At 62.0% G+C, this 103,146-nt stretch carries 113 protein-coding genes and 1 pseudogene; 84 read left to right on the forward strand and 30 right to left on the reverse strand.

Annotated elements, in window-relative coordinates:
- From NKI35_RS23260 to rplQ, 28 genes are all read left to right on the forward strand, one after another.
- On the forward strand, positions 1-84 hold an 84-nt coding region (locus NKI35_RS23260; protein ID WP_455749504.1), incomplete at its 5' end, for an EF-Tu C-terminal domain-related protein.
- Positions 85-153: 69 nt separating this feature from the next.
- Positions 154-462, forward strand: coding sequence for a 30S ribosomal protein S10 (gene rpsJ, locus NKI35_RS23265; RefSeq protein ID WP_010909272.1), 309 nt, complete (start codon positions 154-156; stop codon positions 460-462).
- A gap of 61 nt (positions 463-523) precedes the next feature.
- The gene (gene rplC / locus NKI35_RS23270; RefSeq protein ID WP_023682606.1) at positions 524-1,252 is read left to right on the forward strand and encodes a 50S ribosomal protein L3; all 729 of its coding nucleotides are present in this window, start codon (positions 524-526) and stop codon (positions 1,250-1,252) included.
- Entirely contained in the window at positions 1,252-1,872 is a 621-nt protein-coding gene (gene rplD, locus NKI35_RS23275; RefSeq protein ID WP_023672750.1) for a 50S ribosomal protein L4, read from the forward strand. Before rplC ends, rplD begins: the two co-directional genes overlap by 1 nt.
- The gene (locus tag NKI35_RS23280) at positions 1,869-2,162 is read left to right on the forward strand and encodes a 50S ribosomal protein L23 (RefSeq protein ID WP_023672751.1); all 294 of its coding nucleotides are present in this window, start codon (positions 1,869-1,871) and stop codon (positions 2,160-2,162) included. The genes rplD and NKI35_RS23280 overlap by 4 nt, the downstream gene beginning before the upstream one ends.
- Positions 2,163-2,185: 23 nt before the next feature.
- Complete coding sequence (gene rplB, locus NKI35_RS23285; protein WP_023706515.1) at positions 2,186-3,019, forward strand: 50S ribosomal protein L2; 834 nt, start codon at positions 2,186-2,188, stop codon at positions 3,017-3,019.
- 16 nt (positions 3,020-3,035) lie between these two features.
- Positions 3,036-3,314 (forward strand): 30S ribosomal protein S19, encoded by a 279-nt coding sequence (gene rpsS, locus NKI35_RS23290; protein ID WP_006205463.1) that lies wholly within the window; start codon positions 3,036-3,038, stop codon positions 3,312-3,314.
- A 2-nt stretch (positions 3,315-3,316) separates the two neighbouring features.
- Positions 3,317-3,706 (forward strand): 50S ribosomal protein L22, encoded by a 390-nt coding sequence (gene rplV, locus NKI35_RS23295; RefSeq protein WP_006205462.1) that lies wholly within the window; start codon positions 3,317-3,319, stop codon positions 3,704-3,706.
- Positions 3,706-4,431, forward strand: coding sequence for a 30S ribosomal protein S3 (gene rpsC / locus NKI35_RS23300; protein ID WP_023672753.1), 726 nt, complete (start codon positions 3,706-3,708; stop codon positions 4,429-4,431). Before rplV ends, rpsC begins: the two co-directional genes overlap by 1 nt.
- A 26-nt stretch (positions 4,432-4,457) precedes the next feature.
- Positions 4,458-4,871: a 50S ribosomal protein L16 gene (gene rplP, locus NKI35_RS23305; RefSeq protein WP_006205460.1), complete on the forward strand. Its 414-nt coding sequence runs from the start codon at positions 4,458-4,460 to the stop codon at positions 4,869-4,871.
- 13 nt (positions 4,872-4,884) lie between these two features.
- Positions 4,885-5,085 carry a 50S ribosomal protein L29 gene (gene rpmC, locus NKI35_RS23310; RefSeq protein WP_006205459.1) on the forward strand — a complete coding sequence of 67 codons (201 nt, stop codon included), beginning with the start codon at positions 4,885-4,887 and terminating at the stop codon, positions 5,083-5,085.
- Between the two features lie 11 nt (positions 5,086-5,096).
- Positions 5,097-5,336: a 30S ribosomal protein S17 gene (gene rpsQ / locus NKI35_RS23315; RefSeq protein ID WP_010909280.1), complete on the forward strand. Its 240-nt coding sequence runs from the start codon at positions 5,097-5,099 to the stop codon at positions 5,334-5,336.
- A gap of 72 nt (positions 5,337-5,408) precedes the next feature.
- Entirely contained in the window at positions 5,409-5,777 is a 369-nt protein-coding gene (gene rplN, locus NKI35_RS23320; RefSeq protein WP_006205457.1) for a 50S ribosomal protein L14, read from the forward strand.
- Positions 5,778-5,789: 12 nt separating this feature from the next.
- On the forward strand, positions 5,790-6,104 hold the full coding sequence (rplX, locus tag NKI35_RS23325; RefSeq protein WP_023691245.1) for a 50S ribosomal protein L24: 315 nt from the start codon (positions 5,790-5,792) through the stop codon (positions 6,102-6,104).
- The gene (gene rplE / locus NKI35_RS23330; RefSeq protein WP_023672755.1) at positions 6,097-6,696 is read left to right on the forward strand and encodes a 50S ribosomal protein L5; all 600 of its coding nucleotides are present in this window, start codon (positions 6,097-6,099) and stop codon (positions 6,694-6,696) included. The genes rplX and rplE overlap by 8 nt, the downstream gene beginning before the upstream one ends.
- 27 nt (positions 6,697-6,723) lie before the next feature.
- Positions 6,724-7,029, forward strand: coding sequence for a 30S ribosomal protein S14 (rpsN, locus tag NKI35_RS23335; RefSeq protein WP_010909282.1), 306 nt, complete (start codon positions 6,724-6,726; stop codon positions 7,027-7,029).
- A 12-nt stretch (positions 7,030-7,041) separates the two neighbouring features.
- A complete protein-coding gene (gene rpsH, locus NKI35_RS23340; protein WP_006205453.1) occupies positions 7,042-7,440 on the forward strand; it encodes a 30S ribosomal protein S8 in 399 nt (132 codons plus the stop codon).
- Positions 7,441-7,481: 41 nt separating this feature from the next.
- On the forward strand, positions 7,482-8,015 hold the full coding sequence (gene rplF, locus NKI35_RS23345; protein WP_023682603.1) for a 50S ribosomal protein L6: 534 nt from the start codon (positions 7,482-7,484) through the stop codon (positions 8,013-8,015).
- Positions 8,016-8,155: 140 nt separating this feature from the next.
- The gene (gene rplR / locus NKI35_RS23350) at positions 8,156-8,515 is read left to right on the forward strand and encodes a 50S ribosomal protein L18 (RefSeq protein ID WP_352671751.1); all 360 of its coding nucleotides are present in this window, start codon (positions 8,156-8,158) and stop codon (positions 8,513-8,515) included.
- Between the two features lie 153 nt (positions 8,516-8,668).
- Positions 8,669-9,232 carry a 30S ribosomal protein S5 gene (rpsE, locus tag NKI35_RS23355; RefSeq protein ID WP_006333394.1) on the forward strand — a complete coding sequence of 188 codons (564 nt, stop codon included), beginning with the start codon at positions 8,669-8,671 and terminating at the stop codon, positions 9,230-9,232.
- A gap of 24 nt (positions 9,233-9,256) precedes the next feature.
- Entirely contained in the window at positions 9,257-9,454 is a 198-nt protein-coding gene (gene rpmD, locus NKI35_RS23360) for a 50S ribosomal protein L30 (RefSeq protein WP_006205449.1), read from the forward strand.
- Between the two features lie 22 nt (positions 9,455-9,476).
- Positions 9,477-9,947 (forward strand): 50S ribosomal protein L15, encoded by a 471-nt coding sequence (gene rplO, locus NKI35_RS23365; protein ID WP_023672760.1) that lies wholly within the window; start codon positions 9,477-9,479, stop codon positions 9,945-9,947.
- A gap of 257 nt (positions 9,948-10,204) precedes the next feature.
- Positions 10,205-11,545, forward strand: coding sequence for a preprotein translocase subunit SecY (gene secY / locus NKI35_RS23370; RefSeq protein WP_023672761.1), 1,341 nt, complete (start codon positions 10,205-10,207; stop codon positions 11,543-11,545).
- Positions 11,542-12,150 (forward strand): adenylate kinase, encoded by a 609-nt coding sequence (locus tag NKI35_RS23375; RefSeq protein ID WP_023714162.1) that lies wholly within the window; start codon positions 11,542-11,544, stop codon positions 12,148-12,150. The genes secY and NKI35_RS23375 overlap by 4 nt, the downstream gene beginning before the upstream one ends.
- 211 nt (positions 12,151-12,361) lie before the next feature.
- Positions 12,362-12,730, forward strand: a complete 369-nt coding sequence (rpsM, locus tag NKI35_RS23380) for a 30S ribosomal protein S13 (protein WP_006205445.1) — start codon at positions 12,362-12,364, stop codon at positions 12,728-12,730.
- A 127-nt stretch (positions 12,731-12,857) separates the two neighbouring features.
- Positions 12,858-13,247: a 30S ribosomal protein S11 gene (gene rpsK / locus NKI35_RS23385; protein WP_006205444.1), complete on the forward strand. Its 390-nt coding sequence runs from the start codon at positions 12,858-12,860 to the stop codon at positions 13,245-13,247.
- Positions 13,248-13,349: 102 nt separating this feature from the next.
- The gene (locus NKI35_RS23390; RefSeq protein ID WP_023682599.1) at positions 13,350-14,360 is read left to right on the forward strand and encodes a DNA-directed RNA polymerase subunit alpha; all 1,011 of its coding nucleotides are present in this window, start codon (positions 13,350-13,352) and stop codon (positions 14,358-14,360) included.
- A 105-nt stretch (positions 14,361-14,465) separates the two neighbouring features.
- A complete protein-coding gene (gene rplQ, locus NKI35_RS23395; RefSeq protein ID WP_352741570.1) occupies positions 14,466-14,897 on the forward strand; it encodes a 50S ribosomal protein L17 in 432 nt (143 codons plus the stop codon).
- Positions 14,898-14,979: 82 nt separating this feature from the next.
- On the opposite strand, the gene NKI35_RS23400 is transcribed toward rplQ, so the two are convergent.
- Positions 14,980-15,606 (reverse strand): hypothetical protein, encoded by a 627-nt coding sequence (locus NKI35_RS23400; protein ID WP_352741571.1) that lies wholly within the window; start codon positions 15,604-15,606, stop codon positions 14,980-14,982.
- A gap of 140 nt (positions 15,607-15,746) precedes the next feature.
- Here NKI35_RS23400 and NKI35_RS23405 point away from each other — a divergent pair, with 140 nt between their 5' ends.
- From NKI35_RS23405 to NKI35_RS23440, 8 genes are all read left to right on the forward strand, one after another.
- Positions 15,747-17,234, forward strand: a complete 1,488-nt coding sequence (locus NKI35_RS23405; protein WP_352741572.1) for a DegQ family serine endoprotease — start codon at positions 15,747-15,749, stop codon at positions 17,232-17,234.
- Between the two features lie 47 nt (positions 17,235-17,281).
- Positions 17,282-18,592 (forward strand): replication-associated recombination protein A, encoded by a 1,311-nt coding sequence (locus NKI35_RS23410; RefSeq protein WP_352741573.1) that lies wholly within the window; start codon positions 17,282-17,284, stop codon positions 18,590-18,592.
- Positions 18,593-18,774: 182 nt separating this feature from the next.
- Positions 18,775-19,605: an aspartyl/asparaginyl beta-hydroxylase domain-containing protein gene (locus tag NKI35_RS23415; RefSeq protein WP_352741574.1), complete on the forward strand. Its 831-nt coding sequence runs from the start codon at positions 18,775-18,777 to the stop codon at positions 19,603-19,605.
- A 53-nt stretch (positions 19,606-19,658) separates the two neighbouring features.
- A complete protein-coding gene (crcB, locus tag NKI35_RS23420; protein WP_023672768.1) occupies positions 19,659-20,033 on the forward strand; it encodes a fluoride efflux transporter CrcB in 375 nt (124 codons plus the stop codon).
- Between the two features lie 133 nt (positions 20,034-20,166).
- Entirely contained in the window at positions 20,167-21,147 is a 981-nt protein-coding gene (locus NKI35_RS23425) for an RluA family pseudouridine synthase (RefSeq protein ID WP_023691252.1), read from the forward strand.
- Positions 21,148-21,209: 62 nt separating this feature from the next.
- Positions 21,210-22,067 carry a DMT family transporter gene (locus NKI35_RS23430; RefSeq protein ID WP_502897167.1) on the forward strand — a complete coding sequence of 286 codons (858 nt, stop codon included), beginning with the start codon at positions 21,210-21,212 and terminating at the stop codon, positions 22,065-22,067.
- 11 nt (positions 22,068-22,078) lie between these two features.
- The gene (locus tag NKI35_RS23435; RefSeq protein WP_352741576.1) at positions 22,079-22,870 is read left to right on the forward strand and encodes an ATP12 family chaperone protein; all 792 of its coding nucleotides are present in this window, start codon (positions 22,079-22,081) and stop codon (positions 22,868-22,870) included.
- Between the two features lie 178 nt (positions 22,871-23,048).
- Positions 23,049-24,935, forward strand: coding sequence for an MFS transporter (locus NKI35_RS23440; RefSeq protein ID WP_023743043.1), 1,887 nt, complete (start codon positions 23,049-23,051; stop codon positions 24,933-24,935).
- A 94-nt stretch (positions 24,936-25,029) separates the two neighbouring features.
- Here the strand turns inward: NKI35_RS23440 and NKI35_RS23445 are convergent, their stop codons facing one another.
- Positions 25,030-25,227, reverse strand: a complete 198-nt coding sequence (locus tag NKI35_RS23445; RefSeq protein ID WP_023743042.1) for a DUF2735 domain-containing protein — start codon at positions 25,225-25,227, stop codon at positions 25,030-25,032.
- 316 nt (positions 25,228-25,543) lie between these two features.
- On the opposite strand from NKI35_RS23445, the gene NKI35_RS23450 reads away from it, so the two are divergent.
- Complete coding sequence (locus NKI35_RS23450) at positions 25,544-26,584, forward strand: glutamine synthetase beta-grasp domain-containing protein (protein WP_352741577.1); 1,041 nt, start codon at positions 25,544-25,546, stop codon at positions 26,582-26,584.
- Between the two features lie 136 nt (positions 26,585-26,720).
- Here the strand turns inward: NKI35_RS23450 and glnA are convergent, their stop codons facing one another.
- Together glnA and NKI35_RS23460 are read right to left on the reverse strand one after the other, a co-directional pair.
- Positions 26,721-28,130 carry a type I glutamate--ammonia ligase gene (glnA, locus tag NKI35_RS23455; protein ID WP_023672775.1) on the reverse strand — a complete coding sequence of 470 codons (1,410 nt, stop codon included), beginning with the start codon at positions 28,128-28,130 and terminating at the stop codon, positions 26,721-26,723.
- A gap of 58 nt (positions 28,131-28,188) precedes the next feature.
- Positions 28,189-28,527, reverse strand: coding sequence for a P-II family nitrogen regulator (locus NKI35_RS23460; RefSeq protein WP_006205430.1), 339 nt, complete (start codon positions 28,525-28,527; stop codon positions 28,189-28,191).
- A gap of 384 nt (positions 28,528-28,911) precedes the next feature.
- On the opposite strand from NKI35_RS23460, the gene NKI35_RS23465 reads away from it, so the two are divergent.
- Complete coding sequence (locus tag NKI35_RS23465; protein ID WP_023691258.1) at positions 28,912-30,465, forward strand: bifunctional ADP-dependent NAD(P)H-hydrate dehydratase/NAD(P)H-hydrate epimerase; 1,554 nt, start codon at positions 28,912-28,914, stop codon at positions 30,463-30,465.
- Positions 30,462-32,462, forward strand: coding sequence for a hypothetical protein (locus tag NKI35_RS23470; RefSeq protein ID WP_352741578.1), 2,001 nt, complete (start codon positions 30,462-30,464; stop codon positions 32,460-32,462). The genes NKI35_RS23465 and NKI35_RS23470 overlap by 4 nt, the downstream gene beginning before the upstream one ends.
- 25 nt (positions 32,463-32,487) lie before the next feature.
- On the opposite strand, the gene NKI35_RS23475 is transcribed toward NKI35_RS23470, so the two are convergent.
- Both NKI35_RS23475 and NKI35_RS23480 read right to left on the reverse strand, forming a co-directional pair.
- Positions 32,488-33,558, reverse strand: a complete 1,071-nt coding sequence (locus NKI35_RS23475; protein ID WP_352741579.1) for a M48 family metallopeptidase — start codon at positions 33,556-33,558, stop codon at positions 32,488-32,490.
- Positions 33,559-33,564: 6 nt separating this feature from the next.
- Positions 33,565-35,097, reverse strand: coding sequence for an acyl-CoA carboxylase subunit beta (locus NKI35_RS23480; protein WP_352741580.1), 1,533 nt, complete (start codon positions 35,095-35,097; stop codon positions 33,565-33,567).
- A gap of 407 nt (positions 35,098-35,504) precedes the next feature.
- Here NKI35_RS23480 and NKI35_RS23485 point away from each other — a divergent pair, with 407 nt between their 5' ends.
- Complete coding sequence (locus NKI35_RS23485) at positions 35,505-36,941, forward strand: DEAD/DEAH box helicase (protein ID WP_023672782.1); 1,437 nt, start codon at positions 35,505-35,507, stop codon at positions 36,939-36,941.
- 94 nt (positions 36,942-37,035) lie between these two features.
- Here the strand turns inward: NKI35_RS23485 and NKI35_RS23490 are convergent, their stop codons facing one another.
- Both NKI35_RS23490 and NKI35_RS23495 read right to left on the reverse strand, forming a co-directional pair.
- Positions 37,036-38,016, reverse strand: coding sequence for an alpha/beta hydrolase (locus NKI35_RS23490; protein WP_023743036.1), 981 nt, complete (start codon positions 38,014-38,016; stop codon positions 37,036-37,038).
- Between the two features lie 69 nt (positions 38,017-38,085).
- On the reverse strand, positions 38,086-38,907 hold the full coding sequence (locus NKI35_RS23495; protein WP_023743035.1) for an SDR family oxidoreductase: 822 nt from the start codon (positions 38,905-38,907) through the stop codon (positions 38,086-38,088).
- 214 nt (positions 38,908-39,121) lie between these two features.
- On the opposite strand from NKI35_RS23495, the gene NKI35_RS23500 reads away from it, so the two are divergent.
- The gene (locus NKI35_RS23500) at positions 39,122-40,156 is read left to right on the forward strand and encodes a cysteine synthase A (RefSeq protein ID WP_023672785.1); all 1,035 of its coding nucleotides are present in this window, start codon (positions 39,122-39,124) and stop codon (positions 40,154-40,156) included.
- The gene (locus tag NKI35_RS23505; RefSeq protein ID WP_352519455.1) at positions 40,156-40,899 is read left to right on the forward strand and encodes an alanyl-tRNA editing protein; all 744 of its coding nucleotides are present in this window, start codon (positions 40,156-40,158) and stop codon (positions 40,897-40,899) included. The genes NKI35_RS23500 and NKI35_RS23505 overlap by 1 nt, the downstream gene beginning before the upstream one ends.
- Positions 40,900-40,952: 53 nt before the next feature.
- Here NKI35_RS23505 and NKI35_RS23510 read toward each other — a convergent pair whose 3' ends face one another.
- A complete protein-coding gene (locus NKI35_RS23510; RefSeq protein WP_023682579.1) occupies positions 40,953-41,810 on the reverse strand; it encodes an alpha/beta fold hydrolase in 858 nt (285 codons plus the stop codon).
- 51 nt (positions 41,811-41,861) lie between these two features.
- A complete protein-coding gene (locus NKI35_RS23515) occupies positions 41,862-42,788 on the reverse strand; it encodes an Lpg1974 family pore-forming outer membrane protein (RefSeq protein ID WP_352741581.1) in 927 nt (308 codons plus the stop codon).
- A 219-nt stretch (positions 42,789-43,007) separates the two neighbouring features.
- Here NKI35_RS23515 and NKI35_RS23520 point away from each other — a divergent pair, with 219 nt between their 5' ends.
- The gene (locus tag NKI35_RS23520; protein ID WP_023714170.1) at positions 43,008-44,210 is read left to right on the forward strand and encodes a cytochrome P450; all 1,203 of its coding nucleotides are present in this window, start codon (positions 43,008-43,010) and stop codon (positions 44,208-44,210) included.
- A gap of 9 nt (positions 44,211-44,219) precedes the next feature.
- Here the strand turns inward: NKI35_RS23520 and NKI35_RS23525 are convergent, their stop codons facing one another.
- From NKI35_RS23525 to NKI35_RS23535, 3 genes are read right to left on the reverse strand one after another with little or no spacing between them, the layout of a single operon-like run.
- On the reverse strand, positions 44,220-45,008 hold the full coding sequence (locus tag NKI35_RS23525; RefSeq protein WP_023706529.1) for a Stf0 family sulfotransferase: 789 nt from the start codon (positions 45,006-45,008) through the stop codon (positions 44,220-44,222).
- A 32-nt stretch (positions 45,009-45,040) separates the two neighbouring features.
- On the reverse strand, positions 45,041-45,907 hold the full coding sequence (locus NKI35_RS23530) for an alpha/beta hydrolase (RefSeq protein WP_352741582.1): 867 nt from the start codon (positions 45,905-45,907) through the stop codon (positions 45,041-45,043).
- Positions 45,907-46,338, reverse strand: a complete 432-nt coding sequence (locus tag NKI35_RS23535) for a hypothetical protein (protein WP_023672793.1) — start codon at positions 46,336-46,338, stop codon at positions 45,907-45,909. Before NKI35_RS23535 ends, NKI35_RS23530 begins: the two co-directional genes overlap by 1 nt.
- 206 nt (positions 46,339-46,544) lie before the next feature.
- Between NKI35_RS23535 and sseA the strand changes: the two genes are divergently transcribed.
- The 3 genes from sseA (at position 46,545) to NKI35_RS23550 (ending at position 48,605) form a co-directional block, all read left to right on the forward strand.
- Positions 46,545-47,396 (forward strand): 3-mercaptopyruvate sulfurtransferase, encoded by an 852-nt coding sequence (gene sseA, locus NKI35_RS23540; RefSeq protein ID WP_352741583.1) that lies wholly within the window; start codon positions 46,545-46,547, stop codon positions 47,394-47,396.
- Between the two features lie 5 nt (positions 47,397-47,401).
- Positions 47,402-47,965: a GNAT family N-acetyltransferase gene (locus NKI35_RS23545; protein WP_023682574.1), complete on the forward strand. Its 564-nt coding sequence runs from the start codon at positions 47,402-47,404 to the stop codon at positions 47,963-47,965.
- A gap of 172 nt (positions 47,966-48,137) precedes the next feature.
- Positions 48,138-48,605, forward strand: coding sequence for a DUF1203 domain-containing protein (locus NKI35_RS23550; RefSeq protein WP_023706533.1), 468 nt, complete (start codon positions 48,138-48,140; stop codon positions 48,603-48,605).
- A gap of 383 nt (positions 48,606-48,988) precedes the next feature.
- Here the strand turns inward: NKI35_RS23550 and ald are convergent, their stop codons facing one another.
- On the reverse strand, positions 48,989-50,104 hold the full coding sequence (ald, locus tag NKI35_RS23555) for an alanine dehydrogenase (protein WP_352741584.1): 1,116 nt from the start codon (positions 50,102-50,104) through the stop codon (positions 48,989-48,991).
- A gap of 155 nt (positions 50,105-50,259) precedes the next feature.
- Here ald and NKI35_RS23560 point away from each other — a divergent pair, with 155 nt between their 5' ends.
- Positions 50,260-50,733 (forward strand): Lrp/AsnC family transcriptional regulator, encoded by a 474-nt coding sequence (locus tag NKI35_RS23560; protein ID WP_023668897.1) that lies wholly within the window; start codon positions 50,260-50,262, stop codon positions 50,731-50,733.
- Here the strand turns inward: NKI35_RS23560 and NKI35_RS23565 are convergent.
- On the reverse strand, positions 50,730-51,395 hold the full coding sequence (locus NKI35_RS23565; RefSeq protein ID WP_352741585.1) for a 5-formyltetrahydrofolate cyclo-ligase: 666 nt from the start codon (positions 51,393-51,395) through the stop codon (positions 50,730-50,732). The genes NKI35_RS23560 and NKI35_RS23565 overlap by 4 nt on opposite strands.
- 178 nt (positions 51,396-51,573) lie before the next feature.
- Here NKI35_RS23565 and NKI35_RS23570 point away from each other — a divergent pair, with 178 nt between their 5' ends.
- Complete coding sequence (locus tag NKI35_RS23570) at positions 51,574-52,839, forward strand: NAD(P)/FAD-dependent oxidoreductase (protein ID WP_352741586.1); 1,266 nt, start codon at positions 51,574-51,576, stop codon at positions 52,837-52,839.
- Between the two features lie 141 nt (positions 52,840-52,980).
- Positions 52,981-54,958: pseudogene (locus tag NKI35_RS23575) on the forward strand (bifunctional 2',3'-cyclic-nucleotide 2'-phosphodiesterase/3'-nucleotidase).
- A gap of 60 nt (positions 54,959-55,018) precedes the next feature.
- Here NKI35_RS23575 and NKI35_RS23580 read toward each other — a convergent pair.
- On the reverse strand, positions 55,019-56,269 hold the full coding sequence (locus tag NKI35_RS23580; protein ID WP_352741587.1) for a class I SAM-dependent methyltransferase: 1,251 nt from the start codon (positions 56,267-56,269) through the stop codon (positions 55,019-55,021).
- Between the two features lie 259 nt (positions 56,270-56,528).
- Between NKI35_RS23580 and NKI35_RS23585 the strand changes: the two genes are divergently transcribed.
- From NKI35_RS23585 to NKI35_RS23610, 6 genes are all read left to right on the forward strand, one after another.
- The gene (locus NKI35_RS23585; RefSeq protein ID WP_023688440.1) at positions 56,529-56,663 is read left to right on the forward strand and encodes a hypothetical protein; all 135 of its coding nucleotides are present in this window, start codon (positions 56,529-56,531) and stop codon (positions 56,661-56,663) included.
- 114 nt (positions 56,664-56,777) lie between these two features.
- Positions 56,778-57,068: a Dabb family protein gene (locus NKI35_RS23590; protein WP_023696086.1), complete on the forward strand. Its 291-nt coding sequence runs from the start codon at positions 56,778-56,780 to the stop codon at positions 57,066-57,068.
- A 55-nt stretch (positions 57,069-57,123) separates the two neighbouring features.
- Positions 57,124-57,996, forward strand: coding sequence for a VOC family protein (locus NKI35_RS23595; protein WP_352741588.1), 873 nt, complete (start codon positions 57,124-57,126; stop codon positions 57,994-57,996).
- A complete protein-coding gene (gene kdsA, locus NKI35_RS23600; protein WP_352741589.1) occupies positions 57,993-58,871 on the forward strand; it encodes a 3-deoxy-8-phosphooctulonate synthase in 879 nt (292 codons plus the stop codon). The genes NKI35_RS23595 and kdsA overlap by 4 nt, the downstream gene beginning before the upstream one ends.
- Positions 58,872-58,968: 97 nt before the next feature.
- Positions 58,969-59,172: a dodecin family protein gene (locus NKI35_RS23605; protein WP_023668908.1), complete on the forward strand. Its 204-nt coding sequence runs from the start codon at positions 58,969-58,971 to the stop codon at positions 59,170-59,172.
- Between the two features lie 83 nt (positions 59,173-59,255).
- On the forward strand, positions 59,256-59,621 hold the full coding sequence (locus NKI35_RS23610) for a PRC-barrel domain-containing protein (protein WP_023668909.1): 366 nt from the start codon (positions 59,256-59,258) through the stop codon (positions 59,619-59,621).
- 82 nt (positions 59,622-59,703) lie between these two features.
- Here the strand turns inward: NKI35_RS23610 and NKI35_RS23615 are convergent, their stop codons facing one another.
- Both NKI35_RS23615 and NKI35_RS23620 read right to left on the reverse strand, forming a co-directional pair.
- On the reverse strand, positions 59,704-59,826 hold the full coding sequence (locus NKI35_RS23615) for a hypothetical protein (RefSeq protein WP_023682563.1): 123 nt from the start codon (positions 59,824-59,826) through the stop codon (positions 59,704-59,706).
- A 109-nt stretch (positions 59,827-59,935) separates the two neighbouring features.
- Entirely contained in the window at positions 59,936-61,303 is a 1,368-nt protein-coding gene (locus NKI35_RS23620; RefSeq protein WP_352741590.1) for a glycoside hydrolase family 19 protein, read from the reverse strand.
- A 320-nt stretch (positions 61,304-61,623) separates the two neighbouring features.
- Between NKI35_RS23620 and eno the strand changes: the two genes are divergently transcribed.
- From eno to NKI35_RS23680, 12 genes are all read left to right on the forward strand, one after another.
- Complete coding sequence (gene eno / locus NKI35_RS23625; protein ID WP_023688446.1) at positions 61,624-62,898, forward strand: phosphopyruvate hydratase; 1,275 nt, start codon at positions 61,624-61,626, stop codon at positions 62,896-62,898.
- A 137-nt stretch (positions 62,899-63,035) separates the two neighbouring features.
- Positions 63,036-63,359, forward strand: a complete 324-nt coding sequence (locus NKI35_RS23630) for an FtsB family cell division protein (protein WP_023748672.1) — start codon at positions 63,036-63,038, stop codon at positions 63,357-63,359.
- Between the two features lie 195 nt (positions 63,360-63,554).
- Positions 63,555-64,601, forward strand: coding sequence for a pyruvate dehydrogenase (acetyl-transferring) E1 component subunit alpha (pdhA, locus tag NKI35_RS23635; protein ID WP_023682559.1), 1,047 nt, complete (start codon positions 63,555-63,557; stop codon positions 64,599-64,601).
- A gap of 15 nt (positions 64,602-64,616) precedes the next feature.
- Positions 64,617-66,038: a pyruvate dehydrogenase complex E1 component subunit beta gene (locus NKI35_RS23640; protein WP_352741591.1), complete on the forward strand. Its 1,422-nt coding sequence runs from the start codon at positions 64,617-64,619 to the stop codon at positions 66,036-66,038.
- Positions 66,039-66,056: 18 nt separating this feature from the next.
- Positions 66,057-67,475 carry a pyruvate dehydrogenase complex dihydrolipoamide acetyltransferase gene (locus tag NKI35_RS23645; protein WP_352741592.1) on the forward strand — a complete coding sequence of 473 codons (1,419 nt, stop codon included), beginning with the start codon at positions 66,057-66,059 and terminating at the stop codon, positions 67,473-67,475.
- Positions 67,476-67,489: 14 nt separating this feature from the next.
- Positions 67,490-67,909, forward strand: coding sequence for a hypothetical protein (locus NKI35_RS23650; RefSeq protein WP_023818872.1), 420 nt, complete (start codon positions 67,490-67,492; stop codon positions 67,907-67,909).
- Positions 67,906-68,550 carry an SGNH/GDSL hydrolase family protein gene (locus NKI35_RS23655; RefSeq protein ID WP_023818873.1) on the forward strand — a complete coding sequence of 215 codons (645 nt, stop codon included), beginning with the start codon at positions 67,906-67,908 and terminating at the stop codon, positions 68,548-68,550. The genes NKI35_RS23650 and NKI35_RS23655 overlap by 4 nt, the downstream gene beginning before the upstream one ends.
- Positions 68,551-68,553: 3 nt before the next feature.
- Positions 68,554-69,519, forward strand: a complete 966-nt coding sequence (locus NKI35_RS23660) for a TIR domain-containing protein (RefSeq protein ID WP_155924209.1) — start codon at positions 68,554-68,556, stop codon at positions 69,517-69,519.
- Entirely contained in the window at positions 69,516-70,964 is a 1,449-nt protein-coding gene (gene lpdA, locus NKI35_RS23665) for a dihydrolipoyl dehydrogenase (RefSeq protein WP_352741593.1), read from the forward strand. The genes NKI35_RS23660 and lpdA overlap by 4 nt, the downstream gene beginning before the upstream one ends.
- A gap of 102 nt (positions 70,965-71,066) precedes the next feature.
- Positions 71,067-71,324: a GlsB/YeaQ/YmgE family stress response membrane protein gene (locus NKI35_RS23670; RefSeq protein WP_023668920.1), complete on the forward strand. Its 258-nt coding sequence runs from the start codon at positions 71,067-71,069 to the stop codon at positions 71,322-71,324.
- Between the two features lie 208 nt (positions 71,325-71,532).
- Positions 71,533-72,498, forward strand: a complete 966-nt coding sequence (gene lipA / locus NKI35_RS23675; protein WP_023688453.1) for a lipoyl synthase — start codon at positions 71,533-71,535, stop codon at positions 72,496-72,498.
- 12 nt (positions 72,499-72,510) lie between these two features.
- On the forward strand, positions 72,511-72,972 hold the full coding sequence (locus NKI35_RS23680) for a type II toxin-antitoxin system RatA family toxin (RefSeq protein ID WP_023710532.1): 462 nt from the start codon (positions 72,511-72,513) through the stop codon (positions 72,970-72,972).
- Here the strand turns inward: NKI35_RS23680 and NKI35_RS23685 are convergent.
- Entirely contained in the window at positions 72,948-73,457 is a 510-nt protein-coding gene (locus tag NKI35_RS23685; RefSeq protein WP_352534931.1) for a CinA family protein, read from the reverse strand. The two genes, NKI35_RS23680 and NKI35_RS23685, sit on opposite strands and share 25 nt — an antisense overlap.
- On the reverse strand, positions 73,454-74,677 hold the full coding sequence (locus NKI35_RS23690; protein ID WP_352741594.1) for a bifunctional 2-C-methyl-D-erythritol 4-phosphate cytidylyltransferase/2-C-methyl-D-erythritol 2,4-cyclodiphosphate synthase: 1,224 nt from the start codon (positions 74,675-74,677) through the stop codon (positions 73,454-73,456). The genes NKI35_RS23685 and NKI35_RS23690 overlap by 4 nt, the downstream gene beginning before the upstream one ends.
- 139 nt (positions 74,678-74,816) lie before the next feature.
- Between NKI35_RS23690 and dusB the strand changes: the two genes are divergently transcribed.
- From dusB to hflX, 8 genes are all read left to right on the forward strand, one after another.
- On the forward strand, positions 74,817-75,839 hold the full coding sequence (gene dusB / locus NKI35_RS23695; protein WP_352741595.1) for a tRNA dihydrouridine synthase DusB: 1,023 nt from the start codon (positions 74,817-74,819) through the stop codon (positions 75,837-75,839).
- Positions 75,836-76,981 carry a two-component system sensor histidine kinase NtrB gene (locus NKI35_RS23700; protein WP_352741596.1) on the forward strand — a complete coding sequence of 382 codons (1,146 nt, stop codon included), beginning with the start codon at positions 75,836-75,838 and terminating at the stop codon, positions 76,979-76,981. The genes dusB and NKI35_RS23700 overlap by 4 nt, the downstream gene beginning before the upstream one ends.
- Positions 76,978-78,435, forward strand: a complete 1,458-nt coding sequence (ntrC, locus tag NKI35_RS23705; RefSeq protein WP_023691281.1) for a nitrogen regulation protein NR(I) — start codon at positions 76,978-76,980, stop codon at positions 78,433-78,435. Before NKI35_RS23700 ends, ntrC begins: the two co-directional genes overlap by 4 nt.
- 144 nt (positions 78,436-78,579) lie before the next feature.
- Entirely contained in the window at positions 78,580-80,868 is a 2,289-nt protein-coding gene (locus NKI35_RS23710) for a sensor histidine kinase NtrY-like (protein WP_352741597.1), read from the forward strand.
- Complete coding sequence (gene ntrX, locus NKI35_RS23715; protein ID WP_023668929.1) at positions 80,858-82,219, forward strand: nitrogen assimilation response regulator NtrX; 1,362 nt, start codon at positions 80,858-80,860, stop codon at positions 82,217-82,219. Before NKI35_RS23710 ends, ntrX begins: the two co-directional genes overlap by 11 nt.
- Before the next feature lie 102 nt (positions 82,220-82,321).
- Positions 82,322-83,182, forward strand: coding sequence for a D-amino-acid transaminase (locus NKI35_RS23720; protein ID WP_352741598.1), 861 nt, complete (start codon positions 82,322-82,324; stop codon positions 83,180-83,182).
- Positions 83,183-83,327: 145 nt separating this feature from the next.
- A complete protein-coding gene (hfq, locus tag NKI35_RS23725; RefSeq protein WP_006202172.1) occupies positions 83,328-83,573 on the forward strand; it encodes an RNA chaperone Hfq in 246 nt (81 codons plus the stop codon).
- Positions 83,574-84,965 (forward strand): GTPase HflX, encoded by a 1,392-nt coding sequence (gene hflX / locus NKI35_RS23730; RefSeq protein ID WP_352741599.1) that lies wholly within the window; start codon positions 83,574-83,576, stop codon positions 84,963-84,965. It abuts the gene before it with no gap.
- 6 nt (positions 84,966-84,971) lie between these two features.
- On the opposite strand, the gene mazG is transcribed toward hflX, so the two are convergent.
- The 3 genes from mazG to NKI35_RS23745 form a co-directional block, all read right to left on the reverse strand.
- Positions 84,972-85,796: a nucleoside triphosphate pyrophosphohydrolase gene (gene mazG / locus NKI35_RS23735; protein WP_352741600.1), complete on the reverse strand. Its 825-nt coding sequence runs from the start codon at positions 85,794-85,796 to the stop codon at positions 84,972-84,974.
- An 80-nt stretch (positions 85,797-85,876) separates the two neighbouring features.
- Positions 85,877-87,061, reverse strand: coding sequence for an amino acid aminotransferase (locus tag NKI35_RS23740; RefSeq protein WP_352741601.1), 1,185 nt, complete (start codon positions 87,059-87,061; stop codon positions 85,877-85,879).
- Positions 87,062-87,190: 129 nt separating this feature from the next.
- Positions 87,191-87,628: a DUF3592 domain-containing protein gene (locus NKI35_RS23745; RefSeq protein WP_352741602.1), complete on the reverse strand. Its 438-nt coding sequence runs from the start codon at positions 87,626-87,628 to the stop codon at positions 87,191-87,193.
- 175 nt (positions 87,629-87,803) lie between these two features.
- On the opposite strand from NKI35_RS23745, the gene NKI35_RS23750 reads away from it, so the two are divergent.
- From NKI35_RS23750 to NKI35_RS23790, 9 genes are all read left to right on the forward strand, one after another.
- Complete coding sequence (locus tag NKI35_RS23750; RefSeq protein WP_502897166.1) at positions 87,804-88,337, forward strand: sigma-70 family RNA polymerase sigma factor; 534 nt, start codon at positions 87,804-87,806, stop codon at positions 88,335-88,337.
- Positions 88,334-89,110, forward strand: a complete 777-nt coding sequence (locus NKI35_RS23755; RefSeq protein ID WP_352651863.1) for an anti-sigma factor family protein — start codon at positions 88,334-88,336, stop codon at positions 89,108-89,110. The genes NKI35_RS23750 and NKI35_RS23755 overlap by 4 nt, the downstream gene beginning before the upstream one ends.
- A gap of 38 nt (positions 89,111-89,148) precedes the next feature.
- Positions 89,149-89,865 carry a Bax inhibitor-1/YccA family protein gene (locus tag NKI35_RS23760; protein WP_023710521.1) on the forward strand — a complete coding sequence of 239 codons (717 nt, stop codon included), beginning with the start codon at positions 89,149-89,151 and terminating at the stop codon, positions 89,863-89,865.
- Between the two features lie 175 nt (positions 89,866-90,040).
- Positions 90,041-90,919, forward strand: a complete 879-nt coding sequence (locus NKI35_RS23765) for an aldose 1-epimerase family protein (RefSeq protein WP_352741604.1) — start codon at positions 90,041-90,043, stop codon at positions 90,917-90,919.
- A 23-nt stretch (positions 90,920-90,942) separates the two neighbouring features.
- Positions 90,943-91,719 (forward strand): pyrroline-5-carboxylate reductase, encoded by a 777-nt coding sequence (locus tag NKI35_RS23770; protein ID WP_352741605.1) that lies wholly within the window; start codon positions 90,943-90,945, stop codon positions 91,717-91,719.
- Between the two features lie 107 nt (positions 91,720-91,826).
- On the forward strand, positions 91,827-92,603 hold the full coding sequence (locus NKI35_RS23775) for a DUF8605 domain-containing protein (protein WP_352512113.1): 777 nt from the start codon (positions 91,827-91,829) through the stop codon (positions 92,601-92,603).
- Positions 92,604-92,673: 70 nt separating this feature from the next.
- Positions 92,674-93,576 (forward strand): alpha/beta fold hydrolase, encoded by a 903-nt coding sequence (locus NKI35_RS23780; RefSeq protein WP_352741606.1) that lies wholly within the window; start codon positions 92,674-92,676, stop codon positions 93,574-93,576.
- Positions 93,577-93,766: 190 nt separating this feature from the next.
- Positions 93,767-94,096 (forward strand): hypothetical protein, encoded by a 330-nt coding sequence (locus NKI35_RS23785; RefSeq protein WP_352741607.1) that lies wholly within the window; start codon positions 93,767-93,769, stop codon positions 94,094-94,096.
- 377 nt (positions 94,097-94,473) lie between these two features.
- Positions 94,474-95,190, forward strand: coding sequence for a GNAT family N-acetyltransferase (locus tag NKI35_RS23790; protein ID WP_352741608.1), 717 nt, complete (start codon positions 94,474-94,476; stop codon positions 95,188-95,190).
- A 23-nt stretch (positions 95,191-95,213) separates the two neighbouring features.
- Here the strand turns inward: NKI35_RS23790 and NKI35_RS23795 are convergent, their stop codons facing one another.
- The 7 genes from NKI35_RS23795 to NKI35_RS23825 form a co-directional block, all read right to left on the reverse strand.
- Complete coding sequence (locus NKI35_RS23795) at positions 95,214-96,023, reverse strand: MBL fold metallo-hydrolase (protein ID WP_023682541.1); 810 nt, start codon at positions 96,021-96,023, stop codon at positions 95,214-95,216.
- A 3-nt stretch (positions 96,024-96,026) separates the two neighbouring features.
- Positions 96,027-96,815 carry a TatD family hydrolase gene (locus NKI35_RS23800; RefSeq protein ID WP_023734018.1) on the reverse strand — a complete coding sequence of 263 codons (789 nt, stop codon included), beginning with the start codon at positions 96,813-96,815 and terminating at the stop codon, positions 96,027-96,029.
- Entirely contained in the window at positions 96,815-98,365 is a 1,551-nt protein-coding gene (gene metG / locus NKI35_RS23805; RefSeq protein WP_023668947.1) for a methionine--tRNA ligase, read from the reverse strand. The genes NKI35_RS23800 and metG overlap by 1 nt, the downstream gene beginning before the upstream one ends.
- Positions 98,366-98,456: 91 nt before the next feature.
- A complete protein-coding gene (locus NKI35_RS23810; protein ID WP_023668948.1) occupies positions 98,457-99,512 on the reverse strand; it encodes a DNA polymerase III subunit delta' in 1,056 nt (351 codons plus the stop codon).
- Positions 99,509-100,183 carry a dTMP kinase gene (tmk, locus tag NKI35_RS23815; RefSeq protein ID WP_023668949.1) on the reverse strand — a complete coding sequence of 225 codons (675 nt, stop codon included), beginning with the start codon at positions 100,181-100,183 and terminating at the stop codon, positions 99,509-99,511. The genes NKI35_RS23810 and tmk overlap by 4 nt, the downstream gene beginning before the upstream one ends.
- A gap of 72 nt (positions 100,184-100,255) precedes the next feature.
- Positions 100,256-101,422, reverse strand: a complete 1,167-nt coding sequence (locus tag NKI35_RS23820) for a D-alanyl-D-alanine carboxypeptidase family protein (protein WP_352741609.1) — start codon at positions 101,420-101,422, stop codon at positions 100,256-100,258.
- Positions 101,423-101,525: 103 nt separating this feature from the next.
- Entirely contained in the window at positions 101,526-102,734 is a 1,209-nt protein-coding gene (locus NKI35_RS23825) for a septal ring lytic transglycosylase RlpA family protein (RefSeq protein ID WP_031243576.1), read from the reverse strand.
- Positions 102,735-103,146: the final 412 nt, after the last annotated feature.

Below are 103,146 nucleotides of genomic sequence, written 5' to 3' on the forward strand. Positions count from 1 at the left end.
GCCATGGAAGAGAAGCTGCGCTTCGCCATCCGTGAAGGCGGCCGCACCGTCGGTGCCGGCATCGTCGTCACCATCAAAGAGTAATTTAGACTTAAACCGATCTGTCGCGGGCGCAGGATTTGCCCGCGCCGCGCCAGAACAAGGAAGTGACGCATGAACGGACAGAATATCCGCATCCGCCTGAAGGCGTTTGATCACCGCGTGCTTGACGCCTCGACGAAAGAAATCGTGTCGACGGCCAAGCGCACCGGAGCAAACGTCCGCGGCCCCATTCCGCTGCCGACGCGGATCGAAAAGTTCACGGTCAACCGGTCGCCTCACGTCGACAAGAAGAGCCGCGAGCAGTTCGAGATGCGCACGCACAAGCGTCTGCTCGACATCGTCGATCCGACCCCGCAGACGGTCGATGCTTTGATGAAGCTCGATCTGGCCGCCGGTGTCGACGTCGAGATCAAGCTCTAAGGGAATGAGAGCGCGGTAAGGGGCGGTGCCCCTGGCCCGGAACTCTAAAGGAATTGAACCGATGCGTTCAGGTGTGATTGCAAAGAAGGTGGGAATGACCCGCATCTATAATGATGCCGGGGAACATGTTCCCGTCACCGTTCTCCAGATGGAGAACTGCCAGGTCGTGGCTCAGCGCACGCAGGAGAAGAACGGCTATACGGCCGTCCAGCTCGGCGTTGGCCTTGCCAAGGTGAAGAACACGTCGAAGGCGATGCGCGGCCATTTCGCGACCGCTTCCGTCGAGCCGAAGGCGAAGGTCGCCGAGTTCCGCGTCTCCGCCGACAACATGATCGATGTCGGCGCCGAGATCACCGTCGAGCACTTCGTCGCCGGCCAGAAGGTCGATGTGACGGGCACGACGATCGGCAAGGGTTTCCAGGGCGTCATCAAGCGCCATCACATGGGTGGTGGCCGCGCGACGCACGGTAACTCGGTTTCGCACCGTACGCACGGTTCGACCGGCCAGCGTCAGGACCCGGGCAAAGTGTTCAAGGGCAAGCATATGGCTGGCCACATGGGCGACACCCGCGTCACCACACAGAATGTCGAGATCGTTTCGACCGACGCCGATCGCGGCCTGATCCTGATCCGCGGTGCGGTTCCCGGATCGAAGGGCGCCTGGATCCTGGTCCGCGATGCGGCCAAGGTGGCACTGCCGGCCAATGCGCCGAAGCCTGCCGCGATCCGCGCCGTTGCTGCCGAGAGTGGCGCCAAGAACGAGGCTCCGGCCGCAGAGGGAGCAGAATAATGGATCTCAAGATCACAACGCTTGGCGGCAAGGACGCCGGCAAGGTGAAACTCTCCGAGGAGATTTTCGGCCTTGATCCGCGCGAGGACATCCTGCAGCGCGTCGTGCGCTGGCAGCTGGCCAAGCGCCAGCAGGGCACGCACAAGGCCAAGGGACGCGCCGAAATCGCGCGCACCGGCGCTAAGATGTACAAGCAGAAGGGTACGGGCCGCGCCCGTCACCATTCGGCACGCGCTCCGCAGTTCCGCGGCGGCGGCAAGGCCCACGGCCCGGTCGTTCGCAGCCACGAGCACGATCTGCCGAAGAAGGTGCGCGCTCTGGGCTTGCGGCATGCTCTCTCGGCCAAGGCCAAGAGCGCGTCGATCATCATCATCGACGAGCTGAAGCTGACCGAGGCCAAGACGAAGGCGCTGATCGCGAATTTCGCGACACTGGGCCTGACCAACGCCTTGGTGATCGGCGGTGCCGAGCTTGACCAGAACTTCAAGCTGGCGGCGACCAACATCCCGAACATCGACGTGCTGCCCATCCAGGGCATCAACGTCTACGACATTCTGCGCCGCGGCACGCTGGTCCTTTCGAAGGCCGCCGTCGAGGCTCTCGAGGAGCGCTTTAAATGACCGACCTCCGTCATTACGACGTGATCGTCTCGCCGGCGATCACCGAAAAGTCGACCATGGCTTCCGAGAACAACCAGGTTGTTTTCAACGTCGCCAAGAAGGCGTCGAAGCCGGAAATCAAGGCCGCTGTCGAAGCGCTGTTTGGCGTCAAGGTTACGGCCGTGAACACGCTTGTCCGCAAGGGCAAGATCAAGCGCTTCCGCGGCACGATCGGCCGCCAGAGCGACGTCAAGAAGGCGATTGTGACACTGGCCGACGGCCAGTCGATCGACGTCGCGACGGGTCTCTGAGCTAGGCCGCGAGGACAACAAACATGGCACTTAAAAAATTCAACCCGGTAACGCCGAGCACCCGCCAGTTGGTCATCGTCGACCGCTCGGGCCTCTACAAGGGCAAGCCCGTCAAGGGACTGACCGAAGGCCTGACCAAGTCGGGCGGCCGCAACAATCACGGCCGCATCACGGCCCGCTTCATCGGCGGCGGTCATAAGCGTTCGTACCGCATCATCGACTTCAAGCGCCGCAAGTTCGACGTCGTCGGCACGGTCGAGCGCATTGAATACGATCCGAACCGCACCGCCTTCATCGCGCTGATCAAGTATGACGATGGCGAGCTGTCCTACATCATCGCTCCGCAGCGCCTTGCCGCCGGCGACAAGATCGTGGCCGGTGAATCGGTCGACGTGAAGCCAGGCAATGCGATGCCGCTGGCCTCGATGCCGGTCGGCACGATCGTCCATAACATCGAGCTGAAGCCGGGCAAGGGCGCCCAGGTTGCCCGCTCGGCAGGTGGCTACGGACAGCTGGTCGGTCGCGACCAGGGCATGGCGATCCTGCGCCTCAACTCGGGCGAGCAGCGGGTCGTTCACGGCTCCTGCATGGCCACCGTCGGCGCCGTGTCGAACCCCGACCACGGCAACATCAACGACGGCAAGGCCGGCCGCACGGTCTGGCGCGGCAAGCGCCCGCACAATCGCGGCGTGACCATGAACCCGGTCGACCATCCGCATGGCGGTGGTGAAGGCCGCACCTCCGGTGGCCGTCATCCGGTCAGCCCGTGGGGAAAGCCGACCAAGGGCAAGAAGACGCGGTCCAACAAGGCGACCGACAAGTTCATCCTGCGCTCGCGCCATCAGCGCAAGAGCTAAGAAGAGGTAACGCCAAGTGACTCGTTCTATTTGGAAAGGCCCCTTCATCGACGGCTACCTTCTCAAGAAGGTGGACAAGGTTCGTGAAGGTGGTCGCAATGAGGTGATCAAGATGTGGAGCCGTCGCTCCACCATCCTGCCGCAGTTCGTCGGCTTCACCTTCGGTGTCTACAACGGCCAGAAGCATGTTCCCGTCTCGGTGAACGAGGACATGGTCGGTCACAAGTTCGGTGAATTCGCTCCGACCCGGACCTATTACGGTCACGGCGCGGATAAGAAGGCGAAGAGGAAATAATCATGGGCAAGGCCAAAGCTCCGCGCAGGCTTGCTGACAACGAAGCGCGCGCCGTTCTGCGCACGATCCGTATCAGCCCGCAGAAGCTGAACCTGGTTGCCGCGCTGATCCGCGGCAAGAAGGTCGCGACAGCGCTTTCCGATCTCGAATTCTCGGCCAAGCGGATTTCCGGCACGGTCAAGAAGACGCTGGAATCGGCGATCGCCAACGCGGAAAACAACCACGACCTCGACGTCGATGCACTGATCGTGGCGGAAGCCTATGTCGGCAAGTCGATCGTCATGAAGCGGTTCCATGCTCGTGGCCGCGGTCGCGCCAGCCGTATAGAAAAGCCGTTCTCGCACCTCACGATCGTCGTTCGTGAAGTCGAAGAAAAAGGGGAGGCCGCATAATGGGTCAGAAAGTCAATCCGATCGGTCTGCGCCTCGGCATCAACCGCACCTGGGATTCGCGCTGGTTCGCGAACACCGGCGAGTACGGCAAGCTGCTGCATGAGGACATCAAGATCCGCAAATATCTTGAAAAGGAACTCAAGCAGGCTGCGATTTCCAAGGTCGTGATCGAGCGCCCGCACAAGAAGTGCCGCGTCACCATCCATGCGGCGCGCCCGGGCCTGATCATCGGCAAGAAGGGCGCCGACATCGAAAAGCTTCGCAAGAAGCTGATGGAGATGACGAAGTCCGAGACGCACTTGAACATCGTTGAAGTGCGCAAGCCGGAAATCGACGCAACCCTGGTCGCCCAGTCGATCGCCCAGCAGCTCGAGCGTCGTATCGCGTTCCGCCGCGCCATGAAGCGCGCCGTTCAGTCGGCGATGCGCCTGGGCGCCGAAGGCATCCGCATCAACTGCGCCGGCCGTCTCGGCGGCGCAGAGATTGCACGCATGGAATGGTACCGCGAAGGCCGCGTGCCGCTGCATACGCTGCGCGCCGATGTCGACTATGGCACGGCCGAAGCGCATACGGCTTACGGCATCTGCGGCGTCAAGGTCTGGGTGTTCAAGGGCGAAATCCTCGAGCACGATCCGATGGCTTCGGAGCGTCGCGCGACCGAGGGTGATGCTGCGCATGGCGGTGGTGGTGATCGCGAACGCGGTCGTCGTCGCGAAAACGCCTGATTATTTAGGAATTTGGAGTTAGAACGATGCTGCAGCCAAAGCGCACAAAGTTCCGCAAGCAGTTCAAGGGCCGTATCCATGGTACCGCAAAGGGCGGCACCAACCTGGATTTCGGTGGTTTCGGGCTGAAGGCGCTTGAGCCGAACCGCGTCACCGCGCGTGAGATCGAGGCGGCCCGCCGCGCGATCACTCGTGAGATGAAGCGTGCCGGCCGCGTGTGGATCCGTATTTTCCCTGATGTGCCGGTGACGTCGAAGCCGACTGAAGTGCGCATGGGCAAGGGCAAGGGCGCTGTCGATTACTGGGCGGCGCGCGTAAAGCCGGGCCGCATCATGTTCGAGATCGACGGCGTCAACGAAGAAACCGCCCGTGAGGCGCTGCGTCTCGGCGCGGCCAAGCTCTCGGTCAGGACGCGCTTCGTACAGCGCATCGCAGAATAAGGACGGGCTGATCATGAAAGCCGAAGACATCCGGACCAAGACCCAGGACCAGCTGACCGACGATCTGGCCAGCCTGAAGAAGGAGCAGTTCAACCTGCGCTTCCAGAAGGCCACCGGCCAGCTCGAGAAGACCGCGCGCGTGCGGCAGGTTCGCAAGGACATTGCGCGTATCAAGACCATCGCTGCGGAAAAGTCCGCGGCCAAGAAGGCTTAAGGACGAAAATCATGCCAAAGCGCATTCTGCAGGGCACTGTCGTCAGCGACAAGAACGAGAAGACGGTAGTCGTCAAGGTCGAACGGCGCTTCACGCATCCCGTGATGAAGAAGACCGTGCGCATGACCAAGAAGTACAAGGCGCACGACGAGAACAACGCCCACAAGGTCGGCGATCAGGTGTTCATCCAGGAATCGAAGCCGATTTCCAAGGACAAGCGCTGGATCGTCGTGTCTTCGGACCAGGCGTAACAAACCGAATTTTGGACAGACCGGGGAGGGGCTTTGAGCCCGTCCCGTTAGAAGAGAAGAAGGCGGCCAGTCATGATTCAGATGCAAACAAACCTCGACGTCGCGGATAATTCCGGCGCCCGTCGTGTCATGTGCATCAAGGTGCTGGGCGGCTCGAAGCGGAAATACGCTTCCGTAGGCGACATCATCGTGGTGTCGATCAAGGAAGCCATTCCGCGCGGCCGCGTTAAGAAGGGCGATGTGATGAAGGCGGTCGTGGTTCGCACGGCCAAGGACATCCGCCGCCCGGACGGCAGCGTGATCCGTTTCGACAAGAACGCGGCCGTTCTCGTCGACAACAAGAAAGAGCCGATCGGCACGCGTATCTTCGGACCGGTTCCGCGCGAACTCCGCGCCAAGAACCACATGAAGATCATCTCGCTCGCGCCTGAAGTGCTGTAAGGAGCCGGACCAATGCAAAAGATTAGAAAAGGCGACAAGGTCGTCGTGCTGGCCGGCAAGGACAAGGGCCGTTCGGGCGAAGTCCTCTCGGTTCAGCCGAAGGAAGACACCGCGCTGGTGCGCGGCGTCAACATGATCCGTCGTCACCAGAAGCAGTCCCAGTCCCAAGAGGGCGGGATCATCACCAAGGAAGCGCCGATCCAGCTGTCGAACATCGCGCTCGCCGACCCCAAGGATGGCAGGCCGACCCGCGTCGGCTTCATCTTCCAGAAGGACGGCAAGAAGGTGCGCGTCGCCAAGCGCTCGGGAGAAGTCATCAATGGCTAAGGCTCAAACCACGAAGCCCAAGGCTGAAAGCAAACAGTCCAAGGCCCAGAACACGCCGCGCCTCAAGCAGGTCTACAACGAGACCATCCGCAAGGCGCTGCAGGAGCAGTTCGGCTACGAGAACGAGATGCAGGTTCCGCGCATCGACAAGATCGTGCTGAACATGGGCGTCGGCGAAGCGACCGCGGATTCGAAGAAGCCTTCGATCGCGGCCGAAGACCTGGCGATGATCGCCGGCCAGAAGGCCGTCGTCACCCGCGCCCGTAATTCGATCGCCGGCTTCAAGGTCCGCGAGAAGATGCCGATCGGCGCCAAGGTCACGCTGCGCAAGGAACGCATGTACGAGTTCCTCGACCGTCTCGTGAACATCGCACTGCCGCGCGTCCGCGACTTTCGCGGACTGAATCCGAAGAGCTTCGATGGCCGTGGCAACTACGCCATGGGCATCAAGGAACACATCGTGTTCCCGGAGATCAACTACGACAAGGTTGATCAGATCTGGGGCATGGACGTCATCGTTTGTACGACTGCGAAGACGGACGACGAAGCCAGGGCATTGCTCAAGGCCTTCAACTTCCCCTTCCGCCAGTAACGGCAGCGAGAAAAGGAAAAATCTGAAATGGCAAAGACCAGCTCAGTCGAGAAGAACAACAGGCGCCGCAAGCTTGCCGACCAGTACGGTCCCAAGCGCGCAGCGCTCAAGGCGATCATCATGGACCAGTCCAAGCCGATGGAAGAGCGTTTCCGCGCTCAGCTGAAGCTTGCTGCCCTGCCGCGCAACTCGGCCAAGATCCGCATCCGCAACCGCTGCGAAGTTACCGGCCGTCCGCGCGCCTATTATCGCAAGCTCAAAGTATCGCGCATCGCGCTTCGTGATCTCGGCAATAACGGCCAGATCCCGGGCCTGGTCAAGTCGAGCTGGTAAGGAGGACATAACATGTCATTGAGCGATCCTCTCGGCGATATGCTGACCCGCATCCGCAACGCGTATGGCCGTAAGAAGTCGAGCGTTTCGACGCCGGCGTCGCGCCTGCGTACCCGCGTCCTCGACGTGCTGAAGGCTGAAGGCTATATCCGCGACTACAGCCAGACCGACTTCGACAACGGCAAGTCCGAAATCGAAATCGAGCTGAAGTATTTCGACGGTGCTCCGGTCGTGCGCGAAATCGCCCGCGTCTCGAAGCCTGGCCGCCGCGTTTACGTTTCGGCCAAGTCGATCCCGCACGTCGCCAACGGCCTCGGCATCGCCATCCTTTCGACGCCGAAGGGCGTGATGGCCGATCACGAAGCACGCGAACAGAATGTCGGCGGCGAAATCCTCTGCCAGATTTTCTAATTCGGCAGACCTGAAACAAGAGAAGTGACGAGGACAACCAAATGTCTCGTATTGGAAAGAAACCCGTTTCGCTGCCGCAGGGCGTGACCGCGACCGTCAACGGCCAGACCGTGACGGCGAAGGGCCCCAAGGGCGAGCTGAAGTTCGTGGTGAACGACGAAGTGCTGGTCAAGATGGAAGGCAGCGAAATCGCTGTCCAGCCGCGCGACCAGACCAAGACCGCCCGCTCCAAGTGGGGCATGTCGCGCACGCAGATCGTCAACATCCTGCAGGGCGTCAAGGACGGTTTCGAGAAGAAGCTCGAGATCACCGGCGTCGGCTATCGCGCGGCACTTCAGGGCAAGAACCTGCAGCTGGCGCTTGGCTTCAGCCACGACGTCGTTTACGAGACGCCGGCCGGCATCACGATCACTGTGCCGAAGCCGACGGAAATCACCGTGACCGGCATCGACAAGCAGCAGGTCGGCCAGGTTGCAGCCGAGATCCGCGAGTATCGCGGTCCCGAGCCCTACAAGGGCAAGGGTGTCCGCTATGCCGGCGAGAAGATCGTCCGCAAGGAAGGCAAGAAGAAGTAGTAGGCCTGGTCCCGAAAAGTTGCAGACTTTTCGGAAAAGGCCAAGCCAAAGAAGTGCAACGCCGCGGGGAGCGGTCGCGGGAGGCGCTTTCGCCTACCGCACATGGCGGCCCCCGTTTTTTGAAGGCAAGGAAGATTATCATGGCTACCAAGGAATCCATCCAGCGCCGCGCGCAGCGCGTCCGCCGCCAGATCAAGAAGGTCGCCGGCGAACGTCCGCGTCTCTCGGTCCACCGCACGTCGAAGAACATTTACGTGCAGGTCATCGACGACGCCAAGGGCCACACCATCGCGGCTGCATCGACGCTCGAGAAGGACATCAAGGGTTCGCTCAAGACCGGCGCCGACACCGAGGCAGCAGCCGCTGTTGGCAAGCTGATCGCCGAGCGTGCTTCGAAGGCCGGCGTCAAGGAAGTCGTCTTCGACCGCGGCGCCTACATCTATCACGGCCGCGTCAAGGCGCTGGCCGAGGCTGCCCGTGAAGGCGGTCTGAGCTTCTAATTGCCTGTTCCCGAACCGAAGGTCAGCGCAGCAAAAAGTTGCAGACTTTCGGACAAGATCATGCAAGGAAAAATAATTCGCCCCCGGTGACCCAAAGAGGCGCACCGGATCTTATCAGCAACCGTGCTTCCGGAAAAAAACAAGGAACAGGATATGGCACAGGAACGTAGGGATGGCGGCCGCGGCCGCGATCGTGAAGAACGCGATGACGGCATGGTGGACAAGCTCGTCCACATCAACCGTGTCGCCAAGGTCGTCAAGGGCGGCCGTCGCTTCGGTTTTGCAGCACTCGTCGTCGTCGGCGACCAGAAGGGCCGCGTCGGCTTCGGTCACGGCAAGGCGCGCGAAGTGCCGGAAGCGATCCGCAAGGCAACCGAGTCGGCCAAGCGCGACATGATTTTCGTGCCGCTGCGCTCGGGCCGCACGCTGCACCACGACGTCGAAGGACGCTGGGGCGCCGGACGCGTGCTGCTGCGCGCTGCCAAGCAGGGTACCGGCATCATCGCCGGCGGCCCGATGCGCGCTGTCTTCGAGACGCTCGGCATGCATGACGTGGTCGCCAAGTCGATGGGTTCGTCGAACCCCTACAACATGGTTCGCGCCACATTCGACGCGCTGAAGAGCCAGATGCATCCCAAGGATGTGGCTGCTGCGCGCGGCATCAAATATTCGACCCTTCAGGCCCGCCGCGGCACCGCCGTTGCGGCTGAAGAATAGTCGATCTGACCAGGGATTTTGACCATGGCCAAGAAAGCAACCAAGACCATCACCGTTGAGCAGATCGGTTCGCCGATCCGCCGCCCGAAGGAACAGCGCGCAACGCTGGTCGGCCTCGGCCTCAACAAGATGCACAAGCAGCGCACGCTGGAGGACACTCCCTCGGTGCGCGGCATGATCGCTGCCGTCCAGCATCTCGTCCGCGTCGTGGACGAGGGCTGAGCAAAAGCGCAGGAGAACCCAGATGAAACTCAACGATCTGCGTGACAAGGACGGCGCGACGCACTCCAAGAAGCGTCTCGGCCGTGGCATCGGCTCCGGCTCCGGCAAGACCGGCGGTCGCGGCGTCAAGGGCCAGAAGGCGCGCTCCGGCGTTGCCATCAACGGCTTCGAGGGCGGCCAGATGCCGCTCTATCGGCGCCTGCCGAAGCGTGGCTTCAATAACATCTTCGCCAAGAGCTTTGTCGTCGTGTCGCTGGCTCGTATCCAGACGGCGCTCGATGCCAAGAAGCTCGACGCCAAGGCGACCGTGACGGCCGAGGCACTCGTTGCCGCCGGCGTCATCCGCCGCGTCAAGGACGGCGTGCGCATCCTCTCGGACGGCGAGCTCAAGGCAAAGCTTGCCTTCGACGTCGCCGGCGCCTCCAAGGCCGCGATCGAGAAGATCGAAAAGGCCGGCGGTTCGGTCAAGCTGCCGGAAGCGGCAGCGGAGTAACAGCAATTTGAAGCGCGGTCGGCAGGAACGGTATCCGTTTTTGTTCACGATTGCGCTTTGATCCGATCAATTAGGCGGCCGCGTCAACGCGGCCGCTTGCATGTTTAGAGCCCGGAGCTTATCTCGTGAGCTTCGGTGCCACGCGCCGCCTGAGCTGCGGGCATCGAGCGTGACATACAAATCAAAGAAGTAGCGCATGACGTTGTCCGAAAACCGCTACACACTTTTCGGCATCATGCTCTAGCGGAGAATCAGGCATGGCTTCGGCTGCTGAACAACTAGCCTCGAATCTGAATTTTGCGGCTTTCGCCAAGGCGGAGGACCTGAAGAAGCGAATCTGGTTCACCGTCGGCGCGCTGCTCGTCTATCGCCTCGGCACCTATATCCCGCTGCCCGGCATCAATCCGGATGCATTCGCGCAGGCCTTCTCTTCGCAGGCCAAGGGCGTGCTCGGCATGTTCAACATGTTCGCCGGCGGCGCCGTGCAGCGCATGGCGATCTTCGCGCTCGGTATCATGCCTTACATCTCAGCCTCCATCATCATGCAGCTGATGACCTCGGTCATTCCGTCGCTGGAAGCGCTGAAAAAGGAAGGCGAGCAGGGCCGCAAGGTCATCAACCAGTACACGCGCTATGGCACGGTACTCCTGGCGCTGGTGCAGGCCTACGGCATTTCAGTGGGCCTGGAAGGCGGCAACGGCATCGTCAACGATCCCGGCATGTTCTTCCGCATCTCGACCGTCGTCACGCTGGTTGGCGGCACCATGTTCCTGATGTGGCTGGGCGAGCAGATCACCGCCCGCGGCATCGGCAACGGCATTTCGCTGATCATCTTTTCCGGCATCGTCGCCGGCCTGCCGCGCGCCATCTCCGGCACGCTGGAGCTCGGCCGCACCGGCGCCCTATCGACCGGGCTGATACTCGCGATCATCGTGCTGGCCATCATCGTCATCGCGCTGATCGTGTTCTTCGAGCGTGCGCAGCGCCGCCTGCTGATCCAGTATCCGAAGCGCCAGGTCGGCAACCGCATGTTCCAGGGCGATACCTCGCATCTGCCGCTGAAGCTCAACACGTCGGGCGTCATTCCGCCGATCTTCGCGTCGTCGCTGCTTTTGCTGCCGGCAACGGTCGCTGGCTTCTCGCAGACGACAAACCTGCCGGCATGGGCAAGCACCGTGCTCGCCTCGCTCGGCCACGGCCAGCCGCTCTACATGCTGTTCTATGCGGCAATGATCGTGTTCTTCGCCTTCTTCTACACGGCCATCGTGTTCAATCCGAAGGACACCGCCGACCAGCTCAAGAAGCATTCCGGCTTCATTCCGGGCTACCGTCCGGGTGAGCGCACCGCCGATTACATCGACTATGTCCTGACGCGCATCACCGTCGTCGGCGCCATCTATCTGGTGCTGGTGTGCCTGCTGCCCGAGTTCCTGATTTCGGCGACTGGCGTACCATTCTACCTCGGTGGCACATCGCTTCTGATCGTGGTCAGTGTAACCCTCGATACGGTCGCGCAGATCCAGGGTCACCTGATCGCGCACCAGTATGAGGGCCTGATCAAGAAGTCGAAGCTGCGTGGGGGGAAGAAGGCCAGATGAGATTGATATTGCTTGGGCCGCCAGGAGCGGGCAAGGGGACGCAAGCACAAAGACTGGTAGAAAAATACGGCATACCGCAGCTGTCGACGGGTGACATGCTGCGGGCGGCCGTGCAGGCCGGCACCGAAGTCGGCAAGCGCGCCAAGGCGGTGATGGATGCCGGCGAGCTGGTTTCCGACGCCATCGTCAACGCCATCGTGGCCGAGCGCATCGATCAGCCCGATTGCACCAACGGTTTCATCCTCGACGGATATCCGCGCACGCTGGTGCAGGCTGATGCGGTTGAATCGATGCTCGCCGAGCGCGGCATTGACCTCGATGCCGTGATCGAGTTCGTCGTCGACGACAAAGCGCTGGTCGCCCGCATCGTCAAGCGCGCCGACGACGCCAAGGCCGCCGGACAGCCGGTGCGCAAGGACGACAATCCGGTGGTGTTCGAAGAGCGCCTGCGGGAATATTACAAGAAGACCGCGCCTCTGATCGGCTATTATTATGCCAAACGCTCGCTTAGGAGTGTCGACGGCATGGCCCCTGTCGACACCGTGACGGCGGAGATTGAAGCGCTGCTCGCGGCGGTGACGCGGGAGACCGTTACGGTAAAGTAAAGATTGCGCTTGACTGGAACGGTTCGCTGGGTTATGGCGGCCCGTCTTCCTATCAGGCATGAGGCTTGCTTGTCCGCAAGGGCAAGGCAGCCGCATTGAAACCAGGGAACTCCCGCAAGGGCCGGCCTCCACCGGACGCGGGGTAATTTGAACAGCGCCGCGCATGCCTTTTTTTGAAGGCCGGCCGGTCCCACATGGAGAAGAGAAGAATATGGCTCGTATAGCCGGCGTCAACATTCCGACCAACAAGCGCGTCGTCATTGCGCTTCAGTACATTCACGGCATTGGCAAGAAGTTCGCCCAGGAGATCGTCGACAAGGTCGGCATCCCGGCCGAGCGCCGCGTCAACCAGCTGACCGACGCGGAAGTGCTGCAGATCCGCGAGACCATCGACCGCGACTACCAGGTCGAAGGCGACCTGCGCCGCGAAGTGTCGATGAACATCAAGCGTCTGATGGACCTCGGCTGCTACCGCGGTCTGCGTCACCGCCGTTCGCTGCCGGTTCGCGGCCAGCGCACGCACACCAATGCACGCACCCGCAAGGGCCCGGCCAAGTCGATTGCCGGCAAGAAGAAGTAAGTGAGCGAATAGCGAGTAGCCATTAGCGAGTAGGGGTTCCCTATTCGCTGGTCCCTGCTCACTACTCGCTTTCAAAGGTGGAGCCGCTGGCATTACGGCGGTGTAGAGATCAACTGAAAGGACTATCATGGCCAAGGAAGCCGCTCGTGTTCGCCGTCGCGAACGCAAGAACATCTCGTCGGGCGTTGCCCACGTCAATTCGACCTTCAACAACACGATGATCACCATCACCGATGCGCAGGGCAATTCCATTGCCTGGTCGTCGGCCGGTGCCCAGGGCTTCAAGGGTTCGCGCAAGTCGACCCCGTTCGCCGCCCAGATGGCTGCCGAAGACGTCGCCAAGAAGGCCCAGGAACACGGCATGCGCATGCTCGAAGTCGAGGTCTGCGGACCCGGCTCCGGTCGTGAATCGGCGCTTCGCGCCCTGCAGGCGGCCGGCTTCACCATCACTTCGATCCGTGATGTGACGCCGATCCCGCACAATGGCTGCCGCCCGCGCAAGAAGCGCCGCGTCTAAGACATTACCGAACGCCGCGTGAGCGCCTCAAGGCGCTCCTCCACGGCACTCCAGGTCGCCCGCCACGATTGGATGGTGGCGGGTCAACGGAAGGAAAGCATCATGATCCAGAAAAATTGGCAGGAACTGATCAAGCCGAACAAGATCGAGTTCTCGTCGAAGAAGAAGACGCTGACCACGCTGGTCGCCGAGCCGCTCGAGCGCGGCTTCGGCCTGACGCTCGGCAACGCGCTGCGCCGCGTGCTTTTGTCTTCGCTGCGCGGTGCGGCTGTCACCGCCGTGCAGATCGACGGCGTTCTGCATGAATTCTCGTCGATTGCCGGCGTGCGTGAGGACGTGACCGACATCGTCCTCAACATCAAGGAAATCGCCATCCGCATGGAAGGCGATGGTCCCAAGCGCATGGTCGTTCGCAAGCAGGGCCCGGGTGCGGTTCTGGCTGGCGACATCCAGACGGTTGGCGACGTCGAAATCCTCAACCCCGACCACGTCATCTGCACGCTGGACGAGGGCGCTGAAATCCGCATGGAATTCACCGTCGACACCGGCAAGGGTTACGTGCCGGCCGACCGCAACCGCGCCGAAGACGCGCCGATCGGCCTGATCCCGGTCGACAGCCTGTATTCGCCGGTCAAGAAGGTCTCCTACAAGGTCGAGAACACCCGCGAGGGCCAGGTTCTCGACTATGACAAGCTGACCATGACCATCGAGACCGACGGTTCGATCTCGGGCGAGGACGCGGTGGCATTCGCGGCCCGCATCCTGCAGGACCAGCTTGGCCTGTTCGTCAATTTCGACGAGCCGCAGAAGGAAGTCGCCACCGAGGCCGTCACCGAGCTCGCCTTCAACCCGGCGCTGCTCAAGAAGGTGGACGAGCTCGAGCTTTCGGTGCGTTCGGCCAACTGCCTGAAGAACGACAACATCGTCTACATCGGCGATCTCATCCAGAAGACCGAAGCCGAGATGCTGCGCACCCCGAACTTCGGCCGCAAGTCGCTGAACGAGATCAAGGAAGTGCTCGCGGCGATGGGCCTGCACCTCGGCATGGAAGTGCCGGACTGGCCGCCGGAAAACATCGAAGACCTCGCCAAGCGTTACGAAGACCAATATTGAGCATGAATTTCCAAGGATCGGCGGCGTGGGCCGCTCGATCCGACGGTCATGCGGAAAACCATCAGAGGCCACGGCCTCTTGAACAACTGAAGAAGGAAAAGAGCCATGCGCCACGGTTTTAAAGGCCGCCGCTTCGCCCGAAGCATTAGCCATCGCAAGTCGATGTTCGCCAACCTCGCCGTGTCGCTGCTCGAGCACGAACAGATCGTCACCACCCTGCCGAAGGCGAAGGATTTGCGTCCGATCGTCGAGAAGCTGGTGACGCTCGGCAAGCGCGGCGACCTGCATGCGCGCCGCCAGGTCATTGCCCAGATCGGCAATGAAGGCGTCGTCAAGCGTCTGTTCGACACCATCGCGCCGCGCTACGCCACCCGCAATGGCGGCTATCTGCGCATCATGAAGGCCGGCTTCCGCCACGGCGACAATGCCGCCATGGCAGTCATCGAGTTCGTCGATCGCGACACCTCGGCCAAGGGCGCCGGCGACCGCGCTCGCCTCGAAGCTGAAGGCACCAATGAGGAAACCGCGGCCGCATAAGGCTGGGGGTTTCTGGATGAATTCAAAGGGGCCTTCGGGCCCCTTTTTGTTACCAGCGTCCTACGTTTAGCGAGCCTTACGTTTAGCGAGCAAGCGTCAGGTAGTCGCGACCGCTAAGCAGATTCCAATTGAAGGCGCCGGGGATCTCTTCGAACGCCGGTTGGGGATAGGAATAGATACTGTCGAGGGTGGCGCGGGAATCGATATCGCTGACCACTTGCGACACGGTGGAATTGGCCAGGTATTTTTGGGCGTCCCCATCTTTGATGAAGTCTGTATCGACTCGGAAATGAATCTGAATGGGACCCGCGCAGATGTTCAGCAAGATATCGTCGCTCAAGGCGGCGTAGAAAACCGCTGCCTCTTCTGGAGCCCAAAGGCCGGCAGCCAGGAATTCCGAAGGCTTCGTCTCTCCACTGAACCCATCCAATGAGAGCACAAGGCGATCGGTGAGAACCTCAAAATCACCTTCGAGATAGCCCGCTTCTTCGATCTGAAACCAGTTCATCCAATGAGGTGCTTCTTCATCAAAGGAAATTTCGAGCTTTCCGAAAGTCCAATAGACCGGAATCGTCTCTGCATGTTCCGTGATCCAGCCGTGAGGCGGACCTAGCATACTGGCGATGTCGATCATTTTCAGAGAAGGGAAAACAGGCCCAAAAGTGCCGGTCTTCAAAAAGTCACGGAATGACAGGAGTTGTTTTTTCATGAGGGCCGACGAAGGTTTTCAGTTGCAAGTCGACCTATAGCTGCTTTGCTGCCCAGAATAATCGGATTTCAGCGGCTTAGCCTTTCATTTTGCACAATCGTCGGGACAATGCCCCCGAACTTGCCTTGGAGGATTCGCGAATGCGCGCCAACCGACTGTCTCTTGTTCTGCTCTTCGCCATAATGGCGTTCGCAGCCGCGCCGACAGTCAGGCAGGCTCTGGCCGAGGACGCCGCCAAGCCAGCCGATCCGGGGCTCTCCGATGTGCTGACCGACCTCCTGCATGGCGTCGAGGGCGAGAACGGCACCTCCGGTCCCGACAAGCGCGTGCCGTTCGGCCGCGAAGAGGTGCAGCTGTCGTTTGCGCCCCTGGTCAAGCAGACGGCGCCGGCGGTGGTCAATGTCTATGCGTCGCAGACGGCCAAGGTCACGTCGCCCTTTGACGGCGATCCGTTCTTCGAGGAATTTTTCGGCCGCGCGCAGCCGCGCGCGCAATCCTCGCTCGGCTCGGGCGTGCTGGTCGACCCGAGCGGCGTCGTCGTCACCAATTTCCACGTGATCAAGGATGCCGACGAGGTCAAGGTCGCGACCGCCGACGGGCGCGAATTCACCTCGAAGGTCATGCTCAAGGACGAGACGCTCGACCTCGCCGTGCTCAAGATCACCTCCGACAAGCCGTTTCCGGTGATCGCCATCGGCGATTCCGACGCGCTCGAGGTCGGCGACCTGGTGCTGGCCATCGGCAATCCGTTCGGCGTCGGCCAGACCACCACCAGCGGCATCGTTTCGGCGCTTGCCCGCAGCCATATCGGCGTTTCGGATTCGGGCTACTTCATCCAGACCGACGCCGCCATCAATCCCGGCAATTCCGGCGGCGCGCTGATCAACATGGGCGGCCAGCTGGTCGGCATCAACACCGCCATCTACAGCCGCAGCGGCGGCTCGATCGGCATCGGCTTTGCCATCCCCGCCAACATGGTGCGCGCCTTCGCCGACGCGGCCAAGGCCGGGCTCGATTTCTTCGAGCGGCCCTATATAGGCGCCGAATTCGAAGCGGTCACACCGCAGATCGCCGAATCGATGGAGAAGCCGACCGGCGCGCTGGTGTCGTCGGTTGAGGAAGCCGGACCGGCGGCCAAGGCAGGGCTGAAGCCCGGCGATGTCGTGCTGCAGCTCAATGGCACGACGGTCGAAGGCATCGAGGCGCTGGATTACCGCATGGCGACCCTGTCGATCGGCACCAAGGCGACCTTCGCCATCCTGAGCAAGGGCCAGCAGGCGACGATGGAGATCGCACTGGAGCGCGCGCCGGAAGGAGCCAAGGCTTCGGAAGTGACGCTGCATGGCCGCAGCCCGTTTTCCGGCGCCAAGGTCGCGGAACTGTCGCCCAGGCTCGCCCAGCGCCTCGGCCTGCGCACCGACCTCAAGGGCGTCACCGTGGTCGACATCAACCGTGATTCGCCGGCCGCCGATTTCGGCTTCCAGCCAGGCGACATCGTGCGCGAGGTGAACGGCACGACCGTCGATACGGCAGCCGTACTGGCGCAGCTTGCCCAGCAGGATACACGCTGGTGGCGCTTTACCGTCGAGCGCGGTGGGCAGATACTGCGCCAGGTGTTGCGTTACTGAGGCGATCTTCCCATTTCTGAGGATCGTGCTCCAACCAGAAGACCTAGATGGCCGATCTGTTCAGCGTCGATGAACCGGAAAGAGCGCCCCCCGGCCGGCCGCTTGCCGACCGGCTGCGTCCGAAAAACCTCGGCGAGGTCGTCGGGCAGGAGCATCTGACCGGGCCGGACGGAGCGTTGACGCGGCTCCTCAATTCTGGTTCGCTCGGCTCGATGATTTTCTGGGGACCGCCCGGTACCGGCAAAACAACCGTGGCGCGACTGCTGGCCGGTGAGACAAGCCTTGCTTTCGAGCAGATATCGGCGGTGTTTTCCGGCGTCGCCGACCTGAAGAAAGTGTTCGAGGCGGCAAAGCTGCGTCGCACCAATGGCCGCCAGACGCTGCTGTTCGTCGACGAGATCCATCGCTTCAACCGCGCCCAGCAGGATTCGTTTCTCCCGGTCATGGAGGACGGCACGGTGGTGCTGGTCGGCGCCACGACCGAAAATCCGTCCTTCGAGCTGAACGCCGCGCTTCTGTCGCGCGCGCGGGTGCTGGTGTTTCACTCGCTGGGCGAGGACAGCATCGCCAAACTGATGACGCGGGCGGAGGAGACGGAGGGCAGGGCGCTGCCGCTCGACGACGAGGCGCGGGCGATGCTCATCCGCATGAGCGATGGCGACGGCCGGGCCTCGCTGACGCTGGCTGAGGAAGTCTGGCGCGCCGCCAAACCCGGCGAGGTTTTTGATCCCGAAGGGTTGCAGCGCATCGTGCAGCGCCGCGCGCCGATTTACGACAAGGGCCAGGACGGCCACTACAATCTGATCTCGGCGCTGCACAAATCGGTGCGCGGGTCCGATCCCGACGCGGCGCTCTACTATCTCGCCCGCATGTTCGACGCCGGCGAGGATCCGCTCTATCTCGGCCGCCGGCTGGTGCGCATGGCGATGGAGGATATCGGGCTGGCCGACCCGCAGGCGCTGGTTATCGCCAACGCCGCCAAGGACGCCTACGACTATCTCGGCTCGCCCGAAGGCGAACTGGCCTTCGCCGAGGCCACCGTCTATCTCGCCACCGCGCCCAAATCCAACGCCGTCTATACCGCCTTCAAGGCAGCCACGCGGGCGGCGAAGGAGTTCGGTTCGCTGCTGCCGCCCAAGCACATCCTCAACGCGCCGACCAAGCTGATGAAAGAGGAGGATTACGGCGCCGGCTACCGCTACGATCACGACCAGCCCGATGCCTTTTCCGGCCAGGACTATTTCCCCGAAAAGATGGGCCGGCAGACCTTTTACGATCCGCCCGAACGCGGCTTCGAGCGCGATATCAAGAAACGGCTGGACTATTGGGCAAAGCTGCGCAGCGAGCGGGAAAAATAGGTGCGCGGGACAAACGGGACGAACTCGGCTGCCTGCGATGAACTGAAATTCTGTCCTCGCCAGTCACAGCAGTGTGATTGTACCGCATGACAAAAAGCCCTATCACGTCGCATGACTCGGCCGGGAGGCTGCCAGGACGGGCGATAATTCGGAACGGGGACAGCGCGCCGCGCGAACAGAAAATGACAAAATCCCTTCGCAAAACGCTTCGCCAGGCTGTGATTGCTGTCCCGCTGCTCGCGCTCGGCTTCTATTTCATTCCGATCCTGACCACGATCTGGATCGTCTGCGGCCTGATCGATGTGCTGCGCAACGCCAACAAGGATCTGTCGCTGTTGCGCGGCTATTTCCTCGGCAATGGCATCTTCACCTGGCTGCTGTCGCCCTTCAATCTGCTGGTGGACCTCGTTTGCTACAGGAACCCGGGCGTGTGGAAGCTGGAGCAGTTTCCCGCCGATTATCAGCGCGAGGTCAACGAGGTTCTTGACGTCTTCAAGGCGCGCAAGGACGAGATCATCGCCGATATCGACGCCAATTTCGGCACCGGTCGTCGCGGCATGTATGTCTATCAGTGGTACGGCAAGCACCGGATCGACAATGTCGCGGAATTCAACAAGGATTTCAAATACATCAAGACCATTGCCGTGTCTGTCTTCAGAGGCAAGGAATCGACTTCCTGGCATTTTGGACCGCTGCGGCTCAGCCTGCGCATCCTCTACAATCTCTTGCCGGTGAAGGCAGAGGTTTTCGTCGAATGCAACGGCGCCAGGAATTACTGGCACGACAACCCGCTCTATATTTTCGACGACACGCTGCTGCACCGCTCGGTCAACGAGTATGATGGGCGCCGCTACTGCGTGTTCATGGACATCATCCGCCCGTCGCCGTTCCCCGGTTTCATCGCCGGACTTCTGGCCATCGTTTCGGTCACCGTCGAGCGCATCAATTCCATGTTCTACAAGAACTGGAACATGATCGGCTCGAGCAAGGCAAAGAAGGTCGAGACGACCTGAGGCGTTGGCCTGAAGGGATTGACCGCACTGCCTTGGCCGGGCAGTAAACGGGCATGTTCAATCTGCTTCTTGTTGTGGTCGGCGGCGGCATCGGCGCCGGCATCCGCCACCTGACCAACATCGGCACCTTGCGCCTCGTCGGCCCCAACTATCCCTGGGGGACGATGGCGATCAACATCGTCGGCTCATTTGCCATGGGGTTGTTCATCGCCGCGCTGATGCGGCGCGGCGGTTCCAATGAGCTCCGGCTGTTCGTCGCCACCGGCATCCTTGGCGGCTTCACCACCTTCTCCGCCTTTTCGCTCGATTTCGCGACCCTATGGGAGCGCGGAGCGACGCTGCCGGCGTTGGGATATGCGCTGGCCAGCGTCGTTGGCGCCATTATCGCCCTGTTTCTGGGACTTTGGCTCGCAAGAACCGTTTCATAGTGTTATTGCCCCGCCTGGAGCACGGCGCATCCTCCTGGACGCGCTGCAGAAACTTTGATCTTGCGCATGATCCTTTCCGAAAGCCGGAGTAGATTTTCGGGGTCACACGTTAGAAACGGATAAAGCGAAAATCATGGCAGGCGTAGAACAGATCACGGTGGAGGCCGGCGAGGCGGGCATGCGGCTCGATCGCTGGTTCAAGACCCATTTCCCCGGCCTCGGCTTTGGCCATCTGCAGAAGTTGCTGCGCTCGGGCCAGATCCGCGTCGATGGCAGCCGGGTCAAGGCCGACAGCCGTGTCGAGCCCGGCCAGGTGGTGCGTGTGCCGCCGCTCGAGGTCGACAAGAAGGGCGAGAGTGCGCTTACGGGTTACTCGATCCGCAACCAGGGCGACGCCGATGTGCTGGCCAAGATGCTGATCCACGAAGATCCAAAAGTCTTCGTCTTCAACAAGCCGGCGGGCCTGGCGGTGCAAGGCGGCTCGGGCGTCACCCGCAATGTCGACGACATGCTGGAGGCCTGGCGCAGCCAGAAGGGCGAGAAGCCGCGCCTGGTGCACCGGCTCGACCGCGACACGTCGGGCGTGCTGGTGGTTGCCCGCACCAGGCTTGCGGCGATGAAGCTTTCCGAGTCATTCCGGGCGCGTGAGACCAAGAAGACCTATTGGGCGCTGGTCAAGGGTGTCCCGCCCAAGCGTGAGGACAAGATCTCGACCTGGTTGATCAAGGAGCCCACCGAGGACGGCGACCGCGTGCGCGTGGCAGCCCATGGCGAAAAGGGCGCCGACCACGCCGTGTCCTACTACCGCATCATCGAGCAGGCGGCTCAGACGATGACCTGGCTGGAAATGGAGCCGTACACTGGCCGCACCCACCAGCTGCGCGTTCATGCCGCCTATATCGGCTGCCCGATCCTTGGCGACCCCAAATATTTCGAGGCCGACACCAACTGGGACTTTCCGGGCGGCATTCAAAACCGCCTGCATCTGCATGCGCGCCGCATCGTCATTCCGCACCCGGACAAGGGCGTCATCGACGTCACCGCGCCGATGCCGCCGCATATGCGCCAGAGCTGGAACCTGATCGGCTTCGACGACGCCAGCGCGGAGGACTGACATTGGCCGTTGCCTCGGCATTGGATCGCCGCGATGCGGTCGATCTGGCGGCTGCTTCCATCATGGTCGGGCTGACCTTTTCCTGGGGGCTGAACTACGTCGCCGCCAAGATCTCCTATGCAGGCTACGATCCGGTTTTCGTCTCGATCGCACGTTCGATCATTGGCGGGCTCTGTGTGCTCGGCTGGTGCTGGCTGCGCGGCATCAGGTTGTTTAAGGCCGACGGGTCGCTTGTCGCCGGCATCATTGTCGGCGTGCTGTTCGGCGTCGAGTTCCTGTGCCTCTATATCGGGCTGGAATACACGACCGTTGCTCGCAACACACTGCTGGTCAACACCATGCCGTTCTGGGTCCTGATCGGCGGCCATTTCCTGCTCGGTGAGCGTATCAACGCGCGCAAGCTTGGCGGGCTCGTTCTCGCCTTCTGCGGCCTGGTGGCGGTGTTTTCCGACGGGATTGCCGGCGGCACCGAGATGACCTTGATGGGCGATCTGCTCAGCCTCGGCTCCGGTATCCTGTGGGCGGCGACCAGTATCGTCATCAAGCGTTCGAAACTGGTCGAGACCAGTGCCGAGAAATTGCTGCTTTATCAGTTGGCCGGTGCGGCCATTGTCGGTGTCCTGGTGATGCCTTTCGCCGGCCCGCCGATCCGCGCGGTCAGTGCCTTGCCGGCATTGGCGCTGCTGTTCCAGTCGCTCTATATAGTTGCCTTCACCTATGTGCTGTGGTTCTGGCTGCTCAGGCGCTATCCGGCATCGGCCCTGTCGAGCTTCGCTTTCCTGTCGCCGGTGTTCGGCGTCCTCTGCGGCGCTATCATTCTGGGCGAGGCGCCGACGACCAGGATCTTTGTGGCGCTTGGGCTGATCGCTGTCGGCCTGATCATCGTCAACCGGCCGGCGCGCAAGCAGGTACCTGGATAGAAAGTTCGACCATGCGTGACATCCTCAACGACCTCGAAGCGGGAAAGCATCTGTCCGATCCGGATCCGGTGCGCCGCGCGCAGATCCAGATGAAGACGCACCTGCCGAAGCGCTTCTACAAGGACGTGTCGGTCGTAGCTGTGGAAGACGGTTTTGCCGTCCATCTCGACGGCAAGCCGGTGCGCACGCCGGGCAAGGCGCTGCTGGCGCTGCCGACCGAAAACGCCGCCGCCCTGGTCGCCAATGAGTTCGCTGCACAGGGCGAGACCATCGACCCGGTCACGATGCCGGTGCTGCGTCTGGTCAACACCGCCATCGACGGCGTCGCCAGCGACCCGCAGGCGGTGCTGGAGGACGTCTTGCGCTTCGCCTCGTCCGATCTGACCTGCTACCGCGCCGACGCGCCGCAGGGGCTGGTCGAGCGGCAGAACCAGCATTGGGATCCGGTGATCGACTGGGCGAGGGCGACATTAGGGGCTCGGTTCAACCTCGCCGAGGGCATCATCCATGTCGAGCAGCCGCGCGAAAGCCTCGCCGTCCTCGGCGCCCATCTTGCCCAGCGTGCCGAGCCGCTGCGGCTGGCTGCAATCCATGTCATGACTTCGCTGACCGGGTCGGCGCTGCTGGCGCTGGCGGTCGATTACGGTGCGCTCGATGGCGATGCGGCTTGGGCCGCCGGCCATGTCGACGAGGACTGGCAGATCGAGCATTGGGGCCAGGATGCCGAGGCTGTCGCACGCCGCTCGGCTCGCAAACGCGACATGATGGCGGCCGTCGGCCTGCTCGATGCGCTGAAGACCTGATCCTCGGCCTTTTGCCGCACTGCACCTAATACCAAAGTCATAAATCCAAGGTCTGTCTGCCTCCGGCGGTCGCTTTCTGTCATTTTTTACGCCGATGTCGGGTTCGAGTCGCGTTCGGAGGGAACGCCGACGATGACGCCCAGCGTCGAAGGCAGACGATTCACGGGAGGACAGTTCAATGGCATTGGCATCGACCGCCGGCGGAAGCAGCCGCGGCATGACGCGGGAGGAGAAGAAAGTCATCTTCGCTTCCTCGCTCGGCACGGTTTTCGAATGGTATGATTTCTATCTCTACGGCGCATTGGCGGCCGCAATCGGCACCACATTCTTCGCCTCTTATCCGGAGGGGACGCGCAACATCTTCACGCTGCTGGTTTTCGCTGCCGGCTTCCTCGTGCGGCCGTTCGGCGCGCTGGTGTTCGGCCGTATCGGCGATCTCGTCGGCCGCAAATACACATTCCTCGTCACCATCACGATCATGGGCCTGTCGACCTTCCTGGTCGGCCTGCTTCCCGGTTCGGCGAGCTGGGGCATCGCGGCGCCCATCATCCTGGTTGGGCTGCGCATGCTGCAGGGCCTGGCGCTCGGCGGTGAGTATGGCGGTGCCGCGACCTATGTCGCCGAACATGCACCCGACGATCGCCGTGGCTTCTATACGTCGTGGATTCAGACGACAGCGACGCTTGGCCTGTTCCTGTCGCTGATCATCATCCTGGCCGTGCAGAATTCGTTGAGCAAGGAGGATTTCGCGGCCTGGGGCTGGCGCATTCCATTCCTACTCTCGGCCATCCTGCTCGCAATATCGGTCTGGATTCGCCTGACGCTTTCGGAATCGCCGGCCTTCGTCCGTATGAAGGAAGAGGGCAAGGGCTCCAAGGCGCCTTTGTCGGAAGCCTTCGGCCAATGGAAGAATGCAAAAATTGCGCTGCTGGCGCTTTTCGGCCTCACCGCCGGCCAGGCCGTGGTCTGGTACAACGGCCAGTTCTACGCACTGTTCTTCCTTACCAATGTGCTCAAGGTGGACGCGCAGTCGGTCAACATCATGGTCGCCATCGCGCTGGCGGTAGGCGCGATCTTCTTCGTCGTGTTCGGTTGGCTTTCCGACAAGATCGGCCGCAAGCCGATTATCATGGCCGGTCTTGCGCTGGCGATCGTCACCACTTTCCCGCTGTTTAAGGCGCTGACCTGGGCGGCTAATCCAGCTCTGGCAACGGCACAACAGACAACGCGTGCGACTGTGACCGCCGCGCCTGGCGACTGCAAATTCCAGTTCAACCCCACGGGCACTTTCAAATACACGACGTCATGCGATATCGCGACCGCCTTTCTCAGCAAGAACTCGGTGCCTTATGACGTCGTGACGACGGCAGCGGCTGGAACGCCTGCTACAGTCAAGATCGGCAACGAGACAGCTGAATCCTATGACGCGGTCGCGGCTGGCGATCAATTGAAGGCCAAAGAGGCAGCCTTCGGCAAGGCAATCAATATTGCCTTGCAGGATGGTGGTTATCCGCTGAAGCGCGCTGCCGCCAAGGTTGCCGACCAGAAGCTCGACGCCTTTGTCGCGGCCAACCCCGAACTGAAGCTCGACGCGGCAGCCATCCGCGCAGGCGAAAAGACCGCAGTCCCGACCGAGCAGGCGATCAAGGACAAGGTGCTGACCAAGGATGAGGCAGCCGGCGCCACCGAGGTGACTGTCTACAGCATTCCGGCAGCGGGTGCGTTTGCGATGTTTGCCGACCCGGCACAGGTCAACTGGGCCAAGGTCATCGGCATCCTGTTCATCCTGGTCCTCTACGTGACCATGGTCTACGGGCCGATCGCGGCGATCCTGGTTGAGATGTTCCCGACCCGCATCCGCTACACCGGCATGTCGCTGCCCTACCACATCGGCAATGGCTGGTTCGGCGGCTTCCTCCCGGCGATCGTGTTCGCGCTCAGTGCCTACAAGGGCGATATCTACTACGGGCTCTGGTATCCGGTGGTGATCGCGGCAATGTCGCTGATCATCGGCATGATCTTCGTCAGGGATACGCTCGGCACCGACCTGCATACCAAACAGTAGCCGACAGGTCTGTGTCATACAAAAAACCCGGCGCGAGCGATCGCGCCGGGTTTTTCATTTGTGGGCCTGTTCGATCTATCAGCGCGGAAGACGCCTAGCTCTTGCGAGGCTGTTCGGCGTCCGCAATGGCGGCCTCATGATACCAAGCCTCGCCATGGTCAAGCGGCTGAGCGCGCAGCGAAGCAAGCTCTGCCGCAAACTTGGCCTTTACGCCTAAATTTGAGGCACCCGCACGCGCTGCCACCGGGAACATCAGGATTTTGGCCGACGGACGGGCTGAGGTGATTTCCATGGTCGGTCTCCTTTCTTCTGGAGAGGCTCTTCGATTCATCTTTCCATCAAGGTAAGTCCTGCAATCCATTTAGGCAAGATGCCTAAAGAAAGATCGGCATTTGCCTGTTATTTAAGCAAATTCTGCCTTTGATCGATCCGGGCGCATTGCTTAGGCGGCTTGCCTTCGTCACCGGCATGAAAGGGCATTTTGCCGCACCCTGACCAACTGAAGTGGCACACGATTTGCATTTTATTGGCTTGGCAGCTGGGCTGCTGGATGGCTCGGCGCGCCGGCGTCATCCAGGTTCGGTGATCAAGCAACGAGAGGCTCTAGAATGACGAAATACAAGCTCGAGTATATCTGGCTCGATGGTTACACGCCGGTCCCCAATCTTCGCGGCAAGACCCAGGTCAAGGAGTTCGCCGAGTTCCCGACGCTCGAGCAGCTGCCGCTGTGGGGCTTTGACGGTTCCTCGACGCAGCAGGCCGAAGGCCATAGCTCCGATTGCGTGCTGAAGCCGGTTGCCGTGTTCCCCGATCCGGCCCGCACCAATGGCGTGCTGGTGATGTGCGAAGTGATGATGCCAGATGGCGTGACGCCGCATGTGTCCAACAAGCGCGCCACCATCCTCGACGACGAGGGCGCCTGGTTCGGCTTCGAGCAGGAGTATTTCTTCTACAAGGACGGCCGTCCGCTCGGCTTCCCCGAGAGCGGCTGTCCGGCGCCGCAGGGTCCGTACTACACCGGCGTCGGCTATTCGAATGTCGGCCCGATCGCGCGCCAGATCGTCGAGGAGCATCTCGACCTCTGCCTCGCAGCAGGCATCAACCATGAAGGCATCAACGCCGAAGTGGCCAAGGGCCAGTGGGAATTCCAGATTTTCGGCAAAGGCTCCAAGAAGGCCGCCGACCAGATGTGGATGGCCCGCTATCTCTTGCAGCGCCTGACCGAAAAATACGAGATCGACATCGAGTATCACTGCAAGCCGCTCGGCGACACCGACTGGAACGGCTCGGGCATGCACGCTAACTTCTCGACCGCCTATATGCGCGAAGTCGGCGGCAAGGCCTATTTCGAAGCGCTGATGGCTCAATTCGACAAGAACCTGATGGACCACATCGCCGTCTACGGCCCGGACAACGACAAGCGCCTGACCGGCAAGCATGAGACCGCGCCGTGGAACCGCTTCAGCTACGGCATCGCCGACCGCGGCGCCTCGATCCGCGTGCCGCATTCCTTCGTCAACAATGACTACAAGGGCTACCTGGAAGACCGCCGCCCGAATTCGCAAGGCGACCCCTACCAGATCGCTTCGCAGATCCTGAAGACCATCGCGGAGGTTTCGACCAGCGCCCAGGTTTCGGCGGCCGCCTAAGCATCTATAGCGCCGCAGGCTTCATAAGCCTGCGCCGTAGCCTGCTGCTACCAAGTCTACGGTCTGCTATTGGTCAAACAAAAACCCCGGCGTCTGAACTGACGCCGGGATTTTCCTTGTCGCTGAGGCTTATCGTTCAGACCGAATAGTACATGTCGTATTCGACCGGATGCGGGGTCATTTCGAAGCGCATCACTTCGGCCATCTTGAGCTCGATGTAAGAGTCGATCTGGTCGTCGTCGAAGACGCCGCCGGCCTTCAGGAAGCCGCGGTCCTTGTCCAAGCTTTGCAGCGCTTCGCGCAGCGAACCGCAGACGGTCGGAATCTTCTTCAGTTCCTTCGGCGGCAGGTCGTAAAGATCCTTGTCCATCGGCTGTCCCGGGTGGATCTTGTTCTTGATGCCGTCGAGGCCGGCCATGAGCATGGCGGCGAAAGCGAGGTAGGGGTTCGCGCCCGGATCGGGGAAGCGGACCTCGACGCGCTTGGCCTTCGGCGACGAGCCGAACGGAATGCGGCAGGAGGCCGAACGGTTGCGCGCGGAGTAGGCGAGCAGAACCGGTGCTTCATAGCCAGGCACAAGGCGCTTGTAGGAGTTGGTCAGCGGGTTGGTGAAGGCGTTGATGGCCTTGGCGTGCTTGATGATGCCGCCGATGTAGAACAGGCACGACTCCGACAGGCCGGCATATTCATTGCCGGCGAAGGTCGGCTTGCCGTTCTTCCAGATCGACTGGTGGACGTGCATGCCCGAGCCGTTGTCGCCGAAAATCGGCTTCGGCATGAAGGTGGCCGTCTTGCCATAGGCGTTGGCGACCTGGTGCACGACATATTTGTAGATCAGCATCTTGTCGGCGTTGCGGACCAGCGTGTCGAACTTGATGCCGAGCTCGTGCTGGGCAGCGGCAACCTCGTGATGGTGCTTTTCGACGCGCACGCCCATTTCGGCGAGCACGGTCAGCATTTCGGAGCGCATGTCCTGCGCGCTGTCGATCGGCGGCACAGGGAAGTAGCCGCCCTTGACGCGCGGGCGGTGGCCGAGATTGCCGGTCTCGTAGTCGGTGTCGTCGTTGGACGGCAGTTCGGTCGAGTCCAGCTTGAACCCGGTGTTGTAGGGATCGGCCTTGTACTTGACGTCGTCGAAGACGAAGAACTCGGCTTCGGGGCCGACATAGATGGTGTCGCCGATGCCTTCGGCCTTCATGTAGGCCTCGGCCTTCTTGGCTGTGCCGCGCGGGTCGCGGTTGTAGGATTCGCCGGAGACCGGATCGAGAATGTCGCACAGGATGACCATGGTCGACTGGGCGAAGAACGGATCCATATGGACGGTGTCCGCATCGGGCATCAGCACCATGTCGGACTCGTTGATCGCCTTCCAGCCGGCGATCGAGGAGCCGTCGAACATGACGCCGTCGGCGAACATGTCTTCCTCGACCTCGATGACATCCATCGTCACGTGCTGCAGCTTGCCCTTCGGATCGGTGAAGCGCAGGTCGACGAATTTCACGTCGTTGTCCTTGATCTGCTTCATGATGTCTTTGGCTGTCGTCATGTCGTTTCTTCCCTGTGTGATGACGTTTCGAGGAGACGTTAATCTGAAATCAGAAAGCTCAGACGGCGTCCATCCCCGTTTCGCCGGTACGGATGCGAACGACCTCCTCGATGTTGGAGACGAAGATCTTGCCGTCGCCGATGCGGCCGGTCTGCGCCGCCTTGCGGATGGCTTCGATGGCGCCTTCAACGGCGTCGTCGCCCAGCACGACTTCGATCTTCACCTTGGGCAGGAAGTCGACGACATATTCGGCGCCGCGATAGAGTTCGGTATGGCCTTTCTGGCGGCCAAAGCCCTTGGCCTCGGTCACGGTAATGCCTTGCAGACCGGCCTCCTGAAGCGCTTCCTTCACTTCGTCTAGCTTGAACGGCTTGATGATCGCTTCGATCTTTTTCATGTAAAAAGTGGCCTCCACTGCCAAAAAAACGGGTTGTGCGCCCCGCTTGCGCCTCCATCAAGCACGAACTGTGCCAATTTCAGCCCACGCGAAGCGGTTTCGCGCAATTCCAATGCCGCGCCGCGCCGGGATGCACATTCGCGTCATCCTCTGCTTCGGCTGCGGCAAAGCTGCCCGAAGCCTACACATTGCCGCTTCGGGCGTCTGCACGATAATTAGGCAGATTGCGCATTTTGCAGGCCCGCGCGGATCCGTGGCACCAGTCTGCGAAAGGATTGGCCGCACGCCAACGCAGCACCTGGCCGTTTGCTTCGAATCCGAAACTGGACAATGCTCGATAGGGACAAAGGGGTCGGCCTTGAACGAAATGCGGATCGGCAATCCATGAGCAATGAAGTCCTGTCGCCGGCCGAGATGGGCGAGGCCGACCGGCTGGCGATCGCGGCCGGTCCGCTCGACGGCTATGGCCTGATGCAGCGCGCCGGCGAAGCGGTCGCTGCTGTGGTCCTGGCACGCTATCCCGCAGCAAGCCGCGTGCACGTGCTGTGCGGCCCCGGCAATAATGGTGGCGACGGCTATGTTGTAGCGCGGTTGCTGGCCGAGGCTGGTGTGAATGTGGCGCTCTGGGCCGAAGGCAAGCAGAAGCCCGGGAGTGATGCGGCGCGAGCTTCCGAGGCCTGCAATCTGCCGGTCGAGCACATCGGACACTGCTACCCGGAACCGGGTGAAGTCGTCGTGGACGCGCTCTATGGTGCGGGATTGTCGAAGAAGATATCCCTGCATGCCTCTGCCGTCTCAGGATTGGCCGCGGCGGAGCGCGTGCCTGTGGTGTCAATCGATCTGCCTTCTGGTGTGTCGGGCGAGACCGGCTTGAGCAACGCTTATTTCAAGGCCGACGTGACGGTGACGTTCGTGCGGAAAAAGCCCGGCCATCTGCTGATGCCGGGGCGCAGCCTCTGCGGCGAGATCATCATCGCCGATATCGGCATTCCGGATGCGATCGTCGATGAGTTCAAGATCAAGACGTTCGAGAACACGCCTGATTTCTGGCTATACAGTTTTCCGAAAACGGCGGTCGATACACATAAGTATAAGCGCGGCCACGTCAGCGTCTTTTCCGGCGGGCCGAGCGCGACAGGTGCGGCGCGGCTGTCGGCGATGGCTGCAGCCAGAGCCGGGGCAGGGGCGGTGACCGTGCTCTCGCCTGAAAATGCCATGCAGGTAAACGCCGCGCATCTGACATCGATCATGCTGCGCGAGGCCGGTTCGATGGAGGAAGTGCAGGAATTTTTGTCGGCGAGGCACCCCGAAGTACTTGTGTTCGGACCAGGGCTCGGGCCGAAACCCAAAGTGGGGGATTTCGCGTTGCAATTGATCGCGACGGTCGCTGACCTAAACCGCACGTCGACGAGTTCATTCGGAATTCAGCGCCCTGCCATTGTCTTGGATGCTGACGCCATCACGTCATTGGCGCATCAGCCTCAGGCCCTGTTCGACGCCGCGCTGCTCCCGTGGGCGCCGGTATTGGTGCTGACGCCGCATGAAGGCGAATTCGCCAGACTTTTTCCCGACATCGCGAAGGACAAGAAGCAGTCGAAACTCGCCAAGGCGCGCGCAGCCGCTGAACGAGCCAACGCCATCATGGTCTACAAGGGCGCCGACACCGTCATCGCGGCGCCGGACGGCCGCGCGGTGATCAACGCCAATGGTGCACCATGGCTCGCCACCGCCGGTTCCGGCGACGTGCTGGCGGGCATTGTCGCCGCGCTGCTGGCGCAGGGCATGCAGGCATTCGAGGCCGCCTGCGCAGCGGTCTGGATCCATGCCGAGGCCGGCAGCCGCTTCGGACCGGGTCTGATCGCCGAGGATCTGCCGCTGGCGCTGGTGCCGGTGCTGCGTGAACTTGTCGAGGCACGGCAGAAGGTGCCGATCGGATGAAGCGTTTCGCGCTCGCCATTGCAGCCATCATCGCGCTGTTCGCCTCGCATGGCGTGCGCGCTGAGCAGCCGGTGACCATCGTCGACGATCCGGCGGTGCTGGCCGCCCTCGATGCCAAGGGGTTTGGCTTCGCCGGAATTTTCGCCGTCGATGGCGCAGACGATCTGAAGACGCTCTACAGCGAGGCGCCGGCCTATCATGCTGTTGTCGACATGGTGGCGGCCGATATTGCCACGCTACGGGCCGAGATAAAGGCCGGCGGGCGCACGCTCTACGAGGTGACCGACGGCAATGTCGGCCGCATCATGGATATGCGCTGGCTGAAGACCGAGGCCGCGCGCTTCCGCCTAGTCGGCGTCGTCAACCGGCTCGACCGGCGCGATTTCAATGTTTTGGCTGGCGACAAAAGCTGTGGCGAGGTGCGCTTCATCTATCGCCTGGCCTACAGTTTCCGCAAGAACGGCAAACTTCTCGCTTCGAGGCTGCCATTCAATTTCAACGCCGTCTACAGCGCGGCGCCGGATGCCGATGGCGGCTGCGTCGGCGTTGCCGGGCGCTGGACACCGCAGATCGACGAAAACGTCGATGCCGGCTGGCTGGCCGGCGGGCCGCTGGCACCGGAGGAACTGAACTTCAAACAGCTTGAGCTCAATGCGCAGGTGGTGCGTTTTCCCTCGGGACAGGAGACCGAATTCGGCGGGCAGGCGGCCTATCTCATGCGGATCTTCGGCATCGATGGCGCTGCCATCAGCGAGAAGCCGCTGGAGAATACGCCTGACGTTGCGCGGCTCTCGGATGATGCCGCACTGAAGAAAAGGCTCGCCGACTACGTCAGCGCCAATGTCGCGGCCGTCGATCTCGGCGTCTACGAAATCCCCGACGAATTCCTGGCCAAGAAAATCATCTCGTGGTCGACCTTCGGTAGCGCGAGACGGGCCAACCATCCGTTCACGCCGCTGTTCCAGCCAGCGGATTTCGCCGGCCTGGACTATGCGGCGCTGAAATTGGTGCGGACACCGGAGGCGCTGGTCGAGCGGCTGGACAATGGCGCCTGCCAGGGCTGCCACCAGGCGGGCTCGACGGCCGGCTTTCACTTCATCGGCCTCGACGACAAAACGACGTCGCCGCTCAACCGGATCGAGGTCGGCATCTCGCCGCATCTCCATGCCGAGATTCCGCGACGTGAGGCTTGGCTGCGCGCGACGGAAGAAGGCAAGGAGCCGAACCGCTACCGGCCGCTGTCCTTCGCGCCGCCGGCGACATGGACCGATGCCGGCGATGTCGACTACGCCCCAGCCGAGATGGCGATGCCGTGCCTGATGCCGGAGGATGCAAAACGCTTCGGCGCGACCTGGCAATGCGGCGGCGGTACGGTCTGCACGCCACTGGCGACGGCTTCAGGCGTGCATACCGCGTTGGCGCAATGTCTGTTGCCCAAGGACAGCCCAAAGATGTTTTCGGGCCATCCCTGCCTGACCGGCTCGATCGCCAGCAACCCGTCGCAGCCGTTCAACGACCGCTACAAGATCACCGGCCAGTTCGCTGCTTTTGCGCCGACCTTATCGCGGACCGCCTACACCTGCCGCCCACCGAAAATCGGCGTACCGGCAGGCATCGCTTATCGCGCTTGCGACGACAAGGACCGCAGCTTCGCCGCATTCAAGACGGGCAAGCCGATGCCATCGGAAATTTGCGGCATGGTCGGCGGCAAGAAATTCGACACCTGCGTCGCCACCAACAATTTCGACCAGTGCCTCGGCGGCGCGGTCAACCGCGGCAACCGTCCGGCCTGCTCGGCCGATCATTTCTGCCGCGAGGATTACATGTGCCAGTCGCTGCCGCCGGACACGCCGGGCGCCGCCAAGGTGAAAGGCATCGGCTACTGCTCGCCGACCTATTTCATCTTCCAGATGCGCATCGACAATCACGCGACGCCCTGGGCGAGCGCGACCAGCGCCCCCAGGGATGCGGGGTTCGGGGCGGCGGAAGAGGAGTGAGCCTGGGAGTTGGGCGACTACCAGTTCAGCGCTGCAGATAGTCTTCCATCCGCGCAGTCCATTTGGTGTCGAATTCCGAAATATGGCGCTGTGCTACGCTCGAGTTCAGCAGCGTCGAGAGCGCGGTCACGGCGATCGGGTCCAGGTCGGGCGGCTCCGTGTAGCCAAGCGCCGCCAGCCGTTGAGCCCATGATGGATGGGTGGACTTTGCGTCATCCGGGCTTGCCCACGCCTTGCGGGCGCAAACATCGAGGCAAATGGGTTCTCGCAGCTGGCCGGCAGCTTCTAGCATGCGCTCGAGCGGCGGTCGCGGCGGACGCAAAGCACCTCGCAATTCATGCTGCAAAGGGTCATAGACCGTCTCCGTGAAATGCACGTCTGCCGTGGCAAGAAGCAACAGCGCGCGTGCGGCGTGCTCGGCGTCGCCGGAGGATGCCGCGTGTCGATCTGCCTTGATCTCCGCTTCGCGCGAAAGCCGGATTTCTTCCCGCTCGAACGATTGCGACAGCCAGCCGATAGCGGCGTGGAGCAGGCTGCCTGTGATCGTGGTTCCGGGCGGGGCATACTCGAAGACAAATCCGAAACCGTTTTCGAACTCAGCGAGATTGAGGCTGCCATTGGTATCCTTGTTGCGCACATGCGCGTCCTCATGGGCAAGGATCGCGGCAAGCGCTCTTTCATCGGTCACTGCGAGGAGAGGGATGCCAATGGTTAGAAACAGCCGATTGCCGAGAAGGCCGAGAAGCGTGCGCTCTTCGCGCACGCTGGCGTTCAGGTTGCCCTCTAGTATGACAACCGTGCGCGCAGCACGGCGCGGTCCGGCGACGCTCCGCCACAGCGCCCACAGGCCGGGCGCTTCTGCTTCACTGACGCCTTTGATCTTGCTGCGTCGGAAGCCCGCAAACAATGTGCCGAACAGAAATGCCAAGGCCGTGGTGGCGATCGGCATGGCGACGAAGCCGCTGGCGATAAACCAGATCGGATGGTTGTCGAGCAGGGACATCCAGACGCAGAAAATGACGAGAGCGGGAACAACGAAAAACAGGACCGTGAACCTGCCAAACCGCCGACCGGCGCTGATGATCAGTCGCGACACTGGATGTTACAACGGGATGTTGTCGTGCTTCTTCCAAGGGTTCTGCATGTCCTTGTTGCGCAGCATGCGCAGCGCCCGCGCGATGCGGCGGCGGGTCGAATGCGGCATGATCACCTCGTCGACATAGCCGCGTTCGGCGGCGACGAAGGGCGACAGGAAGCGGTCTTCGTAAGCCTTTGTGTGGGCTGCGATCTTTTCGGCGTCGCCGATATCCTTACGGTAGATGATCTCGACCGCGCCTCTCGCCCCCATCACCGCGATCTGCGCCGTCGGCCAGGCATAGTTCATGTCGCCACGCAGGTGCTTTGAGGCCATCACGTCATAGGCGCCGCCATAGGCTTTGCGGGTGATGACCGTGATTTTCGGCACGGTCGCCTCGGCGTAGGCAAACAGGAGTTTCGCGCCATGCTTGATCAGGCCGCCATATTCCTGCGCGGTGCCGGGCAGGAAGCCGGGGACGTCGACGAAGGTGACGATGGGAATGGAAAAACAGTCGCAGAAGCGCACGAAGCGCGCCGCCTTGCGGCTTGCGTCGGAATCGAGCACGCCGGCCAGCACCATCGGCTGGTTGGCGACGAAGCCGACGGTGCGGCCTTCGACACGGCCGAAACCGGTGACGATGTTCTTGGCAAAGTTCTGCTGGATCTCGAAGAAATCGCCTTCATCGGCAACTTTGAGGATCAGCTCCTTGATGTCGTAAGGCTTGTTGGCGTTGTCCGGGATCAGCCGGTCGAGCGACAGATCATGGTCGGTGACCGACTGGTAGCACTCGATCTCAGGAAGCTCCGACGTGTTGGACGCCGGCAGCAGATCGACCAGCCGGCGCATCTGCAACAGCGCCTCGACGTCATTGTCGTAGGCGCCATCGGCGATCGAGGATTTCGTCGTGTGGACGGACGCGCCGCCAAGGCTCTCGGCGGTCACCGTCTCGTTGGTGACGGTCTTCACCACATCCGGCCCGGTGACGAACATGTAAGAGGTGTCGCGGACCATGAAGATGAAGTCGGTCATGGCCGGCGAATAGACGTCGCCGCCGGCGCAAGGGCCCATGATCACGGAAATCTGCGGAATGACGCCGGAGGCCAGCACATTGCGCTGAAAGATCTCGGCATAGCCGCCAAGCGCCGCCACGCCTTCCTGGATGCGGGCGCCGCCGGCGTCGTAGAGGCCGATGATCGGCGCGCGATTACGCAGCGCCATCTCCTGCACCTTGATGACCTTTTCGGCGTGCGCCTCCGACAGCGAGCCGCCGAAGACGGTAAAGTCCTTGGCGAAGAGATAGACCGGACGGCCATTGACGGTGCCCCAGCCGGTGACGACACCATCGCCGGCGATCTTGGTTTTCTCCATGCCGAAGTCGGTCGAGCGATGCTCGACATACATGTCGAACTCCTCGAACGAGCCTTCGTCGAGAAAGACCTCGATACGTTCGCGCGCCGTCAGCTTGCCCTTCTTGTGCTGGGCGTCGATGCGGGTCTGGCCGCCACCCATGCGGGCGATCTCGCGGCGGCGCTCGAGTTCCTTCAGCACGTCCTTCATCGCTCGGTCTCCAGAAATGGCAGCTGCATTTGTGGTAATGATGCCTGCAGGCGTGTGCAAGCGCCGCTTTCGGCCTCGATTATTGCGCTGCAACATGTGGCCCCTTGCATTCCGGAGCGAACTCAGCCATATGCAGCCCATAGGCGCTTGGGCCGGAGATTCCGGCCTTCTCGACAAATGAGACTGGTTGCGTCTGTTTTCCCTCTTTCCGGTATATCGGCCTCTCTTTCCGATACATCACGAAGTGGCGAAAGAGCCCCGTGGCATGACGCCTGCGGGCACGACAGCGCAGCCGAGTGGACGTTACCGTCCGCCCGCCTTGTCGTTTCATATCAAATTTTTCGACGGCAGGTTGCGCCCTGCCGCCATCGATGTTTGCGGCCAAGACCGCGTGAAAGAAGACTATTTTGACCAACGAAAACACCTCAGCCGGTAACGCAATCTCGACCGGCACCACTGCGGACCTTACCGGTTTCGCAGCTCTTGGGATCACCGGCGCGCTGCTCAAGGCGACGCATGGCGCCGGCTTCACCGAGCCGAAGCCGATCCAGACGCAGGCGATCCCGCCGCAGATGGAAGGCCGTGATATCTTCGGCATCGCCCAGACCGGCTCCGGCAAGACCGCGGCCTTCGCGCTGCCGATCCTGTCGAAGATCATCGCGCTCGGCACCAAGCGCCGGGCCAAGACCACCCGTGCGCTGATCCTGGCGCCGACGCGCGAACTCGCCGTCCAGATCGAGGACACGATCAAGATCCTCGCCAAGGGCGCGCATGTCTCAACCGCTCTCGTGCTTGGCGGCGTCTCGCGCTTCAGCCAGGTGAAGAAGGTTGCGCCCGGCGTCGACATCCTGATCGCCACGCCCGGCCGCCTGACCGACCTGGTGCGCGAGGGCGACCTCATTCTCTCCGACACCAAATGGCTGGTGCTCGACGAGGGCGACCGCATGCTCGACATGGGCTTCATCAACGACGTCAAGCGGATCGCCAAGGCGACCGCGCCCGACCGTCAGACGGTGCTGTTCTCGGCCACCATGCCCAATGAAATCGCCGAACTGGCGAAGGGCCTGTTGAAGAACCCGATCCGCGTCGAAGTCGCGCCGCAGAGCACCGCTGCTGCCGAAATCGTACAGGGCGTTGTCTTTGCCCGCACCAAGCAGAAGCGCCAGGTGCTGTCGACGATGCTCGCCGACGAAGCGATGAAGTCCGTCATCATCTTTTCGCGCACCAAACATGGCGCCGACCGGGTGACCAAGGACCTCGAACGCGACGGCTTCAAGGCCGCCGTCATCCACGGCAACAAGTCGCAGAACGCCCGCCAGAAGGCGCTCAACGATTTCCGCGAGGGCTCGGTGCGCATTCTCGTGGCGACCGACATCGCGGCGCGCGGCATCGACGTTCCCGGCATCAGCCATGTGGTGAATTTCGACCTGCCGGATGAGGCCGAAAGCTATGTCCACCGCATCGGCCGTACCGGCCGTAACGGCATGGACGGCATCGCCATCACGCTTTGCGATCCTTCCGAAAACAGCAAGCTGCGTCAGGTCGAGCGCATCATCCGCAGCAAGCTGCCGATCGTTGCCGACCATCTCGGCAGCCCGGATCCGGTGCGCAATCCGGCCGAAAAGAACGAGCGCTTCGAGCCCGCCAATGATCGCAACGACCGCAATGGCCGTCGCGACGGCAGGCGGCCCGGTGGCCAGAACAACGGCTTCGCCAAGAAGCGTTTTGGTGACAAGCCGGCCTTTGCGGGTGCAAGCGAGCGCAAGCCGGAAGGCGCCAAGGCCTTCAAGGGCAACAACAAGCGCCGCTTCGGCGGCAAGCGGCCCGCGGCGCGGGCTGCCTGATCAGACGAACCGGTCAGGCTCGTCGAGCCTGGCTTGATTGCTGACGATTGAATATGAGGACGGCCGGGGCAATGCTTCGGCCGTCCTTTTTCGTTTAGGGCTGCCCGGTAATTGCCTGAACCCACACGACGATCCGCTGCGCCAGGAATGCCGTGGTCGAGGGCGACAGCGCGTCGCCGGCAATGACGTGGTCGTCGGGATCGCCATTGTCGTCGACGGGCACCAGTTCATGCGGTGCGCCCCAGCGGCCGGCGATTTGGCGGGTGCGATCCTGGCGCACCACCTTGTCGGAATCCGAGAAGATGAACAGCGCCGGTATGGTTGCCTTCTCCACAGGCGCTCCGTAGGCAAGGTTGGTCAGCGCCGCCATCGGCAGCACGGCCGCCATTGGATATATGTGCGTCCAGAGTTTCTCGTGCAGCGCGTTGCGGGTCGGAAAGCTGCGTTCCTTGCCGCCGACGAACTCGGCGATCTGCCTGCCCCAGGGCAGGGTCAGCAGCTCGGCGCCTGAAGCCCTGACGCCGAAATTCGGCGAGATGAATGCGATTGCAGCGACGCCGTCCGATGCACCCGGCTCAATCGCCGCCCATGCCGCCAGCGAGCCGCCGGTCGAGGTGCCGATGACGATCACCTTGTCGCCGATGGCCCGGCCGATGGCGAGCGCCTCCTCATAGTCGTTGATCCAGGCATTGACGCTGCCTTGCGCCATAGCGGCGCCGTCCTGCCCATGACCGGTGAGGCGGGTGTAGAAAAGGTTGGCGTCGAGTTGGTCGGCGACCTCGTCGGCCAGCGGGCGAACCTCGCCCTTCGATGCCGAAAAGCCATGGATATAGACGATCGCCAATGGCGTCCTGGCGTGAACCATCGGATCGGCCCAGATGATTTCTTTCTCGAGCCCGTCGCGGACGTTGGGCACGGCAGCCTCTTCGCGCGCAATATACGCTTGCGGATCGTCGCCGATCACCTTGGGGTCGAATCTGATGGTTGTGTCGACGGGAACGCGCGGACCAAGCAGGAAGGCCAGGACAAGGATGATGACGACGCCCAGCACCGCAAGCACGATCCGCCGCCCCATCTCAGACTCTACGACAATTCTAAAGCTATGGCGGCCGGTGCAGTCAGGCAACAGCCGGGCTGTGGACAGCTATTCGTTCGGCGGCTTGCGGTCGAAATTCAGCGGCCGCCCTGTCCAGCGGGTCGCCGTGCTGATGAACCACCGGCAGACTGGCCTTGGCAGCAGTGCCAGCAGCTTCAGCCCCCAGCTCAGCCGGTGAGGGAAGGTAACCTCGAAGCCGCCATGCTCGATGCCGCGCAGCAGGCGGCGCGAGGCGCGGTTGACCGGCATCAGCCCCGGCATCGGCAGCATGTTCTTTTCCGTCAGCGGGGTGTCGATGAAGCCCGGATTCATCACTTGGATCCGGACATTCATCTTGTCGAAATCGTATTTCAGCGACTCGGCCAAGATGTTGATCGCCGCCTTCGAGCCGCCATAGGCCGCCGTGGTCGGCCAGCCGAAATAGGCGGTAACCGATCCGACAAGCACGATATGGCCGCGCGCACGGATGCGCATGCGCTCCATGAGCGGGACGAGGCCATTGATGATACCGAAATAGTTGACCTCGAAGGTCTGGCGAAAGTCGCGGACCCTGAGGTCTTCGCCGGGCGTGGCGATGTAGTTGCCGGCGTTGAAGACGGCGAGCACGATCGGCCCGAGCTCCTTTTCAATCGCCGCCACCGTGCTTGCCATGCGCGGCTCATCGATGACGTCGCAAGGGTAGGCCACGACACGTCCCGGCATCTGCGCCGTCTCGACGATGAGCGCGTCGAGTGGGTCGCCGTCGAGTGCGGTGACCGCGACGACAAAGCCCTTTGCCGCGAGGTCCTTGGCCAGCGCACGGCCGATGCCGCTGCTGCCGCCGGTTATCCAGGCGACGCCGTGCTTCGGGTTGGCCCGGTAAAGTGTCATTCTGCGCCCTGCCGATCTGTCATTAGTGCTCTAGCGGTGAAAAAATCGAATGAAAAGAGCGCTTTTCCGTACTGGTTGAAATGATCGTCATCGCGCGTTGTCCGGCCGCGGGAGATTGCAGTGCCCGAAATGCGACTGGACCAGGCGAATTCTTGCCTTGAAACGCACGCTTCGGGTTTCTAGGGTCTCGCCGCAGCTACATAAGGAATCCCGGATGCCCCGTTCTGTGATCGAAGCGATCGGCAACACGCCCCTGATCCGCCTCAACAAGGCCTCGGAGCAGACCGGCTGCGAGATCCTGGGCAAGGCCGAGTTCATGAACCCCGGCCAGTCGGTCAAGGATCGCGCCGGCCTGTTCATAATCCGCGACGCCGAACAACGCGGGCTGTTGAAGCCGGGCGGCGTCATCGTCGAGGGCACGGCAGGCAATACCGGCATCGGCCTGACGCTGGTCGCCAAGGCGCTGGGCTATCGCACAGTGATCGTCATTCCCGACACCCAGAGCCAGGAAAAGAAGGACACGATCAAGCTGCTTGGCGCCGAGCTGATCGAAGTGCCGGCGGTGCCTTACAAGAACCCCAACAATTACGTGAAACTGTCGGGGCGGTTGGCCGAGCAGATGGCGAGGTCGGAGCCGAACGGCGCGATCTGGGCCAACCAGTTCGACAACGTTGCCAATCGCGACGGCCATATCCGCACCACGGCGGAAGAAATCTGGACGCAGACCGGCGGCAAGGTCGACGGTTTCGTCTCGGCGGTGGGTTCGGGCGGAACGCTGGCCGGCGTCGCCTTCGGGCTGAAGGCCAGGAGCAGCAACGTCAAGATCGCGCTCGCCGATCCGCTGGGTGCGGCGCTCTATTCCTTCTACACCAGTGGCGAATTGAAGTCCGACGGCAGCTCGATCACCGAAGGGATAGGGCAGGGGCGCATCACGGCAAATCTCGATGGGTTCACGCCGGACTTCTCGTTCCAGGTGCCGGACGAGGAAGCGCTGCCGATCGTCTTCGACCTGATCCAGGAAGAAGGCCTGTGCGTCGGCGGTTCGACCGGCATCAACATTGCCGGCGCGATACGGCTGGCGCGCGAGCTTGGCCCCGGCCACACCATCGTGACCATCCTTGCCGACTATGGCACGCGCTACCAGTCGAAGCTGTTCAACCCGGAATTCCTGCGCGAGAAGAACCTGCCGGTGCCGGGCTGGATGGATGAGCGCAGCACAATTCCGGTGCCGTATGAGAAGGTCGCCTGATGGCGCACAGAACAGAAGCGCTGTTTCGCGACGACGCCTATCTCAGAGCGGCTGACGCCACCGTTGTCGCCATCAACGAGCGCGGCGGCATCATTCTCGACCGGACCATCTTCTATGCCACATCGGGCGGCCAGCCTGGCGATACCGGCACATTAGAGCGCGCCGACGGCAGCCGCATCGCCATTGCCGCCACCATCACCGGCGAGACCAAGGACGAGATCATCCATGTGCCAGCGCCGGAGCAACCGGCACCCGAGGTCGGCGAGCAGGTGAAACTCGCCATCGGCTGGGAGCGGCGGCATCTCCTGATGCGCATGCACGCAGCTTGCCATTTGCTCACCGTAGTCTGTCCGTTTCCGATTACCGGTGCTGCGGTTTCCGAAGATGACAGCCGCGTCGACTTCGACGCTCCCGATGCCGGCTTCACCAGGGAAGACGTCACCGCCGGGCTGATGGAGCTGGTGCGAGCCGATCATCCGATCTTCGTCAGGCTGATCACCGACGAGGAACTGGCAGCCAATCCTGGCCTGGTGAAATCCAAGAATGTCCGGCCGCCCGCCGGCACCGGCAAGATCCGCCTGGTCTGCATCGGCGACAACGCTCCGATCGACAGCCAGCCCTGCGGCGGCACCCATGTCAAAAGCACCGGCGAAGTCGGTGAAATCCATATCGGCAAGATCGAGAAGAAGGGCCGCGAAAACCGGCGTTTTCGCATTCGCTTCGGACCGCTGCCGGTGAATTAGGGTCAAATAGCACGTGGCCTCTATATTGCTCAGCCGGTCTGAGACACCTTGGCTTAACCAAGGTGTCGGAAACTGGACGGTGATCGCTCAACCCATGCTTCGATCTGGTCGGTGACAAACTTGGCTGCTTGATGGTGGATGAAGTGGCCAGCCCCGGGCAAAGCAATCACGGCGGTAACGTTGTCGACTTCTCGGAAGGTCCCGTCAAAAGCGCTTGACGGCACATAGGGATCGTCGGAGCCAAACAGCACAAGGGTCGGCGCCTTGACCAAAGGCAGCTGGCCCAGATCCGGCACCCTGCCAAGCGGTATGTTGGCCCTGTAGTAGCCCAGCATCGCTTCCGGATCGGATCGCCTGAGCGAATCTGTCAGGGCCTGCCTGTCCTGCGGATCGGCGACCCAGGTGGCGAGTTTGTCGATGTCCAGCATCTGGGTGGCGCCCGGGACCTGGAAGCCACGTACATATCCGATGATCTCGGCATTGGCCGGATCGGCGACCGCACGCAGATAGTTGCGGGGGTGCGGTGCCGACAGCAGGATGAGATGGCGCACGACCTGCGGCACGCGTATGGCCAGCCACCATGCGATGATGCCACCCCAGTCATGGCCGACAATAGCGGCCTGGGTCAGCTTTTCCGCTGCAAGAACAGCCAGCACGTCGTTGACCAGGTGGGTCAGCGCATAGTTGCCATGGCCTTGTGGTCCATCGCTTTGTCCGAAGCCCCTCAGGTCCGGCGCGATCACCCGATATCGGTCGCAGAGCGCTTGCATCTGCCGGCGCCAGCCCATTCCGTGATCCGGAATGCCATGCAGAAACACAATCGGCGGGCCTGAGCCCGCCGCTGTGTAGTGCAGTTTGACGTTGCCATTGACGGCAACCCTAGATTCAAACGCCACTTCCTGTTCCGTCAATTGCAATCCATTCGAAGCAGTAGTCCGAGCTGGGAGGCTCGAACCGCCGGCCTACATCTTGACTTCGAGGCGCAGGAACGGGCCGTTGAATGTCTGGGTGCTCTTGTCCGCCATCTCAAGCAGATTGTGCCACTGTTCGACCCGATAGCCTGCGGTGAACGTGGTATTTTCCCACGGTTTGAGAGTCACGCCACCGGAAAGGTCTATGCTGGTAACAACCTTGTTGGAATGCTGGCTTTCGCTGACGTTGATATCTGGATCAGGAGTAGGATCGCTTGGATCGCTCTCATGTTCGTGGAGGCTAAACTTGTCCGTCCGTCGGCCCCACATAGCCGAGCCCGAAACCGCACCGGTAAGACCCCACGTCTCACCCAGCGGATAGTAGACTTCGGCGCCGAGGCGCGGACCGATGCCGTAGAACTCGGATGAGCCAAGCTTGTCAGCGTTGCCGCCCTTGTCGGCCGGATCATTGGGAGTGGCGCTCACATTGAAATTCAGCTTCTCCTTGGAGTGCAGCAAGCGCAGACCGCCGAAGAATCGGATGTCGGCGCCCTGCGCCTCGACATGCTTGCCGATATCGAAGTCGAGCGTTTGGAAATTGTAGCTGTTGCCGAACGACAGGCCGATGACGCCGCCACTTTGCGGGACATTCAGACTAAAGTCGTTGTCCTGGCCGGCGTGAAAAGTACCAGCGAGCCTCCAGTCCACATCCGAAGAAATCGCTTTGGTGAGCGCCACTGATCCGTAGAGATCGCCGAAATCATTGCCACTGCCGAGCTTGTCGCTGGTATCGCCAAGCTTGTCGACGTTGGATTGATAGACCGCGCCTTCGAAGGCAATCTTGATGCGGGAATCGACCACTGCAGGATCGGTTACCTGTGCATCGGCGGCATGAGCCGCGACCACACCAACTGATGTCACCGAAGCGGCAGACGCTGCAACCGTAGCAAGAAGCTTACTTGAAACCTGATTTCGCATTTTTCCCCGCCTGGAATCGATCTGAATTGATATTAGCCCACTCGCACACTACCGCAGCGGCACCTTTCGTCATAGCTGCCATAATCATTTATCGGGCAGTGTTACGCGTTTGCCACAGAACCCCTTTTATCTCTGCGAATCGAATGTGATAGCGTAGGAGTTTCTGGTCGAGATGTCGGCGCTGGCCGCCTGGTGTCTACGGCTGCGCGGGGGGCATCGATGGACGACCGGATACAAATCGAAAGCGTTCTCAACAACCTCGTCTATGCGCTTTTTGCTCATGGCGGGCAGGCGGAAACGAGTGGTCGGCCCAGCGACTTCGGCAACATGGTTGTCTTTGACAATCCGGAAGCCGTCGACACAATCGTCAAGGCGCCGGAGCTCTTTCGGAAGAACTTCTCCCTGATCTCGGCGCTCGGTTTCAGCCGTTTCAACACGAACGATCAGGATTGGTCGGTCCGGCGTACCATCACCCAGGACGTCTATTTGGCGGCCGCCAAGCCGGCGCAGCAGCATCCCGTTGCGGAAATCTTCGCCACCTGTCTGTCCAGTAGCGACGCCACGCTACCAGCCATCCAGCAAGCGTTGTTCGCCGCGTCGATGACCATATTTTACAGGGCGTTCGGCCTTGTTCCCGATATGGCGGCGACGCTGTTGCTGCTCGACAGGGTCCGCGACGTTCTGAGGCGTCTCCAATATTATTCCTGGGTGACGCCGACGACCGCCGAACGTGGGAACGCTATCCAGGACGCTCGCGCGGTGGTCGCCGATTTCGCATCGCTGCTGATGGCGGATCCCCGCGCCGCTGCGGAGATGGACCGCTTTAGAAGCGAAGCCACAGATATCGAAGGCTTCTCGCCGGTGGAGGAGTTTGTCATGAACTTCTTCGCAGGCGTCGAGACATCGGTGACGACCGCACTTTGGGTGATCGATAGACTGGGGGCAAACCAGCAGGTGCAAGACCGTATCCATGCCGAGGTTCTCTCGGGCGATGCGCAGACGCCGTATACCGATTGCATGATCAACGAAACGATGCGCTTTTTCCCTCCGATTCCGTTCCTGACCCGGGAAGTCGGTGCCGATACGGTTCTCGAAGGTCGGCGTCTCTACGCCGGGCAATTGATCATGGTGTCGATCGTCGGCGTGCACCAGAACCCGGCTTTCTGGTCAAACCCGCGTGTCTTCGATGCCAGCCGGAAGGAGTTCCTCGACAACAGCTTTGATCGGAGGGCCTTCATTCCTTTCCTCACCGGACCGCGCATGTGCGGTGGCGCACGTCTCGGCCGGCTGGAAGTTCGGGAGGCAGTCCTTGCCATTGTGCGCCAGTTTGCTTTTAGCCGGGCCGACGATGTCATCCGGTTCGACTATGCGCTGGCACTGCGCCCGGCGCAGGGTGCCTCCGTCAGTGTTTCGCGTCGATGAAACGCAGGGTCAGGCATGGTCCTGCCAAAACCGAGCGACATAGTCCCCAAATTGCCTTTTGATCATCGCCTTGAGTTCGGCATCATGCGCATAGCGCGCACCCGTCGATACGGCTTTTGATTTCAACTCGAAACCTGGGAACCAGTTGCTCATCGTGGCGGAAACGTTTTCCTGCTGGTTGGCGATGAAGTCCTCGTAGCAGACCTCAGCCACTCTGCTCTGATCAAGGGTGTTCAGGTAATTTTTCCACCTGATTTCGCTGTCGAAAATATGTTGGGCGGTATCCCTGGCAACCCTCTCGGTCAAAATTGTCACCTTGGGGATTCCAGGCAGCGTCTCCCGACTGTCGAACGGCTGGCCAGTATGGAGCATCGAAAGCAGGCTTATGGTTTGATCCACCTTGTTTCTTCTTGAGAGGAAGACATAGAACGAGTTGCCGTCGTCGTTGCCGATTGAATTGCGTGCGAATGGCAGGTTTTCAAAAAAGATCTTGGCGGCGAACACACCGTTCTCAGTCCTTTTCGCCAGGAGCTGGCGACCATAGGCCATTGCCCGCTCGTTGAGTTTTTCAAGATCAATTGTGTTGTCGGCCGACCAGCGTATCATCAGCGGCAAGGCATACTGCCACTGAAAATACTCGGTTGGGATTCCCAAGCCGAACTGTTGCAAGGTTTGGCAATAGGAATGCCCGGCCGTTCGCGGAGTGGTGCAAATCAGGATCTTGGCGGGATTTTCGGTTGAGCTTTGGCGATCATAGGTCGCCGAGATGTATTCACTGTACAAATCGTCGAAATGCATATCCGGAACCAACCCACAATCACACGCCAGATTTAGGCCGCAGACAGGAACCCCAGGATGAGCAGAGCCTGGTCCAGCGTCATCAGCGATGGCGGATCGCCAGCATCGATGTTGTCGACAAGCCACAGATCAGGCCGTGCGAGCCGTGTGCGCTCGATGGCCTGCCGGTCGACGAATTGGCTGTCGCGGCCGTACATCAACAGAACGCGGGCGTCGATCTTGGCAGCGATTGGGAAAAAATCGTATTGGCGGCCGGTCAGTGCGCCAAAATTTCCCGTCGTTGCGGGGTCATAGGCGAGCCGGAAGCCCTCGGGACCGGCTGCGATCCGGTTCTCCACATAGCGATTGAACACTGCGTCCTCGACCGGCCCCATGAGGGATCTGGTGGTGGCCAGATAGTCCTTGGCAGCCGCACGGCTCTCAAATTTAAGCGCACTTTCCTTCATGACGGCGTCTCTCATAGCGTCGACCTTAGGCCCGCCGAGCATTGGAACGTCGTTGAGAACGATTTTCGTGGCCTTGGAGCGAGTCATGTGCAGAAACAACAGCAAGATCGTGCCGCCCCACGAAGTGCCGATGAAGTGGTTCTCCGTGCCGGCGAACTCGCCAAGCGCGCGCAGGCACTTGGAATAGACGTTGATGTCGTAGCCGGAGCCCAGATAGGCGCTACGCCCGCGCCCCAACAGGTCTGGGCAGACAACCAGGAAACCATTGCGGCACAAGAATGTGGCGAGGTAGTTAAAATCGGCACCATTGCCGGTGAAGCCGTGAAGGCAGAAAACTGTGGCGTGAGGCGTGCCGGCTGGCCGCCAGATGCGCACGAACATTGCGGCATACCGGTCATCCAGCCGGATAAGTATTTCTTGCGTCAGTGCCTCGGCAGGCTTGGCCGAACTCATCAGATGTCGCGCTTGCGGACGGCACGCTTGACCGAGCCGCGGTTGTCAATGAAGTCGCGTTTCCAGAACACCGACTTGTCAAGGTTTATGAGCTTGGCGTTCTTGATAAGTGGCAGGATATGGGACGAAGACCGCGTCGCCAGCACCGTGACGGCGGTAGCGTCGCCGCCGGGAAAAGGATTGAGCGGACCGCCATTCTTCGCCCATGCCTCCGCTATCTCGCGACTGGTCTGGATCCATCCAACGTAGGCCACGATAACGTCGTCGATCGAGCCGATCATATGTGTCTGCTGATCCATTTGATAGCGTAGCGTCTTCACCATCAAGCCGAATTCGTAACCATCGAAAGGCGGATAGTGTGCAAGAAAATTGCAAACAAGCCCGAGCGAAGCCGGATTGCTCGGAGTTCGGGAAAACAAGAGATTGCTCATGTCGAGATTTTATTGACCCCGCCCATCCCAGATCATAACCATCACTCCGTACTCGCGACGAAACACGAAAACAATCAGAATCAACACACTGCTGCGGCTGACTACGTCGTGCGCTCGCTGCGCATTCAGATTGTCGGGCCAAACAGGATCCGGAACCGAATGGCCGCCAAAATATAGTAGTCGGCCAACAAGGCAGGAGAACAACGATGGCCGATGACAGCCCTTTCACAGTCGATGCGGACTGGTTGCAGAGCCGTCTTGGCGAGCCCGGCCTGACGATCGTCGATGCATCCTGGTATCTGCCGGCGCAGAAGCGCGATGCGCGCGCCGAGTATGAGGCAGCGCATATTCCGGGTGCGCGCTTCTTCGACCAGGATGCGGCCTCGGACCCAGATGCCAAGCTGCCGCACACGCTGCCTTCGCCGCAGCATTTCGCGCAATATGTCGGCGCCATGGGTATTTCGGCCGACGACACCATCGTCGTCTATGACGGTCCGGGCTTCTTCTCGGCGCCGCGCGCCTGGTGGATGTTCCGTGTCATGGGCGTGTTCCAGGTCTACGTGCTGGATGGCGGCTTCGACCGCTGGAAGGCGGCCGGCCGGCCGGTGACGGCGGAGCCGACCAAGATCGCGCCAAACGTGTTCCACGCAGATTTCGACGCCGCCCGCGTCGCCAGCCTAGCCGACATGCGTCGCATCGTCCAAACGAAAGAAAGCCAGATTGCCGACGCCCGTGGCGCCGGCCGTTTCACCGGCACCGAGCCTGAGCCTCGCGCCGGCGTTCGCTCCGGCCACATGCCCGGCGCGCACAATTTGCCTTATTCGGCGCTGTCACAGAATGGCGCGCTGTTGTCGAAGGACCAGTTGCGCAAGGCCGTTGAGGGTGCCGGTATCGATCTGTCGAAACCGGTCGTCACCTCTTGCGGTTCCGGCATGACGGCGGCCGTCGTCACTCTGGCGCTGGAGACGCTCGGTCACACCGACAACCGGCTCTATGACGGCTCATGGACGGAATGGGGCGGGCTGGCAGACACGCCTGTGGTGACGGGCAAGGAATGATGGCGATGGAAAATGGCGCGCTGGACGACATCGAGGTTACGGTCACGTTTCTGGAAATGCATGTGCCGCCGGCCTATTCGCCGCCGTTGCCCTACAACAGGCAGATCGCGCTGCTCAGGACCAAGGACATTCCGCTGCATTTCTACCGCTATCTGATGGATCGGGTCGGACGCAAATGGCACTGGGTCAATGTGCTGAGGCTGGACGATGACGAGCTTGCCGCCGGCATCCACCGCGAGGACCGCGACATCAGGGTGCTTTATCTCGACGGCGCGCCGGCCGGGTTCTTCGACCTCAAGCCGCATTTGCCAGAGGAAGTCGAACTCGCTTATTTCGGCATGATGGAACATGCGACCGGGCAAGGCATCGGCCGTTGGTTCCTCGGTGCGGCGATCGCCGCAGCATGGTCGTATGGGCCGAAACGGGTAACGGTGCAGACCTGCACGCTCGACCATCCGGCTGCCTTGCCGCTCTACCAGAAGCTCGGTTTTGCGCCGGTGGCGCAAAAGAAGGAGACCGTGCATCCGCTGTCGTTCGCCGAGCGCTCGGCCAGCGTCATGCGGCCGTGACATCCTAATTAGCCGGCTTGTTTTGCGAGACCGACCGCCATCGCAGATTCATCGAGATTCGATAGCACCGGCTGATGATACCCAATTGACGCTTCGATACTTGGCAGGAATCGGGTGGGAAGCATCGGCTTGGATGCATAATTTCTGGTCAACGACACCGGAGATTTCTGCCATGACCATTCAGTTCAAGGCCCTGCCAACCCAGGAGGTCAGAGCCCTGCAGTTTGGAGGCCCGGATGCCTACGGCCACACGCCCGAGCGAAAGATTTCCGACGGCGACGGCATCCCTTGCCGGCACTGTCTGAAGAACATCGCCGCGGGCGACGTCTATCTCGTTCTGGCCTATCGCCCATTCCCGGATCTGCAGCCTTACGCTGAAACTGGTCCGATCTTCCTGCATGCGGAAGAATGCGAACGCGCCCCCGAGACCGAGCAGCTGCCAGAGGTGCTCGAAAGCCCCGACTACATCGTGCGTGGCTATGACGGGGATAATCGCATCGTCTACGGCAGTGGCGGCGTCATCCTGACCTCAGCAATCACGGCGCGGGCCGAAACCCTGCTCGAACGCGACGATATCGCCTACGTCCATGTCCGCTCGGCACGCAACAATTGCTATCAGTGCCGAATCGAACGTGCCTGACAAAAAAAATGCCCGCCGTTGGTCTGGCGGGCAGTTGGGAACCGTGTGACGGCTCGATCCGTCAAGTTGGCACCCCTGTCTGTGCAGGTTTTTCGGATGGCTGATGTGAAACGCTTCACACAGCGCCCGCGACTATCGCCGGCACACGGTGGCGCGCCGACTGGCGGCGAACTGTCGTACTGCCGTCGCATTCATACGTTAAAAGGTCGATGGATTGCCGACCGCGGATGAACCGGCGGGGATCTCGATATCGAGGAAGCGGGGCTTTGGCTCCGCTTTTTGTTGCCGGCGTTTTGCCCGCAAGAAAAAACCCACCGGGATGAGCCGGCGGGCTGACGGGAGCAAGTCTTCCCAATTTAGGTGAGATTAGGATTTAGGTCTGGTCAGGCCGCCAGAACCGCCTTCGGTTCGACCAGCTCATAGCCGAGTGCTTCGGCGACGGCGCGATTGGTGATCTTGCCCCTGTGGACATTGAGGCCGTTGCGCAAATGATGGTCGTCGACCAGCGCCTTCAGGCCCTTGTCGGCCAGCTGCAGGCCATAATGCAGCGTCGCGTTGTTGAGCGCGTGCGCCGAGGTCACCGGCACGGCGCCCGGCATGTTGGCGACGCAGTAATGGATCACGCCGTCGACCTCATAGGTCGGCTCGGCATGGGTGGTGGCGTGCGAAGTCTCGAAGCAGCCGCCCTGGTCGATAGCGACGTCGACCAGCACCGAGCCCTTCTTCATGCCCGACAGCATTTCGCGGGTCACCAGCTTGGGTGCAGCAGCACCCGGGATGAGCACGGCGCCGACGACGATGTCGGCCGAGAAGCATTCTTCCTCAAGCGCCTCGACTGTGGAGTAGCGGGTGTGGACGCGGCCGGTAAAGAGGTCGTCCAGCTGGCGCAGGCGCGGGATCGAGCGGTCGATGATGGTGACGTCGGCGCCGAGGCCGACCGCCATGCGGGCGGCATGCAGGCCGACGACGCCGCCGCCGAGCACGGTGACCTTGCCGGGCAGCACGCCGGGCACGCCGCCGAGCAGCACGCCGCGGCCACCATTGGCCTTCTGCAGCGCGGTCGCGCCGGCCTGGATCGACAGGCGGCCGGCAACTTCCGACATCGGCGCCAAGAGCGGCAGGCCGCCGCGGTCGTCGGTTACGGTCTCATAGGCGATTGCGGTGACGCCGGACGCGAGCAGGCCCTTGGTCTGCTCCGGATCCGGGGCCAGGTGCAGATAGGTGTAGAGGATCTGGCCGTCGCGCAGCTGCGCCCATTCGTTGGGCTGCGGCTCCTTGACCTTGACGATCATGTCGGACTTGGCGAACACGTCGGCGGCGGTCCTGGCGATGGTGGCGCCGGCGGCGCGGTAGGCATTGTCATCGGCGCCGATGCCGGCGCCGGCGCCGCTTTCGACCAGCACTTCATGACCATGCGCGACATATTCGCGGACGGAGCCCGGCGTCAGGCCGACGCGGTATTCGTGGTTCTTGATTTCCTTGGGGCAACCGACGCGCATAGTCTTCTCCTGATCCGGCCCTTCGGGCTCGTTCCCTGTATCAACCGAGTGAACCACAAATCGTTGCGCAGGTGTTTGCGAATGCGCTTGCGCGGGGTCACGCGTTTCGATAATCGTTGCGCGAAATCAAGGAAATTTCGCAGGAATCACGAGAAATGCCGCTCGACAGGATCGATATCGCCATTCTCGAGGCACTGCAGAAGGATGGCCGCATACCCAATGCGGCGCTCGCCGAAAGGGTCGGCCTGTCGCAGTCGGCCTGTTCGCGCCGGCTCGACAATCTGGAGAAATCCGGCACCATCCGCGGCTATCACGCCCGGCTTTCGAATGCAGCGCTCGGTCACCAGATGACGGCGATCGTGCACATATCGCTGTCGGGACAGTTCGAAAAGACGCTGTCGGATTTCGAGGCGGCGATCAAGCGCTGCCCGAATGTGCTGTCGTGCCACCTGATGTCGGGCGAATACGACTATATCCTGCGCATCGCCGCCAAGGATCTGGTCGACTATGAGCGCATCCACAAGGAGTGGCTGTCGGCGATGCCGCATGTGACCAAGATCAACTCATCCTTTGCCCTGCGCGAGATCGTCGATCGCACGGCGATGGGGATGAAGCCGGAACTGGCCTAGCCCTGAGCAGCCTCGGTGACGAGCCGGTCCATCGGGATGTCGTGTGGCTGCGGGTAGATGGTGGCTATGCGCTGCAGTTCGTAGCCGACGCCGATGACCAATGGCTTGAACGGCATGGCAGCCAGCGTGCGGTCGAAGAAGCCACCGCCATAGCCCAGGCGGTAGTTTCGCGGGTCGATGCCGACGATCGGCGAGATGACGATGTCGGGCAGCACCGGCTCGCCTTCGGCCGGGATCGGGATGTTCCAGATGCCTTTTTCCAGCCGGTCGCCGGGTACATAAGCGCGGAATATCAGCGGCTGGCCTTTCTCGATCACGATGGGCAGCGCCGTGCGGCCGCCGCGTTCGTTGATCGACGCCATCCACGGCCGCAGGTCCGGCTCGCCGCGAAACGGCCAATAGAGGCTGACCATGCGGCCGGCAATGTCGCCGATTGCCGCGTCGAGCCCTTCGGCGATAGCCCGCGACATCGCCACCCGCGCATCGGCGGAAACCGCCAACCGTGCCGCGATCAGACGCTCGCGCTCGGCCTTGCGCCAACGGCGCACATCGGTCCAGTCGGTCAATGGCGCGCGAAATTCCGGATCGCGTTCGTGCATGAAGCAAGGCGGCGAAGAATATTGCGCCCGCCCTTTGCCATCTTTGTCATCGTCGTTGGCCATGCTTCACTCCCGTGGTTCCAGCCCTGCAAGGCTATACCCGTCCATGCTTGCCGACATAGGCATTCGCGACATCCGGCGACGAGTCCTGGGCAGCCTTAAGCGGCAATCTAGCTCGCCGCGACATTGTTGCGGTGCACAAAAATCACTAGATAAAGGGAGACAAACAGGGGTGAATGCGATGAGTGAAACCAGCCATCATGTCGTTGTCGTCGGCGCAGGGTTCGGCGGTCTCGAACTCACCCGGGCGCTGGCCGGCGCACCCGTGCGCATCACCATGATCGACAAGCGCAACCATCACCTTTTCCAGCCGCTGCTCTACCAGGTGGCGACCACCTCGCTGGCGACCTCGGAAGTCGCCTGGCCGATCCGTCATCTGCTGCGCAAGCGCGAGGACGTGACGACCCTGCTCGGCAACGTCACCGGCGTCGACCGTCCAGGCAAACGCGTGCTGCTTGAGGACGGCAGTTCTGTTCCCTACGACACGCTGGTGCTCGCCACCGGCGCGCGTCATGCTTATTTCGGCCACGACGAATGGGAGCCTTTCGCGCCCGGGCTGAAGACGCTTGAAGACGCAACCACCATTCGCCGGCGCATCCTGCTCTCCTTCGAGCAGGCCGAGCGCGAGACCGATCCGGCCAAGCGCCAGGCACTGCTGACACTGGTCATCGTCGGCGGCGGCCCGACCGGCGTGGAGCTTGCCGGCACCATTGTCGAGCTCGCGCATGAAACGCTGCGTGGCGAATTCCGCAACATCGACACGCGTGAGGCGCGTGTGGTGCTGGTCGAGGCCGGAGACAGGATCCTAGCCAATTTCGCGCCAAAGCTGTCCGACTATGCGCGCAAGGCGCTGGAGCGGCGGGGCGTCACGGTCGAGCTTGGCCGCGCCGTCACGCGCCTCGATGCCGAAGGCGTCGTCTTTGGCGATACGCATCTGCCGGCGCGAACCATCCTGTGGGCCGCCGGCGTGGCGGCTTCACCCGCGGGAGAGTGGCTGGGCGCGCCGGTGGACCGGGCGGGCAGGGTAATGGTCGAGCCCGATCTGACCGTGCCGAACAGTCCTGAAATCTTCGTCATCGGCGACACCGCGCATGTCTTGCGGCCGGACGGCAAACCGGTGCCCGGCGTGGCGCCCTCGGCCAAGCAGGAGGGCAAGCATGTTGCCGCGACGATCAGGGCGCGGCTGGCCGGCGATAGCGCGCCGCGCCCTTTCCGCTACAAACATGCCGGCGACCTGGCGACGATCGGCAAGTGGGCAGCCGCGATCGATTTCGGCTCGATCAAGCTCACGGGATGGCTTGCCTGGTGGCTGTGGGGCGTGGCGCATATCTACTTCCTGATCGGTTTTCGCAACCGGCTCTCGGTGTCGCTTAGCTGGCTATGGATCTATTTCACCGGCCAGCGCAGCGCGCGGCTGATCACCCAGGGCGATGATAACAAGGGCTGAGGTTCTCAACCGCGGCCAAGGATATTCATCCAGCCGTCACCTTTAGCTGATCGACTGACTTCCCGATGGACATGGCCGGTTTTCGGCGCGAAGCTTCCGCTCGGGGCTGGGATCTTGTCACGTCGCTGGGAAGGAAAACCAATGCCGCATCTCAATTACCCCGTCTCCCGCCGTAGTTTTCTTGCCGGTACGGCCGCCAGCGGTGCGCTGATCATGCTCCATCCGTTTTCCGCCCGCGCGCAGGCCAATCAGGCGCATCTGAGGATCATGGAGACCACCGACATCCATGTGAATGTGCTGCCTTACGACTACTACGCAGACAAAGCCAACGACACGATGGGCCTGTCGCGGACGGCCTCACTGATCGGCGGTGCGCAAGGAAGCCACCAATGCGATGCTGATCGACAATGGCGATCTTTTGCAGGGCAATCCGATGGGCGATTACATCGCCTATGAGAAGGGCCTCAAGGAAGGCGATCTGCATCCGATCATGAAGGGCATGAACCTGCTGGGCTATGAATGCTCGACGCTCGGCAATCACGAGTTCAACTACGGCCTGTCGTTCCTCGACAAGGTGCTGGCCGGGGCCAATTTCCCGTTCGTCTGCGCCAATCTGATCCGCGGCACCGAGCTTGCCGCCAACCCGCGCGACGACAAGCTCTACCTCAAGCCCTATGTCATCCTCGACAAGAAGATCAAGGACGGGTCGGGCGCCGAGCAGCCGATCAAGATCGGCATCATCGGCTTCGTGCCGCCGCAGATCATGGTCTGGGACCTGAAGAACCTGGAAGGCAATGTCAGGACGCGCGACATCGTCGAGGCGGCCAGGGCATGGGTGCCGCAGATCAAGGAGGAGGGCGCCGACATCGTCATCGCGCTCTCGCATTCCGGCATCGATATCAAGCAGGGCGACGGCATGGAGAACGCCTCCTTCTTCGTCGCCGGCGTCGAAGGCATCGATGCGGTGTTCACCGGCCATCAGCATTTGGTCTTCCCCGGCAAGAAGGATTTTCAGGCGCTCGAAGGCGTCGACACCGAGAAAGGCACGCTGCAGGGCAAGCCGGCCGTGATGGGCGGTTTCTGGGGCTCGCATATGGGACTGATCGATCTGCTTCTGGAACGGGACGGATCGAAATGGCGCGTAGCCTCGGCCACATCTGAGGCAAGGCCGATCTACGAGCGCGTCGACAAGGCAAACAAGCCGACGGTGGCGGACGACCAGCGCGTCGTCGATGCGCTGAAGGCGGACCATGAGGCGACACTTGCCTATGTCCGCCGACCCGTCGGCAAGACCTCGGCGCCGCTCTATTCCTATTTCGCGCTGGTCGCCGATGATCCGTCGGTGCAGATCGTCAACCAGGCGCAGAGCTGGTACCTCAAGGACATATTGAAAAGCACACAGTGGAAGGACGTGCCGCTGCTGTCGGCGGCCGCACCCTTCAAGGCCGGCGGGCGCAACGGCGCCGACTACTATACCGACGTGCCGGTGGGCGACATGGCCATCAAGAACGTCGCCGACCTCTATCTCTATCCGAACACGGTTCGTGCCGTCGAAATCACCGGCGCGCAAGTGAAGGAATGGCTGGAAATGTCGGCCGGCATTTTCAGGAAGATCGAGCCGGGCAAAGCCGACCAGGCGCTCATCGACACCGAATTCCCGTCCTACAATTTCGATGTGATCGATGGCGTCAGCTACGGAATAGACCTGTCGCAGCTGCCGAAATACGATGCCAAGGGTGGCGTCGCCAATGCCGGCTCGAACCGCATCGTCGGCCTCAGCTTCGACGGCAAGCCGATTGATCCGGCAGCGAAATTCGTCGTCGCCACCAACAATTACCGCGCCGGCGGTGGCGGCAATTTCCCCGACATCAATGCCTCGAAGATCATCTACGAGGCGCCGGACACCAACCGCGACGTGATCGTGCGCTACGTCGTCAGCGAAGGCACGATCAACCCCTCGGCCGACGACAATTGGTCGTTCACGCCGCTGCCCGGCACCAGCGTCGTGTTCGAGACCGGCCCCAAAGCGAAGGATTTCATATCTGGGGTGAAATCGCTCAAGATCGAGCCGGCCGGCGAGGGCGAATCCGGGTTTGCGAAGTATCGCATCCTGCTTTGAGGCAACGTGCAGCCAACAGGGAAAACGAGCGGGCATACGCCCGCTCAATCACGCTTCGGATCAGGCTTTGTAGACCACTTGGCGCACGTCGATGTAGCTGGCTCTAAAGCCGGCTTCGCAATAGTGGAGATAAAATTCCCAAAGCTTCTTGAAGCGGTCGTCGAAGCCGAGCGGGACGATCTTTTCCCACGACGCCCAGAAGCGGTTGCGCCATTCGGCAAGCGTGCGGGCATAGTCGTCCGGAAAGACGCGCTCGCGCAGATGGGCAAGGCCATGGTCGCTGCCCAGCGTCTTCAGGATCGACGGCGTCGGCAGCATGCCGCCTGGGAAGACATAGCGCTGGATGAAATCCGGCCGCGCCCGATAGGTGTCGTAAGCGGCCTCGTTGATGGTGATGATCTGCAGGCCGGCGGTGCCGCCGGGCCTCAGGCACGCCTTCATCTTGCCGAAAAATACCGGCCAATATTTTTCGCCGACCGCCTCGAACATCTCGATCGAGGCGATGCGGTCGTAAGTGCCCGTTTCGTCGCGGTAATCCTGCAGCTTGATCTCGACCTTGTCGGCAAGCCCGGCCTTCTGGATGCGCGCCTTGGCAAAATCGTGCTGTTCGCGGCTGATGGTCAGGCCGGTGACGCGGCAGCCGATCTCGCGCGCGGCAAATTCGGCAAAACCGCCCCAGCCGCAGCCGATCTCGAGCACATGGTCCTTCTTGCCGATGCCGGTATCCTTGGCCAGCGCGCGGTATTTGGCGGCCTGAGCGCTTTCCAGGTCGTTGGCGCCGGTCGCATAGAGCGCCGACGAATAGGTCATGCTGGGATCGAGCCATTGCTTGTAGAAGGCGTTGCCGAGATCGTAATGCGCCGAGATGTTGCGCTTCGAGCCTGTGCGGGTGTTTTCGTTAAACCAGTGGCGGATGCGCTGGACCGTGTTGATGAGCCAGCTGGCGCCGCCGGCAATGCGTTCCCCAACAGCCGAGTTGACGACGAACAGTTCGAGGAAGCTGGTTACATCAGGGCTTTCCCAGTCGCCGTCCATGTAGGATTCGGCAACGCCGATGGTGCCGCCGGAAAAGGCACGGCCGGGCAGGCGCCAGTTCTTCAACACCAGTTCGGCATCCGGGCCGGGTCCGTTGCCGCCGACAAGAACCGCCCGGCCATCCGGCATCCTCACCTTCAGCGAACCGCGCGGCAATTTCATCGCCGCCGACAGCACCATGCGCGCCTTGGCCGGCAGGCCCTTGACCATCTCGGCGAAATTGAGTTCGTCCAGCCTGATGGCGTCGCCGATGCCTTTGTATTCCCTGACAGCCATCTCACACCCCCCTGGACTTCCGCGGGGGCGGCGCAAGATCTGCCGGCCTCCACATCCTCCACTTTCATTCGCCAGGCGCGAACGCCGTAGCCTGCGTGAATTTTCGCCACAATCTTCCATGGCATTGGCCAAAACTTCAAGAGGCAAGCTTCGTGCGGCGCTGGCCCAGCTTGCCGGCCTGAGGCCAGAATCCGCGGGAGAGCGCGGCCCTCGGCGAAATCGCTATGGTTACGAACAGCCACATACGTTAGTTTCAGCCATGCGTTATGTCATCGTCATTGTCGCCATCGCCTTTTTCCTGATCTGGGACGGCCTCTACAATCAGGGCCGCTATCTCGACACGACGGTCAGGGAGATGTCGCGCGTCGTGCGCTACGTCACCGGCAAAGCCTAGCTTTTTGCGCCTCTGCAAAGTCGCCTACCGGCATTGCCGGGCGCGACATCGTGGCGGTTGACGCGACGGTCCCGCTCACACAAAACATGCTGCAAATCGAACGTGGAGGCAGGCGTGATCCGGCATATCGTTTTCTTCAGCGCGCGGCGCAAGGACGATGTCGAGGCCGTGCGCACAGGCTTGCTCACACTGGGCAAGATCCCGCATTCAAGCCTCTTCGAGGTGACGCTCAACACCAAGGTCGATCCGCTGTCGGATGCGATCGACGTGGTCGTCTATGCCGAGTTCGAGGATGATGCCGCGCTTGCCGCATACAAGGCGCACCCGCTCTATGCCGAGACGACCAGCCGGGTCAAACCCTTGCGCGAATTGCGCTATTCGGCCGATATCGTGGCGACGGCCTGATCGGGCCGGCAAGAGGCCTTGAACCAATTTCGGGAATGATGCACACCGCGCCGGCATGACCAGCACGACCCATCCGCTTGACCATCTGGTGCTGCCGACGGCGAGCCTCGCCGTGGCGCGGGCGCGGCTGACATCGCTTGGCTTCATCGTCGCGCCAACCGGCATTCATCCCTTCGGCACCGAAAATTGCTGCGTCTTCCTTGCCGACGGCACCTATCTCGAACCGCTGGCGGTTGGGAACGAACAGCTGGCAGCGAGTGCGATCGCCGGCGGCAATGTCTTTGTCGCGCGCGACCGGCTCTATCGCGCCAGGCTGGGCGATGAGGGCTTTTCCGCCGTGGTGCTGGCCACCGACGATGCCGATGCGGACCATGCGCGCTTTATCAAAGCCGGCCTGTCGGCGGGAGACGTACTGAGCTTTTCCCGCGCCTTCACCGACACGGCCGGAAAGAGCGACATGGCCTCGTTCAAACTGGCTTTCGCGGCCGGCGCCGAGACGATGGACGCCTTTCTGTTCGCTTGCGAGCGGATCAACGCCCCTCAAATCGACCGTGCGGCGCTGCAGGCTCATGCCAATGGCGTGACCGGCATTGCCGAAGTCGTTGCGGTCAGCGATGTGCCTTCCACACAGATCAGCCTGATCTCGACAGTGGTTGGCTCGGAGCAGCAGAGCAGCGCGGTCTTCGACCTGCCGAATGCGCGTCTGACCGTTCTGGATCCTGCGGCTTTCACCGCGCGCTTCGACATTCCGGCCGGTGCGCCGACAAGAGTTCGCTTCGCCGCGATTGTCTTTTCAGTCCGCAGTGTCGGCGCTGTCGCGAGGCTGCTTGCAGACAACGCCGTCGGGCACGATATAGCGGGCAACGAAATCGTCGTGCAGCCGGCATCCGGACAGGGCGCGGCTTTCATCTTCCGGGAGACCCCATGAGCAAGCCGCAAGGGCCTAATTCGATGGCGCCGAATTCGTCGGTAACCGTCGGCAACGTCGTCTTCGACAACAGCGGGCCCTTGGCGTTGATCGCCGGCCCGTGCCAGTTCGAATCGCGCCAGCACGCTTTCGACATGGCCGGCGCGCTGAAGGAACTGACCGGCAAGCTCGGCATCGGCCTCGTCTACAAGACCAGCTACGACAAGGCCAACCGCACCTCGCTGTCGGCAACGCGCGGCGCCGGCATGGACGCGGCGCTTCCGGTCTTCGACGAGTTGCGCAAGGCGTTTTCACTTCCCATTCTGACCGATGTCCACACCGAGGAGCAGTGCGCGATCGTCGCACACCATGTCGATGTGCTGCAGATTCCGGCCTTCCTGTCGCGCCAGACCGACATGCTGGTCGCCGCGGCCAAGACCGGCAAGGTGATCAACGTCAAGAAGGGGCAGTTCCTGGCGCCTTGGGATATGAAGAACGTGGTGGCCAAGATCACCGGTTCGGGCAACCTCAATGTGCTGACCACCGAGCGCGGCGCGTCTTTCGGCTACAACACGCTGGTGTCGGACATGCGGGCTTTGCCTGTGATGGCCGAGATCGGCGCGCCGGTGATTTTCGACGCCACCCATTCGGTGCAGCAGCCGGGCGGGCAGGGCGGTTCCTCCGGTGGTGAGCGCCGCTTTGTCGAGACGCTGGCGCGGGCTGCCGTTGCCGTCGGCGTCGCCGGCGTGTTCATAGAGACCCACCAGGATCCCGACAATTCGGCCTCCTCCGACGGGCCCAACATGCTGCCGCTGAAGGACATGCCGGCGCTGCTCGAAAGACTGATGGCATTCGACCGCATCGCCAAGAATGCTGCTGACCTGAACCGAGGCTGATGGTTTCGGCTATGGCGCGCGCGCTGCCCTGCTTGTGGAAGGCATAAGCCGGCTGTAGGCTCGCTCCTGCAAATGAGCGTCTTGGCAGGAGGAAGCCATGTCCGTCGCCCGCGTCACCGAAATCACGTCGTCGTCGAAAAAGAGCTTTCAGGACGCCATAGAGAAGGGGATTGAGCGCGCCTCAAAGACCCTGAAGAACGTCGAAGGCGCCTGGATCCAGGACCAGAAGATCGTCGTCGAGGACGGCAGGATCGCGGCCTATCGCGTCAACATGAAGGTGACGTTCATCCTCGCGGAGTAACCGCCCGCCGCTCGAAAAACGGGAACTTTCGCCCGCGCACCTCATTGTCAAAGTATCGATCAACGACATGAGGAGCATCAGCCATGACCACCCAAACAGGCCACACCGAAGCCATCGCCGCTTCGCGCGTCATCGGCACGTCGGTCTACAACACCGAGGGCACGAGCATCGGCAGCATCGAGGACATCATGCTCGACAAGACGTCGAACGGCATCATGTTCGCGGTGATCGGGTTCGGTGGCTTTCTCGGCATTGGCGAGAAGTACCACGCCATTCCGTGGGCGAGCCTCGACTATGACGAGGACAAGGGCGGCTATGTCGTGCCGTTCTCGAAGGAGCAACTGAAGGCAGCACCGGCCTATTCGATCAATGAACTGGCCGGCGCCGATGGCGAGGCCGCACGTGACGCTTCCTATGATTACTACAAGGTCACGCCGTATTGGCATTGATCAGCTGCGCTGACGCCTGACGTGAAAAGGCCCCCGAATTCCGAAACGGGGGCCTTTTCAGTGCAACCCGACAGTTTCTAAATTATTCTGCTGCATGAAGCGTGGACAGTTGCGTCGCCGCCCTGGGCGGCTGCTGCGTATCGCAGGACGTCAGGAACGCCGCCGCGATCAGGAACAAACTCACGATACCGCTCAACTCGGACATGGCGAAACTCCTCCTGTTTCGCCCCGCGCATCACCATCCTAGTCGACACAGAGATTGTTATCTCTGAATTATGATGACGTGGTGTTGTCGAACGTGATCCGAGGCATGCTCAGCCGAGGAGTCCGGCATTCTTCACCGCCTTGAAAATCTTTTCGTGCCAGGCGATCCGATCCGCTTCGCCATTGGCCTGCGTGGCGGAATTGGCGTTGCCGACGTTGATCGCGCGCGAGATCTTTTTGATCAGGCCGGCATCGGCAAAGGCATTGCAGCCTGCCCCTTTCCATTCGGCGCAAGCTGCGAGCAGCGAAGTCTGCGGATCCTCGATCAGTTCAGGATGATTGGCGAGGTCAACCTTGGCGAGCTTGCCCTTGGCCGTGTACGCGTCGCGCCCGGTGGTCTGGAACGTGCCGCCGCCGCGGAAATTGAAGCCGTCCAACGTTCCTTTCACATTGCCCATGCGGCCGCCATAGGCCCAGTCGCCCAGGGCTTGCGGCTTGCGCAGCAGGTTGTCCTCGATCCACTGATCGGTCTTGCCCGCGGCTCGCGACCTCCATGCGTTCCGGATTGCCGCCACGGTCGTGTAGGTCAGGGATTCGCGAATGAGGGTGAAGCCACCGGTTTCCATCGCCGCTTGAGCGAAGAAATGCATCAGCCGATCATAATTGTTGCACACGCCATGATCGCCAAGTGTCTTGAGGCCCTTGTCGGAGGTAAAGGTGCCGATGTAACGGTCATAGATTGTTCGCTTGGAACCGCTTGCCGGTCTCGGCGCGAATTTCTGGAAGACCGCTGCCGGCAAACCCTTGTTCGGATCGCCCGCAACCGCTTCGAGCACGCTCTCGACACTCTCGGTCGACAGCACCGGTTCGCCTTCGACGACCACCGAAGCATTGGGAATTCGCTTGCCGTTGCTTTTCGGGAAGCCACCGCCGGCAAAGGTTTTCAGATCGTCAATGAGGGCGATTACGCGTGTCCGGCTCTCCGTGAAATCCATGTCGGAAAGCGGACCGCTCACCTTCTTCGTTGGGTTGATGCATCCGACGCTGGACAGGAAATTGACGCCCGGATGGATCAGGATTTCGGTGCGCTTGTTGGTCTTCAGCAGTTCGAGTCCAGGTTTGGGTGGCGTCTTGGCGCCAGTGTAGCCGATGGTCACATATTTGCCTCCGGCCTGTGTCGCCAGTGGATAGGTTCCGGGCTCGATGCGCCTGCCATTGTCTTCTTTGGAATTGTCGCCAGGGCCGCGAGATTCACACACGAACCCCGATAGACCCGTTACTGCCGTGCCGTTGTGGAAGACTTTATAGGTACCAACCGTCCTGCGTCGGGTGCCCCTCATATGCTCGACTTTACGGCTAATAAGAAGTTCCCAGCCAGTACCTGAAATCGCTGCCATTGCCACCTCCCCAAAGAGTTCAAGTTTGTTGATTTCACTGTTGTCGTCAAATAGTCCGCGTTGTAGATGTGACCCTAACATCTTCGAATTCTCTGCATTGTGAAGTTTGTCACGTTGGCGGTAGCCTCTTTTGAAGCATCGGCTGGAGTTTGTGTGCCGTCTGGTATTTCGTGACAAAGGCATTGCCGCGATAAAAGGGGGAGGGGCATCCGCCCCATGGGCCTAGACATATGAGGTCAGGTAGGGGTTGTTGTTTGCGTCAGATGGCGTCGCCCATGGCCCCTGGGCCTGGCCGCATGGGGCGATCGTCGCTATTATTTCATGCCATTCCTGATTGCCTTTTGCGGCACTTTGGCTAAGAGGGGCGCGACGCTTTCAATCGATCAATCGGGGACATCGCAATGACCGCCATCATCGACATTGTCGGGCGTGAAATCCTGGACAGCCGTGGAAATCCGACCGTCGAGGTCGACGTCGTTCTCGAAGACGGCTCGATGGGCCGCGCCGCGGTGCCGTCCGGCGCGTCGACCGGCGCGCATGAGGCCGTCGAACTGCGCGACGGTGGCGCCCGCTATCTCGGCAAGGGCGTGCTCAAGGCGGTCGAGGCCGTCAATGGCGAGCTGTTCGAGGCGATCGGCGGCATGGAAGCCGAAAACCAGATCCACATCGACCAGACCATGATCGAGCTCGACGGCACGCCCAACAAGAGCCGGCTCGGCGCCAACGCCATTCTCGGCGTTTCGCTGGCGGTCGCCAAGGCAGCAGCGGAAGCCGCCGGCCTGCCACTCTACCGCTATGTCGGCGGCACCAAGGCGCATTTACTGCCGGTGCCCATGATGAACATCATCAATGGCGGAGCGCATGCCGACAATCCGATCGATTTCCAGGAATTCATGATCCTGCCGGTCGGCGCGCCGACTTTGCGCGAAGGCGTGCGCTGGGGCTCGGAAATCTTCCACACGCTGCGCAAGAAGCTCAAGGATGCCGGCCACAACACCAATGTCGGCGACGAAGGCGGCTTCGCGCCCAATCTGAAGAGTGCGCCGGTGGCGCTCGATTTCATCATGGAATCGATCGAGAAGGCCGGCTTCAAGCCGGGCGAAGAGATCGCGCTCGGTCTCGACTGTGCGGCGACCGAATTCTTCAAGGACGGCAATTACGTCTATGAGGGCGAGAAGAAGACCCGCGATCCCAAGGCGCAGGCCAAGTACCTGGCCAAGCTCGCCGCCGACTATCCGATCATCTCGATCGAGGACGGCCTGGCCGAGGACGACTGGGAGGGTTGGAAGTACCTGACCGATTTGATCGGCAACAAGACGCAGCTGGTTGGCGACGACCTCTTCGTCACCAACACGGCGCGGCTGCGCGACGGCATCCGCATGGGTGTCGCCAATTCGATCCTGGTCAAGGTCAACCAGATCGGCTCGCTCACCGAAACGCTCGACGCTGTCGAGACCGCGCACAAGGCAGGCTACACAGCCGTCATGTCGCACCGTTCGGGCGAAACCGAGGATTCGACCATCGCCGACCTCGCCGTCGCCACCAATTGCGGGCAGATCAAGACCGGTTCGCTGTCGCGCTCGGATCGCATGGCCAAGTACAACCAGCTGATCCGCATCGAGGAAGAGCTAGGCAAGCAGGCGCGCTACGCCGGCAAGTCGGTAATCAAAGCTTAAATTCTGCCGAACTGGCGAAAACGACGAAGGGCGGGATTTTCCCGCCCTTTTTCGTTGCGGGCGCTGGCTAATGCACCTATCCGTAACCGTCCATTAAGCACAATCGGGCGAGATAGACAGGTCAGAGGATTGCGACCATGTGGACACGCCAGCACAAGCAGAGAAACACCGGCCGGCTGATCATCCCGTCGCTTTGCGTGGCGTTCCTGGCCTATTTCGGCTTCCATGCCTATCATGGCGAGTTCGGCATCAATTCCAAATATCAGCTCGAAGCGCAGAGCATCGAATTGCAGGCCAAGTACGATGCCATCAAGGCGCGCCGGGTCGATCTGGAGCGGCGCGTCCAGCTGATGCATGAGGGCACGCTTGAAAAGGATATGCTCGACGAGCAGGCACGCCGGGCGCTCAATCTGTCCCAGCCCGATGAAATCACCATCATGCTGCCGGCCAATTCGAAATAACCTAATTTAGGTTAATCGCTTTTATTTACAATGATTCTAGGCATTTAGATGCATGCCAGCCATGCGTTTTTCTGCATGGCGAAACGCGGTCTCGCATGTTAGCTTCCTTCCAATCGGTGGGGAGGAGCTGATCCTCCCCGGAGCAGACATGGTCTGCTTTAGTGTCCGCAAAGAGACGCCAACAGGGAGTGATGCATGGCCACCGCCGCCAAAAAAGCGCCTGCCAAATCCGTTAAATCGACATCCGCCAAATCAACCGGGCTTTCCGCCCCCAAGCCGGCCGACTTCACCAAGGACGAGGAGCTTGCCGCCTACCGGCACATGCTGCTTATCCGCCGCTTCGAGGAAAAGGCCGGCCAGCTCTACGGCATGGGCTTTATCGGCGGCTTCTGCCACCTCTATATCGGCCAGGAAGCGGTCGTCACCGGCATGAAGATGTCGCTGATCAACGGCGACCAGATGATCACCGCCTATCGCGACCATGGCCACATGCTGGCGATGGAACTGTCACCGCGAGGCGTCATGGCAGAGCTGACCGGACGCCGTGGTGGCCTGTCGAGGGGCAAGGGCGGCTCCATGCACATGTTCTCCAAGGAGAAGCATTTTTACGGCGGCCACGGCATTGTCGGCGCGCAGGTCTCGCTCGGCACCGGTCTCGCCTTCGCCAACCGCTACCGCGACAACAACAATGTGTCGCTGACCTATTTCGGCGATGGCGCTGCCAATCAGGGTCAGGTCTATGAAAGCTTCAACATGGCCTCGCTGTGGAAGCTGCCGGTGATCTACATCATCGAGAACAACCGCTACGCCATGGGCACTTCGGTGTCGCGCTCGTCGGCCGAAACCAATTTTTCGCATCGCGGCGCCTCGTTCAAGATTCCCGGCATTCAGGTCGACGGCATGGATGTGCGTGCGGTCAAATCCGCCGGCGATCAGGCGACCGAATGGTGCCGTGCCGGCAACGGTCCGATCATCCTCGAGATGCAGACCTATCGCTATCGCGGTCACTCGATGTCGGATCCCGCGAAATACCGCTCCAAGGAAGAAGTGCAGAAGATGCGCTCGGATCATGATCCGATCGAGCAGGTCAAGGCGCGGCTGACGGCCAAGAAGTGGGCGACCGAGGACGAGCTCAAGAACATCGACAAGGAAGTCCGCGACATCGTCGCCGACGCTGCCGAATTTGCCCAGCACGACGCAGAGCCGGATCCGTCCGAGCTCTGGACCGACATCGTATTGTAACGGGAGGGCAAGGACATGCCGATCGAAATTCTCATGCCCGCTCTCTCGCCGACCATGGAAGAGGGCAACCTTTCCAAGTGGTTGAAGAACGAGGGCGACAAGGTCGTCGCCGGCGATGTCATCGCCGAGATCGAAACCGACAAGGCGACGATGGAAGTCGAAGCCGTCGATGAAGGCACGATCGGCAAGATCGTGGTTCCCGCCGGCACCGAAGGCGTCAAGGTCAACGCGGTGATCGCCGTGTTGCTGCAGGACGGTGAAAGTGCAGGCGATGTCGAAAAGAGCGGCAAGCCTGCCTCCACCCAGGATGCCGTTTCCGCTGGCGGTCAGCGGACCGATGCAGCCGAGGAAGGTTCAAAAGCGGCTCCCCAGGATGCCGGCGAGGCTCCGAAGGCAGTTCCCGCCGCTCCGGCGGCCAAACCTGCGGCCGATCCCGATATTCCCGCCGGCACCGAGATGGTCTCGACCACGGTGCGCGAGGCCTTGCGCGATGCCATGGCCGAGGAAATGCGCCGCGACGGCGATGTCTTCGTCATGGGCGAGGAGGTCGCGGAATACCAGGGCGCCTACAAGATCACGCAAGGCCTGCTGCAGGAATTCGGGCCGCGCCGCGTGGTCGACACGCCGATCACCGAGCATGGCTTTGCCGGCGTCGGCGTCGGTGCGGCAATGGCCGGCCTGAAGCCGATCGTCGAATTCATGACCTTTAATTTCGCCATGCAAGCGATCGACCAGATCATCAACTCCGCCGCCAAGACGCTCTATATGTCGGGCGGCCAGATGGGCGCGCCGATCGTGTTCCGCGGCCCGAACGGGGCTGCCGCCCGCGTCGGCGCCCAGCATTCGCAGTGCTATGCCGCCTGGTACAGCCATATTCCCGGCCTGAAAGTGGTGATGCCGTACACGGCTGCCGATGCCAAGGGCCTGCTCAAGGCGGCGATCCGCGATCCGAACCCGGTCATCTTCCTTGAAAACGAAATCCTCTACGGCCAGTCCTTCGACGTGCCGAAGCTCGATGATTTCGTGCTGCCGATCGGCAAGGCGCGCATTCACAAGCAGGGCAAGGACGTCACCATCGTCTCGTTCGGCATCGGCATGACCTACGCCATCAAGGCGGAAGCCGAACTGCGCGGCATGGGCATCGATGCCGAGATCATCGATCTCCGGACCATCCGCCCGCTCGACCTCGACACCGTCATTGCCTCCGTGAAAAAGACCAACCGCCTGATCGTGGTGGAAGAAGGTTTCCCGCAGAACTCGGTCGGCGACCACATCGCCAGCCAGGTGTCGCAGCGTGCCTTCGACTTCCTCGATGCGCCGGTCATCACCATCGCCGGCAAGGACGTGCCGATGCCCTATGCGGCGAACCTCGAAAAGCTGGCCTTGCCCAATGTCGGCGAGGTCATCGAGGCGGTCAAAGCCGTCACGTATCGCTGAGCCGGTCGGGAGGACATCATGCCAATCAACATCACCATGCCGGCGCTGTCGCCCACGATGGAAGAGGGCAATCTTTCCAAGTGGCTGGTCAAGGAGGGCGACAAGGTTTCGCCGGGCGACGTGATTGCCGAGATCGAGACCGACAAGGCGACGATGGAAGTCGAAGCGGTCGATGAGGGCACCGTCGCCAAGCTCGTCGTTCCGGCCGGCACCGAAGGCGTCAAGGTCAATGCTCTGATCGCCATTCTGGCTGGCGAAGGCGAGGATGCAGGGGCGGCGGCAAAGGGCGGCGGCGATGCCGCGCCCGCGAAAGCCGATGCCAAACAGGATAAGGCGTCAATCTCCCCACCAGTGGGGGAGATGTCGACGAAGTCGACAGAGGGGGGCGCTGCCCCGCCGACCTCTCAGTCTGTCGCGCCCCCCTCTGGCCTGCCGGCCATCTCCCCCACAAAGGGGGAGATCAGCCAATCGTCAGGCGAGCGCACCTTCGCTTCGCCGCTGGCTCGTCGCATCGCCAAGGATGCCGGAGTCGACGTGTCCGCCGTAACCGGCACCGGCCCGCATGGCCGTGTCGTCAAGGCCGATGTCGAGGCGGCGATCGCCGGCGGTGGCGCCAAGGCCGCGCCGGCCGCGAAAGCCGCACCTGCCGGCGCTCCGGCGTCTGCGCCGGCTCCGGCACCCAAGGCGATGTCGGACGAACAGGTGCTGAAGCTGTTTGCCGAAGGATCCTACGAGCTCGTCCCGCACGACAATATGCGCAAGACCATTGCCCGCCGCCTAGTCGAGGCCAAGACAACCATCCCGCATTTCTACCTGACGCTCGACTGTGAGCTCGATGCCCTGCTGGCGCTGCGCACACAGATCAATGCGGCGGCTCCGATGAAGAAGACCGACAAGGGCGAAGTGCCCGTCTACAAGCTGTCGGTCAACGACATGGTGATCAAGGCGATGGCGATGGCGCTGATGGCGGTGCCGGATGCCAATGCGTCGTGGACTGAAAGCGCCATGGTCAAGCACAAGCACGCCGATGTCGGCGTTGCCGTGTCGATCCCCGGCGGCCTGATCACGCCGATCATCCGCCACGCCGACGAAAAGACGCTGTCCACCATCTCCAACGAGATGAAAGATCTCGCGAGCCGTGCCCGCAGCCGCAAGCTGAAGCCTGACGAATATCAAGGCGGTACGACGGCGGTTTCCAATCTCGGCATGTTCGGCATCAAGGACTTTGCCGCCGTCATCAACCCGCCGCATGCGACGATCCTGGCGGTGGGTGCGGGCGAGCAGCGGCCGGTGGTCAAGAATGGCGAGATCAAAATCGCCAATATCATGTCGGTGACGCTGTCGACCGATCACCGCGCCGTCGACGGTGCGCTCGGCGCCGAACTTCTGGTCGCCTTCAAGCGCATGATCGAAAATCCGATGGGCATGCTGGTCTAGGAAGGAAAAAGGCTGTGCGGAAATTCGTAACCAGCCTTTTCGCCCTGATCCTTTCCGGCCTGGCCGGCGGGCTGGTGGCGCTGTGGCTGGCAATCGTCACCAATGCGAATTCCGAATACATCCTGGTCTTCATGGTTTCGGCGCTGGTCACCATCGTTGCGACGGTGGCGTTTTTCATCGCGCAGTTGGTGCCAAACCCGCAAAGGGCGATAAACCTGACGGGGCTTGTTGGGATTGCGTTGTTCGTGCTGGCCGGAATCGGGCTGATCGCCTGGACCTTCTCGCAGCCGCCGGGCAAGGCCCAGTGGTCAGGCGATCTTCACTTTGGCGCCGGTCTGATTTTGCCAAGCATCGCCACGGTTATCGTGCAGTGGCTGTTCGTGGGATGGCGCGTGCGGCGCGGGCTTAAGGCGGAGGCGGGTGCGGGTGCATGAAGACGATCCTCTGCTACGGCGATTCCCTGACCTGGGGCTATGACGCGGCGAGCCTCGGGCGCCATGCGCTGGAAGATCGCTGGCCGAGCGTGCTCAAGGCGGCGCTGGGCGACGATGATATCGAAGTCCTTGCCGAAGGTCTGAACGGCCGCACGACGGCCTTCGACGATCACCTAGCCGGCGCAGACCGCAACGGCGCCAGGGTGCTGCCGACAATCCTGACCAGCCATGCACCGATCGACCTGATCGTCATCATGCTCGGCGCCAACGACATGAAGCCCTGGATCCACGGCAATCCGGTCGCCGCCAAACAGGGCGTGCAGCGGCTGATCGACATCGTGCGCGGCCACGATTATCCGTTCGGCTGGGCCGCGCCGCAAATCCTGATCGTTGCGCCACCCGCGGTCAGCCGCACCGACAATGCCGAATTCAAGGAAATGTTTGCCCGCGGCGACGAGGCCTCGAAGCGGCTGGCGCCGCAATATTCCATCCTTGCCGACGAAGCCGGTTGCGGCTTTTTCGATGCCGGCAACGTGGCCGTGACCACACCGATCGACGGCGTCCATCTCGATGCGGAAAACACGCGAAACATCGGCCAGGCGCTGGCGCCGCTGGTGCGCGTGATGCTGGCAAGGGAGTAGGCGGTGATCCAGGTTCTAATTGAGGAAGGTGATATTGCTGATCAAGTATCGGACGTGATGGTACTTAAGTTCGCTGAGAGACCGCACGGCGCCGACAAATATATCTCCGACCGTGAAGGTTTTGTTCCATCAGTCTTAGAAGGGCAGAGTCAGGCGATAAAGTCTCGCAATACGAGTGCAGCCACTATCTTGTTTGTAGGAGTTGGTACCCTATTGGAGTTTGGTTACGAGAACATAAGAACATTTGCACGAAATGGATTATCTCTCGCAACTCGCGCAAACCCAGACGCGACCAAGATAACGATGACTGCTCACGGCCCCGGTTATGGTCTAGATGAAAAGCAGGCGTTTGTTTCTCTGTTACTCGGACTTCAGGATGCGTGGTCAGAATTGGCTGGTAGGACAAAGATTGATTCGGTTGTTATCGTTGAAAAGAATCGAAAGCGTGTTGAGCGATACAGGAACATTGTCGACGCCTTGGGATTTTACACAATAGGGGAACTATTACTTGGCAATGTTGAACATCTTGATGACGAACGGGTTGTTTTTGCTGACAAAAGCGTTTCTCTTCCGAGGAAAAATGGTGCACTATTTCTAGCGATGCCTTTTGCAGAGAAATTTGAAGATGAGCATTCTGCAATTAGAGAGGCATGCGAGTCACTTGACGTTCTCTGCGAGCGTATCGACACCGGTCCTTTTTTGGGAGACATTGTTGAGAAGATAAAACAGAAGATAGAGGCTTGTGATATTTTTGTAGCGCTCCTGAACGACAATAATCCAAATGTATTTCTAGAACTTGGATACGCTTGGGGGAAAAATAAAAAGACTATTTTGATCGTTGAAGACGTATCGGGTCTGCCTTTTGATGTAAAAACAAAAAATGCCATAGTCTACAAGTCAAGATTTAAATTGCGCGAGGATATGAAAAGAATTTTGGCCGAAACTCTATCAATGAAGGTTGTGCAATGAGCGAACCCTACGACGTCATCATCATCGGCTCCGGCCCTGGCGGCTATGTCACGGCGGTGCGCTCCGCCCAGCTCGGCTTCAAGACTGCCATCGTCGAGCGCGAGCATCTCGGCGGCATCTGCCTCAACTGGGGCTGCATCCCGACCAAGGCGCTGCTGCGCTCGGCCGAGATCATGCACTATTCCGATCATCTGAAGGACTACGGCCTGAAGCTCGAAGGCGGCAAGGTCAGCGCCGACACGGCCGCTGTCGTCGACCGCTCGCGCAAAGTGTCGTTGAGGCTCAATGGCGGCGTCGCCTTCCTGATGAAGAAGAACAAGGTCGACGTTATCTGGGGCGAGGCCAAGCTCTCCAAGCCGGGTGAAATCGTCGTCTCCAAGACGGCCAAGAAACCGATGGAGCCGCAGCCGCCGGTGCCCAAGGGCGTCAAGGGCGAGGGCACCTATACCGCCAAGCACATTATTCTCGCCACCGGCGCCCGGCCGCGCGCGCTGCCCGGCATCGAGCCGGACGGCAAGCTGATCTGGACCTATTTCGAGGCGATGGTGCCGAAGGAGATGCCGAAGTCGCTGCTGGTCATGGGTTCGGGCGCCATCGGCATCGAGTTCGCCTCCTTCTACCGCACCATGGGCGCCGAGGTGACGGTGGTCGAGCTGTTGCCGGCGGTGATGCCGGTCGAGGATGCCGAGGTCTCGAAATTCGCGCAGAAGCAGTTCGAGAAGCAGGGCATGAAAATCATCCTCGAGGCCAAGGTGACCAAGGTCGAGAAGGGTGCCAACTCGATCACCGCCCATGTCGAGATGAAGGACGGCAAGGTCGAGAAGATCACCGCCGACCGCATGATCTCGGCCGTCGGCGTGCAGGGCAACATCGATAATCTCGGCCTCGAGACGCTCGGCGTGAAGACCGATCGCGGCTGCGTCGTCATTGACGGCTATGGCAAGACCAACGTTCCCGGCATCTACGCTATCGGCGATGTCGCCGGACCGCCGATGCTCGCCCACAAGGCCGAGCATGAAGGCGTGGTCTGCATCGAGAAGATCGCCAATTTCCCCGGCGTGCATGCGACAGACAAGCTGAAGATCCCGGGCTGCACCTATTGCAACCCGCAGGTCGCCTCGGTCGGGCTCACCGAAGCCAAGGCGAAGGCCGAAGGCAAGGACATCCGCGTCGGCCGTTTCCAGTTCGGCGCCAACGGCAAGGCGATCGCGCTTGGCGAGGACCAGGGCTTCATCAAGACCATCTTCGACAAGAAGACCGGCCAGCTGCTCGGCGCGCATATGGTCGGCGCCGAGGTGACGGAGCTGATCCAGGGCTTTGTCGTGGCGATGAACCTGGAGACCACCGAGGAAGAGCTGATGCACACCATCTTCCCGCATCCGACGCTGTCGGAGATGATGAAGGAAAGCGTGCTCGATGCCTATGGCCGTGCGCTCAACGCGTGATAAATTGGTGCCGCGAGACTCAGACGCATGCGCCGGAGGAAGCTTACGGCAAGACAGTTCGTTTCCGGATGCATTTTCACCTGACACTGGAGGAGTTGGCATATGGACGTGAATGGCGTGGGCTGGATTGCGGCCATCATCATCGGCGGTTTGGCCGGGTGGCTGGCCGAGATGGTCATGAAGAGCAATACCGGCGTCTTGATGAACATCATTATGGGCATTGTCGGCGCGGTGGTGCTGAACGCAATTCTCAGGGCGCTCAACATCGAACCCTTCGGTGTCGGCTGGCTCGCCTACCTGATCACCGGCTTCATCGGCGCCTGCCTGCTGATCTTTGCCGGGCGGCTCATTCGCCGATAAAACGGCTCGCCGTTTTATCTCGTTCTTCTGACGCAATTCCGGACGGAAAACCGTGTCACACTTTTCCTGGAATTGCTCTGGATCCCCGCTATGCGAAAAAGGCTGTGGCGGCATGCGCCGCCGCAGCCTTTTTCTTTGCACCGAAAAGTCCTAGATGACGCCAGAAGGGCGAATGCCGACGGGCAGACGCCAACAAGTCAGGTTTGAGATGGTCACTGTTCTCGACACGATCGCCAACGCGCCGCGCCTGCGGCACCCCGAGAAGGCACACAAGCCTGATCAGGACGTGCTGCGCAAACCCGACTGGATCCGCGTCAAGGCGCCGATGTCGAAGGGCTATGCCGAAACTCGCGAGATCGTGAAGTCGCACAAGCTGGTCACGGTGTGCGAAGAGGCCGGCTGCCCCAATATCGGCGAGTGCTGGGAAAAGAAGCACGCCACCTTCATGATCATGGGCGAGATCTGCACGCGCGCTTGCGCCTTCTGCAATGTCGCCACCGGCATTCCCACCGCGCTCGATGCCGATGAGCCGGCGCGTGTCGCGCATGCCGTCAAGCAGATGGGGCTGACCCATGTCGTCATCACCTCGGTCGACCGCGATGATCTCGCCGATGGCGGCGCGCAGCATTTCGCCGAGGTTATCCGGGCGATCCGAGCAGCGACGCCCTTGACCACGATCGAAATCCTGACGCCCGATTTCCTGCGCAAGGAGGGCGCGCTGGAGATCGTCGTGGCGGCCAAGCCCGATGTCTTCAACCACAATCTCGAAACCGTGCCGTCGAACTACCTGACGGTGCGGCCGGGTGCTCGCTATTTCCACTCGATCCGGCTGTTGCAGCGGGTCAAGGAGCTCGACCCGTCGATCTTCACGAAGTCCGGCATCATGGTCGGCCTCGGCGAAGAGCGGAACGAGATCCTGCAACTGATGGATGACCTGCGCTCGGCCAATGTCGACTTCATGACCATTGGCCAGTATCTGCAGCCGTCGAAGAAACACCACCCCGTGATCCGCTTCGTCACGCCGGAGGAGTTCAACTCCTTCGCGACGATCGGCAAGACCAAGGGTTTCCTGCTGGTGGCGTCGAGCCCGCTGACGCGCTCCTCGCATCATGCCGGTGACGATTTCGCCAGGCTGCGGGCGGCGCGTGAGGCGCAGCTTAAAAAAGCCAGTTAAAATCCTGCTTCAATGCCGAAATTCGAAGCCACACGCCGCGTTGCCCACACGCCGGAGCAGATGTTTGCTCTGGTCGCCGATATCGAGACCTATCCGCAATTTCTGCCGCTTTGCGAGGCGCTGACGGTGCGCTCTCGCAAGGAGCGTGATGGCCGCACCATTCTCCTCGCCGATATGAGCATCGGCTACAAGGCGATCCGCGAGACCTTTACGACGCAGGTGCTGTTGAAGCCGGACGAGAACACAATCGACGTCAAATACATCGATGGGCCGTTCAAGTATCTAAGCAATATCTGGCGCTTCGAGCCGGCCGACGGCGGCGGCTGCAACGTTCGCTTCTTCATCGACTACGAGTTCAAGAGCCGTATCCTCGGCGTGTTGATGGGCACCATGTTCGATCGCGCCTTCCGCATGTTTTCCGAAGCGTTCGAAAAACGTGCGGACGTCATCTACGGAACGACGCCCATCTCATGAGTGTCGCCCAGCGCGCGCAGGCCGATCTCCAGCGCATGCTTGACGGTCTCACGGCGGATGAAGTCACGGCCATTGTCGGCAAACATATTGAGCTCGGCAGCCACCGGCCCACCTCTTAGGGCAACTCCGAACCAGACGAGGCCGACCGGTTTTTCCGGCGAGCCGCCGCTTGGGCCGGCAATGCCGGTGACGGCAAGCGCAAGCCCGGCGCGCGAGCGGGCCAGAGCGCCCTCCGCCATCTCCAGAACCGTTTCGCGCGAGACGGCGCCATGCGCCTCGAGTGTGGCGGGCGAGACGCCGAGCATCTCCATCTTTGCTTCATCGGAATAGGTGATGAGGCCGCGATCGACGACAGCGGACGAGCCGGCAATGTCGGTCAGTGCCGAGATGATCATGCCGCCGGTGCAGCTCTCGGCCGTCGCCAGCATGATGCCGCGTTGCTGGCAGACCTGGAGCAGGGCGTTGGCAAGATCGCTGTTGTTCATGCGGGAACCTCCCCGGGGAAGACGACACTGGCGGTGGCGATGGCGGCGATGCCTTCCTCGCGGCCGACAAAGCCGAGTTTTTCGTTGGTCGTCGCCTTGATGGAGATGCGATCGCTGGAAATGCCCAGCATCGCCGACAACGCGTTGGTCATCGCCTCGCGATGCGGGCCGACGCGCGGAGCCTCGCAGATCAGCGTGATGTCGGCATTGGCGATGCGGCCGCCGCGTTCGCGCACCAACCTGGCCGCATGCTCGACGAAGATCTTCGACGCCGCGCCCTTCCATTGCGGATCGGAAGGCGGGAAATGCGTGCCGATGTCGCCGGCGCCGCAAGTGGCGAGCAGCGCATCGGTCAGCGCGTGCAGGCCGACATCGGCATCCGAATGTCCCGAAAGCTTCTTGCCGTGCGGAATGGCGACGCCGCACAGAGTGACATGGTCGCCTGCCTCGAAGGCGTGCACGTCATAGCCATTGCCGGTGCGAATGTCTGGAAAACGCTCGCCAGTAAGCCGCTGATCCGCCATCGCAATATCCCTTGCCCAGGTCAGTTTGACGTTGTCCGGCGACCCCTGAACGATTTTCACCGGAATATGCGCCCATTCGGCGATCGCGGCATCGTCGGTGAAATCCGTCTTGCCGAGATGATGGGCCTTTTCGTGCGCGGCGAGCAACGGCCAGAACGGAAAGCCTTGCGGCGTCTGCGCGGCATGAAGGCCGGCCCTTGGCACCGTCTCCTCGATCATGCCGGTCGCCGACGCGCGCTTCAGCGTATCGGCGACGGGCAAAGCGGGCAGCGCGCCCTGCCGCTCGCCAATGGCGGCGATGGTACGGTCGATCAGGGCCGCGTCGACAAAGGGCCGCACCGCGTCATGGACAAGGACACGGCCGGGCGCACGGTCCCTCAGCGCCAGCAGGCCGAGCCGGACCGATGCCTGGCGCGACTCGCCACCGACCACGGCGGTAACCCGCTCGGCATACGCGCCGGCTGCCTTGTCGAAAAGCGCGCGGTCATCGGCATGGATGGCGACGACGACGGGGCCAATTTCGGGATGCGCCAGGAAAGTCTCCAGCGTGCGCGCGATGACGGCACGGCCACCAATGCGCTGATATTGCTTCGGCCCGTCGGCCTTTCCGGCACGCGCGCCGCGACCGGCGGCAACGATGACCAAGCCGACCTTGTCGGTCGTCGCTTCGGCCGGTTTTTCGCTTGCGTCTGTCATGCCGAGAGGCTTAGTCGCGGCTTATGGCGAAGGCCAGCATTTTCCCAAATGCGCCGCAATGTGACGTCATTGCGCGTTGCACAATGCCTTTCTTATGGCTAGAGAATGTGCAGCAATCCGATATGCTTGGTTTTTGTGCATGCCTGAAGTGACAAAATTGGCTTCGCCGCTCGACGTTGTCGGCGTGACGATCCGCAACCGCGTCTTCCTCGCGCCGATGTCGGGAATAACGGACGAGCCGTTCCGGCAGCGCGCCTACGCGCATGGCGCGGGCCTAGTCGTGTCGGAAATGGTGGCGAGCGGCGAGCTTGCCAAGGGCAGGGTCGGATGCGACCTGCGCATCCGTCATTCCGGGCTGCCCGTCCATATGGTTCAGCTTGCCGGCCGCGAGGCCGAGCACATGGCCGAGGGCGCGCGCATCGCTGCCGGCGAGGGCGCCGACATCATCGACATCAATATGGGCTGCCCGGCCAAGAAGGTGACCGGCGGCTATGCCGGCTCGGCGCTGATGCGCGATCTCGACCACGCGCTGTCGCTGATCGAAGCGGTGATCGGCGCGGTCCAGGTGCCGGTCACGGTCAAGATGCGGCTCGGCTGGGACGACAATGCGCTCAATGCACCCGTTTTGGCGCGCCGCGCCGAAGAGGCCGGTGTTAAAATGGTGACCGTGCATGGGCGCACGCGCTGCCAGTTTTATCAAGGCAAGGCCGATTGGGGCGCCATCGCCCGCATCAAGGACGCCGTCTCGATCCCGGTGGTCGCCAACGGCGATGTGGGCTCGCCCGCGGAGGCCGCCGAAATCCTTGAACAGTCGGGCGCCGACGCGGTGATGATCGGTCGTGCCCATTATGGCGCGCCATGGACGGCGGGCCGCATTGCGGCGAAGGCTGCGGGCGACGCGCTCTCCGGCGTGCCGGAAAGCCCGCAAGCCATGGCCGACTACATCGTTTCCCACTACGAGGACATGCTGACGCTTTACGGCGTCGAAAGCGGCTTGCGCCAGGCGCGCAAGCATCTCGGCTGGTATCTCGACCGCCACGCTGCTGGCGTTTCCGATGAGCGGCGGAAAGCCATCCTCACCTCTTTCGAACCCGCCCGCGTCATTGCCTTGCTGCATGAGGTGTTTTCCGGCGAAGCCACGCCCTTGCGGAGCGCCGCATGAACGCCACCGTCACACCGAGCTCCGACATGGCGGATGCCGCCAGTATAGTGCTGAACACCATCCGCCGTCCCGTCATCATGGTCGATCCGGACGGGTTCATCACCTACGCCAATGCCGATGCGGAAGACTTCTTCCGCTCAAGTGCCAACATGCTTGCCCGCAACACACTCTCCAAGCTGATCCCGTTCGGCAGCCCGCTGTTGCAGCTGGTCGACCAGGTGCGCGAGCGCCGTGCGCCGGTCAACGAATACCGTGTCGACGTGTCGTCGCCGCGTCTCGGCATCGAGAAGGTCGTTGATCTCTATGTCGCGCCGGTGCCGGAATTCCCAGGCTCGATCGTGGTGATGTTCCAGGAACGCTCGATGGCCGACAAGATCGACCGCCAGATGACACACAGGGGTGCCGCGCGTTCGGTCACCGGCCTTGCCGCCATGCTGGCACATGAGATCAAGAACCCGCTGTCCGGCATACGTGGCGCCGCACAGCTGCTCGAACTCTCGGCGTCCGACGAGGATCGCGCGCTGACCCGCCTCATCACCGACGAGACTGATCGCATAGTCTCCCTGGTCGACCGCATGGAAGTGTTTTCCGACGAGCGGCCGATTGACCGCTATCCTGTCAACATCCATGTCGTTCTGGACCATGTGAAGGCAATCGCGAAGAACGGTTTTGCCAAGAGAATCAGGATATTGGAGGACTATGATCCATCATTGCCTCCGGTTTTCGCCAACCGCGACCAACTGATCCAGGTGTTTCTCAACCTGGTCAAGAACGCCGCCGAGGCGATCGGCGGCGACCCGCAGGGCGAGATGGTGCTGTCGACCGCGTTCAGGCCGGGCATCCGCGTTTCCGTTCCCGGAACCCAGGACCGCGTGTCGCTACCGCTTGAATTCTGCGTGCGCGACAATGGGTCCGGCGTTTCGGAAGACATTCTGCCGATCCTGTTCGATCCGTTCATCACCACCAAGCCGAACGGCTCGGGGCTCGGCCTGGCGCTGGTGGCGAAAATCGTCGGCGAGCATGGCGGCATCATCGAATGCGATTCGACGCCGCGCGGCACCACCTTCCGAATCCTGATGCCGGCCTGGAAAGAAACACCCATCGACACTGCCGATGATGAAGGCGAAGGAGACCGCAAATGACGGTTCGCGGCAATATTCTCGTCGCCGACGACGATGCGGCCATCCGCACCGTGCTCAATCAGGCGCTGTCGCGCGTCGGCCATGAGGTGCGCGTGACCTCCAACGCCTCGACGCTGTGGCGCTGGGTGGCGGCGGGCGAGGGCGATCTGGTGATCACCGACGTTGTCATGCCGGACGAGAACGCCTTCGACATGCTGCCCCGCATCAAGAAGGCCCGGCCGGAGCTGCCGGTCATCGTGATGAGCGCGCAAAACACTTTCATGACGGCTATTCGTGCTTCCGAAACAGGTGCTTACGAGTATCTGCCGAAGCCGTTCGACCTGACCGAGCTGCTCAACATCGTCAATCGTGCGCTGTCAGAGCCGCGCCGACCGAAGATCGATACGCGACCGGAAGAACAGCCTGACGCCATGCCGCTGGTCGGCCGCTCGGCCGCCATGCAGGACATCTACCGCATGCTGGCGCGCATGATGCAGACCGATCTGACGGTGATGATCTCGGGCGAGTCCGGCACCGGCAAGGAATTGGTGGCGCGCGCGCTGCACGAATATGGCCGCCGCCGCGGCGGTCCGTTCGTCGCCATCAACATGGCGGCGATCCCGCGCGACCTTATCGAATCGGAACTGTTCGGCCATGAGAAGGGCGCCTTCACCGGCGCACAGAACCGCTCGACCGGCCGCTTCGAGCAGGCCGAGGGCGGCACGCTGTTCCTCGACGAGATCGGCGACATGCCGATGGAGGCGCAGACGCGGCTGCTGCGCGTGCTGCAGCAGGGCGAATACACCACTGTCGGCGGGCGCACGCCGATCAAGACCGATGTGCGCATCGTCGCCGCCACCAACAAGGATCTGCGCACGCTGATCAACCAGGGGCTTTTCCGCGAAGATCTGTTCTATCGCCTGAACGTCGTGCCGCTTCGGCTGCCGGGTTTGCGTGAGAGGTCGGAAGACATTCCCGATCTGGTGCGGCATTTCTTCAAGATCGGCGCCAGCGAAGGCTTGCAGACCAAGCGCATTTCGACCGGCGGCATCGAATTGATGAAGCGCTATCCATGGCCGGGAAACGTGCGCGAGCTGGAAAACCTGGTGCGCCGGCTTGCGGCGCTCTATTCGCAGGACGAAATATCAGCCGAAATCATCGAAGCCGAACTGAAGACAGGCGAAAGGCCGGTCGTTCCCGGCGGCGGCAATTTGATCCCGGACGATCTGTCCATCGGCCAGGCGGTGGAGCACTTCCTGCAGCGCTATTTCGCATCTTTCGCCGGTGATTTGCCGCCGGCAGGTCTCTATCAGCGCATCCTGTCCGAGGTCGAATATCCGCTGGTGCTCGCTTCCATGACGGCAACGCGCGGCAACCAGATCAAGGCGGCCGAATTGCTCGGCTTGAACCGCAACACGCTGCGCAAGAAGATTCGCGAGCTGGGCGTCAACGTCTACAAATCGTCGAGATCGTGAGCGCCTACCGCCCGATGTGACGTCAGGTCATCCCCTTTTCAGGGGATCGGTGGCCGAAAGATTTCCGTCACGGCCACACTTGTTGCATAATCGCCACAATGCGTTGCATACATCCGACGCAATCACTGGCTCTTAGACGGCGACATGGCTTCGCAAGCTCTGACATCAAACGAACCGCTTTTCAGCAGACCCGGCCAGAGGGATGGACGCCGGCTGCTTGCGTTGCCTGGCGTTGTGGCAATTGCCGGCGCGCTGGTTACGGCGGCAATCTCGTTTGCCATTCTTGTCGGCGCCACGCCGATCACGCCAGACGCAAACACAACGCTGACGCTGATTGCGGCCAATGCCTTATTTGTGCTGGCGCTGATCGCCCTGGTCGGCCGAGAGGTGCATCGCATCACCATGGCGCGCCGGCACGGCAAGGCGGCTTCGCGGCTGCATGTGCGCATCGTGACGATGTTTGCGCTGGTCGCGGCCATCCCCGCCATCATGGTGGCCATCATCGCCTCGATCACGCTCGATATCGGCCTCGACCGCTGGTTCGAAATCCGCACCAAGGCAATCGTCAACTCGTCGCTGTCGATCGCGGACGCCTATGTGCAGGAAAACGCTCGCAATCTTCAGGGCACGACGCTGTCGATGGCCTACGATCTCGATGCGTCGCGCACGCTTTACGGCCTCGATCGAACCGGCTTTCTCGACCTGATGAACAAGGAAGCCGTGGGCAGGAGCCTGGTGCATGCGGCGCTGGTCAGGGAAGACGGCTCCTTTGTCATGAGCGCGAAGACCGATGCGGATTTCTCTATGCCGCCACCGCCGGAGGGCGCGGTCAGCGCCGCGGCCGACGGGAAACCGGTGCTGATCGAGCCGAAGACGCGCAACATCATGGGCGCCATCATCAAGCTGCGGGAGATCGAAGGCCTCTACCTCTACACCAATCGCCTGGTCGACCCCGAAGTGATCAAGGCGAGGGCGATCGTCCAGTCCAACACCGCCGAATATCGCGGCCTGGAAGACAACAGGCGGACGTCGCAGGTGGCGTTCGCGCTGCCCTATCTGTCGCTGACGCTGATCATCATCCTGTCGGCCATCTGGACCGGCATAGCGGTGGCCGACCGTCTGGTGCGGCCCATCCGTCAGCTCATCGGCGCGGCTGACGAGGTTGCGACCGGCAATCTCGATGTCGCCGTTCCGGTACGGCCTTCCGACGGCGATGTCGCCTCGCTTGGCGATACGTTCAACAAGATGCTGCTGGAGCTTAAATCGCAGCGCAACGAGATCCTGTCGGCCAAGGATTTGATCGACGAACGGCGTCGTTTCTCGGAAGCGGTGCTGGCCGGCGTCACCGCCGGCGTCATCGGCGTCGATCCCTACGGCATCGTCTCCATCGTCAACAAATCGGCCGAAACGATGCTGGCCATATCGGCCACGGCGGCGCTGGGGCAGAACCTGTCCGCCGTGCTACCGCATGTCGGCCGTGTCTTCGAGATCGGCCGCAAATCCGGCAAGCCGGTCTATCGCGAGCAGGTCACCTTCTATCGCACCGGCGCCGAGCGTACCTTCAACGTGCAGATCACCATCGAGGCCGGCGACGACGGCGAGGAGGAGAAATCCTACGTCGTGACGGTCGACGACATCACCGATCTGGTCCAGGCACAGCGCTCGTCTGCCTGGGCGGATGTGGCGCGGCGTATCGCACATGAAATCAAGAACCCGCTGACGCCGATCCAGCTCTCGGCCGAGCGCATCAAGCGACGCTTCGGCAAGGTCATCACCGAGGACCGCGAGATTTTCGACCAGTGCACCGACACGATCATCCGGCAGGTCGAGGATATCGGCCGCATGGTCGACGAGTTCTCGGCTTTCGCCCGCATGCCTAAGCCCGAGATGAAAGCCATCGATCTGCGTGAATCGCTGCGCGAGGCGTCGTTCCTGGTCGAAGTCAGCCGCGCCGACATTGCTTTCGAACGCGTGTTCGGCAACGAACCGCTCAAGGGCACGTTCGATAGCCGATTGATGGCGCAGGCTTTCGGCAACGTCATCAAGAACGCGGCCGAGGCGATTGACGGGCCGGAACAAAAGGACGGTTCGCACGGCATAATCCGGATTCAAGCTGCCCGTCAGAATGGCGCGATCAGAATCGACGTCATCGACAATGGCAAAGGCTTGCCGCGCGAGAACCGCCAAAGGCTGCTCGAGCCCTACATGACGACGCGCGAGAAGGGCACCGGGCTCGGTCTCGCCATCGTCAAGAAGATCGTGGAGGACCATGGCGGGCGGCTCGAATTGCACGATGCGCCCGCGGATTTCCACGGTGGACGCGGCGCGATGATCTCGATCATCCTGCCGCCAGCTGCCGCAACCGCGCCGCCACGCGGTCAAGGCGAAACGGAACACGAACGAGAAACTGAAAAGGTCGGTAATGGCGTCTGATATTCTCATCGTCGATGACGAGGAAGACATCCGTGAACTCGTCGCGGGCATATTGAGCGACGAAGGGCATGAAACCCGCACGGCATTCGATGCCGACAGCGCGCTCGCGGCAATCGCCGACCGGGCGCCGCGGCTGATTTTCCTCGATATCTGGTTGCAGGGCTCGCGCCTCGACGGGCTGGCGCTGCTCGACGAGATCAAGACGATGCATCCGAGCCTGCCGGTGGTGATGATCTCCGGCCACGGCAATATCGAGACAGCGGTGTCGGCCATCCGCCGCGGCGCCTATGATTTCATCGAGAAGCCGTTCAAGGCCGACAGGCTGATCCTGATCGCCGAGCGGGCGCTCGAAACCTCGAAATTGCGGCGCGAGGTGTCCGACCTCAAGCAGCGCAGCGGCGAAACCTTCGACCTGATCGGCATGTCGTCGGCGATGAGCCAGCTGCGCCAGACCATCGAGCGCGTGGCGCCGACCAACAGCCGCGTCATGATCATCGGTCCGTCCGGCTCGGGCAAGGAGCTCGCCGCGCGCGCCATCCACACGCTGTCGACGCGCAAGGGCGCGCCCTTCGTGACGCTGAGCGCGGCCAACATCACGCCCGAGCGCATGGAGATCGAGCTGTTCGGTACCGAATCGAACGGCACCGAGCGCAAGGTCGGCGCGCTTGAAGAGGCGCACCGCGGCATTCTCTACATCGACGAAGTGGCCGACATGCCGCGCGAGACGCAGAACAAGATTTTGCGCGTGCTGGTCGAACAGCAGTTCGAGCGGGTCGGCGGCACCAAGCGGGTCAAGGTCGACGTCCGCATCATCTCCTCGACCTCGCAGAACCTGGAGGCGATGATCGCCGACGGCCGTTTTCGCGAAGACCTCTATCACCGCCTGGCGGTGGTTCCGGTCATGGTGCCGGGCCTGGCCGAGCGGCGAGAGGACATTCCCTATCTCGTCGACAATTTCATGAAGCAGATCGCTCGCCAGGCCGGCATCAAGCCGCGCCGCATCGGCGACGATGCGCTTGCCGTGCTGCAGGCGCACAACTGGCCGGGCAATGTCCGCCAGCTGCGCAACAATGTCGAACGGCTGATGATCCTGGCGCGTGGCGACGATATCGATGCGCCGATCACCGCCGACCTGTTGCCGTCGGAGATCGGCGATGTCATGCCGCGCACGCCGAACCAGTCCGACCAGCACATCATGGCGCTGCCGCTGCGCGAGGCGCGCGAACAGTTCGAGAAGGACTATCTGATCGCCCAGATCAACCGTTTCGGCGGCAACATCTCGAAGACGGCGGAATTCATTGGCATGGAGCGCTCGGCGCTGCACCGGAAACTGAAGTCGCTGGGGGTCTGATCCCCATTATTGTTGGTCCAGCGGGCCGTGGCCCGTGCAATTGCCGGTTACGGCAGCGGCGGAATCGCCTAGAAATAGCGAGACTGTTCTGAGGGATAACCCATGCCGCGCATTGCCTATGTGAACGGGCGCTATGTCGCCCATGCCGACGCTGCCGTGCATATCGAGGATCGCGGCTATCAGTTCGCCGACGGCGTCTACGAGGTCTGCGAGGTGGCGCAGGGCTTTGTCGTCGACATGCCGCGCCATCTTGCCCGGCTGAACCGCTCGCTTAGCGAATTGTCGATCAACTGGCCGGTCACCAAGGGCGTGCTGCCGTTTCTTCTGCGCGAAATCGTCCGGCGCAACCACGTCGTCAACGGCCTGGTCTATGTCCAGGTTACGCGCGGTGTTGCCAGCCGCGACTTCGTTTTCCCGGCCGATACACCGTCATCGCTGGTGATTACGGCCAGAAAGGCCGACCCGGCGGCCGCCGCCAAGCGAGCCGAGGCGGGCATCAACGTCATCACCGTGCCGGAAAACCGTTGGGACCGGGTCGACATCAAGAGCACCGGCCTGCTGCCCAACGTGCTGGCCAAGCAGAAAGCCAAGGAGGCCGGCGCCCAGGAAGCCTGGTTCGTCGACACCGATGGCAACGTCAAGGAGGGCGGCTCGTCCAACGCCTGGATCGTTACAAGGGACGGCGTTCTGGTCACCCGGCCGGCGGAGCATGGCATCCTGCGCGGCATCACCCGCACGACCATGTTCGAAGTGGCGGCAAAGCTCGGGTTGACGATCGAGGAGCGCGGTTTTTCAGTCACTGAAGCCAAGGCTGCGCGAGAAGCTTTCATCAGTTCGGCAACGACAATCGCCATGCCGGTCGTGGCAATCGACGGTGCCGCGGTCGCCAATGGGCACCCCGGTTCGATAACACTTTCATTGCGGCAAGCCTTTTTTGACGTTGCGGAAAAAAGTCCAGCCTGATAACCGCACAGACGGACTGCACATCAATATATCTCGTTCTGCTTGTCGCTACTGACGGCAAGGGGGTGTTTGCAAGCTTGACATGTGCCCGCTAATTTGGCGCATTAGCCTGCAAACCGAAGGGGATCGGCGAAAGACAAGAACAATGGCGGAACGATCGCAAAACCTTCAGGACCTGTTCCTGAATTCTGTTCGCAAGAGCAAAAATCCACTCACCATCTTTCTCATCAACGGCGTCAAGCTGACCGGCGTGGTCACTTCCTTCGACAATTTTTGTGTTCTGCTGCGCCGTGACGGCCACTCCCAGCTCGTCTACAAGCATGCCATTTCCACGATCATGCCGAGCCAGCCGGTTCAGATGTTCGATGGCGAGGAAAGCCAGGGCGCCTGATTGGCACGTGAAAAAGACGCGGACCGCGGCGTCCGCGGGAAACCAGCACATAATTCCGGGACGGAAGCCACAGGTCCGACCCGGGCGGTTGTCATTGTGCCGGTGCTTACCCGGCATCAGCGCAACGATGACGAAACGAACCGTCCACGGCTGACGCGTTCGGCGGATGCGCGCCACGACGAAGCGGTCGGCCTTGCCCGCGCCATCAACCTGGATCTGATCCACACGGCGGTGGTCACCGTCAACGATCCACGCCCGGCAACCTTGCTCGGCAGCGGCAAGGTCGCGGAATTCGCCGAGATCGTCAAAGAGGGTCACGCGGAGGTGGTCATCGTCGACCATCCGCTCACGCCGGTGCAGCAGCGCAATCTCGAAAAAGAAATGAATGCCAAGGTGCTCGACCGCACCGGATTGATCCTGGAGATTTTTGGCGAGCGCGCGCGGACCAAGGAGGGCACGCTGCAGGTCGAACTTGCCCATCTCAACTACCAGAAGGGCCGCCTGGTGCGGAGCTGGACCCACCTTGAACGCCAGCGCGGCGGCGCCGGCTTCCTCGGCGGCCCCGGCGAAACCCAGATCGAGTCGGACCGGCGGCAGCTGCAGGAAAAAATCATCAAGCTCAAGCATGAGCTGGAAACGGTGCGCCGCACCCGCGACCTGCACCGCGCCAAGCGCAAGAAGGTGCCGTTCCCGGTGGTGGCGATCGTCGGCTACACCAATGCCGGAAAGTCGACGCTGTTCAACCGGCTGACCGGGGCCGACGTGCTGGCCGAAGACATGCTGTTTGCAACGCTCGACCCGACGCTGCGCCGCGTGCGCCTGCCGCACGGCACGCCGATCATCCTGTCGGACACAGTCGGCTTCATTTCGGACCTGCCGACGCATCTGGTCGCCGCCTTCCGGGCCACACTGGAAGAGGTCGTCGAGGCCGATCTGGTCATCCACCTGCGCGATATTTCGGATCCGGATACCGCAGCGCAAGCCGAGGACGTCGAGCGCATTCTCGCCGATCTCGGCGTCGATGCCGGCGATGCCAAGCGCGTCGTCGAAGTGTGGAACAAGGTCGACCTTCTCGACGACGGCAACCGGGAGCGCCTGCTCGCCGACGGCACTGACGCCAACAAGGCGCCGCCGATCGCCATCTCGGCCGTCACCGGCGAAGGCATCGATGCGCTGAAGGCGCTGATCGAGACCAGGATGTCGGGCGAACTGGAGGAATTGACGGTGACGATCGAACCGGCGCAGTTCGGCCTTGTCGACTGGCTCTACCGCAATGGCGACGTCGTTTCGCGGGTAGACAATGAGGATGGCAGCGCGACCATCTCGCTCAAGGCCACGCACAGCGCGCGGCATGAGATCGAAAGCCGATTGCACCGCAAAAACAGGCAGTAAGCCTGATTATTTCGCGCTCTTGGCCTGCTGCCAGAGCACTTCCATCTCGTCCAGCGTGGCTTTTTCGAGCGTGCTTCCCGATGCATCGATCGCGCGCTCGACATAGTGGAAGCGCGAGCGGAACTTTTCGTTGGTGCCGCTAAGCGCCGCTTCCGAATCGAGCTTGAGGTGACGCCCCAGATTGACGACGGCAAACAGCATGTCGCCGAATTCGTCCTTGATCTCAGCCGTTTCGCCCTTGGCCAGTGCCTCGCGCAGCTCGCCGATCTCTTCCTCGATCTTGTCGAGGATGGGTGCTGCCTCGCTCCAGTCGAAACCGACACGTGCTGCCTTTTCCTGCAGCTTCAGCGCACGAGTCAAAGCGGGCAGGGCGACGGGCACGCTGTCCAGGAAACCCTTGCCATTGTCCTCGGGGTCGAGGCCGCGGGCGAGGCGCGCACTTCGCTTTTCGGCTTTTTCCTCAGCCTTGATCTTTTCCCACATGCCCTTTGCCATGCCGGCGCTGCGCGCCTTCTCGTCGCCGAAGACATGCGGATGGCGCCGGATCATCTTGGTGGTGATGGCCTCGACCACATCACCGAAGGCAAAATCGCCGGCTTCCTCAGCCATCTGCGCGTGGTAGACGACCTGCAGCAGGAGATCGCCTAATTCGTCGCGCAGATCGTCGAGATCGCCGCGCGCAATGGCGTCCGCCACCTCGTAGGCTTCCTCGATCGTATAGGGTGCGATGGTCGAGAAATCCTGCTCGATGTCCCAGGGACAGCCGGTCTTCGGCGCCCTGAGCGCCGCCATGATCTCGATCAGCCGGGAAATGTCGCGCGAAGGTTTCATGCGGCGAATGCTATCCCGCTGCCTGTCGTGCGGCCAACGCTGTCAGCTGGCGGCCTGACCTTGTCCACAGCTCAGCCGTATCAGCCGAGTACCGACACAACCGCCTTGGCGAGGTCATCCATGCCGTCCTCGGGCAGGCCGGCAACGTTGATGCGGCTGTCGCCGACCATGTAGATGCCATACTCGGCACGCAGCCGCTCGACTTGCGCCTCGGTCAGGCCAAGCCTGGAAAACATGCCGCGATGGCTGGCGATGAAGTCGAAGCGGTCGGAGTTGGACTGCCGGCGCAGCGCGTCGGCGAACTGGACGCGCATCCTCAGCATGCGCAGCCGCATCTCCTCCAGCTCCGCCTCCCAGTCGGCGCGAAGGCCATCATCTTCCAGCACCATGCGCACGGCGGCGGCGCCATGGTCCGGCGGCATCGAATACATGGCGCGCGCCGCCGCCAGCATCTGGCTCATCGCCACATCGGCTTGCGCACCATCCTTCGCCAGGATCATCGCCGCGCCGACGCGGTCGCGGTAGACGGCAAAGTTCTTCGAGCAGCTCGAGGCAACGACCATTTCAGGCACCTTGCCCGCGAGAAGGCGCAAGCCGGCCGCATCGGCGTCCAGGCCTTCGCCAAAGCCCTGATAGGCAATGTCGACAAAGGGCAACAGCCCGCGCTCGACGACAAGATCGGTGACGCTGGCCCATTGCGCGATATCGAGATTGGCGCCGGTCGGGTTATGGCAGCAGCCATGCAGCAGCACGATATCGCCGGGCTCGGCTGCGCCAAGCGTTGCCAGCATCTCGTCGAAGCGCACCGCGCCGGAAACGGCATCGAAATAGGGATAATCGCGCACCGTGAGGCCGGCCCCGCGCATCACCGGCGGGTGGTTCGGCCATGTCGGGTCCGACAGCCAGACGGTTGCGTCGGGGCGGGTCCGCTTCAACAGCTCCGCCACCAGCCGCAGCGCGCCGGAACCGCCGGGCGCTTGCGCGGCGCGGATGCGCGTCATGTCGGCAGCGGGGCCGAAGGCCAGCTTGACCATCGCCGTGTTGAAGCCGGTGTCCCCGGCAAGGCCGAGATAGGTCTTGGTGTCCTGGTCCTGCAGCAACCGCTTCTCGGCCTCGCGCAGGGCGCGCATGACCGGCGTCCTGCCGTCGCGGTCCTTGTAGACGCCGACGCCGAGATCGATCTTGCCGGGGCGCGGATCGGCGCGATAGAGGCCGATCAAGGCGATGATCTTGTCAGCCGGGGCAGGTTGCAGGGTCTCGAACATCAATACGGCTCCAATGGCGGCGGAGTAATACGCAAAGCGGCCGCGTTTCGCCAGTGCTTCCACTTGCGCCGGCCGCTCGCCGTGCGGGACCGTTACGCCAAGCTTTGTCTGTCCGGCAGGGGTCGGCGGCTATGGCGACGGGTTCATTCCAATCCGCCGGATAAGCACCCGTCCAATCAGGGAGAGACCGATGCCGATCAGCAGGAAGAAACCGCCGAGCATGCCGGCCAGCCCGGCAAGGAACCAGCGTCCGGCGAAGCTGTCGACCGAGGCATTTTGCGGATTGGTTGGGTCGTAAGCGACAGGGACGCTGTCGCCATCACCCCAGAACGAGCTGTGGACGGCATTGTTGAAGCGGATGACGGTGCCGTCGGCGGTCGAGAACTCGATGCGGGGATTGTATTCGGCGGCGACAATCCTGCCTGTCGCCGAAGCGGTACGAGGGCCGTACATCTCGACGATGGCCAGCACGCCGGAAGCGATCAGTCCGACAATGCCAAAGATGATGAACACCCTGCCGACGACCGGCAGCGCCGCAAAACCCGTTACACGACTACCATTGGCCATCTTTTGCTCCCGGCAACGACGGAGAAGGCTAGATCGTCATCATAGAGCAAACATCTGCCGCGCGGGAGATGGGGTGATTGCGAAGCGGACTTCTGATTGCATGATGCCTATTGTGGCGACGCAAAAAAGTTTAGTGGCGATGGATTAAGATCCCCGCCTGTTTCGTAAACAGGGCATGAAACGGTCGATGCCACGCTTCGATATTGTCGGACAGCTGGGTTCGCTCAGGCGCTACGCACGCTCGCTGACGCGCGACGGCACTGACGCCGAGGATCTGGTGCACGATGCGCTGGTGCGCGCCTATGAGCGGCGCGACACATTCCGCTCGGGCGGTAATCTGCGGGCATGGCTGCTGTCGATCGTCCACAACGCTTTCATCGACAAGATGCGCTCGCGCCGGTCGGAAGCGGTGCGCGTCGAGCAGGCCGGCTATCTCACCGATGCCAGCACGCCGGCGCCGCAGGAACATTCCGTGCGCCTGGCGCAGGTGCGCGAGGCCTTTTTCCATCTGCCGGAGGAGCAGCGTTCGGCGCTGCATCTGGTCGCCATCGAGGGCCTTTCCTACCAGCAGGCCGCCGACGCCAGCGGGGTGCCGCTGGGCACGCTGATGTCGCGCATCGGCAGGGCGCGCGCAGCACTGCGCGAGACGGAAAACGCTGCACCTTCGCCGGCCAAAAGCCATCTGAGGATCGTGGGAGACCCGTCATGACCGACCTGTTGCGGGACCCGGTGACCGATACCGATCTCGATTCTTATGTCGACGACCAGCTGGATGTCGCGCGCCGCATCGAGGTCGAGGCGTTCCTGTCGGCTCGTCCGGAGGCTGCGGCGCGGGTGATGTCCGACTTGAGGACGCGCGACGAGCTGCGCCTGGCGCTGGCTGCTTCCACAGGAATGGCGCGGCCGGCGACGACTGAAGTCGCGCGCCGGCTGGGCAGGGGACTGGCCAGTCGCCGCGTCTTCGCCGTGCTGCAGCGGGCGGCCGCGGTCGCCGTCTTTGTCGCTGCCGGCTGGCTGGCGAACGGCCTCTTCGGGCCGCTGCTGGTGACCAAGGTCGTGGCTTCGCCGCCGCCGCCCGCCTATGTCGAAGAAGCGATCCGGGCGCACAAGACGACGCTCATGCGCGAGGCGATGCCCTCGCAGCTGGAGGCGCCCAACTACAATGGCGACGAAATCCGCGCCGCCACCGCAATCGTCATGCCATCGCTGCCCAAGGACTGGAAGGTCCGCGACGTGCAGATCTATCCGTCGCGCTTCGGGCCGAGCGTCGAAGTGGCGCTGGAGACGAAGGATATGGGGCTGGTCTCGCTGTTTGCGATCCGGCCCGGAACCTTCGACGTGGTCAAGCCTGCCATCGCGCCCTCCGGCGACATCTCCTCTGCCTATTTCCAGATCGGCGAGGTCGCGTACGCGGTCGTCGCGCGCAGCGATGTCCACGACCTCGACCGCGCCGCCGAGACGCTTGCCAAGACACTTTACTGATCAGGACACTTTACTGAGACCACATAAGGAGAACCCGCATGAATACCCCTGACCTCGGATACCGCATGGGCACTGGCGCGCGCGCCGGCGCCGTCTATGACGAGGGCCTGCGCAGCCACATGCTGCGTGTCTATAACTATATGGGCATCGGCCTCGTCGTCACCGGCATCGTCGCCATGGTGGTCGCTTCGACGCCGGCCCTCTACGTGCCGATCTTTTCCAGCCCGCTGAAATGGGTGGTGATGCTGGCGCCGCTCGCCTTCGTGCTGCTGTTCTCGTTCAAGATGCAGACGATGTCGGCGGCGAGCGCCCAGTTGATGTTCTGGGCCTTCTGCGCGGTGATGGGCCTGTCGCTGGCTTCGGTGTTCCTGGTCTTCACCGGCACCAGCATCGCGCGCACCTTCTTCATCACCGCCACGATGTTCGGCGCCACCAGCCTCTACGGCTACACGACCAAGCGCGACCTGACCCAGTTCTCGTCCTTCCTGATCATGGGCCTGATCGGTGTGGTGATCGCCAGCGTCGTCAACATCTTCCTTGGCTCCACCGCGCTGCAGTTCGCCATCTCGGTGATCGGCATTGCCGTCTTTGTCGGCCTGACCGCCTGGGACACGCAGACGATCAAGGAACAGTATGCGGAGAATTTCGATGCGGAATCGCAGCAGAAGCTCGCCGTCTTCGGCGCGCTGTCGCTGTACCTGAACTTCGTCAACATCTTCCAGCTGTTGCTGAATTTCACCGGCGAGCGCGAATAGTCGAACCGTAGCAGGGCAACAATCTCGATCTCGCAGTGGCCGGAGGAGAATCTCCGGCCACTGTCGTTTTTGCAGTCGAGACATCGCTCCTCTATCAGCGCGATGTCGCTGCGCCCTTGAGTCCATGCGGGCTTTTGCTAACCTGCCGCTCGCACGCAGCTTTCCGCGAGAACGCATGGAACAAGTGACGCTTCACGGCGACGGCATTTCGGCGACCATTGTCGGGCAGGGGGCCGAGCTCGTCTCCTTGCGCGATGCCGAGGGTCTGGAGTTTTTGTGGCAGGCCGGGCCGGAATGGCGGCGGCATTCGCCGGTGCTGTTTCCGATCGTCGGCCGGCTGAAGGGCGACCAGCTTCGCCATCGGGGCCAGGTCTATCCCCTGACGCAGCACGGATTTGCCCGCGACAAGCCGTTTGTGTGGGCTGACGCGAGCCCCCGATCCTGCACGCTGGTGTTGACCGACGATGCCGATACACGCACGCGCTATCCGTTCGCCTTTCGCCTTGCCATCACCTACACGCTCGAGCGTCGCGAACTTGGTGTGAGCTTCGAGATTGCCGACACCGGCGACGAGACGCTGCCAGCCTCCATCGGTGCACATCCGGCTTTCAATTGGCCATTGCAGCCGGGGCTCGCCAAGACAGACTACCACCTGACCTTTGCCCAGAACGAGCCGGCGCCGATCCGCCGGCTGAAGGATGGCCTGGTGGTGGCTGCACCACAGCCGACGCCCATCGAAGGCAAAACGCTGGCGCTTTCCGAACAGCTGTTCGAGGCAGACGCCGTGATCCTCGACCGGCCGGCCAGCACCAGCGTGCGCTATGCCGCCGCGAACGGTGCGGCGATCGAGATGTCGTGGCAGGGTTTTAAGGAATTGGGCATCTGGTCGAAGCCGGGCGGCGCTCCGTTCCTGTGTATCGAACCCTGGCACGGGCTTGCCAGCCCCGTGGATTTCGATGGCGAGTTCGCGGACAAGCCGGGCGTGATGCTGATCGCGCCCGGTGAAAAGCGCGTGCTGAGCTATCAGGTACGGCTCGACCATGCGCCGCTGTGACCGATGAACCAGAGACAGGCGCGATGAAACTTGGCTTCATCGGCACGGGTGCCCTTACAGCGGCCATTGTCAGCGGGCTCAAATCCGTCGCGGATAACTCCGTCTCCGTGCTGCTGTCGCCGCGCAATGAAGAGATCGCCGCAGAGCTGGCAGCCCGTTATCCGGATGTGTGTATCGCTGATGACAATCAGGCGGTTCTCGATCAATGCGACCTAGTCATGCTGGCTGTCCGGCCGCAAATTGCGCATGACGTCCTGCCGGGTTTGCGGTTTCGGCGCGAGCATCACCTCATCAGCTTGATCGCCACGCTGCCGCGCGAGGAGATTGCCGGCTTGACCGCACCCGCGCACCAGGTGACGAAAGCGCTGCCCATGCCGATGATCGCCCACCGGCTGGGGGCAACGATCATCTGCCCGCCGGATGCCACTGTCGCTGCCTTGTTTGGCAATCTGGGGAAAGTGATCGAGGTCGAGAACCCAGCCGAATTCAATGCGTTGAGCGTGGCCGCCGCAACCTATGCCAGCTACTTCAGATATCTCGATACGATCAACAGCTGGCTCAAGAGGAATGGCGTGGAGGAAGGGAAGGGGCGCGATTACATCGCCTCGCTTTTCAAAGCCTTGGGATGCGCTCCTGATATGTCGCCGGATGCCGACTTCATGCATCTGGCGCAGGACTATGCGACGCGCGGCGGCATCAACGAACAGGTTCTTCGCGAACTCACGGCGCGAAACGTGTTCGAGGCGCTCACCGAGAGCCTGGACGGCGTACACCGGCGCATCGTCGGCGATACGCCTTGATGGGCGGTACCTTGAAATTCCCTGATGATCAGGAGTATGGCTCCAACGGATGTTCCGGACCGTTTCGGGAGGGTCGGCGGGTGCCTGGATGCTTGAAATTGGGCTTTGTGGCAGCGGCGCTGGCTGTGCTGATTGTCTTTCCGGTCGCTGCCGCCGACATCGACCGCGCCAGCCTCTACCGCGCGCAATCGGTGACCAGCGGCACTGGCGAGGAGAACCGGGCCTGGGGCCTGGCGCCGTGCCTTGAAGAGGTGCTGGTCAAGGTTTCCGGCGACCCGCGGCTGATCGGCGACCCGCGTGTTGCGGACATGAGCCGGCACGCGGCCGACTATGTCACTGGTGTCGGCTACCGCGACCTGCTCAACAACCGCCCGCCGCATGACGAGCAGGGCACCCACGACCGGCCGCATTACATCACCGCCGATTTCGACCCGGACAAGATCGATGCCTTGCTGGCGTCGCTCGGGCGCAAACCGTGGGCGGTGCCGCGGCCAAAAATCGTCGCACTGCTGGATGTAAGGCCGATGAAAGGCGACGGCTTCACGCTGGTGCGCGATGGCGGCGGCGAGCTTGCGGCGGATATGCGCGTTGCGCTGGCGGACGCGGCGCACCGGACCGGTTTGCCGCTGGAGTTGCCTCGGCCGTCCGACGTCGCGCTCGCCGACGTGGCCAACACGCTGGATGGGGACGCCCTGCTTGCCGGCACTTTGGTATGGCGCCAGGAAGCGCTGGGCTGGGTCGGCGACTGGCGGCTCAGCTTCAAGGATAAGGAGTATCGCTGGCAGGTACGTGGCGTCAGTTTCGACGATGCGTTCCGCAACGCCACGCGCGGAACGCTGCAGATCCTGTCGGGCAATGGAGAGCCGGAAGCCGTCACGCCCTGACTTCAAGGGAACCTTCTTGCCCGAGCGCCGTAAACAAAGTGGCGGGCAAGCTTTGAGCAAGGAGGTATAATTGCAACATCGCCGGATCGACATTGACGGAAACAGCATCTTCTATCGCGAGGACGGCCCGCCTGATGCTCCCGTCCTTCTCCTGCCGCACGGCTATCCGTGCTCGTCCTATCAATTCCGACGGTTGATGCCGGCACTTGCCGATCGGTGGCATACATTCGCGCCGGACTTTCCCGGCTTTGGCTACAGCGGCACGCCCGAAATGTCGGACTTTGGCTATGATTTCGATGCCTATGCCGGGTTTCTGACAGCTTTCGCCGATGCGCTCGGCACGTCGCGCTATGCGCTCTGGCTGCACGATTACGGCTCTCAGATCGGACTGCGCCACGCCATCGCACATCCCGAGCGCATCGCCGCACTCATCATCCAGAACGGCGATATATACCAGGATGTTCTCGGGCCGAAATACGCTGGGATAAAAGCCTATTGGAAGGAAAAGACGCCCGAAAAGCACCGGCCGTTGGAAGAGGCGGTGAGCGAGGAGGGATTCCGGCACGAGTTTATCGGAGAGGTGGATTACGCTGTAGCCGAGCGCGTGCCTCCCGATCTTTGGAAACTCCACTGGCCTTTGATGGACACGCCGATCCGCCGGCGGCTCGCGGTCGGCCTGATGGAGAAGCTGGAGGCGAACCTCGGCTGGTTCCCGCGCTATCAGAGCTATCTGCGCGAGCACCAACCGCAGACGCTCATTGTCTGGGGCCCCGAGGATGGTTACATGCCGGCACAATCGGCGCATGCCTACCACCGCGATTTGCCGGAAGCAGAACTTCATCTCATCGGCGGCGCCGGCCACTGGCTGCTCGAAACCCATTTCGATGAGGCGCTTCCCCTGGTGCGCGATTTTCTGGCGCGCGTCCACAGTCAGGAAGCGAAAGGGACGGGCCGGGCGGCCGGCCGGGCGTAGACCCCTCCGTTGCGGCCACCCGATCAATCTGCAACCATGGCGTCATGATGGAGAAGTCTGCCGCGCCCTGGCCTCTGCTGCAAATCGCGATCGAGCCGAAGTCGCGGGCCGATCAGGAGAATCTGCTTGTCACTTCGTCCAAGCTCGCGCCTGACGACCGCGACCCACCGGCCGCCATGGCCATGGCCAGATGACGTCGCCAAAATTCTCCTCGCGGGCAGGGTTCCTTGTCGGCCTCGGTATCACGCCCGTCGCCTTTTTCCTGGCGCTCTATTCGGCCGGAGCCGGGCATGGCGACTATGGGCTGGCGCGACTTCTCTATCCGGTCCCCATGCTGGCAACGCTGTTGACCAACACAAGGATCACCGGCCTTTCCATCGGATTGGCTGCGCTGCAGTTTCCTGCCTATGGGGCATTTGTTGCGGGCGCCGGCGGCTCCAGATGGCTGGCCCTTGGCGTCTTCCATCTTGTTGCAATCGCAGCAGCCTTCAGCGGCCTCCTGGAAAGCTTTTCGGGATGACGCTCCTGTTCGTTATCCTGGTGCCAGCCCGTCGAGCAGGAAGTCGAGGCCTTTGCGAAAGGCGCCATCCCTTGAGAAATGAAGACCACGCCAACTCATTTCGCCACTGCTTCGTCAACGTTCCTCCCGCCAAGCAATCAGAGCCGCCGGCCTGCATCTCAGTCAGCAGGGCGTATATTGGCACGCCCCTAATGGAAGCAGCAGCCACATATGAAAGTCGCATAAGATAGATTATGGAACTTATGCATCAGGTTGCAGCTGGGAAATGACGCGGATTTCATGGCATGACCGACGCGTGTTGCCTTGAGCCGTTGGCCAACGCTACGCTGTGTCGATGAACAGGAAAGCGTGACATCGAAGCGGCGATCGAAGTGTTCGTGCACGGCTTCAGTACCGACAAGAGCCGTTCCTTTCCCTACGAAGCCAGCCGCGTCGGACCCTTGTGGCTGATGCGCGATGCCGAGCGCAAGAATGCACGCGACTACCGTGGCGAAGAATGGATCGTCCATGACGTCGCCGCCGAGGAAGCCGATGCCATCGTGCGGCAGCATGCGCGGCCAAGCTTTGCCGTTTCGGTCGTGATCGCGAATGACGGCCCGGACGAACCGACGCGAACTGCCTACAAGGCGCTCGGCTACCGGCTGCTGCGGACGGAAGGCTTTTTCGTCCAGTCGCTGCGCCAAATTCCAGACCCGCCAGCAATCGTCTCTATCGAACGCGTGAGGACGGCTGAACGCGCTGCACAACTGGGAAAGGTCATACGCAGGCGGCCACTTCCAGACGATCAACTCGGCGACGATGCGCCGTTTCGCCAGTATGTGGCGCTCGATGGCGACGCCATCGTCGGGCGTGTGCGCAGCATAGACGCCGTCGGCGCCACATGGTGCTCGGCAATGTTTGTCGAGCCTTCGCACCGGCGTCGAGGCATCGGCCAGGCGCTGATGGCCAAAATGCTGCATGACGACAAAGCGCATGGGTCGCGGTGCTCGATGCTGTTGGCGACGCGTGCCGGAGCACTGCTTTATCCCCGCATGGGCTATGAGCGGATTGGAACGCTGCTGATCTTCGCGCCGAAGAACCGAACGTCCTTATAAAGATCTGCTCGTATCCTCCTGTCTCATAAAGGAATTTCGATCACCATGCCGTCATAGGCCGGAGTGACGTTGGCCGGCACCTCGGCCTTCACCGTGGCATAGTCGAGCGGCACATGCATATGCGTCAGCACGGCCTGTTTCGGCGCCAGTTTTTCAATCCAGCCAAGCGCCTGACCGAGCGACAGATGACTGGGATGGGTATGGTACTGCAAGGCATCGATGACCAGCATTTCCAGGCCGCGCAGCCGCTCGGCGGTGGTATCCGGGAAGTCGCTTATATCGGGGCAGTAGGCCAGCCCGCCGATGCGGAAGCCGAGCGAAATGATGTCGCCATGGATCTGCGGCAGCGGCTCGAGGGTGAGGGCACCGCCCTCGCCTTCGATCGTCACCGCCCTTGCGTGATCGATGATGTGCGGCCTGACGATCGGCGGATAGGAACTGCCAAGCGGCGTCTCGAAGCAATAGCCGAACGCTTCGCGCAGCCTGAGCATGGTCGGCTGGTCGGCATGGACATCGATCAAATGGCGCTGCTCCAGCACGTAGCCGCGCAGATCGTCGATGCCGTGGATGTGGTCGGCGTGCGGATGCGTATAGACGACGGCGTCGATGCGCCGGACCGCCGCCATCAGCATCTGCTCACGGAAATCAGGCCCGGTGTCGATGACGACCGTGGTTCTGGCGCCGTTGGCTGCTATCCGCTCGACGAGCGCGGCTGAGCGTGTACGCCGGTTTTTCGGATTGGCCGGGTCGCAATTGCCCCAATCGCCGGTGATGCGCGGCGTGCCAGGTGACGAGCCGCAGCCGAGGATGGTGAGGCGCAGCCGGTCGCTCATGCGTCAGAGCCCGGCGGGCCGCGGCATCTTGCCGAACAGCCGGAAGAAGTTTGCCGTCGTCAGCGTCGCGATCTCGGCTTCGCCAACGCCGACCGTCTCCGCCAGCACCTTGGCTGTATGCGCGACATAGGCCGGCTCGTTGCGTTTGCCGCGGAACGGCACCGGCGCCAGATACGGCGCGTCGGTCTCGACCAGCAGCCGGTCATGCGGCACATCGGCTGCGATGGCGCGTAAATCGGCGGAGTTCTTGAAGGTCAGTATGCCCGAGAAGGACACATAGCCACCAAGCGCCACGCCGACCTCTGCCAGCCGTCGCCCCGACGAAAAACAATGCAGGATGAAGGGGAAGGCGCCCTTCCCTGTTTCGTCTTCGAGGATGGCAGCCATGTCGTCATCGGCATCGCGCGAATGGATCACCAGCGGCAAGCCGGTCTCGCGCGCGGCCGCTATGTGAGTGCGAAAGCCCTGCGCCTGCGCATCGCGTGGCGCCTTGTCGTAAAAATAGTCGAGCCCGGCCTCGCCGATCGCCACCACCTTCGGGTGCGCGGACAGGCGCACAAGGTCCTCAGCCGTCACATCCAGTTCTTCGCCGGCATTGTGAGGATGGGTGCCGACCGAGCAATAGATTTCGTCGAAACTCTCGGCAATCTCAAGCACTTGCGCAAACCGCTTCACGCGTGTCGAGATGGTCACCATGTGACCTATACCGGCAGCCTTTGCGCGGGCGACGATGGCCGCCCGCTCCTCGGTGAAATCCGGAAAGTCGAGATGGCAATGGCTGTCGACGAGCATCAGGCGCTCGCCTCAGGGTTTTCGACATAACGCGGAAACACGCCCTCCGGCGCGGGCAGCGCCGTGCCGGGCACCAGCGCATAGTCGGCATGGACATGCGCGAAGTCACGCTTGTCCGCCGGCACCGCCAGCAGGTCCAGCAGCTTGCCGGCCGACCCCGGAATGTAGGGCTGGCACAGCAATGCCACGCGCCGCACCAGTTCGGCGGTCGTCCACAGCACTGTTTCCATGCGCGCCGGATCGGTCTTCTTCAGCGCCCAGGGCGCCTGCGAGGCGAAGTAGCGATCCGCTTCCGCCACAACGCCGAAGATCGCCGCCAACGCGAGATGGATGCCCTGTTCCGCCATCGCCTGGCGCGCGGTACCCAGCGCTTCCACCGCCTGGTCGAGGATCGCGCTGTCGGCTTCGGTCAGCTCGCCGCGATGCGGCACCACGCCGCCGCAGTTCTTGGCGATCATCGACAGCGAGCGCTGCGCCAGATTGCCGAGACCGTTGGCGAGATCGGCATTTGTGCGGTTGACGATCGCGTCATGGCTGTAGCTGCCGTCCTGGCCGAATGGCACCTCACGCAAGAAGAAATAGCGCACCTGGTCGAGGCCGTAATGCTCGACCATGGTGAAGGGGTCTACGACATTGCCGACCGACTTCGACATTTTCTCGCCGCGGTTGAACAGGAAGCCATGCGCGAAGACGCGCTTCGGCAGTTCGATGCCGGCCGACATCAGGAAAGCCGGCCAGTAGACGGCATGGAAGCGGACGATGTCCTTGCCGATAATGTGCGTGGCCGGCCAGTAGCGCCATTGCTCGGCCTTGGTGTCGGGATAGCCGGCAGCGGTGATGTAGTTGGTCAAGGCATCGACCCAGACATACATCACATGCTTGTCGTCGCCGGGCACCGGCACGCCCCAATTGAAGGTCGTGCGCGAGACCGAGATGTCCTTGAGGCCGGACCTGACGAAGCTCATCACCTCATTTCGGCGCTCGGCCGGACCGACGAAATCGGGCTGGCTTTCGTACAGCGCAAGCAATTTGTCCTGATAGGCGGAAAGCCTGAAGAAGTAGCTTTCCTCCTCATTCCATTCGACCGGCGAGCCAAGCGGCTCGCGGCGCACGCCGTCGTCGCCGAGCGTGGTTTCGCTCTCTTCGAAATAGGCTTCCTGGCGGACCGAATACCAGCCACTGTAGCGGTCGAGATAGATGTCGCCATTGGCCGCCATCGCCTTCCAGATCGCCTGGCACGACTCGTAGTGGCGTGGTTCCGTCGTGCGGATGTAATCATCATTCGAGCCGCCCAGGACCTCTGTCATCGAACGGAAGATCGCCGAGTTGCGGTCGGCAAGCGCGAGTGGCGTTATGCCTTCCTTCTCGGCCGTCTGCTGCATCTTGAGGCCGTGTTCGTCAGTGCCGGTGAGGAAGAGCACGTCCTTGCCGTCCAGGCGCTGGAAGCGGGCCAGCGCGTCGGTCGCAATGACCGTATAGGCGTGGCCGATATGCGGCTTGCCGTTCGGATAGAAAATCGGTGTCGTGATGTAGAATGTGTCGCGTGACATGAATGAACCGTCATGAATGTCCGAATTGAGTGTGAGCGGTGGATATCGCATCGAGACGGCGATTGCCATCCCGACCCAATGCCGAAACCGGTCACATTCGCATTGCGGAATTCAGGCGGTCGATCATGGTCAAGGCGTGCTGCTTCTTGTCAAGATTGTAGGTATCGGTCTCAGATATGGCGTTCAGCGCCTCGTGCCAAGTGTCGGACAGCGTTTTCGCCCGCGCGAGATCCCCAGCCAGCGCGGCTTCACTGGCGCCGGTGGAGAGCAGATCGAGCGCGCGGCGGTTGAAGATGTCGAACTGGATCGCCTGGTCGCGGCCGGCGACGGCCTCGGCAAGGCGATAGGCGCCGGCGATGTCGCTCTTGCCCGACGTGACCAGGGCGTCGAGGGTGCCGGCAATCTCCAGCCCGCCATATTGGGTCAGAAGGATCGCATTGCGGGCGCTGCCCCCTGCCCGTTCCGCTAGTGCCGCGCGCGCAGCAGGATCGGAAGGTGGCGGCGGCTCGACGGTCTCCAGAACACTCATCAGGCTGCCGGCATCGAGCGGCGTCAGCCGCACCATCTGGCAGCGCGAACGGATGGTCGGCAAAAGGCTGCCCGGCGCATGCACGATGAGGATGAACAGCGTGCGGCTCGGCGGCTCCTCGAGGTTCTTCAGCAAGGCATTGGCGGCGTTGGTGTTCATGTCGTCGGCCGGATCGACGATCACCACCCGGTAGCTGCCGTCATGCGAGGTCAGCGACAGGAAGCGGTTGACCTTGCGGATCTCGTCGACGGTGACGACGGTCTTGAAACTCTTGGTCTTGTCGTTCAGCGGCCGGGTCAGGTGCAGCACGCCGGGATGCGCCCCGGTGGCGATCTGGCGAAACAGCGGTGAGGCCGGATCGGGAACGGCAAACGTGTCCGGCGCCTGGTCGAAGGCCGGATGCTTCAACAGATGGTGCGCCAGGTGAAAGGCAAGCGTCGCCTTGCCGATGCCGACCGGCCCGGCAAAGATCAACGCATGCGGCAGTTTTCCCGAGCGATAGGCGGCAGCGAGCATCGCGGCCGCCTGCTCATGGCCGACCAGGCGCAGCGTCTCGGACGGCTCCGGTACACCGTCCAGCGTGTCGTGCTGCTCGGGAGCGATGCGTTCGAAGATCATGCGGGCGCCGCCTGTCGGTTGCGCGCGGGCGCCCTCGCCTCAAGTGCGGCGAACACCACCGCGGTGATGACATCCTCCACCGCAGCGGGAGGCGCCGACGCGTCGATCACGATGCAGCGGTCCGGCTCGGCCGCTGCGATCGCCAGGAAGGCGTCACGGCGGCGCTGGTGGATGTCCAGCGTCTCCTTTTCGAAGCGGTCCGGACCGTCCTCGGCGCCACGCCGCGCGGCGGCGCGCCGCAAGCCCTCGGCGGGGTCAATGTCAAGGATCAGCGTCATGTCCGGCATCATGCCGTTGATGGCGACCTCCTCCAGAGCTTCCATGAAAGCCGGATCGAGGCCGCCGGTGACGCCCTGATAGACGCGCGACGAATCCAGGAAACGGTCGCAAAGCACGATGGAGCCGCGCTCCACCGCCGGCCGGATGACCTGCTCGACATGGTCGGAGCGTGCGGCGGCAAACAGCAACGCCTCCATTTTCGGCCCGAAAGGCTCGGCGGCGCCGGACAGGAGCACGTGCCTGACCGCCTCGGCGCCGGGTGACCCCCCGGGTTCGCGGGTGAGGAGGACATCGTATTTCTTGGCGCGCATCTTCTGGGCCAGCCGCTCGATCTGCGTCGACTTGCCGGCGCCCTCGCCGCCTTCGAAGGTGATGAAAAATCCGCTTGCCAATCGAAAGGCCTTTGTCCTGCTTTGCGCTGGTGTCTTAGTCCGCGCCCGAGAAAAGGTCCACGCCGCAGGAACTCAACGCAGCCAGCCTACGGCCAGTTCCCTGGCGGCATCAAACGCTCGTTGCGGCAGTGTGCCGACGCCAACCGATTCGGCGGCGAAAAGCGGGGTTTCCTGGCTCAGCGTGTCGCCGATCCAGACGCGCAGCGCGCCGACGGGCTGTCCCTCCTCCACCGGCGCCGATACCGGCCCCTGATAGACGATCCTGGCGGTCAGCTTGTCGCGGTTGGCGATCGGCAGCAGGACGTCGATGGGCGCCTTTGCCTTCAGCGCTACGCTGGATTTGGCGCCGCCGAACACCTGGGCCTCGCCGACCACTTCGTTGCTGGCGAAAATCTCGGTCTTCTCGAAGGAGCGGACGCCCCATTCAAGCAGCTTGCGCGCTTCCTCGGCCCGCTCGCGATCGTTCGCCAATCCGCTCATCGCGGCGATCACCCGCGTCCCGTCATGGCTGACCGAGCCGACAATGCCGAAACCGCCCGTCTCGCTCGACCCGACCGCCATTCCGTCGGCGCCGATGCCCATGGCCAGCAACGGGTTGCGGTTCTTTTGCGAGATCTTGTTCCAGGTGAAATCGGGCCGGCCGTAATAGAGATAGAGATCCGGATATTCGCGCCATATATGCAGGCCAAGCTGCGCCAGTTCGCGCACCGTCGTCTGCTGGCCGTCGGCCGGCAGGCCGGTGGAATTGACAAATGTCGATTTCGGCAGCCCGATCTGGCGCGCGCGATCGTTCATCTGAGCGGCGAAATTCTCTTCCGAGCCGGCCATGCCTTCGGCCAGCACCATGCAGCCGTCATTGGCGGCCTGTATGGTGACCCCCTGGATCAGGTCCTCGACCCGCACCGCCGATTTAAGCTTGGCGAACATGGTCGACGTTCCCGACGGGGCGCCGCCCTTGCGCCAGGCATTCTCCGAGACCACGAAGGTGTCGTCGAGGCTCATGCGCTTCGACTTGATGGCGTTGAAGACCATCTCCATGGTCATCAGCTTGGCCATCGAGGCCGGCGGGATCGGTTGGTCGGCATCCTTGGAAAACAGCACCGTGCCGGTTTCGGCATCGATCATGAAAGCCTGCGTGGCCTTGGTCTCGAAAAGCTGCGCGTTGGCCGGAACCAGCGCGGCAAGCAAGAAGCCAAGGCCAAAAAGCCCGGCAAAAGGGTGGAAAAGGCGAAATCGCATGAAGAGGCTCGACCTGTTAGCCGGCAGAAACTTGCCGCAACGCTATCAGGCTTCTTCCCGGCGGATCAACCGCGCAATCACAAAACCGGCGTGCCTTTGTTGGTCAGTTGCGCACAGCCAGCGCGTCCGGCGCGCCATGCGACCATGCCGCGCGCAAGAGGTCGTCGACATTGCCGTGGCCATCCGGATAGAGATTGACCGCGTACCAGTCATTGCCGTCGAGCTCGGTGCTCTGGATTTCCGTCCTGCCGAAGGGTTTTAGGGCCGCAGCCACCCGCTTTGCCTCGGCGGCATCGTCGAAGGAGCCGGCGGCGACATAGTCGGAAACGGCAGGCGCCGCCTGCGGGTTGGATTTCTTCCACGATTGCAGGATGTCGGCTGGTGACATGCCCTGGTCATCGAGTGCTGCAAAGACGTCGGCGCGCTGCACGCGTGCATCCGCATAGGAGAGCGAAGCCACGGCAAAGGGCGATTCCGGGCGCTGAGGCACGATCGGCCCGAATTCCGGCAGCGTCACATCGCTTGAGCCCGGTGCCTGCATCGACATCACTGGCTGTGTGTCGGAATTCGTCAACTGACCAGGAAACGGCACTGCGGCAGGTGGTGCGCCAACAGATAGGCTCGGCGAAGGTCCGTTCATCGCCACCATGACGCCGGTCGGCAAGCCATCGGACGGGTCCGGGCGGTTGTTGCCCGGGCGATAGGAGGCGACCAGATATTGGTCGTCGTCGCCGTCGAGCGGCGCGCGGCCGATATATTCCACTTTGACCCTGGCCGTGCCGACCTTGGCATAGTCGAGCATTTGCGCGGCGCGTTCCGAGACATCGATGATGCGTCCCTCGTGATAGGGGCCGCGGTCGTTGACGCGCACGATGACCGAGCTTCCGGTCTCGGTGTTGGTGACACGGGCATAGCTCGGCAGCGGCATGGTCGGATGCGCCGCGGTCAGATGGGTCATGTCGTAGACTTCGCCATTGGCTGTGAGACGACCGTGGAAGGCATCGCCATACCAGGAGGCGAGACCGACCTTGGCGTAGCGCTTGTCTTCCTTGGGGTAATACCACTTGCCGCGCACCTGATAGGGTTTGCCCAACTGGTCGCGGCCGCCGCCGCGCCGCATGTACTGAACGCGCGGGCTGGCCTTCACGCCGTATTCGGTCTCGGCAAAATATTCCTTCGAGCGAGGCTTCTTGTAGACCATGGCTTTCGGCTCGGACTGCGGCGACGCGCACGCGGCCAGCAACGCAGCCGAAAGAGCGCACAACACCAAAGCAGGAGCGCGACGAAGACGCCGATGCGTCGTGGTCTGCATGTTTTCCGATGTCCCTACCGTCTCGACACAGGCGCCGCTTCTAGAATTTCGGCGGAGCCAGATGAGCAATGCCTGCGACGCGCCAATCCCCATCCCTTGTGCGCAGGAATTGTTTATCAGCGTATTAATCGATTGTGTCCGGAACCGGGCAGGAATGTGGCGGAGTTCTTGGGTCGGTCGGGCCTGTGGAGAGGCATTCGAGACGGTAGTGTGCTGAGAGTTCTGCAAATTCGCTGAGAGGGGGCGGTCATGGCAGGCTGGTGATTGTTCACGTCACCTGATTCCCGCGAAGGAACGCCACCATGACCAAGACTGAAGTTAAGACCGCCAGCGCTGCCGTCAAAGACATTTTGCTTTCGAACCCGGATGGATTGCACGAAGTGCTCCGTGCGGTGATGCAGGAGGTGCTTGA

This window comes from Mesorhizobium sp. M0676 (assembly GCF_040320535.1).
Classification (GTDB): domain Bacteria; phylum Pseudomonadota; class Alphaproteobacteria; order Rhizobiales; family Rhizobiaceae; genus Mesorhizobium.

Coding starts and splice junctions, on each gene's coding strand:
- rpsJ (WP_010909272.1), top strand. CDS start 154: ATGAACGGACAGAATATCCGCATCCGCCTGAAGGCGTTTGATCACCGC.
- rplC (WP_023682606.1), top strand. CDS start 524: ATGCGTTCAGGTGTGATTGCAAAGAAGGTGGGAATGACCCGCATCTAT.
- rplD (WP_023672750.1), top strand. CDS start 1,252: ATGGATCTCAAGATCACAACGCTTGGCGGCAAGGACGCCGGCAAGGTG.
- NKI35_RS23280 (WP_023672751.1), top strand. CDS start 1,869: ATGACCGACCTCCGTCATTACGACGTGATCGTCTCGCCGGCGATCACC.
- rplB (WP_023706515.1), top strand. CDS start 2,186: ATGGCACTTAAAAAATTCAACCCGGTAACGCCGAGCACCCGCCAGTTG.
- rplV (WP_006205462.1), top strand. CDS start 3,317: ATGGGCAAGGCCAAAGCTCCGCGCAGGCTTGCTGACAACGAAGCGCGC.
- rpsC (WP_023672753.1), top strand. CDS start 3,706: ATGGGTCAGAAAGTCAATCCGATCGGTCTGCGCCTCGGCATCAACCGC.
- rplP (WP_006205460.1), top strand. CDS start 4,458: ATGCTGCAGCCAAAGCGCACAAAGTTCCGCAAGCAGTTCAAGGGCCGT.
- rpmC (WP_006205459.1), top strand. CDS start 4,885: ATGAAAGCCGAAGACATCCGGACCAAGACCCAGGACCAGCTGACCGAC.
- rpsQ (WP_010909280.1), top strand. CDS start 5,097: ATGCCAAAGCGCATTCTGCAGGGCACTGTCGTCAGCGACAAGAACGAG.
- rplN (WP_006205457.1), top strand. CDS start 5,409: ATGATTCAGATGCAAACAAACCTCGACGTCGCGGATAATTCCGGCGCC.
- rplX (WP_023691245.1), top strand. CDS start 5,790: ATGCAAAAGATTAGAAAAGGCGACAAGGTCGTCGTGCTGGCCGGCAAG.
- rplE (WP_023672755.1), top strand. CDS start 6,097: ATGGCTAAGGCTCAAACCACGAAGCCCAAGGCTGAAAGCAAACAGTCC.
- rpsN (WP_010909282.1), top strand. CDS start 6,724: ATGGCAAAGACCAGCTCAGTCGAGAAGAACAACAGGCGCCGCAAGCTT.
- rpsH (WP_006205453.1), top strand. CDS start 7,042: ATGTCATTGAGCGATCCTCTCGGCGATATGCTGACCCGCATCCGCAAC.
- rplF (WP_023682603.1), top strand. CDS start 7,482: ATGTCTCGTATTGGAAAGAAACCCGTTTCGCTGCCGCAGGGCGTGACC.
- rplR (WP_352671751.1), top strand. CDS start 8,156: ATGGCTACCAAGGAATCCATCCAGCGCCGCGCGCAGCGCGTCCGCCGC.
- rpsE (WP_006333394.1), top strand. CDS start 8,669: ATGGCACAGGAACGTAGGGATGGCGGCCGCGGCCGCGATCGTGAAGAA.
- rpmD (WP_006205449.1), top strand. CDS start 9,257: ATGGCCAAGAAAGCAACCAAGACCATCACCGTTGAGCAGATCGGTTCG.
- rplO (WP_023672760.1), top strand. CDS start 9,477: ATGAAACTCAACGATCTGCGTGACAAGGACGGCGCGACGCACTCCAAG.
- secY (WP_023672761.1), top strand. CDS start 10,205: ATGGCTTCGGCTGCTGAACAACTAGCCTCGAATCTGAATTTTGCGGCT.
- NKI35_RS23375 (WP_023714162.1), top strand. CDS start 11,542: ATGAGATTGATATTGCTTGGGCCGCCAGGAGCGGGCAAGGGGACGCAA.
- rpsM (WP_006205445.1), top strand. CDS start 12,362: ATGGCTCGTATAGCCGGCGTCAACATTCCGACCAACAAGCGCGTCGTC.
- rpsK (WP_006205444.1), top strand. CDS start 12,858: ATGGCCAAGGAAGCCGCTCGTGTTCGCCGTCGCGAACGCAAGAACATC.
- NKI35_RS23390 (WP_023682599.1), top strand. CDS start 13,350: ATGATCCAGAAAAATTGGCAGGAACTGATCAAGCCGAACAAGATCGAG.
- rplQ (WP_352741570.1), top strand. CDS start 14,466: ATGCGCCACGGTTTTAAAGGCCGCCGCTTCGCCCGAAGCATTAGCCAT.
- NKI35_RS23400 (WP_352741571.1), bottom strand. CDS start 15,606: ATGAAAAAACAACTCCTGTCATTCCGTGACTTTTTGAAGACCGGCACT.
- NKI35_RS23405 (WP_352741572.1), top strand. CDS start 15,747: ATGCGCGCCAACCGACTGTCTCTTGTTCTGCTCTTCGCCATAATGGCG.
- NKI35_RS23410 (WP_352741573.1), top strand. CDS start 17,282: ATGGCCGATCTGTTCAGCGTCGATGAACCGGAAAGAGCGCCCCCCGGC.
- NKI35_RS23415 (WP_352741574.1), top strand. CDS start 18,775: ATGACAAAATCCCTTCGCAAAACGCTTCGCCAGGCTGTGATTGCTGTC.
- crcB (WP_023672768.1), top strand. CDS start 19,659: ATGTTCAATCTGCTTCTTGTTGTGGTCGGCGGCGGCATCGGCGCCGGC.
- NKI35_RS23425 (WP_023691252.1), top strand. CDS start 20,167: ATGGCAGGCGTAGAACAGATCACGGTGGAGGCCGGCGAGGCGGGCATG.
- NKI35_RS23430 (WP_502897167.1), top strand. CDS start 21,210: ATGGTCGGGCTGACCTTTTCCTGGGGGCTGAACTACGTCGCCGCCAAG.
- NKI35_RS23435 (WP_352741576.1), top strand. CDS start 22,079: ATGCGTGACATCCTCAACGACCTCGAAGCGGGAAAGCATCTGTCCGAT.
- NKI35_RS23440 (WP_023743043.1), top strand. CDS start 23,049: ATGGCATTGGCATCGACCGCCGGCGGAAGCAGCCGCGGCATGACGCGG.
- NKI35_RS23445 (WP_023743042.1), bottom strand. CDS start 25,227: ATGGAAATCACCTCAGCCCGTCCGTCGGCCAAAATCCTGATGTTCCCG.
- NKI35_RS23450 (WP_352741577.1), top strand. CDS start 25,544: ATGACGAAATACAAGCTCGAGTATATCTGGCTCGATGGTTACACGCCG.
- glnA (WP_023672775.1), bottom strand. CDS start 28,130: ATGACGACAGCCAAAGACATCATGAAGCAGATCAAGGACAACGACGTG.
- NKI35_RS23460 (WP_006205430.1), bottom strand. CDS start 28,527: ATGAAAAAGATCGAAGCGATCATCAAGCCGTTCAAGCTAGACGAAGTG.
- NKI35_RS23465 (WP_023691258.1), top strand. CDS start 28,912: ATGAGCAATGAAGTCCTGTCGCCGGCCGAGATGGGCGAGGCCGACCGG.
- NKI35_RS23470 (WP_352741578.1), top strand. CDS start 30,462: ATGAAGCGTTTCGCGCTCGCCATTGCAGCCATCATCGCGCTGTTCGCC.
- NKI35_RS23480 (WP_352741580.1), bottom strand. CDS start 35,097: ATGAAGGACGTGCTGAAGGAACTCGAGCGCCGCCGCGAGATCGCCCGC.
- NKI35_RS23490 (WP_023743036.1), bottom strand. CDS start 38,016: ATGGGGCGGCGGATCGTGCTTGCGGTGCTGGGCGTCGTCATCATCCTT.
- NKI35_RS23495 (WP_023743035.1), bottom strand. CDS start 38,907: ATGACACTTTACCGGGCCAACCCGAAGCACGGCGTCGCCTGGATAACC.
- NKI35_RS23500 (WP_023672785.1), top strand. CDS start 39,122: ATGCCCCGTTCTGTGATCGAAGCGATCGGCAACACGCCCCTGATCCGC.
- NKI35_RS23505 (WP_352519455.1), top strand. CDS start 40,156: ATGGCGCACAGAACAGAAGCGCTGTTTCGCGACGACGCCTATCTCAGA.
- NKI35_RS23515 (WP_352741581.1), bottom strand. CDS start 42,788: ATGCGAAATCAGGTTTCAAGTAAGCTTCTTGCTACGGTTGCAGCGTCT.
- NKI35_RS23520 (WP_023714170.1), top strand. CDS start 43,008: ATGGACGACCGGATACAAATCGAAAGCGTTCTCAACAACCTCGTCTAT.
- NKI35_RS23525 (WP_023706529.1), bottom strand. CDS start 45,008: ATGCATTTCGACGATTTGTACAGTGAATACATCTCGGCGACCTATGAT.
- NKI35_RS23530 (WP_352741582.1), bottom strand. CDS start 45,907: ATGAGTTCGGCCAAGCCTGCCGAGGCACTGACGCAAGAAATACTTATC.
- NKI35_RS23535 (WP_023672793.1), bottom strand. CDS start 46,338: ATGAGCAATCTCTTGTTTTCCCGAACTCCGAGCAATCCGGCTTCGCTC.
- sseA (WP_352741583.1), top strand. CDS start 46,545: ATGGCCGATGACAGCCCTTTCACAGTCGATGCGGACTGGTTGCAGAGC.
- NKI35_RS23545 (WP_023682574.1), top strand. CDS start 47,402: ATGGAAAATGGCGCGCTGGACGACATCGAGGTTACGGTCACGTTTCTG.
- NKI35_RS23550 (WP_023706533.1), top strand. CDS start 48,138: ATGACCATTCAGTTCAAGGCCCTGCCAACCCAGGAGGTCAGAGCCCTG.
- ald (WP_352741584.1), bottom strand. CDS start 50,104: ATGCGCGTCGGTTGCCCCAAGGAAATCAAGAACCACGAATACCGCGTC.
- NKI35_RS23560 (WP_023668897.1), top strand. CDS start 50,260: ATGCCGCTCGACAGGATCGATATCGCCATTCTCGAGGCACTGCAGAAG.
- NKI35_RS23565 (WP_352741585.1), bottom strand. CDS start 51,395: ATGGCCAACGACGATGACAAAGATGGCAAAGGGCGGGCGCAATATTCT.
- NKI35_RS23570 (WP_352741586.1), top strand. CDS start 51,574: ATGAGTGAAACCAGCCATCATGTCGTTGTCGTCGGCGCAGGGTTCGGC.
- NKI35_RS23580 (WP_352741587.1), bottom strand. CDS start 56,269: ATGGCTGTCAGGGAATACAAAGGCATCGGCGACGCCATCAGGCTGGAC.
- NKI35_RS23585 (WP_023688440.1), top strand. CDS start 56,529: ATGCGTTATGTCATCGTCATTGTCGCCATCGCCTTTTTCCTGATCTGG.
- NKI35_RS23595 (WP_352741588.1), top strand. CDS start 57,124: ATGACCAGCACGACCCATCCGCTTGACCATCTGGTGCTGCCGACGGCG.
- kdsA (WP_352741589.1), top strand. CDS start 57,993: ATGAGCAAGCCGCAAGGGCCTAATTCGATGGCGCCGAATTCGTCGGTA.
- NKI35_RS23605 (WP_023668908.1), top strand. CDS start 58,969: ATGTCCGTCGCCCGCGTCACCGAAATCACGTCGTCGTCGAAAAAGAGC.
- NKI35_RS23610 (WP_023668909.1), top strand. CDS start 59,256: ATGACCACCCAAACAGGCCACACCGAAGCCATCGCCGCTTCGCGCGTC.
- NKI35_RS23615 (WP_023682563.1), bottom strand. CDS start 59,826: ATGTCCGAGTTGAGCGGTATCGTGAGTTTGTTCCTGATCGCGGCGGCG.
- NKI35_RS23620 (WP_352741590.1), bottom strand. CDS start 61,303: ATGTTAGGGTCACATCTACAACGCGGACTATTTGACGACAACAGTGAA.
- eno (WP_023688446.1), top strand. CDS start 61,624: ATGACCGCCATCATCGACATTGTCGGGCGTGAAATCCTGGACAGCCGT.
- NKI35_RS23630 (WP_023748672.1), top strand. CDS start 63,036: ATGTGGACACGCCAGCACAAGCAGAGAAACACCGGCCGGCTGATCATC.
- pdhA (WP_023682559.1), top strand. CDS start 63,555: ATGGCCACCGCCGCCAAAAAAGCGCCTGCCAAATCCGTTAAATCGACA.
- NKI35_RS23640 (WP_352741591.1), top strand. CDS start 64,617: ATGCCGATCGAAATTCTCATGCCCGCTCTCTCGCCGACCATGGAAGAG.
- NKI35_RS23645 (WP_352741592.1), top strand. CDS start 66,057: ATGCCAATCAACATCACCATGCCGGCGCTGTCGCCCACGATGGAAGAG.
- NKI35_RS23655 (WP_023818873.1), top strand. CDS start 67,906: ATGAAGACGATCCTCTGCTACGGCGATTCCCTGACCTGGGGCTATGAC.
- lpdA (WP_352741593.1), top strand. CDS start 69,516: ATGAGCGAACCCTACGACGTCATCATCATCGGCTCCGGCCCTGGCGGC.
- NKI35_RS23670 (WP_023668920.1), top strand. CDS start 71,067: ATGGACGTGAATGGCGTGGGCTGGATTGCGGCCATCATCATCGGCGGT.
- lipA (WP_023688453.1), top strand. CDS start 71,533: ATGGTCACTGTTCTCGACACGATCGCCAACGCGCCGCGCCTGCGGCAC.
- NKI35_RS23680 (WP_023710532.1), top strand. CDS start 72,511: ATGCCGAAATTCGAAGCCACACGCCGCGTTGCCCACACGCCGGAGCAG.
- NKI35_RS23685 (WP_352534931.1), bottom strand. CDS start 73,457: ATGAACAACAGCGATCTTGCCAACGCCCTGCTCCAGGTCTGCCAGCAA.
- NKI35_RS23690 (WP_352741594.1), bottom strand. CDS start 74,677: ATGACAGACGCAAGCGAAAAACCGGCCGAAGCGACGACCGACAAGGTC.
- dusB (WP_352741595.1), top strand. CDS start 74,817: ATGCCTGAAGTGACAAAATTGGCTTCGCCGCTCGACGTTGTCGGCGTG.
- NKI35_RS23700 (WP_352741596.1), top strand. CDS start 75,836: ATGAACGCCACCGTCACACCGAGCTCCGACATGGCGGATGCCGCCAGT.
- ntrC (WP_023691281.1), top strand. CDS start 76,978: ATGACGGTTCGCGGCAATATTCTCGTCGCCGACGACGATGCGGCCATC.
- NKI35_RS23710 (WP_352741597.1), top strand. CDS start 78,580: ATGGCTTCGCAAGCTCTGACATCAAACGAACCGCTTTTCAGCAGACCC.
- ntrX (WP_023668929.1), top strand. CDS start 80,858: ATGGCGTCTGATATTCTCATCGTCGATGACGAGGAAGACATCCGTGAA.
- NKI35_RS23720 (WP_352741598.1), top strand. CDS start 82,322: ATGCCGCGCATTGCCTATGTGAACGGGCGCTATGTCGCCCATGCCGAC.
- hfq (WP_006202172.1), top strand. CDS start 83,328: ATGGCGGAACGATCGCAAAACCTTCAGGACCTGTTCCTGAATTCTGTT.
- mazG (WP_352741600.1), bottom strand. CDS start 85,796: ATGAAACCTTCGCGCGACATTTCCCGGCTGATCGAGATCATGGCGGCG.
- NKI35_RS23740 (WP_352741601.1), bottom strand. CDS start 87,061: ATGTTCGAGACCCTGCAACCTGCCCCGGCTGACAAGATCATCGCCTTG.
- NKI35_RS23745 (WP_352741602.1), bottom strand. CDS start 87,628: ATGGCCAATGGTAGTCGTGTAACGGGTTTTGCGGCGCTGCCGGTCGTC.
- NKI35_RS23750 (WP_502897166.1), top strand. CDS start 87,804: ATGAAACGGTCGATGCCACGCTTCGATATTGTCGGACAGCTGGGTTCG.
- NKI35_RS23755 (WP_352651863.1), top strand. CDS start 88,334: ATGACCGACCTGTTGCGGGACCCGGTGACCGATACCGATCTCGATTCT.
- NKI35_RS23760 (WP_023710521.1), top strand. CDS start 89,149: ATGAATACCCCTGACCTCGGATACCGCATGGGCACTGGCGCGCGCGCC.
- NKI35_RS23765 (WP_352741604.1), top strand. CDS start 90,041: ATGGAACAAGTGACGCTTCACGGCGACGGCATTTCGGCGACCATTGTC.
- NKI35_RS23770 (WP_352741605.1), top strand. CDS start 90,943: ATGAAACTTGGCTTCATCGGCACGGGTGCCCTTACAGCGGCCATTGTC.
- NKI35_RS23785 (WP_352741607.1), top strand. CDS start 93,767: ATGACGTCGCCAAAATTCTCCTCGCGGGCAGGGTTCCTTGTCGGCCTC.
- NKI35_RS23795 (WP_023682541.1), bottom strand. CDS start 96,023: ATGAGCGACCGGCTGCGCCTCACCATCCTCGGCTGCGGCTCGTCACCT.
- NKI35_RS23800 (WP_023734018.1), bottom strand. CDS start 96,815: ATGCTCGTCGACAGCCATTGCCATCTCGACTTTCCGGATTTCACCGAG.
- metG (WP_023668947.1), bottom strand. CDS start 98,365: ATGTCACGCGACACATTCTACATCACGACACCGATTTTCTATCCGAAC.
- NKI35_RS23810 (WP_023668948.1), bottom strand. CDS start 99,512: ATGATCTTCGAACGCATCGCTCCCGAGCAGCACGACACGCTGGACGGT.
- NKI35_RS23820 (WP_352741609.1), bottom strand. CDS start 101,422: ATGCGATTTCGCCTTTTCCACCCTTTTGCCGGGCTTTTTGGCCTTGGC.
- NKI35_RS23825 (WP_031243576.1), bottom strand. CDS start 102,734: ATGCAGACCACGACGCATCGGCGTCTTCGTCGCGCTCCTGCTTTGGTG.